The 87,261-nt window shown below is 65.5% G+C and carries 83 protein-coding genes, 1 rRNA gene and 1 pseudogene; 61 read left to right on the top strand and 24 right to left on the bottom strand.

The genetic code is table 11. The annotated features are described in order from the left end of the window. A 5S ribosomal RNA gene (gene rrf / locus KHO41_RS28015) occupies positions 1-104 on the top strand; the annotation flags it as partial. A gap of 152 nt (positions 105-256) precedes the next feature. Then, on the top strand, positions 257-529 hold the full coding sequence (locus KHO41_RS28010; protein WP_211956505.1) for a GIY-YIG nuclease family protein: 273 nt from the start codon (positions 257-259) through the stop codon (positions 527-529). Positions 530-582: 53 nt separating this feature from the next. On the opposite strand, the gene KHO41_RS28005 is transcribed toward KHO41_RS28010, so the two are convergent. Both KHO41_RS28005 and KHO41_RS28000 read right to left on the bottom strand, forming a co-directional pair. Beyond that, positions 583-1,005, bottom strand: coding sequence for an organic hydroperoxide resistance protein (locus KHO41_RS28005; protein WP_211956504.1), 423 nt, complete (start codon positions 1,003-1,005; stop codon positions 583-585). A gap of 29 nt (positions 1,006-1,034) precedes the next feature. Continuing rightward, entirely contained in the window at positions 1,035-1,541 is a 507-nt protein-coding gene (locus KHO41_RS28000) for a MarR family winged helix-turn-helix transcriptional regulator (protein WP_211956503.1), read from the bottom strand. 176 nt (positions 1,542-1,717) lie between these two features. Between KHO41_RS28000 and KHO41_RS27995 the strand changes: the two genes are divergently transcribed. Next, positions 1,718-3,184: a DegQ family serine endoprotease gene (locus KHO41_RS27995; RefSeq protein WP_211956502.1), complete on the top strand. Its 1,467-nt coding sequence runs from the start codon at positions 1,718-1,720 to the stop codon at positions 3,182-3,184. A gap of 264 nt (positions 3,185-3,448) precedes the next feature. Next, on the top strand, positions 3,449-3,772 hold the full coding sequence (locus KHO41_RS27990; RefSeq protein ID WP_211956501.1) for a hypothetical protein: 324 nt from the start codon (positions 3,449-3,451) through the stop codon (positions 3,770-3,772). Between the two features lie 68 nt (positions 3,773-3,840). Here KHO41_RS27990 and KHO41_RS27985 read toward each other — a convergent pair whose 3' ends face one another. The 5 genes from KHO41_RS27985 to KHO41_RS27965 form a co-directional block, all read right to left on the bottom strand. Then, positions 3,841-5,424, bottom strand: a complete 1,584-nt coding sequence (locus KHO41_RS27985) for an MFS transporter (RefSeq protein ID WP_211956500.1) — start codon at positions 5,422-5,424, stop codon at positions 3,841-3,843. Next, positions 5,421-5,909: a MarR family winged helix-turn-helix transcriptional regulator gene (locus KHO41_RS27980; protein ID WP_211956499.1), complete on the bottom strand. Its 489-nt coding sequence runs from the start codon at positions 5,907-5,909 to the stop codon at positions 5,421-5,423. Before KHO41_RS27980 ends, KHO41_RS27985 begins: the two co-directional genes overlap by 4 nt. Before the next feature lie 74 nt (positions 5,910-5,983). Further along, a complete protein-coding gene (locus tag KHO41_RS27975; protein ID WP_211956498.1) occupies positions 5,984-8,014 on the bottom strand; it encodes a transglutaminase family protein in 2,031 nt (676 codons plus the stop codon). After that, entirely contained in the window at positions 8,011-9,051 is a 1,041-nt protein-coding gene (locus KHO41_RS27970; RefSeq protein WP_211956497.1) for a DUF58 domain-containing protein, read from the bottom strand. Before KHO41_RS27970 ends, KHO41_RS27975 begins: the two co-directional genes overlap by 4 nt. 5 nt (positions 9,052-9,056) lie before the next feature. Further along, positions 9,057-9,974 carry an AAA family ATPase gene (locus KHO41_RS27965; RefSeq protein ID WP_211956496.1) on the bottom strand — a complete coding sequence of 306 codons (918 nt, stop codon included), beginning with the start codon at positions 9,972-9,974 and terminating at the stop codon, positions 9,057-9,059. Positions 9,975-10,175: 201 nt separating this feature from the next. Here KHO41_RS27965 and KHO41_RS27960 point away from each other — a divergent pair, with 201 nt between their 5' ends. After that, entirely contained in the window at positions 10,176-10,988 is an 813-nt protein-coding gene (locus KHO41_RS27960; RefSeq protein ID WP_211956495.1) for a phytanoyl-CoA dioxygenase family protein, read from the top strand. A gap of 27 nt (positions 10,989-11,015) precedes the next feature. Here KHO41_RS27960 and KHO41_RS27955 read toward each other — a convergent pair whose 3' ends face one another. Together KHO41_RS27955 and KHO41_RS27950 are read right to left on the bottom strand one after the other, a co-directional pair. Next, positions 11,016-11,846, bottom strand: coding sequence for an IclR family transcriptional regulator (locus KHO41_RS27955; RefSeq protein ID WP_211956494.1), 831 nt, complete (start codon positions 11,844-11,846; stop codon positions 11,016-11,018). A 161-nt stretch (positions 11,847-12,007) separates the two neighbouring features. Beyond that, the gene (locus tag KHO41_RS27950; protein WP_376989783.1) at positions 12,008-13,621 is read right to left on the bottom strand and encodes an MFS transporter; all 1,614 of its coding nucleotides are present in this window, start codon (positions 13,619-13,621) and stop codon (positions 12,008-12,010) included. Positions 13,622-13,681: 60 nt separating this feature from the next. Between KHO41_RS27950 and KHO41_RS27945 the strand changes: the two genes are divergently transcribed. After that, complete coding sequence (locus tag KHO41_RS27945; protein WP_211956493.1) at positions 13,682-14,614, top strand: LysR family transcriptional regulator; 933 nt, start codon at positions 13,682-13,684, stop codon at positions 14,612-14,614. Between the two features lie 41 nt (positions 14,615-14,655). Here the strand turns inward: KHO41_RS27945 and KHO41_RS27940 are convergent, their stop codons facing one another. Then, a complete protein-coding gene (locus KHO41_RS27940) occupies positions 14,656-14,985 on the bottom strand; it encodes a hypothetical protein (protein ID WP_244874063.1) in 330 nt (109 codons plus the stop codon). A gap of 142 nt (positions 14,986-15,127) precedes the next feature. Beyond that, positions 15,128-15,691 carry a YggT family protein gene (locus tag KHO41_RS27935; protein ID WP_211956491.1) on the bottom strand — a complete coding sequence of 188 codons (564 nt, stop codon included), beginning with the start codon at positions 15,689-15,691 and terminating at the stop codon, positions 15,128-15,130. A 189-nt stretch (positions 15,692-15,880) separates the two neighbouring features. On the opposite strand from KHO41_RS27935, the gene KHO41_RS27930 reads away from it, so the two are divergent. Both KHO41_RS27930 and KHO41_RS27925 read left to right on the top strand, forming a co-directional pair. After that, positions 15,881-16,336, top strand: a complete 456-nt coding sequence (locus KHO41_RS27930) for a MarR family winged helix-turn-helix transcriptional regulator (protein WP_211956490.1) — start codon at positions 15,881-15,883, stop codon at positions 16,334-16,336. Positions 16,337-16,469: 133 nt separating this feature from the next. Further along, the gene (locus tag KHO41_RS27925) at positions 16,470-17,123 is read left to right on the top strand and encodes a glycine zipper 2TM domain-containing protein (RefSeq protein ID WP_211956489.1); all 654 of its coding nucleotides are present in this window, start codon (positions 16,470-16,472) and stop codon (positions 17,121-17,123) included. An 86-nt stretch (positions 17,124-17,209) separates the two neighbouring features. Here the strand turns inward: KHO41_RS27925 and KHO41_RS27920 are convergent, their stop codons facing one another. The 3 genes and pseudogenes from KHO41_RS27920 to KHO41_RS41970 all read right to left on the bottom strand — a co-directional run. Then, complete coding sequence (locus tag KHO41_RS27920; RefSeq protein WP_211956488.1) at positions 17,210-18,769, bottom strand: acyl-CoA synthetase; 1,560 nt, start codon at positions 18,767-18,769, stop codon at positions 17,210-17,212. A 113-nt stretch (positions 18,770-18,882) separates the two neighbouring features. Next, positions 18,883-19,596, bottom strand: coding sequence for a dienelactone hydrolase family protein (locus KHO41_RS27915; protein ID WP_211956487.1), 714 nt, complete (start codon positions 19,594-19,596; stop codon positions 18,883-18,885). Positions 19,597-19,772: 176 nt separating this feature from the next. Beyond that, positions 19,773-20,198 (bottom strand): annotated as a pseudogene (locus tag KHO41_RS41970) (phospholipase D family nuclease); the annotation flags it as partial. Positions 20,199-20,549: 351 nt separating this feature from the next. On the opposite strand from KHO41_RS41970, the gene KHO41_RS27905 reads away from it, so the two are divergent. Continuing rightward, positions 20,550-20,756: a dodecin gene (locus KHO41_RS27905; protein WP_211956485.1), complete on the top strand. Its 207-nt coding sequence runs from the start codon at positions 20,550-20,552 to the stop codon at positions 20,754-20,756. Between the two features lie 32 nt (positions 20,757-20,788). Here the strand turns inward: KHO41_RS27905 and KHO41_RS27900 are convergent, their stop codons facing one another. Further along, on the bottom strand, positions 20,789-21,133 hold the full coding sequence (locus KHO41_RS27900) for a YgiW/YdeI family stress tolerance OB fold protein (protein ID WP_211956484.1): 345 nt from the start codon (positions 21,131-21,133) through the stop codon (positions 20,789-20,791). A gap of 137 nt (positions 21,134-21,270) precedes the next feature. Here KHO41_RS27900 and KHO41_RS27895 point away from each other — a divergent pair, with 137 nt between their 5' ends. The 4 genes from KHO41_RS27895 (at position 21,271) to KHO41_RS27880 (ending at position 27,224) form a co-directional block, all read left to right on the top strand. Beyond that, positions 21,271-21,630 (top strand): hypothetical protein, encoded by a 360-nt coding sequence (locus KHO41_RS27895; protein WP_211956483.1) that lies wholly within the window; start codon positions 21,271-21,273, stop codon positions 21,628-21,630. Positions 21,631-21,723: 93 nt separating this feature from the next. Next, positions 21,724-22,914 (top strand): FIST signal transduction protein, encoded by a 1,191-nt coding sequence (locus KHO41_RS27890; protein ID WP_211956482.1) that lies wholly within the window; start codon positions 21,724-21,726, stop codon positions 22,912-22,914. A gap of 105 nt (positions 22,915-23,019) precedes the next feature. Next, positions 23,020-24,165, top strand: coding sequence for an exonuclease SbcCD subunit D (locus tag KHO41_RS27885; RefSeq protein ID WP_211956481.1), 1,146 nt, complete (start codon positions 23,020-23,022; stop codon positions 24,163-24,165). After that, positions 24,162-27,224 (top strand): AAA family ATPase, encoded by a 3,063-nt coding sequence (locus KHO41_RS27880; RefSeq protein WP_211956480.1) that lies wholly within the window; start codon positions 24,162-24,164, stop codon positions 27,222-27,224. Before KHO41_RS27885 ends, KHO41_RS27880 begins: the two co-directional genes overlap by 4 nt. A 40-nt stretch (positions 27,225-27,264) precedes the next feature. On the opposite strand, the gene KHO41_RS27875 is transcribed toward KHO41_RS27880, so the two are convergent. Beyond that, entirely contained in the window at positions 27,265-27,504 is a 240-nt protein-coding gene (locus KHO41_RS27875; protein WP_211956509.1) for a hypothetical protein, read from the bottom strand. Between the two features lie 526 nt (positions 27,505-28,030). On the opposite strand from KHO41_RS27875, the gene KHO41_RS27870 reads away from it, so the two are divergent. The 5 genes from KHO41_RS27870 to KHO41_RS27850 all read left to right on the top strand — a co-directional run bounded on the left by KHO41_RS27870 (position 28,031) and on the right by KHO41_RS27850 (position 32,682). Continuing rightward, positions 28,031-28,690, top strand: a complete 660-nt coding sequence (locus KHO41_RS27870; protein WP_211956479.1) for a 3-oxoacid CoA-transferase subunit A — start codon at positions 28,031-28,033, stop codon at positions 28,688-28,690. 16 nt (positions 28,691-28,706) lie between these two features. Further along, a complete protein-coding gene (locus tag KHO41_RS27865; RefSeq protein ID WP_211956478.1) occupies positions 28,707-29,345 on the top strand; it encodes a 3-oxoacid CoA-transferase subunit B in 639 nt (212 codons plus the stop codon). Positions 29,346-29,373: 28 nt separating this feature from the next. Then, positions 29,374-30,576 carry a 3-oxoadipyl-CoA thiolase gene (gene pcaF, locus KHO41_RS27860; RefSeq protein WP_211956477.1) on the top strand — a complete coding sequence of 401 codons (1,203 nt, stop codon included), beginning with the start codon at positions 29,374-29,376 and terminating at the stop codon, positions 30,574-30,576. A gap of 165 nt (positions 30,577-30,741) precedes the next feature. Continuing rightward, entirely contained in the window at positions 30,742-31,473 is a 732-nt protein-coding gene (locus KHO41_RS27855; protein ID WP_211956476.1) for an SDR family NAD(P)-dependent oxidoreductase, read from the top strand. A 201-nt stretch (positions 31,474-31,674) separates the two neighbouring features. Further along, the gene (locus KHO41_RS27850; RefSeq protein ID WP_211956475.1) at positions 31,675-32,682 is read left to right on the top strand and encodes a Bug family tripartite tricarboxylate transporter substrate binding protein; all 1,008 of its coding nucleotides are present in this window, start codon (positions 31,675-31,677) and stop codon (positions 32,680-32,682) included. A 165-nt stretch (positions 32,683-32,847) separates the two neighbouring features. Here the strand turns inward: KHO41_RS27850 and KHO41_RS27845 are convergent, their stop codons facing one another. Then, positions 32,848-33,075 (bottom strand): hypothetical protein, encoded by a 228-nt coding sequence (locus tag KHO41_RS27845; protein WP_211956474.1) that lies wholly within the window; start codon positions 33,073-33,075, stop codon positions 32,848-32,850. A 348-nt stretch (positions 33,076-33,423) separates the two neighbouring features. Here KHO41_RS27845 and KHO41_RS27840 point away from each other — a divergent pair, with 348 nt between their 5' ends. Further along, on the top strand, positions 33,424-34,014 hold the full coding sequence (locus tag KHO41_RS27840) for a PadR family transcriptional regulator (RefSeq protein ID WP_211956473.1): 591 nt from the start codon (positions 33,424-33,426) through the stop codon (positions 34,012-34,014). Positions 34,015-34,029: 15 nt separating this feature from the next. Here the strand turns inward: KHO41_RS27840 and KHO41_RS27835 are convergent, their stop codons facing one another. Further along, positions 34,030-35,028 (bottom strand): NAD(P)H-dependent flavin oxidoreductase, encoded by a 999-nt coding sequence (locus tag KHO41_RS27835; RefSeq protein WP_211956472.1) that lies wholly within the window; start codon positions 35,026-35,028, stop codon positions 34,030-34,032. Positions 35,029-35,075: 47 nt separating this feature from the next. After that, entirely contained in the window at positions 35,076-35,507 is a 432-nt protein-coding gene (locus KHO41_RS27830) for a nuclear transport factor 2 family protein (RefSeq protein WP_140949612.1), read from the bottom strand. A 192-nt stretch (positions 35,508-35,699) separates the two neighbouring features. Here KHO41_RS27830 and KHO41_RS27825 point away from each other — a divergent pair, with 192 nt between their 5' ends. Beyond that, the gene (locus KHO41_RS27825; RefSeq protein WP_211956471.1) at positions 35,700-36,725 is read left to right on the top strand and encodes a tyrosine-type recombinase/integrase; all 1,026 of its coding nucleotides are present in this window, start codon (positions 35,700-35,702) and stop codon (positions 36,723-36,725) included. A 131-nt stretch (positions 36,726-36,856) separates the two neighbouring features. Beyond that, positions 36,857-37,876, top strand: a complete 1,020-nt coding sequence (galE, locus tag KHO41_RS27820; RefSeq protein WP_211956470.1) for a UDP-glucose 4-epimerase GalE — start codon at positions 36,857-36,859, stop codon at positions 37,874-37,876. Positions 37,877-37,986: 110 nt separating this feature from the next. Here the strand turns inward: galE and KHO41_RS27815 are convergent, their stop codons facing one another. Next, positions 37,987-38,298 (bottom strand): H-NS histone family protein, encoded by a 312-nt coding sequence (locus KHO41_RS27815; protein ID WP_211956469.1) that lies wholly within the window; start codon positions 38,296-38,298, stop codon positions 37,987-37,989. 522 nt (positions 38,299-38,820) lie between these two features. On the opposite strand from KHO41_RS27815, the gene KHO41_RS27810 reads away from it, so the two are divergent. From KHO41_RS27810 to KHO41_RS27690, 25 genes are all read left to right on the top strand, one after another. After that, the gene (locus tag KHO41_RS27810; protein WP_211956468.1) at positions 38,821-40,533 is read left to right on the top strand and encodes a methyl-accepting chemotaxis protein; all 1,713 of its coding nucleotides are present in this window, start codon (positions 38,821-38,823) and stop codon (positions 40,531-40,533) included. Positions 40,534-40,643: 110 nt separating this feature from the next. Continuing rightward, the gene (locus KHO41_RS27805) at positions 40,644-42,626 is read left to right on the top strand and encodes a putative bifunctional diguanylate cyclase/phosphodiesterase (protein ID WP_211956467.1); all 1,983 of its coding nucleotides are present in this window, start codon (positions 40,644-40,646) and stop codon (positions 42,624-42,626) included. Positions 42,627-42,840: 214 nt separating this feature from the next. Continuing rightward, positions 42,841-43,218: a response regulator gene (locus KHO41_RS27800; RefSeq protein WP_211956466.1), complete on the top strand. Its 378-nt coding sequence runs from the start codon at positions 42,841-42,843 to the stop codon at positions 43,216-43,218. A 182-nt stretch (positions 43,219-43,400) separates the two neighbouring features. Then, entirely contained in the window at positions 43,401-43,877 is a 477-nt protein-coding gene (locus tag KHO41_RS27795; RefSeq protein WP_211956465.1) for a chemotaxis protein CheW, read from the top strand. Positions 43,878-44,035: 158 nt separating this feature from the next. Next, positions 44,036-45,682, top strand: coding sequence for a methyl-accepting chemotaxis protein (locus KHO41_RS27790; RefSeq protein ID WP_211956464.1), 1,647 nt, complete (start codon positions 44,036-44,038; stop codon positions 45,680-45,682). Between the two features lie 80 nt (positions 45,683-45,762). Then, positions 45,763-47,568, top strand: a complete 1,806-nt coding sequence (locus tag KHO41_RS27785) for a methyl-accepting chemotaxis protein (protein WP_211956463.1) — start codon at positions 45,763-45,765, stop codon at positions 47,566-47,568. A gap of 58 nt (positions 47,569-47,626) precedes the next feature. After that, positions 47,627-48,394: a DUF4088 family protein gene (locus KHO41_RS27780; protein ID WP_211956462.1), complete on the top strand. Its 768-nt coding sequence runs from the start codon at positions 47,627-47,629 to the stop codon at positions 48,392-48,394. Positions 48,395-48,763: 369 nt separating this feature from the next. Continuing rightward, a complete protein-coding gene (gene flhD, locus KHO41_RS27775; RefSeq protein WP_011301712.1) occupies positions 48,764-49,081 on the top strand; it encodes a flagellar transcriptional regulator FlhD in 318 nt (105 codons plus the stop codon). Then, positions 49,078-49,683: a flagellar transcriptional regulator FlhC gene (flhC, locus tag KHO41_RS27770; RefSeq protein WP_211956461.1), complete on the top strand. Its 606-nt coding sequence runs from the start codon at positions 49,078-49,080 to the stop codon at positions 49,681-49,683. Before flhD ends, flhC begins: the two co-directional genes overlap by 4 nt. 121 nt (positions 49,684-49,804) lie before the next feature. Further along, entirely contained in the window at positions 49,805-50,668 is an 864-nt protein-coding gene (motA, locus tag KHO41_RS27765) for a flagellar motor stator protein MotA (protein ID WP_011301714.1), read from the top strand. 18 nt (positions 50,669-50,686) lie between these two features. Next, positions 50,687-51,655 carry a flagellar motor protein MotB gene (gene motB / locus KHO41_RS27760; RefSeq protein WP_211956460.1) on the top strand — a complete coding sequence of 323 codons (969 nt, stop codon included), beginning with the start codon at positions 50,687-50,689 and terminating at the stop codon, positions 51,653-51,655. Between the two features lie 61 nt (positions 51,656-51,716). After that, positions 51,717-53,738 (top strand): chemotaxis protein CheA, encoded by a 2,022-nt coding sequence (cheA, locus tag KHO41_RS27755; RefSeq protein WP_211956459.1) that lies wholly within the window; start codon positions 51,717-51,719, stop codon positions 53,736-53,738. A gap of 28 nt (positions 53,739-53,766) precedes the next feature. Continuing rightward, on the top strand, positions 53,767-54,261 hold the full coding sequence (locus KHO41_RS27750; protein ID WP_211956458.1) for a chemotaxis protein CheW: 495 nt from the start codon (positions 53,767-53,769) through the stop codon (positions 54,259-54,261). Positions 54,262-54,316: 55 nt separating this feature from the next. Beyond that, positions 54,317-55,228 carry a CheR family methyltransferase gene (locus KHO41_RS27745; protein WP_211956457.1) on the top strand — a complete coding sequence of 304 codons (912 nt, stop codon included), beginning with the start codon at positions 54,317-54,319 and terminating at the stop codon, positions 55,226-55,228. Continuing rightward, positions 55,228-55,881 carry a chemoreceptor glutamine deamidase CheD gene (gene cheD / locus KHO41_RS27740; protein WP_211956456.1) on the top strand — a complete coding sequence of 218 codons (654 nt, stop codon included), beginning with the start codon at positions 55,228-55,230 and terminating at the stop codon, positions 55,879-55,881. Before KHO41_RS27745 ends, cheD begins: the two co-directional genes overlap by 1 nt. 22 nt (positions 55,882-55,903) lie before the next feature. Beyond that, positions 55,904-56,974, top strand: a complete 1,071-nt coding sequence (locus KHO41_RS27735) for a protein-glutamate methylesterase/protein-glutamine glutaminase (RefSeq protein ID WP_011301720.1) — start codon at positions 55,904-55,906, stop codon at positions 56,972-56,974. An 85-nt stretch (positions 56,975-57,059) separates the two neighbouring features. Next, entirely contained in the window at positions 57,060-57,446 is a 387-nt protein-coding gene (cheY, locus tag KHO41_RS27730) for a chemotaxis response regulator CheY (protein WP_211956455.1), read from the top strand. Positions 57,447-57,462: 16 nt separating this feature from the next. Continuing rightward, on the top strand, positions 57,463-58,095 hold the full coding sequence (gene cheZ / locus KHO41_RS27725) for a protein phosphatase CheZ (RefSeq protein WP_211956454.1): 633 nt from the start codon (positions 57,463-57,465) through the stop codon (positions 58,093-58,095). A 267-nt stretch (positions 58,096-58,362) separates the two neighbouring features. Next, a complete protein-coding gene (gene flhB, locus KHO41_RS27720) occupies positions 58,363-59,505 on the top strand; it encodes a flagellar biosynthesis protein FlhB (RefSeq protein WP_211956453.1) in 1,143 nt (380 codons plus the stop codon). Beyond that, positions 59,502-61,583 carry a flagellar biosynthesis protein FlhA gene (gene flhA, locus KHO41_RS27715; protein WP_211956452.1) on the top strand — a complete coding sequence of 694 codons (2,082 nt, stop codon included), beginning with the start codon at positions 59,502-59,504 and terminating at the stop codon, positions 61,581-61,583. The genes flhB and flhA overlap by 4 nt, the downstream gene beginning before the upstream one ends. A 10-nt stretch (positions 61,584-61,593) precedes the next feature. Beyond that, on the top strand, positions 61,594-63,984 hold the full coding sequence (gene flhF, locus KHO41_RS27710) for a flagellar biosynthesis protein FlhF (protein ID WP_211956451.1): 2,391 nt from the start codon (positions 61,594-61,596) through the stop codon (positions 63,982-63,984). Positions 63,985-63,995: 11 nt separating this feature from the next. Next, positions 63,996-64,790 carry a MinD/ParA family ATP-binding protein gene (locus KHO41_RS27705; RefSeq protein ID WP_211956507.1) on the top strand — a complete coding sequence of 265 codons (795 nt, stop codon included), beginning with the start codon at positions 63,996-63,998 and terminating at the stop codon, positions 64,788-64,790. A gap of 92 nt (positions 64,791-64,882) precedes the next feature. Next, complete coding sequence (locus KHO41_RS27700; RefSeq protein ID WP_211956450.1) at positions 64,883-65,599, top strand: RNA polymerase sigma factor FliA; 717 nt, start codon at positions 64,883-64,885, stop codon at positions 65,597-65,599. A gap of 32 nt (positions 65,600-65,631) precedes the next feature. Then, a complete protein-coding gene (locus tag KHO41_RS27695) occupies positions 65,632-66,048 on the top strand; it encodes a flagellar protein FlhE (protein ID WP_211956449.1) in 417 nt (138 codons plus the stop codon). A 304-nt stretch (positions 66,049-66,352) separates the two neighbouring features. Beyond that, positions 66,353-67,582, top strand: coding sequence for an NAD(P)/FAD-dependent oxidoreductase (locus tag KHO41_RS27690; protein ID WP_211956448.1), 1,230 nt, complete (start codon positions 66,353-66,355; stop codon positions 67,580-67,582). A 16-nt stretch (positions 67,583-67,598) separates the two neighbouring features. On the opposite strand, the gene KHO41_RS27685 is transcribed toward KHO41_RS27690, so the two are convergent. The 3 genes from KHO41_RS27685 to flgA form a co-directional block, all read right to left on the bottom strand. Beyond that, entirely contained in the window at positions 67,599-68,060 is a 462-nt protein-coding gene (locus KHO41_RS27685) for a flagella synthesis protein FlgN (RefSeq protein ID WP_211956447.1), read from the bottom strand. A 7-nt stretch (positions 68,061-68,067) separates the two neighbouring features. Next, entirely contained in the window at positions 68,068-68,376 is a 309-nt protein-coding gene (gene flgM / locus KHO41_RS27680; protein WP_211956446.1) for a flagellar biosynthesis anti-sigma factor FlgM, read from the bottom strand. 144 nt (positions 68,377-68,520) lie between these two features. Then, the gene (gene flgA / locus KHO41_RS27675) at positions 68,521-69,270 is read right to left on the bottom strand and encodes a flagellar basal body P-ring formation chaperone FlgA (protein WP_211956445.1); all 750 of its coding nucleotides are present in this window, start codon (positions 69,268-69,270) and stop codon (positions 68,521-68,523) included. Between the two features lie 239 nt (positions 69,271-69,509). Between flgA and flgB the strand changes: the two genes are divergently transcribed. From flgB to flgL, 11 genes are all read left to right on the top strand, one after another. Next, positions 69,510-69,917: a flagellar basal body rod protein FlgB gene (gene flgB / locus KHO41_RS27670; protein ID WP_011301733.1), complete on the top strand. Its 408-nt coding sequence runs from the start codon at positions 69,510-69,512 to the stop codon at positions 69,915-69,917. A gap of 15 nt (positions 69,918-69,932) precedes the next feature. Then, entirely contained in the window at positions 69,933-70,340 is a 408-nt protein-coding gene (gene flgC / locus KHO41_RS27665) for a flagellar basal body rod protein FlgC (RefSeq protein ID WP_211956444.1), read from the top strand. Between the two features lie 24 nt (positions 70,341-70,364). Beyond that, the gene (flgD, locus tag KHO41_RS27660; RefSeq protein WP_211956443.1) at positions 70,365-71,036 is read left to right on the top strand and encodes a flagellar hook assembly protein FlgD; all 672 of its coding nucleotides are present in this window, start codon (positions 70,365-70,367) and stop codon (positions 71,034-71,036) included. Between the two features lie 82 nt (positions 71,037-71,118). Beyond that, positions 71,119-72,342, top strand: coding sequence for a flagellar hook protein FlgE (flgE, locus tag KHO41_RS27655; RefSeq protein WP_211956442.1), 1,224 nt, complete (start codon positions 71,119-71,121; stop codon positions 72,340-72,342). Between the two features lie 43 nt (positions 72,343-72,385). Then, positions 72,386-73,129, top strand: a complete 744-nt coding sequence (locus KHO41_RS27650) for a flagellar basal body rod protein FlgF (RefSeq protein WP_211956441.1) — start codon at positions 72,386-72,388, stop codon at positions 73,127-73,129. Between the two features lie 73 nt (positions 73,130-73,202). Then, positions 73,203-73,988 (top strand): flagellar basal-body rod protein FlgG, encoded by a 786-nt coding sequence (flgG, locus tag KHO41_RS27645; protein WP_211956440.1) that lies wholly within the window; start codon positions 73,203-73,205, stop codon positions 73,986-73,988. A gap of 10 nt (positions 73,989-73,998) precedes the next feature. Beyond that, positions 73,999-74,697, top strand: a complete 699-nt coding sequence (flgH, locus tag KHO41_RS27640) for a flagellar basal body L-ring protein FlgH (protein WP_211956439.1) — start codon at positions 73,999-74,001, stop codon at positions 74,695-74,697. After that, positions 74,681-75,859: a flagellar basal body P-ring protein FlgI gene (locus tag KHO41_RS27635; RefSeq protein ID WP_244874062.1), complete on the top strand. Its 1,179-nt coding sequence runs from the start codon at positions 74,681-74,683 to the stop codon at positions 75,857-75,859. The genes flgH and KHO41_RS27635 overlap by 17 nt, the downstream gene beginning before the upstream one ends. Then, positions 75,859-76,905 (top strand): flagellar assembly peptidoglycan hydrolase FlgJ, encoded by a 1,047-nt coding sequence (gene flgJ / locus KHO41_RS27630; protein ID WP_211956438.1) that lies wholly within the window; start codon positions 75,859-75,861, stop codon positions 76,903-76,905. The genes KHO41_RS27635 and flgJ overlap by 1 nt, the downstream gene beginning before the upstream one ends. Positions 76,906-77,103: 198 nt before the next feature. Beyond that, positions 77,104-78,999 (top strand): flagellar hook-associated protein FlgK, encoded by a 1,896-nt coding sequence (gene flgK / locus KHO41_RS27625; RefSeq protein WP_211956437.1) that lies wholly within the window; start codon positions 77,104-77,106, stop codon positions 78,997-78,999. Positions 79,000-79,034: 35 nt separating this feature from the next. Next, complete coding sequence (flgL, locus tag KHO41_RS27620) at positions 79,035-80,249, top strand: flagellar hook-associated protein FlgL (protein WP_211956436.1); 1,215 nt, start codon at positions 79,035-79,037, stop codon at positions 80,247-80,249. A gap of 78 nt (positions 80,250-80,327) precedes the next feature. Here flgL and KHO41_RS27615 read toward each other — a convergent pair whose 3' ends face one another. After that, the gene (locus KHO41_RS27615) at positions 80,328-81,347 is read right to left on the bottom strand and encodes a LysR family transcriptional regulator (RefSeq protein WP_211956435.1); all 1,020 of its coding nucleotides are present in this window, start codon (positions 81,345-81,347) and stop codon (positions 80,328-80,330) included. 109 nt (positions 81,348-81,456) lie between these two features. On the opposite strand from KHO41_RS27615, the gene KHO41_RS27610 reads away from it, so the two are divergent. The 4 genes from KHO41_RS27610 (at position 81,457) to KHO41_RS27595 (ending at position 87,177) form a co-directional block, all read left to right on the top strand. Beyond that, positions 81,457-82,812 carry an NAD(P)/FAD-dependent oxidoreductase gene (locus KHO41_RS27610; protein WP_211956434.1) on the top strand — a complete coding sequence of 452 codons (1,356 nt, stop codon included), beginning with the start codon at positions 81,457-81,459 and terminating at the stop codon, positions 82,810-82,812. A gap of 728 nt (positions 82,813-83,540) precedes the next feature. After that, entirely contained in the window at positions 83,541-83,954 is a 414-nt protein-coding gene (locus KHO41_RS27605) for a RidA family protein (protein WP_211956433.1), read from the top strand. 116 nt (positions 83,955-84,070) lie between these two features. Then, positions 84,071-85,438, top strand: coding sequence for a DUF1329 domain-containing protein (locus KHO41_RS27600; RefSeq protein WP_211956432.1), 1,368 nt, complete (start codon positions 84,071-84,073; stop codon positions 85,436-85,438). A gap of 74 nt (positions 85,439-85,512) precedes the next feature. Continuing rightward, positions 85,513-87,177, top strand: coding sequence for a DUF1302 domain-containing protein (locus KHO41_RS27595; RefSeq protein WP_244874061.1), 1,665 nt, complete (start codon positions 85,513-85,515; stop codon positions 87,175-87,177). Positions 87,178-87,261 lie beyond the last annotated feature (84 nt).

Raw genomic sequence — 87,261 nt, 5'->3', positions numbered from 1 at the left:
CATAGCGAGCTGGAACCACCCCTTCCCATCCCGAACAGGTCCGTGAAACAGCTCCGCGCCGATGATAGTGCGGATTCCCGTGTGAAAGTAGGTCATCGCCAGGCTCTTATACCCAAAACCCCTCGACAGCGTGTGCTGCGAGGGGTTTTGTCTTTTATGGCTCCGCGCGGACATTCCAATAATCCCGCGACACCCACTTTCGCGGCAGGCACTCAGGCTTTAACATCACCTGATTGTTTCCAGGTTTCAGGATTGCATGTCCGTTGAGCACCAGTGGTATCTCTATCTGCTCGAATGCACGGGCGGGTCGATCTACACCGGCATTACTACCGATGTAGCGCGACGGTTCGCGCAGCACCAGGCCGGAAAAGGTGCGAAGTACACCCGGTCGCGCAAGCCCTTGCGTGTGCTCGGCCAAGTCTCCTTTCCCTCGAAGTCCGAAGCACTGAAGGCAGAATTGGCGACGAAGCGCATGAGTTCGGCGCAGAAGATCGCATTTTGCGCGACCCTTGAGCAGCCCGAAACATGAAATGAAAAAGGCGCACGCCGCAGCGTGCGCCTTTCCGTTGCGAGGCCGGTCTATCAGACGACCGTCAACGTCACTTCGATATTGCCACGCGTCGCATTCGAGTACGGGCAAACCTGGTGTGCCTGCTCGACCAGCTTTTCGACTGCCTCGCGCTCAAAGCCCGGAACCGAGATCTTCAGTTCGGCCTGGATGCCAAAACCTTGCGGAATCGGACCAATGCCAACCGATCCTTCGATCGACGTATCGGGCGGCAGCACGATTTTCTGCTGGGCCGCGACATGCCGCATGGCGCCGATGAAGCAGGCCGAATAGCCCGCGGCGAACAGTTGCTCGGGATTCAGGCCGTCACCTTTGCCGCCCATTTCCTTTGGCAGCGCCAGCTTGGCGTCGAGTTGCCCGTCGGACGTCACAGCGCGGCCATCGCGGCCACCGGTGGCAGTGGCATGGGCGGTGTACAGGACTTTTTCGAGTTTCATGAAAGCTCCAGAGGTAATGTGGCCCGTCATCAGGGCATGTGAGCGACCGCTTCATCCTCATGCGGTAACTCAGAAATCGTTCGCGCTTGTTCCAGCGTCGACCGCAATGCATGCAGGCGCTCCGTCAGTGCCTGAATCTCGTCCAGCGGGCACTGCGTCGCGCACAGCAATCTTTCCGGAATACCGACCGCTGACTGCCGCAGCTTGCAGCCGGCGTCCGTCAGCGCGACCAGCACACGCCGCTCGTCTCCTGCATCGCGCCTGCGACTGACCAGTCCGGCGCCTTCGAGCCGCTTCAGCAATGGGGTCAGCGTCCCGGAGTCCAGCGCCAGGCGGTTGCCCAGTTCGGATACCGTCAGTCCCTCGTGCTCCCACAGCACCAGCATGACCAGATATTGCGGATAAGTGAGTCCAAGCTCATCCAGCATTGGCTTGTAGACCTTGGTCATTGCCAGCGAAGTCGAGTACAAGGCAAAACACAGCTGCCGGTCCAGCAACAGCAGGTTCTGCTTGGCTTGCGTGTTCGTGTCGTCCATGTAGATATATTAGACACAATTGAATTGTGTGCAAGATAGTTTTGAAGATTTTTTAAGTGGCGAATACGTAACTCTACTCTTTAAGGTTGTCTTAAGTCTCGCTGTTTAGCATCTACCCTGTCGCGCCACGCCGCCATCGGCAACGGCGCAGGAACAGATCGGGGAAAGGAGATTCCATGATTCGCCAGACCATTGCACGTACCGCCATTGGCATTGCTGCACTTGCCGCCATCGGTGGAGGCTATGCCTACCTGCAGAAGGAAGTCATTACGCCGGGGTACGCAGCATCCGCGCCTGCGGTCTCGGCCGCGCCAGCGCAAGCCGCTGCCGTGGCGACGCCGATGGATTTCTCCGGCATCGTCGACCAGTATGGTCCGGCCGTGGTCAACATCAGCGTGACCGCGCGCGCGCAGCGCACCGCCATGCAGGCGCCGTCGGGCATGGATCCCGATGATCCGCTGTTCCAGTTCTTCAAGCGTTTCGGGCCCCAGTTCCAGGGGCCGCAGAGCGGCCAGCAATTGGTCAAGGGCCTGGGTTCCGGCTTTATCGTGAGCCCGGATGGACTGATCCTGACCAACGCGCACGTCGTGGATGGCGCGCAGGAGGTCACCGTGAAGCTGACTGACCGACGCGAGTTCAAGGCCAAGGTGCTGGGCACGGACCCGCAGACCGATGTGGCCGTGATCCGCATCGATGCCAAGGACCTGCCCACGGTCCGGCTCGGCGACCCGGCACGCGTGAAGGTTGGTGAGCCCGTACTGGCCATCGGCTCTCCTTACGGATTCGAGAACACGGTGACCGCCGGCATCGTCAGCGCCAAGTCGCGCTCACTGCCTGACGATACCTATGTGCCGTTTATCCAGACCGACGTTGCCGTGAACCCCGGCAATTCCGGCGGCCCGCTGTTCAACCAGCGTGGCGAGGTGATCGGCATCAACTCGCAGATCTACAGCCAGACCGGCGGCTACCAGGGCCTGTCGTTCGCGATTCCGATCAACGTTGCGACCAAGGTCGAGCAGCAGCTCGTGGCGCATGGCAAGGTCACGCGCGGCCGTCTTGGCATCTCGGTGCAGGAAGTCAACCAGGCGCTCGCGCAGTCGTTCGGCCTGCCCAAGCCGTCGGGCGCGCTCGTGAATTCGGTCGAGGCTGACAGCCCCGCGGCCAAGGCGGGCGTGAAGCCCGGCGATGTCATCGTGCAGCTCGACGACGACGTGATCGACCACTCTGGGGACCTGCCCGAGCACGTTGCCGATATCAAGCCGGGCACGCAGACCACGCTGAAGATCATCCGCAAGGGCCAGCCGATGACGCTCGCGGTGAAGGTGGGCGCTGCCAAGGAAGAGTCGGTGGCGCAGAAGGGTGGCGACAGCCAGGCCGGCGGACGGCTGGGCCTGGCCGTCCGTTCGCTGACGCCTTCGGAACGACGCGAAAGCGGAATCGACGGCGGCCTCGTGGTCGAGGATGTCGCCGGCCCCGCCGCGCGCGTGGGCATCCAGCCGGGCGACGTGATCCTGTCGCTCAACGGCACGCCCATTACTTCGGCCGACCAGCTGCGTGCACTGGTTGCCAAATCCGGCAAGCAGGTGGCACTGCTGGTGCAGCGCGACGAGGCACGCATCTTCATTCCGCTCGACCTCGGTTGATCGCTGCAAGCGTTTACCGACAAGGCTTTGGGGGGCGTTCGCGGGTCGTATCCAGGGCGTATACGGCGGCGTATACGAAGCGTATACCGGCCGTATACGAAGCCGGTATACGCCCGCGAAGCCTTGCGGCAAGCGGGTTTCCGCGCAAGGAAGGGCTTACAGAAACCGCGCCAGCAGGTATGATCTCGACTGCGATGCACGAAGCATGCGGCGGCACGGCCCGCCGACCCTGGTTCTTGCTGAATCGATAGAACAAGGAAGTCTATGCAGTTGGATTTCACCCGAGCCATTACACCGGGTACTGAGAGAGCGCGGCGCGTTGCGCCTACCGCTCAGTCTGCGCCGAGCCCCCGGCGGCGCAAAAAGGAAGCGCCTCCCCACTGGGAGCGCGGCTACCGTTCGCACTTCTACCGCAACGAGCGCGGCGAGAAGCTGGGAGAAGTCCGCCTGTCCGACCGTGGCGACGTGCCGGTGGTCTACCACTGGGCCGCGGGCAACTACTCGGGCGCTGAAGGATCGCTGGTCCATGCGCGCTCGCGCGTGGAAGAGACGGTTGGCTTTGGCATGCGCCAGCTTTCGCTGTTTTGATGACGTTCTGACGCTGTTCTGATGTCCCGCCCGGTGCCCCGATCGATGGCACCCACCTACGTAGCGCCTTAGTCCAGGCGGCGCTGCAACAGCATGTACCCCGCAGCGGTCAGCGCCAGCACCGCAATCAGACGGTAGATATCCTCGCAAGCAATCAGACGGGCCTGTTGTTCGACCAGCCCGGAAAGCTGGGCCAACGCGCCACGGTGTGCCTGCGCTTCATCAAAGCCACGAGCGGCCAGCGCCGCCTGCACCGACTGCATCCAGAGCTGGGTTTCCGCGACCCGTTGTCCGAGCGCGTGCACGAGACTGTCATGCACGGCAAACTGCCGGTTCTGCAGCAACACTGCCCCGATGGCCGACGCAAACGAGCTGGCGATCTGGCGCATCAGGTTCTTGCTGCGGTAGCCATGCGCGAATTCCTCGCCGCTCAGTGAGCGGAACGTCAGCCCGGCGATCGGGATGATCACCATCACGCCGAACAGACCTTTGCCAACCAGGCCCCATGCAAGCGCGGGCGGCCCTGCATCCGGCGGCATGCGCGAGAACCACCAGGCGGTGGCGGCCATCATCATCAGGCCGGTCACCATCAGCGGCTTCTTTCGCGTCAGGCGCGACCCGTAGCGCAAATAGATGATGACCCCGACAAGGCTCACCATCGCGGCAAAGGTGTTGAGCCAGCCCGTGGTGGCCAGCGGAATCCGCAGCGCCTGTTCCGCGTAGATCGGAAACACATAGGCGCTGAGGTTGTTGATCATGTAGTACACGAAGTACATGCCGATCCCGGCCAGGTAGATCGGATTGCGCAGCGCGCGCAGATGCAGAACCGGCGTCTCATGGTGCCACTGGTGCCACAGGAACACGGCAAGCAGCCCCAGGCCCGCGCCCGCGATCAGTGCCAGCCGGATCGGATGCGAAAAGATGTCGAAGCGCGCTTCAGTCAGCGCCGCCTGCAGCGTGACCACGGCCGCGCCGAACAGCAGTAGCGGCCCGAGCCCGGGGCTCGGCGCCGGCCGGCGCGGCTCCGCATCGGGCAACAACACCCAGGCGCCCAGCGCGGCCAGCGCGGCGAAAGGCAGGGCGCCGTAGAACACGTCCTGCCAGACGCCGTGGTCCACCAGTTCGGCCGCGAACGCCGGACCCAGCGCGCTTGCCACGAAAATGCCGGTCATGAAGATGCGGCTCGCGCGCGGCCGGTCGGTGGGTCCGAACAGCACCGCGACCAGGATGCGGCAACTCGTGAACAGCGCGCCGCCGCCAAAACCTTGCACGAAGCGGGCCGCGACCAGTTGCGCGAGCGAGTGACTGGTTGCGGCGCCCAGTGTGCCCGCCATGAAGATCAGCAGCGCACCGGTCAGGTAATAGCGGTAGCCGAAGCGGCGCGACAGCCATTGCTGCTTGAGGATCATGAGCATGCTGCCCACGGCGTACGCCGCCTGCGCAAGCGCGAAGCTGCGCGGATCCGCGTCGAGACCGCCCATGATGTGGCTCGACGCGAACACGAACATGATGTTCTCGAGGAATTCCACGCCGGTGGCCAGGGCCAGCAGCATCATCAGCAGCGTCTGGCGCTGGCGGTGGCTGAGCCACCGCAGCCAGCGCACGCTCAGGCGCAGTTGCCAGAGCGGGTGCCAGCGGGATTCGGTGCTCATGGCTGCAGCGCCTGCAGACTCTGGTGCAGGCGGTTCAGCACGCGCGTGCTGGCCGTCAGCCCGTTCTCCCCGACAGGTGCCCACACTTCGGCGTAGGCGGCATGCACCAGCGGCAACGCCCGCTCGAGCAGCCTGCGGCCAGCCGGCGTGAGCGTCAATTCCAGGCTGCGGCGGTCCTGGACAGAAGCCTGCCGGCGTACCAGGCTGCGGGTTTCCAGTCCGTCAACCAGACGGGTCATCTGCGTACGTGTGGCGTCGATCGTGGCGCTCAGTTCGGAGGGCATGCTGGGCTGTCCCTCATCGACGGCAAGCATGCTGAGTACGAGGTACTGGTTCAGGTCGAGGTCGAACTGCGCCAGACTGCGGTTGATATGGTCGCGCAGCAGCCGCGCAGTGCGCAGCAGCAGGCGGGATGCCAGGATCAGGTCGCGCGGTGCATCCGGATGCGCGGCGCAGTAGCGATCCATACGTTGCTCGAAGGACATGGCGGGGGAGGCATCCGCGCCGCAGGATGGCGGCACAGATGATTTCATCTGATATAGTTACGGGTGAAATTATATCAGCTGGGACGAATTTCGCCAGTCCGGACATCGCCGGCATGCCGCATGCGAAGACTTGCCGACACGCGGCGCGCGCTCGCGCGCAGCCTCGCAAGTTCCTGCGGCCGCCGCGCCTCCGGCATGGCGCCATACCGCAGGCCGATGTAGGTGGCGATAAAGGCATGGATCGCCGCAGCGGCATGTGGCAGCCCGGCAGCCGCGCGCGCGGCGAATGCCTGGGGGCCTTCGGCGGCGCCGCGCTCGCAGCCGCGGCGCGCCAGCATGCGGCACACCTGCGCAAAGCAGACTTCGACCGGATCGGCACGCCGGCGACGCAGCCACAGCGGCAGCAGTGCCAGCAGACTCAGCGCGGCGAGCCCATACGCGAGCAGTTGCGCCAGGCTGATGCCCGGCAGGCGCTCGCCGAACAGCCGCTCCTGCTGGCCGCGGTCGTATTGCAGGATCCAGCGCTGCCACGTGTAGGTCAGCCCGTCATAGGCCCAGCGCACGTTGCGTAGCCAGCCGGCTTCCTGGTCCGGTGACCAGACGCCGGATTCCTGGCCGCCCAGCGCGGCGTCCAGCCCTTGCTCAACTCGGCTCGGCGCTACCGCGCTGGTCGGGTCGACACGCACCCAGCCGCGTCCTTCCAGCCAGACCTCGGCCCATGCGTGGGCGTCGGACTGGCGCACGATATAGTGGCGGCCGATCGGGTTGTACTCGCCGCCCTGGTAGCCGGTTACCACGCGCGCGGGCACGCCCGCCGCGCGCATCAGGAAGACGAAGCTGCTTGCATAGTGTTCGCAGAAGCCGCGATGTGTCTCGAACAGGAAGCTGTCGACCTGCTGCGTGCCCAGCGCGGGCGGCCGCAACGTGTAGCCGAACGGCGCCGAGGCGAACAGGCGCAGCGCGGCTTGCACACGCAGTGCAGGATCGACATAGCTGGCGGCCCAGCCCGCGGCCAGTTCGCGCGCGCGCGGATTGCCCGGCGGGAGGCTCAGCGCGAGTGCCTGCGTGCGCGCCGACAGTGGTTCGTGCGATGGACCCAGCGTGGAGCGGGCCCGGTAGCGGATACGCTGGTCGACTGGCACGGACGCGAAATACTCGCCATCCGCGGTGACACGGGCATTCGCATCCGATGACATCGCCACGCCACGGTCCAGCGTGAACAGCCACTGTTGCTGGCTTGGTTCCAGCGTGACGGTGTAATCGACGCCACCGGACTGCGGTGTACTGGCGGGCGGCGTGGGCGCGGCCGGCATCGTGAATTGCTGGCGTTGTTGCACGGGCAGCCAGGCGGACCCGTCGAATTGCCACAGCACCAGCGCACGCCAGTAGAGCGCCGAGGTCGGCAACGGATCGCCATCGACCTCCGCGCGCAGCGCGACCTCCGGCGAGCGTACGAGCTGCCCGACGCTGCCCGGCCGCATCACGTCGCTGAGGCCCGTCCGTGACGTCGGCGTCGATTGCGGCAGGCGCCACAGCGGATGTTCCAGGCGCGGGAACAGCACGAACAGCACCAGCGCCCACGGCAGGCCGATCAGCGCCATGCGGCCCAGCAGCGGCCAGATGGCCAGCCGGCCACGCGCTTCCGGGTGGTGCAGAAGCAGCCAGTTGCGCAGGATCCATGCGCCGATCGCCACGCTGTACAGCGCCAGCCAGAAGGGCTGGTCGGACAGGTACAGCGTCAGCAACAGGTAGAACGACAGCTGCGTGACCAGCGTGGCATCGGCGAGGCTATGGCACTCGAGCAGCTTGAGCACGACAAAGGCGCCCAACAGTGCGACGGCCAGGTCGCGCATGGCACCGCCGCCATCCTGCCAGATCAGCGCCGCGGCGATCCCCAGCACCAGCAGTGCAGCCACACCCATTACCGACCGCGATGGCAGTGGCGCACGCTTGCGCCAGAGCAGCCAGCGCCAGCACAGCAGCGCGAGCAGCAGCAGGCTGACCGCCATCGGCAGGGTGCGCGCCTGCGGTGCCAGTACCAGCGCGAGCTGTCCGAGCAGGACGCCGTGATCCTGGTGCGCAAGGGGCCGCGCCGTCGTGCTCATGGCGGGTCCCCTCGGCCGGGCGCACGCCACAGTGCCAGCGCTTCCAGGCATGCGCGGCGGTGGCCGGCACCGTGTCCGGGCCGGATTTCCACACCGGGCAGCCGCAGGCCGATTTCGGTGGTGTCACCCAGGGCCAGCAGCCATGCGCATAACCGGGACAGTCGGGCTTCGGCCGGCATGCTGGCCGGCAGCGTATGCCAGTCCAGCCAGCGCGTCGGCCGTGCCGGCGGCTCGCCCGCCCGGCTCATCCAGCGGCCGGTGCGCGCGCTGTGTTTCCACGCAATGCGGTGCAGCGGGTCACCGCTGCGGTACTTGCGGAGCTGGTCGATGCCTTCATCGGTGGCCGGTCCGCCGGCGGGGCCATCGTCGCCATTGTCCTGTGCAGCCATCGGTGGCAGTGGCGGCGCGGCGGCCTCCGGCGCCGGGAAAACCAGCACCGACAGGCCCAGGTCCGCATAGCCCCAGACCCGGAACAGGCCGAACGGAAACCGGCTCGACAGCGTGACGCGCGGCAGCCGCAGCCAGCCACGCCGCGCGGCCGGGACATACAGCGTCAGCGTGCCAGTGCTGGCGCCATCGAGCGTGACGCTCGCGGTCTCGACCCCGGGCATGGTCGCGATGCGCGCCTCGATGCCGATGCGCGCCTGCGCGTCGGCATTGGACAGCCGCAGCGCAAATCCGGCGTTCTGCCCGGCGAACGCTTCCTGCGTGGGAGAGCCCGGTTCCGCGGTCACCGACAGATCCAGCAGGTTCCGATACGCGAGCCACATGCACGCCATGCCGATGCCCGCCAGCAGAAACGTGAGCCCGAAGCCGAGGCTGATGTTGTAGTTCAGCGATGTCAGCAGCATGGCCAGCAGCAGCACGGCAAAGCCGACGCCGCTGCGGGTGGGAAGGATGTAGAGGCGGCGGCGATCCAGCCGCACCTCGTTCTGCGCCGGGACTTGCGGAAGCCGGAACCAGCGCCGCCGGTACGGCGAGGCACCGGCCAGCGGCAGCGCGGCGTGGCGGGTTGCCGCGGACGGATCGCGCGGCATGGCGGTCAGGGAATCGGTACGCCAGCCAGCAGCGCGGCCAGGCTATCGGCGCCGGCGCGCGTTCCGGCAGGCTCCAGGCGGTGCGCCGCCACGGCGGTAAAGACCGCCTGCACGTCTTCAGGCAGCACCAATTCGCGTTGATCGAGCAGAGCCCATGCCCGCGCGCACGCCAGCAGTGCCAGCCCCGCGCGCGGCGACAGTCCGGCGGCAAACGCGCTGCTGGTGCGTGTCGCCTGCACCAATGCCAGCACGTAGTCGACCAGTGCCGGGCTGACGTAGACCTGTGCCGCGGCTTCCTGCAGCGCCAGGACCTGCGCGCCGTCCATGACCGGTTCGGCTTGCGGTGGCGTGGCCCCGCCCAAATACAGCACACGTTCGAACGCGGGATCGGGATAGCCCAACGACAGCCGCATGGTGAAGCGGTCGAGCTGCGATTCGGGCAGCGCGTGCGTGCCGAGTTGCTCGAGCGGGTTCTGCGTCGCAATCACAAAGAACGGCGAGGGCAGCGCATGCGTGGCGCCATCATGCGTGACCTGGCCTTCGGCCATCGCTTCGAGCAGCGCGCTCTGGGTCTTGGGCGGGGCGCGGTTGATCTCGTCAGCCAGTACCACCTGCGCGAAGACCGGTCCGCGATGAAAGCGGAACTCGCTCGTGTCGCGGACGAAGACCGATACGCCGATCAGGTCGGCGGGCAGCAGGTCGCTGGTGAACTGCACGCGCTGGTATTGCAGCCCCAGCGTGCGGGCCAGCGCATGCGCCAGCGTGGTTTTGCCGACACCAGGCAGGTCTTCCAGCAACAGGTGGCCGCGGGCCAGCATGCAGGCCAGGGCCAGCCGGATCTGGCGCGGCTTGCCAAGCACGATGCGGCCGAGCCGGTTCTGGGCTTCAGCGAGCGTAGCGACGATCCTCGGGCGAGCAGTCACATTGGCCTCGGCTGGGAGACAGGGGAATCCGCGCATTGTAGCGGCGTGCGCCTTGCACGGCACAGTCTGTTTCCGCACGAAGACAACAATGCGCGGATCGCGCTTTTCTTGCTTCTTTTGGCCTTGACGGGCGAGCAGCGCCGGCTTCTGGCATCATCGACGTATCGGCCACATGTTGGCCTGGATCCCCCCTCTGCCGCAATGACTGCCCCGCTGGACGCATCTCCCTTCCCGTCTGCCACCTCCACCGAGCCTGATCCCGCCGCGCTGAAGCACCTGGCCGAGGCGTTCCACAAGGATGGCTTCATCGTGCTGCGCGGCTTCGCGCCCGAGCCGACCTGTGCCGCGCTGGAAGCGGTGACGCGCAGCCACCTGGCCACGGCTGTTCCGCCGGTCGAGTTCGAGGCCGACCTCGGCTATCCCGGCGCACCCGCCACGCGCGATGCCGCCGGCGGCGGCACCGTCAGGCGATTGCGGCAGGCTTACGGGCGCGACCAGGTCTTTCGCGACTGGGCCGCGAACCCGCGCCTGACGGCCATCGTGCAGGCGCTATTGGGCGAAGCCCCGCGCATCACGCTGGCCCACCACAACTGCGTGATGACCAAGCATCCGCACTATGGCAGCCAGACCGGCTGGCACCGCGATACCCGCTACTGGTCGTTCATCAGCCCGGAACTGGTGACGGTGTGGCTGGCGCTTGGCGACGAGGATGAAAGCAACGGCGTGCTGCGCGTCATTCCGGGCTCGCACAAGGCCGTGCTGGAACCGGGCCAGCTCGATCCGGCAGAGTTCCTGATCGAGGCCCACCCGGCAAGTCAGCCGTTGCTCGAGGGCGCGGCGTCGCTGGCGTTGCACCGTGGCGACGTGCTGTTCTTCGACAGCCGGCTGTTCCATGCCGCCGGCCGCAACAGCTCGAATGCCGTCAAGTTGTCCGTGGCGTTCGCCTACTTCGGCGCCAGCAATCGTCCGGTGGACGGCACGCGTTCGGCCGAGTTCGGCAGCGTCCAGCTGTAACGGCGCCCGGAGCGGGGCCTGCGCCGTTCAGGTGCGCAGGCCGACCAGCCCGGAGATCTTGTCGGCCGCTTCCAGCAGCGAGGGCAGAAAGCGCTCGCGCATTTCCGCGGCGCTGGTGCGGTTGGCCTGACCGCTGATATTGAGCGCGGCAATGGTATGGCCCGCGCGGTTGCGGATCGGCGCGGCCAGCGAAACCAGCCCTTCTTCCAGTTCCTGGTCGTTCAACGCCCAGCCCCGCGTACGGATATCGCCGACGACTGTCTTCAGCGCGTCGATATCGGTCACCGTGCGGCTGGTGTGCGCGCGCAGCTCGGTGTTGCGCAGCACGCGGTCCAGTTCATCAGCGTTCAGGCCGGCCAGCAGCACGCGTCCCATCGAGGAGCAATACGCGGGCAGGCGGCTGCCGATCGACAGGTTGATGGTCATGATCTTGCGGGCCGGCACGCGCAGCACGTAGACGATCTCGGTGCCGTCGAGCACGGAGATCGAGCAGCTTTCGTGGACCTGCTGCGAGAGCGCCTCCATGATCGGCTCGGCCAGGTTCCAGAACGGCATCGAGGTCAGGTAGGCAAAGCCGAGATCGAGGATCTTCGGCGTCAGGCGGAACAGCCTGCCTTCGGCCTGTACATAGCCAAGGCCCACCAGCGTCAGCAGGATGCGGCGCGCGCCGGCGCGCGTGAGGCCGCTGGCCTGGGCGATTTCCGTCAGGGTCTGGGCCGGATGCTCGGCGTTGAACGCGCGAATCACGGACAGGCCACGTGCAAAGGACTGCACATAGCTGTCGCTGGGCTTTTCGGACGTGGCGGCGGAGGTGGCGGCGGTTTCCGCAGCTTGTGAGGGATCGGCGGGACTGGCCATCTGTCGGGCACCGGCGCGGGTCACCGGATTGGCTCGCAAAGGCCGAAAGCGTAGAGGAAATACGCCGATTTCGCCAGTGCGCAGCGAAGCACGTGCTGGCGGCGCCGCCGTTCGGGGCGCCCCGCCATGCTGTCACATGCACCGTTATCGGGTCGCGCGGATCAGCGGAAGCTCTTCTGCACGAGCACGAAAATGGCCATGACCACGCACAGCGCGGCAAAGCCGTGCAGCATGTCCATGCCGGCCAGCAGGGTGGCCTGTCGGTCGATTTCCAGCGAGATCTTTGCCAGGTTCGATGCGGACAGTGCATCGGGCATCTGCAGCGACGGCGTGAAGCGCGTGACGTGCTCGACCAGGTGCGTGCGGTGCGCGGCCAGGCCGTCCTGCATGAAGACGCTCGCCAGGCCCGTACCGGAGGCCGAGGCAATCTGCTTGCAGACGTTCTTGAACTGGTAGGCGTGCGAGAAGTCCTCGACCGGCAGGTCCAGGTAGGTCATCGACGCGACCTGCACCATGAGGAGTACCGGCGTCAGTCCTTCCAGCAGCACCACCGGCACCAGCGCGTAGTCGGGTGCCCCAGGCATCAACTGGTACGACAGCAGCATGGCCGCGCCAGCATAGATCAGAAAGCCGACCGCGATCACGCGGCGCTTGCGGAAGACCAGCGCCATACCCAGCGTGATCAGCACCGCGCCGATGGCGGAAACCGTGCCGCTGGTCGTGAGCAGCATGCACGTGGTACGGAAGGTCAGGCCCAGGCCGCTTTGCGTGAGCGTGGGCAACAGGAACGCCCATGCCGACGACAGCAGGTAGTACAGCGTATAGAAGCCCAGCCCGTACAGGTACTGGCGACCGGCCAGCCGCGAGAAGTCGATCCACGGGTCCGGGTGGCGGTACAGGCGCCAGCCGCTGAACGCGAACAGGCCCACGCCGAGCAACGCGGCCAGCGGCATCTGCGGTGTGCTGAAGAAACGCGTGTAGCGCATTTCCTGCAGCGTATGCAGGAACACCAGCGCTCCGAGCGCCGCGGCGATGGCGGCGGGCCAGTCCAGCGTGGAGACTGGCGGATGCGGATCGCGCGGCGCGCGCGTCGGATACGTGGCGATCACGGACAGCAGTACCGGCAGCGAGATCCCGGCCTGGAACAGGAAAACCGCGCGCCAGCCGATGTCGTCAAGAAAGATGCTCGTGAGCCACGGCGTAATGGCCAGCATGGCGAAGGCGCCGCCGCCAAAGCGCAACATCAGCGGCGCGCGCTCGGCCGGCGTGGACACCAGCTGCACCAGGATCCGCGAGGCCGCGAACAATCCGCCGGCGCCCAACCCCTGTACAGCCTTGCCGCCGATCAGTCCGGCCGGGCTGGCGGCTTCGGCGCACAGCAGCGAGCCGACGATGAAGATCAGCAGCGACGCGATGGTGAAGCGCTTGTACGTCGTGCGGCGCGCGATCTGGTCGAGCACCATGTTCATCAGCACCGCGGTGGCCGCGTAGGCCGAGACCGCATACAGGTAATCTTCGGGCGCGGCGCCCACCCCGCCCTGGATGTGCTGGCTGGCTACGCCCATCATCAGCGTGGAGGAGAAGTCGATACCGGTCACGAGGCCCAGCGTCAGCCCGAACAGCGACAGCCGCCAGTGGCCCATCTCCGGATGGCTGGCGATCTGCATGCGAGGGCGGGCGGGGGCTGCGGCAGCCATGGTGGCCTGGCTTGAGGAAGTGGTGGCGCTGTGCGCGACCGGGGCGCTGGAAACAGCGGGGACAGACGTTTGTTGCATCGCTACAGCATAATGTCGCCTGCTGTCTGGAACTACAGCTTGTCAGGGAAACATTGTCCGGTGAACGAAACAATCCAGTGGAATGATTGGGAGGCGTTCTGCTGCGTGGTCGAGCAGGGCACATTTACGGCAGCGGCGGAGCAGCTCGACTGCCCGAAATCGCGCGTGTCGGCTGCCGTGGCGCGGCTGGAGACCGCAATCGGCGCCAAGCTGCTGGAGCGCACCACGCGCCGCATGCGGCTCACCGATGCCGGCAGCGCCGTCTACCGCGATGTCGCGCCATTGTTCGCGCGCCTGCGCGAAATCCGCCAGGAAACGCTCGCGCGCGAGGAAGGCGTACAGGGCGTGCTGCGCATTGCCACGCCCTACGAGTTCGGCGCGCAGCAGCTTGGCGGCATCATTTGCCGCACGCTGGCCGCGCATCCGGCCCTCGATGTGTCGGTGGAAATCACGCAAGGCCTGGTCGATCCGATTCGCGACGGGTTTGACGTCGCCTTCGTGATCGTCGACGCCGACCTGCCCGACTCGGGCACCGTGGCGCGCCGCATTTATCACGTGGAACGCGGTCTCTTCGCCGCGCCGGCGCTGGCCGCCAGCCTGCCGCCGCTGGTGCGCCCCGAAGACCTCGTCAATATGCCGACGCTCACCACGCCGGGCGACACGGTATGGGAATTCCAGCGCGACGGAGAAAGCATCACGGTGCCGATCCGGCCGCGCATGCAGACCTACAACGCGGAACTGCGATTGCAGGGCGCGCTGGCGGGACTGGGCATTGCCAAGTTATCGGTGAACTATTGCGAGGCGGAAATTGCGCAGGGCAGGCTGGTGCGCGTGTTGCCCGACTATCCCTTGCCGCCGCTGCGCGCGTTCGCGTTGCTGCCGGACCGACGGCTGCAGCCGCGCAAGGTGCGCGCGTTCATGGAGGCAATCGAGTCGATGCTGGAGCCCGAACTGGAACAGGACTCCGAGGAAGGAGCGAGCCCGGCTTTCTGACCGGGCTGCGATGCGGGGGCGTTCAGGGCTGCGGCAGGGGATCAGGCGCCGTCGGTGAAGGCGTCGCGGGATTCCTGCACGGTGCGGGCGCCATCGGTGTACGGGTCGCGCTTGCCGAGGTTGGCGCCGTCGGTGAACGGATCCACCTTGCCGAGCTTGGCGCCGTCGGTGTACGGGTCCACCTTGCCCAGCTTGGCACCGTCGAGGTACGGGTCGACATTGCCGACGCGGGCGATGCTGCCATCGAGGCGGGCCAGGTCCGAAACGGGCGAGGCAGCGTGTGCGCCGGAAGCGGCAGCCAGCGTCAGGCCGAGTGCGCAGAGCACGGAAGTGGCAAGGTTGCGGCGTTGTGCAAGGGTCTTCATGATCATGTCCTTCTTGTCAGGGTTTGTGGCGTCAACCACGATGCCTGTAATGTAGGACTTCGAAGACCCCGGAAAAAGCGTCAATCTCCGACACACTGTCCAACAAGCTGGACAATGTCGATGCGCTCTCCGTTTCGCTCCGCTTTGCTCAATAGTGCATGCCGAACACGCCCACGCTCAGGCGGGCGATGATCATCAGCAGGATCTGGGCAATCACGAACAGCACGAGCGGCGAGATATCGAAGCCGCCCAGGCGCGGCACCACGCGCTGGATCGGGCGCAGCAGCGGCGCCGTCAGGTAGTTGATGGCCGGCGTGACGGGCGAGTGCGGATTCACCCATGACAGGATCGCCATCAGCAGCGTCACCCACATCACGAGACTGATGCCCCACTTGAGCACATAGAGCACGCCGCCCAGCAGCACCATGGGCAGGAAGTCGAGGAGGGCGGCTCCGGTGAGCGCTGTCACCAGCAGCAGGAACGCCACCGCGGTCAGCCAGGCGCCGACCACCGTGGCCCAGTCGATGCCGCCGAAGCCCGGAATGACCCGGCGCAGCGGCCGTACGAGCCAGTCAGTGACCTGGAATACACCCTGGGACACCGGATTGCGCGTGGGCAGGCGCGTGACCTGCATCCACACGCGCAGCAGCAGGGCCATGCCGAAAAGGGTAAAGACGGTATCGAGCAGGAATAGGGCGATTTCCGTAAACATCGGTCAGGGTTCCGTGGCGGTGGGAAAGGTGTCTGCAACCGCACAGATTCTGCCATAGCCGGATGCCATGACGGCGCGGCTTCGCATACCGCGATGCGCGAGGTCTGCCCCTATAATTGCGACGGTCCGAATCCGGCCGCCCGCCAAGCCTTGCGCGATACGCGGTTTTACCGTCTGTCTTCCCTGCCTATGCCAAGCAAGTCCGCCTCCGCGAAACAGTCGCCGCTCAGCAAGCCGGACTTCGAGGCACTTTCGGATTTCCGCTACCAGTTGCGCCGCTTCCTGCGTTTTTCCGAAGACGCCGCGCGCAACGAGGGCGTGACCGTGCAGCAGTATTTGCTGATGCTCCATATCCGCGGCTGCCCGGGCAAGGAGTGGGCATCGATCGGCGAACTGGCCGAGCGGCTGCAGGCCCAGCAGCACGGCGTGGTGGCGCTGGTGAACCGCTGCGAGGCCGCTGGCCTGGTCAAGCGCAAGCTCAACCCTGATGACCGCCGCGTGGTCCAGGTGCACCTGCTTGCAAAGGGCGAGCGCTGCCTGAACCGGCTGGCCATGCTGCACCGGACCGAACTGGAGTCGCTGCGCGGCACCTTCCGCGTGGCGCGCATCACGGCGTTCAACGACGACGAAGCCGAACGCGGCTGAGGCCGCCACGCCACGGTTGGGGCCGGCCGTTACAGGCAGTTACCAATCACAATTTGTGGTGACACCCGCCGCGCTCCGCCGGCTCTAGACTCGCGCGCATTCCCAACTCGCGAAATCCGCAGGAGCCGTTTCCATGTCCATCCCCTTTCGTTCCGTTGTGCTTGCGGTGCTCGGTGCCGGCGCGCTCGCCGGTTGCGTGACTGCGCCTTATGGCGGATACGCGGGCGGTTATTCGGGTGGGTACTCGGGCGGCTATGGTTCCGGTGCGGTAACGCAGACGGGGTATCCGCAGTCGTCTTATCCGCAGGCTTCCTATCCCCAGCAGGGATATCCGCAAGCAAGCTACCCGCAACAAGGCTATCCGCAGCAAAGCTATCCCCAGCAGGGCGGCTACCAGCAGGGGTATCCCGCCGACAGCGGATACGGCAATACCGGTGCCGATCAGTATGGCGTCCGCTATGGCTGGGTCGAGGCCATCGAAGTCGTGTCGGGGCAAGCGGCTTCGACCAGTGGTGCCGGTGCCGTGGTCGGCGGCATCGTTGGCGGCCTGCTCGGCCACCAGGTCGGTGGCGGACGCGGCAACACCGTGGCGACCATCGGTGGCGCGGTGGCTGGCGCGCTGGCCGGCAACGAAGTGGAGAAGCGCGGCAGCGCGGTGCCGCCCGCCTATCGCGTGCGCGTTCGGACCAATGACAATGCTTATCTGACCGTGACGCAGGCCAATCCGTACCAGCTTCGGAATGGTGACCGGGTGCGGGTGGAGAACGGCGTAGCCGTGCCTTATTGAGGCCGAGCCCGGCGCCTCGTCAATGCGACGGGCGCCGCGTCTGGCGCGCTGCCCCGCCAGACACGCCTTGCCCGAGGACTGTCCCGCTATCGCCCGGTTCTGCCTGGCTCTTCGCTGAACAGTGCCGCATAGTCTTCGCGCAGCTTCCGCTTGAGCAGCTTGCCTGCCGTATTGCGCGGCAGGTCGGTCACGAACACCACGCGCTTGGGCACCTTGAACGGTGCCAGCGCATCGCGTGCATGTGCGACCAGCATTTCCTCGCTGGCCGCCGCATCGCGTTTGAGCACCACGCACGCGGTCACGGCTTCCACCCACTTCGGGTGCGACAGCGCGAACACTGCCACCTCGGCGACAGCGGGATGGGTGTACAAGCACTCCTCGACTTCACGGCTCGACACCAGCACGCCGCCCGAGTTGATCACGTCCTTGATGCGGTCCACCACATACAGGTAGCCCGCGTCGTCCATGTAGCCGAGGTCGCCGGAATGGAACCAGCCACCGGCGAATGCCTCGGCGGTCTGTTCTGGTTTGTCCCAGTATTCGGTCAGCAACTGGGGCGAGCGGTGCACGATCTCGCCGAGCGTACCGGGCGCGACGTCGTTCATCTTCTCGTCGACGATGCGAGTTTCCACATTGAGCACGGGCCGGCCCGCAGAGGCCGGGCGCTCGGCGTGCTCGTCAGGACCGAGTACCGTGGCGAGCGGGCCGATTTCGCTCTGGCCGTAGCAGTTGTAGAAGCGCAGCGCGGGCAGCTTCGCCTGCAATTCGAGCAGCACCGGCACCGGCATGATCGAGGCACCGTAGTACGCCTTGGTCAGTGTGCCGAGCCGAGCGGGATCGAAGTCGGCATGCCGCAGCAGCGCGATCCACACCGTGGGCGGCGCAAAGAAGCTGGTGATCCCTTCGTCGTGGATGGTGCGCAGGCAGAAGCCGGCCTCGGGACTGTCGGCGATCAGCGTGGTGCCGCCGCTCAGCAGCAGCGGCATCAGGAACACGTGCATCTGCGCCGAGTGGTAGAGCGGCAGCGCTGCGAGCGAATAGTCCGATGCGCGCACGTCGCACGCCGCGATGGTGCTCATATACTCGGCCAGCAGCGCGCGATGCGTGAGCACGGCACCCTTCGGCGCGGACGTGGTGCCGGACGTGTACAGGATCTGCGCCGGCGTGTCGTCGGCCAGGTCCGCGAGCACCGGTGCCGCTGCCCCTTGCGCGGCTGCCGTCAGGATGTCGTGGTCACCGCCGCCATGCAGCGTGCCACTCACGCGGCAGGGTAGCCCTTGCACGCGTTCGGCCAGCGCTGGATCGGCAAAGATCGCGCTGGCACAGGACTGCGTGACGATGTACTCGGCTTCGCTACGCGTCATCGAGAAGTTCACCGGCACGTGGATCAGGCCGGACCGCAGGCACGCGAGCCACAGCAGCACGTAGGCATCGGAGTTCTTGCCGAAGGCCGCGACGCGGTCGCCGGGCCGCAGGCCCCACTGCGCGAGCGCGCCCGCCACGCGTGCGGCGGCTTCGTCCAGTTGCCGGAAGGTCCAGCTACGGGTGCCGAAGCGGATGGCAGTCTTGTCGGGATCGCGCCGGACGGCGCGGCCGACAGCGTCGGGAATGGTATTGCGCAGGGCGCGCTGCTGCTCTGACTGCATGGTGGTCTCCGTTATCGTGGTTTGGATCCAGCAAGTCTTGAAGCTCGACAGCGCAGCATACGGTTGCAGCCTGCCCGTGGCAAGGCGGGCCCCTCCGGCGAGGGGCGCGATGCTTACAGCGTCTGCGCGAGGAAGGTCAGCGCGCGGCCATGGGCCAGCGTGGCGCTGTGCTGGTGGTAGCTCGCGCGGGCCCAGCAGTTGAAACCGTGGTCGGCGCCGTCATAGACAAACACCTCGGTGCCGCGCTTGCCGGCGACTGCGGCACGCACGTTGGCGACCGCATCGGGCGTGATATGCGCGTCGAGCGCGCCGTAGTGGAACTGCACCGGCACGTTCAGCGCGCTCGCTTCCTGCAGGTTGTTCTGGATGCCGCCGCCGTAGTACGGCACCGCGGCATTGACGAGCCCGCGCGCGGCGCTCAGGTAGGCGAGCAGGCCGCCAAAGCAATAGCCCACCGCGGCAACCTTGCTGCCTGCACCGGTGTGCGTGCGCAACGCGCGCACGGTCGCGGCGATGTCGCGCACGGCGGCTTCCACGTCGACCGACTTGCGCAGCGCCATGGCACGCTCCATGTCGGCGCCTGCATAGCCGAGTTCGACACGCGGGGCATCGCGCCAGAACACGTCGGGCGCGAGCACGGTGTAGCCATCGGCTGCGTACTGGTCGGCCACCGCGCGGATATGTTCGTTGACGCCGAAGATTTCCTGCAGCAGCACGATGGCGGGGCCGTCGGGCTGCACGCCTGCGGGCGGCAGGCTCAGGTAGGCGTCAAAGCTGCCGGCGTCGCTGTCGACACGGATCCATTTGCTGTTGGGAATGGCTGGCATGGCGGGTTCCTGGTTACGGATGAAGGATGGGCAAACCGCAAGTTTGCCACCGCTGGCCAGATCACGCCGGGCACGGCTCAGTACGCCGACGATTGCTGGAAGCGCGCGTTCCAGTTCTCGGTATAGGCCTTGACCACCGCCGAGTCGCCGCGGATCAGCATGCCGTTCTCGGCGTTGCGCTCTTCGGCGGACTTGGTGAAGTTGAACGATCCGGTGAACACCGCCTGGTCGTCGAACACCATGACCTTGTTGTGGGCGATCGCGGGCTTGGTGTCGATCACGACCGGGATGCCCGCGTGCTTGAGGAAGGTGGCGCTGGTGTAGCGTTCGCTCACCTGGCTCTTGTCGACAATCACGCGCACATCGACGCCGCGCTTGTGCGCCTGCACCACGGCTTCGGCGATGGGCTTGCTGGTGAACGAGTAGGCCTGGATCAGCAGCCGCCGGCGCGTGCCGCGGATGGCGTTGACGAGCAGGTCCTGGCAGCTCAGCCCGTCCGGGACGAAGCACAAGGTATAGCCGCTACCCGACGCAAACGGCTTCGCGTTGACCGGCCGTGCCGACGCATCCGGCCGCGCATTCTGGCCCGGGATGTCGGGCATATGCTTGGCGATAGCGTTGTTGAAGGTGCTGCTGATGGTATCGGTGATGCTGTCGAGCGCCGAAGCGGAGCGGGCCTGGGCCAGGCCGGTTGCGCATGCGGCGAGCAGCAGGGCGGACAGGGCCGCGCGCTTGGATCGGTGAGTCACGGTGCGATTCGGTTCAGGGACAGTGGCCCCGCATCGCCACGCCGCGCGGCAATGCGGGCCCGCAGCGTAGCAGCACGCTTCACACCGGACAAGCCGCGCGTGTGTAACAGTCCTTTTCACCGCATGCGTCTACTGGGTTTTCGCCGTGGTGCTGCCTATGATGGATGGAACCGCGCCGGGTGCCAGCCGGCCAAGGAGACGGACATGAGCGACCACACCTACAAGCTCGTCGAGATCGTCGGTTCATCGCCAGACGGCAGCGACCATGCCATTCGCAATGCGATCGCCAAGGCCGGCGAAACCATCAAGAACATTGACTGGTTTGAAGTGGTGGAAACGCGTGGCCATATCGAGAACGGCAAGGTCGGGCATTTCCAGGTGACGCTGAAGGTCGGCTTCCGCGTGACCTGATCCCCGACTGCCGGTCGGCACAACGCGCCTGCTCAGGGCAGGCGGATCTCCTTCACGTCGAAGTGCGATGCGCCGATCAGTTCCTTGTCGTACTCGCCGATCAGCTCGACCGTGGTGTTCGCGTCGACGGGTTTCTGCGCGGGCCAGCGCGACGCCTTGATCTTCACCTGCATCTGCCCGGTGCCGTCGGAGAACAGGTAGCGCTCGTGCCCGGTGTTGCTCATGATCTTGCCGCGCAGCACGGCCTGCTGGTCGTCCTTGCCGTCCTGCTGCAGCGACTTGACGGTGGCGGCCGGAATGGCCGATGGGCCGGTGTACTGGGCGTAGGTCGTGGCGGCTGCCATGGCAAGGGCCGTGGCCATCAGGATGCGTTTCATGGTGCTTGTCCTTGTATCGTTTGGGATCTTGGGGGCGACGCAAGCCATGATGCGCGCGCATGGCTGAACTGATGCTGAACAGGCGGCCTTGTCCACACGCGCCCGCCAACCGTAATGCCTTGCGATGCTGACCGCCTATGACATCCCGCACCAGGTCCCACGAGGCGTGGGCCCGCTTCTACATCCTCAATGAACGCAATGAGCCGGTCGAGGTGGCCGGCCATGGCGAATGGTCGCGCTGGGTGGAGGAGAACGACCCCGTGTTCCGCCGTACCGTGCTGGAGGCTGCCGGCAGCACGGTGACTACGCGCTTCCGCGGGGTGTCGGAAGCCGCGCCGGTGGACACGCCGTTATTCATCACGCGCGTGGCCGGCGTGGCGGATCCCGGCGAGAACTGCAGCTACGGGGCCAGCTCGCTGCAAGCGGCGCTCGCGCAGCACGAACGGATCGTGCAGAAGCTGCTGAGCGGTGAACTGGTGCGCAAGGACACGGGATGATCCGGCCCGTGCCGTCGGCAAGAACGCCGTCCGCGCGCCGGTGTCCAACCTGTGTTGCCGGCCGCCCGACGAAGGCGCAATGGAGGTTCCACCATGCATGACGCTGCCTTCGTACATGCCCACGCGGCCAATGCCCGCTGGCAGGACGCGCTGGCCGACTGCCGCCAGCAACTGGAGGCCCAGCTTGCGGTGCAACATGCCCGGCTGGGCAGCGCGGTCGCGCTGACGCTCGGCTGGTGCTACCTGAGCGACTACTACGCAACGGCGGCCGAGCGCATTCTCGATGCATTGCAGCAGGAATGGCCCGGCGTGGCCTGGGTCGGTACGGCGGCGATGGGCGTATCGGCCAGCGGGGTCGAGTACATCGACGAGCCCGCCATGGCGTTGATGATGGCGCCGTTGGCGCGGGACGCGTTCCGGCTGTTCTCCGGACGCCAGCCATTACCGCCCGCCACTTCAGGCTTCACGCCGCATACCGCGCTCGTGCATGCGGAGGGTTCGACGCCAGACCTGCAGGACCTGCTGCGCGAACTGAGCGAACGCACGGCGACTGGCTACCTGTTCGGCGGATTGTCATCGGCACGCAACCAGACGCTGCAAATTGCCGACGGCATCTTCACGGGCGGCCTGTCGGGCGTACTGTTCGGTCCCGACGTTGGCATGATCTCTCGCGTGACGCAGGGCTGCCAGCCGATCGGGCCCGCGCGAACAGTGACGCGTGCGGAACGCAACGTGGTGTTCACGCTGGACCATGAACCCGCACTCGACTGCGTGCTCAAGGATCTCGGGCTCGAGCGCGACGCGCCGACCAAGGCCATGGCCGAGGCGCTGTCGGGGACGCTGGCCGGCCTCAGCGCCGGTACCGACGATGCGCCGAGGCTGCCGGGCATGTTCGGCGCCGAGACCATGGTGCGGCATCTGATCGGTCTGGACGTGCAGCATCGCGTACTCGCGCTGGCGGATGTCCCTGAACCCGGCATGCGGCTGGCGTTCTGCACGCGCAATCCGGCCGCGGCGCGCACGGACCTGACGCGCATCGCTACGGAGATCCGGGCCGAGATCGAGGGCGGCACTGTGGGCAAGGCGCTCGGCGCGCTCTATATCAGCTGTTCGGGACGGGGCGGCCCGCATTTCGGTGCGCCCAGTGCCGAACTGCAGATCGTGCGCCGTGCGCTGGGCGACCTGCCGATGGCGGGCTTCTTTGCCAATGGCGAGATCGCACGCGACCATCTGTACGGCTACACCGGCGTGCTCACGGTGTTCACCGGGCCTGTGGTTTCCTGAGGGACAGGCGGCACCTGTGCGCCGCGCGCACAGTTATGATGCCGGCTGTACCGCGTGCCGCCGTGCCGGACACGCCACCCTCACACCGCAGACCAGGTATCCACATTGCGTTTCCTGCACACCGCCGACTGGCATCTCGGGCGGCTTTTCCATGCCCGCAGCCTGATTGAAGACCAGGCCTACATCCTCGATCAGTTTGTCGAACTGGTACGCACCGAGCGGCCCGACGCCGTGCTGATCGCCGGCGACGTCTATGACCGTGCCGTGCCGCCGCCGGAAGCGGTGGCGCTGCTCGATGACGTGCTGGCACGGATCATCCTGGACGTGGGCGTGCCCGTCGTGCTGATCGCCGGCAACCACGACAGCGCACAGCGGCTGGAATTCGGCGCCCGGCTGATGCAGTCGCAGGGCTTGCACGTCGCCGGGTGCACCTCCGCCACGCCAGCCTGCGTGTCGTTGCATGACGCGCATGGCGAAGTGCGACTCTATGCGCTGCCGTATGCGGAGCCGGCCGTCGTGCGCGACGCGCTCGGTGCCGAACTGCCCACCCATGAGGCGGCGTTGTGCGCGCAACTCGACGCGATCCGTGCGAGTCATCCGGCCGGTGTGCGCTCCGTGGTGGTGGGCCATGCGTTCGTGGTCGGCGGCGCGGTCAGCGAATCCGAGCGGCCGTTGTCGGTGGGCGGCAGCGGCGCTGTTGCCGCGCAGGCGTTCCAAGGTTTCGACCTTGTCGCGCTGGGCCACCTGCACCGGCCCCAGACGCTGGACGGGCGCGTGCATTACGCGGGCTCGCTGCTCAAGTATTCGCTGTCGGAATGCGGCCACGACAAATCCGTGTCGATGATCGAGCTTGGCGCCGACGGCAGCGTGCAAATCACGCCCATGCCACTGCGGCCGCTACGCGACCTGCGCATCGTGGAAGGCGCACTCGCTGAATTGATCGCCGCTGCCGCCGATGACGCGCGACGTGACGACTATGTCTATGCACGCCTGACGGACACTGGCGCGCTGCTGGACCCGATGGCGAAGCTGCGGCAGGCTTATCCCAACGCGCTCGCGGTCGAGCGCACCGTGCTGGCACGCGGCGGTGTAGCCGGCGATGCTGCGCGGCGCCTGCGCGAACAAAGCACGGGCGAGCTCTTCGCAAGCTTTTTCCGCGAAGTGGCCGATGCGGAACTCGATGACGGCCAGCGCGGCGCGCTGGAGCAGGTGCTGGCCGGCATGGCCGCAGCCCAGCGGGAGTCCGCATGAGACCCTTGCACCTGACGATGCAGGCCTTCGGGCCGTTTTCCGGCACCGAGGCGATCGATTTCACGCGGCTCGGCGAGCAGGCCTTCTTCCTGATTCACGGGCCCACCGGTGCCGGCAAGACCACGCTGCTCGATGCGGTTTGCTTCGCGCTGTATGGCGATACCTCGGGCGGCGAGCGCAGCGCGCAGGCCATGCGCAGCGCCAACGCCGCGCCGGGATTGCGCACGGAAGTCGCGCTCGAATTCAGCCTTGGCGAGAAGCGCTACCGCGTCGTGCGTTCGCCCGCGCAGGAGCGGCCGAAGCAGCGCGGCGAGGGCATGGTCAACGAGACCCCGAAGGCCCAGCTCGACGCATGGGAAGGTGACAGCTGGGTCAGCAGGGCCGGCCAGCCGGCCAAGGTCACCGAGGCCGTCCGCGATCTGCTGGGCTTTGACAGCGCGCAGTTCCGCCAGGTCATCGTGCTGCCGCAAGGTCGCTTCCGCGAACTGCTGACGGCCAGCTCGCAGGCGCGGCAATCGATCCTGGAGCGCCTGTTCCGCACCGAGCTGTACCGGCGCGTGGAAGAACTGCTCAAGGGCGAGGCGGCCGGCATCAAGCGCGAAGCCGAGCGCATCGGCGACCAGCGCCAGGCGCTGCTCGGGCAATTCGAGATGGAATCGACAGAAACGCTGGCTGCAGGCATCGCCCAACTCCAGCAGGAACTGGGCGACCTGCAACAGCAGGAACAGGCTGCGCGTGCCACGCTGTCTGCTGCGCAGACGGCGCTGCAAGGCGGCGAGCAGGTCGCGGCGCGGCTGCGCGAACGTGCCGACGCGCAAGCTGCTCACGATGCCTTGCTGGCCCGCAAGGCGACGGTCGACGAACAGCGCATGCGTTTGCAGGCGGCGCGGCGGGCCGCGCAGGCGTGGCCTGCCATTCAGCAGCTCGATACTGCCCAACGCGACCAGCAAGCCGCACAGGCCGCCGTGGAGCAGGCGGCGGGCGCGCTGCGACAGCGGCAGGTAGAGGCAGGCCAGGCGGGCGAGCGTCTGCACGCCGAGTTTGGTCGTGGCGACGTGCGCGAGGCGGCGCAGCGCCGAGTGATGGAGTTCGAGGCGCTGCTGCCGCGCGCACGTCAGCTTGGCAGCCTGCGCCAGTCGCTCGAGGCGGCGCAGACGCAGCAGGGCGATACCGTCGCCGCGCGGGATCGTGCCGCGCAGGCGCTGGCACAGCGGCAAGCGGAGCTGGCCACGTCCGAAGACGAGCAGCGGCGTGCCCAGATGCTCGCTGCACAGGCGCAGGCGCTGAGCCTGCAACTGCAGGCGGCGCAGGGGCGTGCCAGGCAGATTGCCCGATACCGGCAGACGGCACAGGCGGTGGCGAAGGCTGGCGAGGCGCTTGCGCGCAGCGACGCTGCGGCGACGCGCGCCGCAACCGGCCGTGAGACCGCCCGCGCGGCGCTGGCCACCACCGAATCAGCATGGCGCACCGGACAGGCCGCGCGCCTGGCTGCCGCGCTGGCAGCGGGGGACACATGTCCGGTATGCGGTGGCACCGATCATCCGTCGCTGGCGCAACACAGCGGCGAACTGGTATCGGATGATGCGCTCGAACACGCACGGATTGCGTCGCACGGGGCCGACGATCTCGCGTTGCGCGCGGCCAATGCCCGGCACGCCGCGCAGGCGGACGTCGAGCGCCTGTCCGCGCAACTCGCGGAACTCGACGCCGATCTCGGCGATGGTGTGCGGGGCACCGTGGAATCGACGTCGCAGGACCTGACGGCACAGACCGCGCAGCTTGAGCGCGACCTGGCGGCGGCACAGGCCTCGGCTGCCCGGCTGGAGCGCATGCCGGCGGTCATCGAGGAACGGCGTTCGGCGCTGGCTACGGCTGACGACTTCCACCGCAAGGCCTGCACAGCGGTGGAATCCGCGGCGCAGGCGCTTGCCCAGTTGCAGGGCGAATGGCGCGCGGCCTGTGCGCAGTTGCCGGAAGGTTCACGCGATCCCGAAGCGATCGAAGCCGGGCTTCAGCAGGCGCGCAAGCAGATGGCCGCGCTTGTCGCCACTTTCGAAGCGGCGCAGGCAGCCGACAAGCATGCCGCCGCAGCGCTGGCGCGCGCCGAAGCGGCCAGCCAGTCGGCATTGGCGACGCAAGTCCGGACAGGCGAACGTCTGCAAGAGGCCCGCAGCACGGCGGATGCCATGCTGGCGGCGGCGGGGTTTGCCGACATGGCGGCCTTCGGCGCGGCTCGGCTCGATGCTGCGGCAATGGACGCGCTGGATGATGCCGTGCGCAAGTACGACGAAGCACTCGCGGTGGCCGCGCACGGCCTTTCTCGTGCGATTGCCGCTGCCGAAGGCCTGTCCGCACCGGATATCGACGGCTTGCGTACTGCAGCGTCGAGCGCTGCGGCCGCTGTGGAAGACCTGGTCCGGCGGCAGGCCGATCGGGGACGCATGCGTGACAACCTGCTGCAATGCCAGCGGCAACTCGATGCACTGGCCGCTGCCAACAGCGAGATAGAAGCGCGCTACGCCGTGCTCGGACGCCTGGCGGAGGTCGCCAATGGCAACAACCCGCGCCGCATGACGTTCCAGCGTTTCGTGCTGGCCACCTTGCTCGACGAGGTACTGGAAGCCGCCTCCGTGCGCTTGCTGGCAATGAGCCGCGGCCGCTACACCCTGCAGCGCGTGCGCGAGCAGACCGATCAGCGTTCTGCCGGCGGCCTCGATCTGGAGGTTTTCGACTATGACACCGGCGCGGCACGGCCGGCCAACACGCTTTCGGGAGGCGAAGGCTTCCTTGCTTCCCTGTCGCTGGCGCTTGGACTGGCCGATGTGGTGCAGTCGCGCTCGGGCGGCATCCAGCTCGACACGCTGTTCGTCGACGAAGGCTTCGGGACGCTCGATCCGGAAAGCCTGGACTTCGCCATTCGCACGCTGCTGGACTTGCAGCAGGCCGGACGGCTGGTGGGGATCATCTCCCACGTGGCCGAACTGCGCGAACGCATTGATGTGCGGCTGGAAGTCAGGCCGGGCACTGCGGGCAGTCGCGCGGTGATGCAACTGCCCTGAGGGCGACGGTTGGCAGGCTGGCGACGGGGCTGGCGACGGTTCAGGCCGTGAAAGCCTGTTGGCAGCGGATCGCCATGATCTGCGCCTCGAATGCGCAGGCCGCCAGGCGAGGCAGGCGCATGCGCAGGCGCGGAGAGGGCATTTGCGGGGTCGGCTCCGCTGGCGGGACGTCAAGCTTCCAGTGTTGCCGCGTGGTGCGCAGGATCCGTTCGAGCGCCTCGTCATGACTACGATTGAAGGTGCTGGAAGGACTGGGGTGGCGGGGGCTGGCGAATGCCATGATGACCGACTCCTCTGGCTGTTCTGGTCCTGCGATTTAGGCCGGACTCGTTGTCGTGCAGACTTGCCGTGGCTGGCCGGGTGGTCCGATGGCGTTGGCGCTTGTCGTGCGGCATGTCTTGATGGAAGCATAGGCAGGGGCGGTCGGCGGCCATATCGTAGCCGGGCCGATTGTGGCGTCGGCCCTGTCCTACAGACCATGGGTGAGGCGTCGGCGCATCCTGCGGTGTGCCGCATGCGACATATGCCGGCGGGGCCCGTCGACTACGGCCGATTACCGGACAAGCTCTTTACCGTCGCCTTGACCCGCGTTTGCCGCGAGGTATATTCTGTTCAGAGTGCGAATTCAAGTTCGTAATTAGAACAAAACTGACGCACTTCTGTTGGAACACGTCCTGGCTAGTGCGCCATCAACGGTGCTTGCGCCAGACGCCCGTCCGGCAGGCATGCACGGAGACAGTTTTTGCGCGCCGCACCTTGCGGCCGGTCCCGGCACCTGCCAGACCCCTACCCGGACTGGAACGCAAGTGATCAACAAGCTATTCGACTCGGTGGAAGCGGCGGTGGCCGGCATCCACGATGGCGCCACGATCCTGATCGGCGGCTTTGGCATGGCAGGCATGCCGGCTGAACTGATCGATGCCCTGATCGCCCAGGGCGCGCGCGATCTCACCATCGTCAACAACAACGCCGGCAACGGCGACACCGGCCTGGCCGCGCTGCTCAAGACCAAGCGCGTGCGCAAGATCATCTGCTCGTTCCCGCGCCAGACGGATTCGTACGTGTTCGATGCGCTGTACCACGCCGGCGAAATCGAACTGGAACTGGTGCCGCAGGGCAACCTGGCCGAGCGCATCCGTGCCGCCGGTGCCGGCATCGGCGGTTTCTTCACGCGCACGGCCTACGGCACGCCGCTGGCCGAAGGCAAGGAAACGCGCATCATCGACGGCCAGGGCTATGTCTTCGAAAAGCCCATCCATGCCGACTTCGCGCTGATCAAGGCCGACACGGCCGATCGCTGGGGCAACCTGACTTACCGCAAGACCGCTCGTAACTTCGGCCCGATCATGGCCATGGCTGCCAAGTGCCCCATCGTGCAGGTGAGCCACGTGGTGGAACTGGGCGAGCTGGATCCGGAGCACATCGTGACCCCGGGCCTGTTCGTCAAGCGCGTGGTGAAAGTCTGAGCGAAGGAGAGCGAACATGCAAAAACTGACCCGCGACCAGATGGCCGCCCGCGTGGCCAAGGACATCCCCGAAGGTGCCGTAGTGAACCTCGGCATCGGACTGCCCACGCTGGTGGGCAACCACCTGCCGGCAGACAAGGAAATCCTGCTGCACAGCGAGAACGGCCTGCTCGGCATGGGCCCCGCGCCCGCGGCCGGCGAGGAAGACGGCGACCTGATCAACGCCGGCAAGCAGCCGGTGACGATCAAGGCTGGCGGTTCGTATTTCCACCACGCCGACTCGTTCGCCATGATGCGTGGCGGCCACCTCGACTTCTGCGTGCTGGGTGCATTCCAGGTTTCCGAGAAGGGCGACCTGGCCAACTGGCACACCGGCGCACCGGGCGCCATCCCCGCCGTGGGCGGTGCGATGGACCTGGCCATCGGTGCCAAGCAGGTGTTCGTGATGATGGAACACCTCACCAAGCAGGGCGAAAGCAAGATCGTGCCGCAGTGCACCTATCCGCTGACCGGCATCGGTTGCGTGACGCGCATCTACACTGATCTGGCCACCATCGACGTGACCACCGACGGGCTGGTTGCGCGCGACCTGGTGGAAGGGCTGAGCTTTGACGAGCTGCAGCGCCTGACCGGCGTTACCCTGATCCAGGGCTGACCACTGATATCAAGACCGAGAGAGAGACATGACCGAAGCCTTTATCTGCGACGCCATCCGTACCCCCATCGGCCGTTACGGCGGCAGCCTGTCCGCCGTGCGTGCGGACGACCTGGGCGCGGTGCCCCTGAAGGCGCTGATGGCGCGCAACCCGAACGTCGACTGGAAGGCCGTGGACGACGTGATCTACGGTAACGCCAACCAGGCCGGCGAAGACAACCGCAACGTGGCACGCATGTCGTCGCTGCTGGCCGGTCTGCCGCAGGACGTGCCGGGCGCCACCCTCAACCGCCTGTGCGGTTCGGGCATGGACGCGACCGGCACCGCAGCGCGTGCCATCAAGGCCGGCGAAGCCACGCTGATGATCGCCGGCGGCGTGGAAAGCATGAGCCGCGCCCCGTTCGTGATGGGCAAGGCCACCAGCGCGTTTTCGCGCGATGCGCAGATCTTCGACACCACCATCGGCTGGCGCTTCATCAACCCGGCGATGCGCGCCGCGTACGGTGTGGACTCGATGCCCGAGACCGCCGAAAACGTCGCGACCGACTACAAGATCAGCCGCGAAGACCAGGATCTGATGGCGCTGCGCAGCCAGGAAAAGGCATCGCGCGCGCAGGCCGACGGCACGCTGGCCCAGGAAATCACCGCCGTGACGATCGCCCAGAAGAAGGGCGACCCGATCATCGTCGAGCGTGACGAGCACCCGCGTGCGACCAGCATGGAAGCGCTGGGCAAGCTGCGCGGCGTGGTCCGTCCTGACGGCACCGTGACCGCCGGCAATGCCTCGGGCGTGAACGATGGCGCCTGCGCGATTCTGCTTGCCAGCGAAGCCGGCATCAAGCAACACGGCCTGACCCCGCGTGCGCGCATCGTCGGCATGGCGACGGCCGGCGTGGCACCGCGCGTGATGGGCATCGGCCCGGCACCGGCCACGCAGAAGCTGATGAAGCAGCTGGGCATGACGCTGGATCAGATCGACGTGATCGAACTGAACGAAGCGTTCGCCGCGCAAGGCCTGGCCGTGCTGCGTGAACTGGGCATCGCCGACGACGACAAGCGCGTCAACCCGAACGGCGGCGCGATCGCGCTGGGCCACCCGCTCGGCATGAGCGGCGCGCGCCTGGTGACCACCGCGATGTACCAGCTGCATCGCACCGGCGGCCGTTTCGCGCTGTGCACGATGTGCATCGGCGTGGGCCAGGGCATCGCCATGGTGATCGAACGCGTCTGACGGGTTTGCTCCCCTCTCCCGCGTGCGGGAGAGGGGCTGGGGGAGAGGGCAGGCGTGTGGCAAGCACGATAGCCTGCATTTTGTGGTGGCTCCTGTCCTCTCCTCAACCCTCTCCCGCAAGCGGGAGAGGGCGCAGGACTGCGGTAATTCTTTAGCGAGTCAAAGATGTCCCTCCCCAACGCCACGATCGTCACCGGCGCCAGTTCCGGTATCGGGCGCGCCATCAGCGAAATGCTGCTGGCAGACGGCACCACCCGGGTGGTCAATATCGACTACACCGAGCCGGGCTGGTCGCACCCCAACATGACCTTTTTCCAGGCTGACCTGACCAATGCCGAGGCGACGCGCGCCGTGGCGGAGCAGGTCACCTCGCAGTTCGCGGTCACGCGGCTGGTGAATAACGCGGGCGCCACGCGTCCCGGCACCGCCGACACAGCTACGGTGGCCGACCTCGACTATGTCGTCGGCCTGCACCTGCAGGCGGCCATGCTGCTCACGCAGGCCTGCCTGCCGGCCATGCGTGCCGCCGGGTTTGGCCGCGTGGTCAACATGGCGTCGCGCGCGGCACTGGGCAAGCCCGAGCGCGTGGTGTACTCGGCGACCAAGGCCGGGCTGATCGGCATGACGCGCACGCTGGCCATGGAGCTCGGCGGCGACGGCATCACCGTGAACGCGGTGGCGCCGGGCCCGATCGCCACGGAGCTGTTCCGCAAGAGCAATCCCGAAGGCAGCGAACAGACCCGCCGTATCCTTGCGAGCATCGCCGTGAAGCGCATGGGCACGCCGGAAGACGTGGCACGTGCCGCGCTGTTCTTCCTGTCGCCCGACAACGGGTTTGTCACGGGTCAGGTGCTCTACGTGTGCGGCGGCACCACGCTTGGCGTGGCACCGGTCTGACGCGCGCGCCTTCTCAAGCATTCAATAGAAGAGACGTTATTAAAACGTCATATCAGGATGTGATCCTTTTCCTTTGGGCCACATCCGGCGAGGACAGCGCCACCGCGCTGTCTTCTTTCAGGGCAGCAATCACGCTATCTGGCAATAGCCCGCGACCGGCACATGGTGCGCGCGGGCAGCAAGGACAACCGGAGTAAACCGATGAGACTCGATTCCCAGACTTCCACGACCCGCCGCCGCCTGCTGGCCGCAGGCGTTGCGCTGGCCACCACCATTGCCGGCTTTGCCGGCGCCGCGCATGCACAGGGCGGCTACCCGACCAAGCCGATCACGATGATCGTGCCATTCTCGGCAGGCGGCACCACCGACATCCTGGCGCGCATCGTCGGCCTGCAACTGGGCAAGGCGCTGGGCCAGCCCGTGGTGATCGACAACCGTCCGGGCGCAGGCGGCAATATCGGCGCCTCGCTGGCTGCCAAGGCACCGGCCGACGGCTACACGCTGTTCATGGGCACCATTGGCACGCACGCGATCAACCAGTCGCTGTACTCGAAGCTGCCGTACGACCCGGTCAAGGACTTTGCGCCGATCAGCCGCGTCGCGATGGTGCCGAACCTGGTGGTGGTGAACCCCAAGGTGCCGGTCAACAACATCAAGGAACTGGTCGCCTACGTGAAGGCCAATCCGGACAAGCTGTCCTACGGTTCGTCGGGCAGCGGTTCGTCGATGCACCTGTCGGGCGAGTTGTTCAACTCGATGACCGGCCTGCACATCCAGCACATCCCGTACAAGGGCAGCGCGCCTGCTGTGAACGACCTGCTGGGCAACCAGATCGGTCTGATGTTCGACAACATGCCGTCGTCGTACCCGCATGTGAAGGCCGGCAAGCTGCGCGCGATCGCCGTGACCTCGGCCAAGCGCTCGCCGGCGCTGCCGAACGTGCCGACCGTGGCCGAGTCGGGCGTGCCCGGCTATGAAGCCACGTCGTGGTTCGCGCTGTACGCGACCGGCGGCACGCCGCAAGCCATCGTCGACCGCCTGAACGCCGAAGTCGTGAAGATCCTGGCCATGCCGGAAGTCAAGAAGCAGATGGCCGACCAGGGCGCCGAGCCGTATCCGGAAAAGCCGGCCCAGCTCGCCGGGTTCATGAAGTCCGAAACCGCGAAGTGGGCCAAGGTGGTGAAGGCTTCGGGCGCGACCGTGGACTGATCCTGGCAGCAGCCTTGCCTTGAAGAGAGCCGGCCATGGGCCGGCTCTTTGCATTTGGGGCGACGGTCGGGGCCAAAGAAAACCCGCCATATCGGCGGGTTCAATCCGTGCCCACAGGCAGGCCCGGAGGAGACAACCGGCTAGGTTATCCCGGAGGAGGCTTGGCTATCCCAGGCAGTACTTCACCACCTGTTCTTCAACGCCCACGAAGCGCACGAGCTGGCGCAGGCCGCTCGCGTACTCCTTGATGTGATGTCCGTCCGGCGTATCGGGCAGACGGTAGTAGACCGGTGGTCGGGCCGGCAGCGGTGCCATGCCCTCGGCCGGAAGCTGCACGGTATCCGCTTCCCAGGCGACGTCACGGTCTTCTGCAAGATCGTGTCCTCTCGTCATTTCCATTGGCTCCGATAACAGGGCGCGAGCGGGGGAGGCGATGCCAGTCTCGCGCATACAGGGGGTAATGTTCGCAATGTATGCCATGCGTCGCAGAAATGCTATTCAGTCTTTTTTAATTCTAAGAGGCGTGCGTTGTCAAAATTGTTTGTTTTAACGATTCTGTAGCAATTGTCGTCGCCCCGGAGCGTCAGACATTGGTCAGACATTGCCTGTCGATATGCGTTCAGCGGTTGCCGCGCAAGGCCTTGCGCTACCATAGCGCGATCCACCGTGAGGCCGCAGTCGTACCCGCAGTCGTATCGCTTCCCGGCCGATCAACCGCCCACATGGCTACCTTCCCAGCGAATGTCGACACAGCACGCCTTGTTGATTTCCCTGATCGAGAAACCGTCGTCCGGTTATGACCTGGCACGCCGTTTCGATCGTTCGATCGGCTATTTCTGGCACGCGACCCACCAGCAGATTTATCGAGAACTGGGCCGCATGGCCGAACATGGATGGATTGCCGCCGAAGACAACGAACAGGGCAGCGAAGCCAACGGCAATACCACGGCCAATGGCGAAGAGAAGAAGAGCCGCAAGAAGGTCTACCACGTGTTGCCGGCAGGCCGCGAGGAACTGGTGCGGTGGGTGCTGGAGCCCGGCGCCGGGCTGGACCAGCGCGAAGAGATCCTGGTCAAGCTGCGTGCGGATGCGGCGATCGGCCCGCTGGGCCTGGCCGATGAAATGCGCCGGCTGATTGCATTGCACCAGGCGCGGCTGGAAACCTATCAGGCGATCGAGCGCCGGGATTTCGCTGGCGCGCGCCCGGACCGCGGCCAGCAGTTGCGCTTCGCGCTTTTGCGTCGCGGCATTCGCTTCGAACAGGACTGGGTGGCGTGGGGCAACGACCTGCTGCCCCTGCTGGCGGCGCCGTCCGGCAACCGCCAGGAATGAACCCTTCCGACGTCGTCAGGCGACGTCCACCGTGCGCGCCGGCTGCGCAAGCGCGGCATCGGGCAGCCCCAGGCGCCGCCGGGCCAGCGCATATTCCTCGGTAAAGCGGCGCACCAGTTCGGCAGCAGGCACCACGCGCTTGATCGCGCCCACGCCCTGGCCGGCACCCCAGATGTCCTTCCATGCCTTGGCGCTGGCGGAGCCGAAATTCATCTTCGACGGATCCGATTCCGGCAGGGCCTGCGGGTCCAGGCCCGCGCGCTCGATGCTGCCGCGCAGATAGTTGCCGTGCACGCCGGTGAACAGGTTCGAGTAGACGATGTCGTTCGCCGAGCTGTCCACGATCATCTGCTTGTAGGCGTCCTGGGCATTCGCTTCCTGTGTCGCAATGAAGGCCGAGCCGATATAGGCCAGGTCAGCGCCTGCCGCCTGCGCGGCCAGGATGGCGTCGCCGCTGGCAATGGCGCCTGACAGCAGCAGCGGGCCGTCGAACCACTCGCGGATTTCGTGCAGCAGCGCGAACGGCGACAGCGTGCCGGCGTGGCCGCCCGCGCCCGCTGCGACGGCGACCAGGCCGTCGGCACCTTTCTCGATCGCCTTGCGCGCAAACGTGTTGTTGATGACGTCGTGCAGCACGATGCCGCCGTACGAATGCACGGCGTCATTGACTTCGGTGCGCGCGCCCAGCGAGGTGATCACGATGGGCACCTTGTAACGCACGCACATTTCCAGGTCATGCTCGAGCCGGTCGTTGGACTTGTGCACGATCTGGTTGACTGCGAACGGCGCGGACGGACGGTCCGGGTGCTTGGCGTCGTGTTCTGCAAGTTCGGTCGTGATGCGGTCCAGCCATTCTTCGAGCTTCGGCGCCGGCCGCGCATTGAGCGCGGGGAACGAACCGACCACGCCGGCCTTGCACTGGGCGATGACCAGGTCCGGATTGGAAATGATGAACAGCGGCGAGCATACGGCCGGCAGCGAGAGCCGGTTCTTCAGCTGGGCGGGAAGCGACATGCGGAACTCCTTGATGGAAGCGGGCGAGGTAGCGTTGACGGGCGGCTTCAGGCCGCCCCGGTGAGTACTTGCTTCTGGCTGGCCAGGCGTGCGCCCATGGCGGCGCCCAATGCCTGCAGACCGCTCAGCGGACGGATCATGACCTCGAACTCGGCGATCTTGCCTTGTGCGTCGAAACGGATCATGTCGATGCCCTTGAGTTGCTTGCCATCGACCTGCGCGCTGAATTCGAGCACCACGCTATGGCCGTCTTCGCTGACGAAGCTGCGGTGGTAGCGGAACTCCTGGAATACCTGGTTGACCGTGGTCAGCACCAGCACGATGGCAGCACGGCCCGGGTATGGCGTATGGGCCACAGGCGAGCGGAACACCACGTCGTCGGCCATGATCTCGCCCAGTCCTTCGAATGAATGGGTGGCAAGCATTTCGTGCCAGGCGGCCAGGGTGGGCTGGGCATTCGGAATCAGTGCGGCGTTCATGGACGGTGGTCTCCTCGTTCTGCCGGTTGGCAAGTCATCCAAACTATGCAACCAGTTGCATTAATGGATGAAAGGTAGCACGAGCACGACGCCCCCGCAAGCATGCGCTGCGTAGTCACACAGGCCGACAGCCTGTCCAGTGACGGCTTGTCTACAATTAGCGCATTGCCGTTATCTTTTGCCGGAGAGTCAGTGACCACTCAGCACAGCGAGTCCAGCGCGGACGGACCCCAGGCAGCCCTGTTCGATGCCGACCTGGCAAGTTGGCACAGCCATCCCGAGCGTGCGTTCGACGGCTGGCTTGCGCGCAACGGCTTCCGCCATGGGACCAGCGTGGTCTATCGCGCGATGTGGGGAAAACTGCTGCGCTGGTCGGCCGAACGCGGCCTGGCGCCGCTGTCCTGGTCCGCCGGCCAGATCGGCGAGTTCCTGGACGAACAGGACCTGCACAAGTCGCATCGCTACCGCTATGCGCGTCTGATCGAGCGGATCTACAACCATCTCGCCCGGTTGCAGGATGGCCTGCACAACCCGGCGAGCCAGGCGGTGCGCGCGCACCTGGCCGAGGGCGAGAACGATCCGACGGCGTTCCTGCTGCCCGGCGAGCGCGACCTGCTGATCGCGCGCGTGCTCGGTCCGGCCGGCGAAGCTGCCGCGGAGGGTGCCGGCGTTTCGCCCACCGAATGGAAGCGCGCGCGCGACACCGCACTGGTGGCGGTGCTGCTGGGGGCGGGGTTGAAGGTCGGCGAAGTCCGCGCGCTGCGCACCTTGGCCATCGACAGCAGCCGCACCGGGCGCGTGATGCTGCGCATGGCAAAGCCGGAGAGCGGCCGCACCTATGAAACGCCGCTGTTTGCGTTTGCCCACCGGCCGCTGATGGCCTGGCTTGCCCTGCGCGAAGCATCGGGAACGCTCGGCGACCTGGTGTTTCCGGCCATGCCGAGTGGACGCCCGCTGCATGCGGCGTCTGTCTACCGGCGTGTGGAATTGCTGCTCGACGAGGCTGGCGTGCTGTCCGCCCGCAGTGAACGCGCATCGCCGCAGACCCTGCGCAACACCTGCGGCGCAATGCATTTCGAGGCCGGTGCCTCGCCGGCGATGGTGGCGCAGTGGCTCGGCATGCGCGACTTCGAGTCTGGCTGGCGGCTGCGGGCCGCGCACGAAGCCTGGGTAGCACGTGCAGGGCTGCTGCCGGCAAGCGCCGGGGCGGGCGGCTGACCCAGGCCGGCCGTCGCTGCGTCGGCGATAATAGAGGTTGTTCCGGCGTGTGCTGCACACACCGCACTGAGTCGGCTGCCTCCGATGGTCGATGTTCGCCCATCGTTTTTCTGATTGATTACTGAATTTCCATGTCCCAGACGTTGCTGCTTACCGGTGCTACCGGCTATATCGCTTCCCATACATGGGTGGCATTGCTCAACGCCGGCTACAAGGTGATCGGGCTCGATAATCTGTGCAATAGCAACCGTGTAGTGGTGGACCGGCTGGCAACCATTACCGGGCAGGCCCCGCATTTTGTCGAGGGCGATGTCCGCGACCGCGCGCTCCTGGATCGCCTGTTCGCCGAACATGACATCGCCGGCGCAATCCATTTCGCTGCGCTCAAGGCGGTAGGGGAATCCGTCAGCCAGCCGCTCGAGTATTACAGCAACAACCTCGACGGCATGCTTACGCTGTGCGCGGCCATGCGCGACGCCGGGGTAAAACAACTGGTGTTCAGTTCGTCGGCCACTGTCTATGGCAATCCGCATGCGGTGCCGATTCTTGAGGATTTCCCCCTTTCGGCCACCAACCCCTATGGCCAGACCAAGCTGATGGGCGAGCAAATCCTGCGCGATCTCGAAAAATCGGATCCCGAGTGGCGCATTGCCTACCTTCGGTATTTCAACCCGGTTGGCGCGCATGAAAGTGGCCTGATCGGCGAAGACCCGCGCGGCATTCCGAATAACCTCATGCCTTATGTCGCACAGGTCGCTGGCGGCCGGCGTGAAAAGCTCATGGTATTCGGCGGCGACTATCCGACGCCGGACGGCACCGGTGTACGCGATTACATCCACGTCTGCGACCTGGCTGACGGCCACCTGGCCGCGCTGGTCTGCTTGCGCGACCGGGGCCAGAGCATGACGGTCAACCTTGGCACCGGTCGTGGCTACAGCGTGCTGGAAGTCGTGGCGGCGTACCAGCGGGCAAGCGGCCGTCCGGTGCCTTACGAGATCGTGGCGCGCCGGCCCGGCGATATTGCATCGTGCTATGCCGATCCCGCTCTGGCTCACCAACTGTTGGGCTGGCGCGCGCGTCACGACCTCGATCGCATGTGCGTGGATTCGTGGCGCTGGCAGTCCACCAACCCCAACGGCTTTGACGCCTGAAATCCAGGGCGTACCCGTTTCTGCGTTGCCGCGACCTGCGGCAAACGCCCAAAACAAAAACGCCACGGAGGTTTCCGTGGCGTTTTGCTTTGGCAGAAGCAACCGAATGATCAGCGGATCAGGAAATCGTCCACCGATTTGCCGGCCGCCAGGGCCTGGGTCAACCAGCCCGGACGCTTGCCGCGGCCAGTCCAGGTGTTGCCGGCGCTGTCGCGATAACGCACGGGCACCTTGCGGTTGGCCGCCTTCTTGCCGGCCACGGCCTTCACGCCAAAACCGAGGTCTTCCGCCGTCAGGCCATATTGGTCGATTTTCTCACGAATATCGGCAATCACTGCGGCTTGCTCACGGGCCTTGATTTCCTCGGCCTGCTTTTGCAGTTCGTTGATTTTCTGAACGATTTCCTGATAAGTCGTCGCCATTTGATCCTCGGGTATCGGGTGGGTGCGGAATGTCGAAAAGCATTATATCGGGCTCGCGCGCCGCTGCAAATCCTTCATCAGTGTTTGGCATGCAAAATTAGGAAGATTCTCCAGCGGTTTTCTCATGAACTTTTCCGGGCATGCCATGTCGCAGCGTTGGCCTGCACCGTGCTGGCGAATTGCCCGTCTGCGGCGCCCGTGTGGAACTGGGACAAATGGGTCAATTGTTTTTTTCGCACCTTGCCGCGGGTGTCGGCGGGACTTCGCAATTGAAATACAGATAATCCCGCATGGTGCTGCGACCGACCTGCCCGAAATGACATTTTTCGCATCCACGACGATGTCGGAGATACGTCACGTGCGGTATATCCGACATTTCCTGATGACGCGCCGCAGGATTTGAGATTGCCTCAAGAACCAGTGGTACCCGCCGTTATCCGGGCAGGGCGGATCGTCGGGGTGTCGGTTCGCCGTACCGGGGCCAGGGGTGGGTCCTGCGGATTGCCTACCGTCGCATTCATCATGCCATTCGAGAACAATATCCAGATCAAGACCCTGTTAAGGGGCGCCATGGCCACGTTGTCGTTGCTGCTCATCCTGATGGGGGGCGCAGGGCTGCACGGAATTTCTCAGAGCAATGACGCATTGAAGGAAACGTATTCGAACCAGCTCGCCTCGACGATGGCGCTGAGTGACGCCATGCTGGCCACGGTGCGTATGCGCCTGGCGCTTGATCGCAACGTCATGCAGGGCGAGCTGGATGACCCCAAGGTCAACGTCGATCGCTCCAGGGTTTTCGTCGAGGCCTCGGATTCCGCCTGGAAGCGCTATATGAGCCTGCCGCAGAACGACCAGGAGAAGGCGCTCGCCGACGAACTCGGACGCAAGCGTACGGACTTCATGACGCAGGGCATCGAGCCGTTGCAGAAGGCTTCACTGGCCGGAAACAATGGAGAGGCGGTTCGGCTGGCCAGCAAGGTCGTGCCCGAACTGCAGCGCAGCTTGTCGACGGCGCATGAAGCGCTGCAGAAATTCCAGTTGACGACCGGCCAGGACAGCTTCGATGCGGCGCAGGCACGCTTCGGTCGGATCCGCATGCTGTCGATCGTGCTGATCGTCGCGGGGCTTGCCATTGCGGCACTGTGCACCGTGACTTTGAACCGCGCCATCGTCCGCCCGGTCCAGGAAGCGCTGACGGTGATGGAGCGGATCGCACGCGGCGACCTGAGCTCGCGCATCAGCACGGTGTCCCGCAACGAAGTCGGACGCATGATGCAGGCGCTGGCGGCCATGCAGGACAGCCTTCACAAGATCGTGTCCGACGTGCGCGTTGGCGCGGACTCCATGGCATCGGCCACCGAACAGATTTCGAGTGGCAACCTGGACCTGTCCCAACGCACTGAAGAGCAGGCTTCCTCGCTCGAGGAGACCGCCGCCAGCATGGAAGAGCTGACGACCGTTGTGCGCCAGAACGCAGACAATGCCCGCCAGGCCGGCATATTGGCCGGTGAGGCTTCGCAGATCGCTGTCAAGGGTGGGGACGTGGTCGGCCGCGTGGTCGACACCATGAACGAGATCAACGACGCCTCGCGCAAGGTGGTCGAGATCATCAGCGTGATCGAAGGCATCGCATTCCAGACGAATATCCTCGCGCTCAATGCCGCGGTCGAAGCGGCCCGTGCGGGCGAGCAGGGGCGGGGCTTCGCGGTGGTGGCGGGGGAAGTGCGCAGCCTGGCGCAGCGCTCCGCGACCGCGGCCAAGGAGATCGAGGCGCTGATCAGTGAATCCGGCCAGCGCGTGGAAAGCGGGACGCGCCTGGTAGCGGAGGCTGGCCAGACCATGGGCGAGATCGTGCAGGCTGTGCGCCGGGTCACCGACATCATGAACGAGATCGGCGCTGCCTCGCAGGAGCAGACCAGCGGTATTGAACAGGTGAACCAGGCCGTCACCCAGATGGACCAGGTCACGCAGCAGAATGCCGCGCTGGTGGAAGAGGCGGCTGCGGCCGCCGGTTCGCTGGAAGAGCAGGCCCGCAAGCTCAAGAGTGTGGTTTCGGTATTCAATCTGGGCGGCGGAGCCGGTACAGTTGCGCAAGTCGCCGTGCGCACGCCGCAGGCAAAGCCGGTCAAGCCGCGCGCGGCGGCAACGCTGGCCCGTCCATCCGCCACGGTACGTCCTGCGCGCGCGGTTGCGGCGGTGCAGGGTGGCGCGGACGACGACTGGAGCGCTTTCTAGCACGGATGAAGTATTGCCTTGTTCACAGCGCGACTGCAAAGTGCCATGATTCGGGGTTTGCCTCGCACCGCCCGAGTGTTCGCGCATTCTTTTAATTTCCGCGCAATCGCATGATCGCCTTGAGTACCGCCCTTTTGCTGCTGGCCGCCCTGCTCGGCGTGGCCGCCGTTCTCGGCGGTCGCCAGGCACGGCCGGAGGTAGGGGCTCGCCGCCCATTGCGCGCGCTGACGTGGTCCGCCGCGCTGCTGTCGCAACTGACAGTCGGATTGCCGTTCGTAGTGGTAATCAGCTCCGGCGCGGTGCCGGCGGCCAATGAAACTGCCCAGATGGCGGCGGCCTTTGCCGTTGCCGCCGCCGCTACCTCTGCGGGCAAGTTGCTGTTTGCGTGGCTCAGGCAGGGCGCGCGGCTCTGGCGCGGCGCGGCGATTGCCTCGGCACTGGCCGGCGCCGGGCTGGTGGCGGTGGCGGGTACCCGGCTTGGCCGGGTCTGCGGCGCCGGTTCCATGACTGCACGCGCATGCATCGACGCGGCGGGATTGCCGCATCCGGCCTGGCTGGCGGGTGGGCTGACCGCGCTGTGCCTGCTGATGTTCCTCGTCCACAAGGCGCAGTCGCGCGGCTGGGTGGCGGCGCCAAAGCGCAATGCGGCTGGCATCACCGACGAGCTGTCCGACGACGCGTCTGGCGCCTTGCGCGTGGTGGAGTCGCGGCAGATCCGGCGTGGCGGACGGATTCCCGGGCGCCTGGTCGTGCGGCCCGGCGCGCGCGGCCAGGGCACCGTGGCCGAGTACAGCGTCGCCACGGCCATGCCGGACCGGGTCGCGTTCGGGCGCTGGCTCGACCAGGCGATCGCCCAGGCGCGGCTGGCCGAAAGCAGCTGTGCCGTCCTGCTGATCCATGTCGCGGATTTCCGCGAAGTCGACGAAGTCTTTGAAGTGCGCGCGGATGACATCCTCGCGCAGGATGCCGGCGCGCTGGCCCAGGCCGCGCTGGAACCCCACGATTTCCTGGCCCGGCTCGCGCGTGACGAATTTGCGGTCGGGGTGCCCGAAATGGTCCACCACGGCCGGGCGCAGGAACTGGGCTCGCGCGTGCTCGGCTCGCTGGCCGAGTTCGTGGCGTCGCGCGGCCTGCAGATGCAGATCGGCGTGAACATCGGCATTGCCATCTATCCGCGCGATGCCCAGACGTCCGAGTCGCTGATGCAGGCCGCCCGCGTGAGCCTGACCGAGGCGCGCGAAAGCGGCTCCAACCAGGTGCGCCTGTTCAACAGTGCGGCCGGCGAGCGTGCGCGCCGCACGCGCGTGATCCGGCGCGACCTGTGGACGGCGATCCAGGACGACGCGCTGTCGCTGCAGTTCCAGCCCAAGTTCGACGCGCGGCGGCGCACCGTGGTCGGCGCCGAAGCGCTTTGCCGCTGGCGCCACCCGGCGCTCGGCCAGGTCAGCCCGGCCGAGTTCATTGCCGTGGCCGAGCAGTCCAGCCAGATCGACAAGCTCGATGACTGGGTCATTGCCAGCGTATGCCGGCACGTGCGCCAGTGGCAGGACGCCGGGTTGCCGCTGGTGCCGGTGGCCATCAACGTATCGGGCCTGCGCTTTGCCAGCCGCAATTTCCCGCAATACCTGCTCGAGCAGATCCACCAGCACGACATCCCGCCGTCGGCCATCACGCTCGAAATCACCGAGACGGCGGCCATGAAGGACATCGCCAAGTCGCTCGAAACGCTGGCCGAACTGCAATCGCTTGGCATCCAGGTGGCGCTGGACGACTTCGGCAGCGGCTATTCGAGCCTCGGCTACCTGAAGCGGCTGCGCGTCGGCACGCTGAAGATCGACCGGACGCTGATCGGTGGCCTCGATGCCGATGCGCAGGGCCGGGCCATCGTCGGCTCCATGGTGGCGCTCGCACACGAGCTGCGCATGAGGGTGGTGGCCGAAGGCGTGGAATCGACGTCGCAACTCGACATCCTGAACGAGATGGGCTGCGACGAGGTGCAGGGCTACCTGCTGTCGCTGCCGCTGGATGCCGCGGGATTTGCCGAGGCGCTCGAGCAGAAGGACGCCGCGCGCGAAGTCCAGGCCGTGCGCTGACGCGCTGCGCATCAGCGGCGCAAGACGACCACAACACGCTCCGCTTATCCCCTTACTCCCTTATTCCCTCAAGCTGCTGCATAAGCCTGCCGATATCCATTGCGGCAGGCCGCCATTGCCCTGACGGCAATCCCCGCAGCCCGCGCCGGCCTGTCCGCCGCCGGCTGCGTCATGCCCCTGACGGATCCAACCGCCGTGTGCCCACGGAGCCACCATGCCTCCCACGTCTGTTCCCAGCATCCTCGTCGTCGATGATTCGCCGTCCCTGCGTCGCATGATTGCCGCATGCCTGCGCGCCGGCGGCTATACAGTGACCGAGGCCGCCGATGGAGACCAGGCACAGGCGCTCGCTGCGCAAGCGAGCTTCGACGTGCTGCTGACCGACCAGGTCATGCCCGGTATGGACGGGCTGACGCTGATCCGCCACCTGCGCGCGACCGAACGCTATGCACGCATTCCCATCCTGATGCTGACCACCGAAGCCGACGATCGCATCCGCGAGCAGGCGCGCGAGGCCGGGGCATCTGGCTTTCTACCCAAGCCCTTCGATCCGGACCAGCTCATGGCCGCGGTGGCCGCGCTGGGCAACTGAACGGCCATTCACGCAATCCCCCACTAACGAAGGGGTCGAATTGCCATGCGTAGCCCTTCAGGCACTCGCCGCGCTGCCGTAAATAATGGGGGACAAAGTGAAAAGGTCCCCGTGCCGCCGGCGCCTGCATGGTGCCTCGGCGGACACGAGTCACCAGCAGCCAACCGGGGGGCAAAGCAACGATGAAACAGATCGACAAGGCGGAAGGCGCCGGCGAGGAATTCCTGACGTTCCGGCTCGGGCGCGAGGAGTACGGCGTTGACATCCTGAAGGTCCAGGAGATCCGCGGCTACGAGTCCGTGACGCAGATCGCCAATGCGCCAGACTACATCAAGGGCGTGATCAACCTGCGCGGTACGATCGTGCCGATCATCGACCTGCGCATCCGGTTCCGCCAGGAAAAGATCAGCTACGACCAATACACCGTCGTGATCATCGTCGACCTCAGCGACCGCACCACCGGCATCGTCGTCGATGGCGTGTCCGACGTGCTTACGCTGGCGCCGGCGCAGATCAAGCCTACCCCGCACTTCACCAGCGAACTCGCCACCGACTATATCCGCGGGCTGGGTTCGGTCGACGAGCGCATGCTGATCCTGGTGAATATCGAGAAGCTCCTCAATACCGAAGAGCTTGCCGCGCTCGAAGCGCTGGCCTGAGCCACGCCCGAACGCTGGTCGCTCCGGCCGCGGGCAAAACCCGCCCGGCCCGGCCAGCGGAGCCGGCACCCATCCCGTGCCGCCGCCCCCTGCCAAACCGCTTTGAGTGGTGCTGCTGTCGCAGCCGCCGTGCCCGAAGCTAGCTGTCAATGTCATACATGCGAAACAACCAACCCGTCACGCAAAACGAATACAAGCTTTCCCCTGACGACTACCTGATTTCGCGTACCGACCTCAAAGGCCGCATCACCTTCGCCAACCGTACGTTCATCGATGCGAGCGGCTTCAGCGCGCAGGAACTGCTGGGCGCGGCGCACAATCTGGTGCGTCACCCCGACATGCCGCCGGAAGCCTTTGCCGACCTGTGGCAGAGCATCCAGGCGGGCCGCTCGTGGGTGGGCATGGTCAAGAACCGCCGCAAGAACGGCGACTATTACTGGGTCAGCGCGACGGTCACGCCGACCCGTATCGATGGCCGCCTGGTGGGCTACACCTCCGTGCGCTCGATGGCCACGCGCGAGCAAATCGAGGCGGCCAGCGCCGCTTATGCACGCTTCCGCGAAGGACGCGCGAACGGCCTGGCTATCCGCGAGGGCGCCGTGGTGCGTACTGGCCTGGCGGGCTGGTTTGGCCGAGCCACGCGCCTGAATCTGCGCCGGCGCATCCTGTGGTCGCAGGCCGGCGGGCTGGTCTGTTTCCTGGGTGCGCTGCTGGCCGCCGAAGCATTCGGCGGCGACGCCGTTGCCGCGGTACGCCCTTGGCTGTGGGGCGGATTCGTGCTGGCGGCGGTGACCGCCTTCGCGACCGGCACGATGCTGCTGTCGCGCGTGCATCGTCCCGTTAGCGAAATGCTCGACTTTGCCCTGCGCATGGGCGCGGGGGACCTCACCACCAGTTTTGAACACCGCTCGGGCGATGAGGTCGGCGCACTCGCGCAGGCCATGCAGACCATGCAGCGCAGCCTGCTGTCGGTGGTGCACGAGATCCAGGAAGGCATGGCCAGCATTTCGTCGGCGACCCATCAGGTCGCCGCGGGCAACAACGACCTGTCGCAACGCACCGAGCAGCAGGCGGCGTCGCTGGAAGAGACCGCTTCGAGCATGGAAGAGCTGACCAGCACGGTGCGCCAGAACGCGGACAACGCGCGTCAGGCGAGCGGCCTGGCGGCGAATGCGTCGGACACCGCGGTGCGCGGCGGCGAGGTGGTTGGCCGCGTGGTGAACACGATGGAAGAGATCAACGAAGCGTCGCGCAAGATCGTGGACATCATCGGCGTGATCGAAGGCATTGCGTTCCAGACCAACATCCTGGCGCTGAACGCGGCGGTGGAAGCCGCGCGTGCGGGTGAGCAGGGCCGTGGTTTTGCGGTGGTGGCAGGCGAGGTGCGCAGCCTTGCACAGCGCAGCGCGAATGCGGCCAAGGAGATCAAGGGCCTGATCGGCGACACGGTGGCGCGCGTGGACAACGGCACGGCGCTGGTGGGCCAGGCCGGCACGACGATGGACGAGATCGTGCAGGCGGTCAAGCGCGTGACGGACATCATGAGCGAGATCAGCGCGGCATCGGCCGAACAGAGCTCGGGCATCGAACAGGTGAACCAGGCCGTGGCGCAGATGGATGAGGTGACGCAGCAGAACGCGGCACTGGTGGAGCAGGCTGCAGCGGCGGCCGGTTCGCTCGAAGAGCAGGCCGGACGCCTGCGCGACGCGGTGGCGACCTTCCGCGTCAGCATGCAGGCAGAGGTGCGGCCGCAGCGGACGCGCCGCGCCGATACAGAGGGGGTGCCGTCGCTGGCGCAGGCCTGAGACAGGCAGGACGCGCCGCTCGCGTGCTGGCCGCACGCCGACGGGGCGTACCCGGATCATTCGTTACAAGGGGGATTTCTATGCATTGGTTCAATCAACTGCGGGTTACGACCCGGCTGGTTGGCGGGTTCCTGGTGGTCGCTGTGATCGGTGCCTTCATGGGGCTGCTCGGCGTCGTCAATATGGGGCGCATGGCCGACTGGACCGGCAAGATCTACAACAACGACTTGCAGGCCCTGAAGGCGGTGCAGGACGCCAATATCAACCTCGTCTATGCCAGCCGTGCGCAGATCGCGCTGTTGTCGGCATCGACCATGGGCGAGCGCTCCACCGAGAAGGAGCAGATCACCAAGTCGCTCGCCGCCATGGACGAGCGCGTGAAGCAGGTGGCCGACATGTTCGAGCAGCCCGAGGGCAAAGCGCTGGTCAAGCAATACCAGACGCTGGTGCCGGCGTTCCGCGAACGCATGGGCAAGTACACGGAACTCGTGAGCAAGCAGCCGCTCGATACCTCGCAGTTCGAAAGCAGCGTGTTCAGCGAGAGCGCAGACCTGCTCAAGGACAGCCATGCGCTTGAAGCGATCATGGCCAAGATGGTGAAGCGCCGCGATGACCGCGCGCGCTCCAACATGGAAGAAGCGCGCAGCGTCTACACGAGCACGCGCCTGTGGATGCTCGGCCTCGTGCTCGGCGGCCTGGCGCTGTCGGTGCTGCTTGGCGCCTTCCTTGCGCGCGCGCTGTCGCGCCAGCTCGGCGGCGAGCCCGGCTACGCCGTGGCCATTGCTGCGCGCATTGCCGATGGCGATTTCTCCGCCGAAGTGAAGACGCGTACCGGCGACCGCGACAGCCTGGTCCACGCCATGAAGCAGATGCAGCAGCAGCTTTCGGGCATGGTGCGCGATTTCAAGGAGTCGGCGGAATCGATCGCCACGGCATCGCGCGAGATTGCGGCGGGCAACAATGACCTGTCGCAGCGCACCGAGCAGCAGGCGGCGTCGCTGGAAGAGACCGCTTCGAGCATGGAAGAGCTGACCAGCACGGTGCGCCAGAACGCGGACAACGCGCGTCAGGCGAGCGGCCTGGCGGCGAATGCGTCGGACACCGCGGTGCGCGGCGGCGAGGTGGTTGGCCGCGTGGTGAACACAATGGAAGAGATCAACGAAGCGTCGCGCAAGATCGTGGACATCATCGGCGTGATCGAAGGCATTGCGTTCCAGACCAACATCCTGGCGCTGAACGCGGCGGTGGAAGCCGCGCGTGCGGGTGAGCAGGGCCGTGGTTTTGCGGTGGTGGCAGGCGAGGTGCGCAGCCTTGCACAGCGCAGCGCGAATGCGGCTAAGGAGATCAAGGGCCTGATCGGCGACACGGTGGCGCGCGTGGACAACGGCACGGCGCTGGTGGGCCAGGCCGGCACGACGATGGACGAGATCGTGCAGGCGGTGCGGCGCGTGACGGACATCATGGGCGAGATCAGCGCAGCCTCGGCCGAGCAGAGCTCGGGCATCGAACAGGTGAACCAGGCCGTGGCGCAGATGGACGAGGCGACGCAGCAGAACGCGGCACTGGTCGAGCAGGCTGCAGCCGCCGCGGGCTCGCTCCAGGACCAGGCCGGTCGCCTGCAGACGGTGGTCGCCACGTTCCGTCTGGCAGCGGATGGCTCGGTAGCTTCGGCCCGCTTCGAGCGGCCTGCCGCGGCTCGTTCCACGGTCCGCCCGACCGGCAAGGCCGCACTCGCCTCGGCGCGCAAGCCCGCCCGGGCCGAAAGCGCCGCTGCACCGGCTGCAGATGCCGCAGAGCCGACGAGCCAGCCGGCAGCGACGGCCCGTGCGCTACCGCGCCCGGCAGCTCTCGCCGCCGCGGACAACGGGGACTGGAGCGCGTTCTGAGCCCCGGCGGGCGGCAATCGGTTGCAACGGCCTGCCGCCCGCCTTCGCCTTCGATGCCATGAATACCAACATCACCCTGGCCTTGTCGCCAGACGACGTGGCCAGGCTGCGCCGGGAGTTCGACGACTTCGTCAGCCTGTCGACGGGTTTCGACAAGGACTTCCTGCCGCCTGACTTCAACGACTTCCTGCGCGCGCGGCTGCTCCAGCATGATGGTCCGCTGACTGAGCGCGCCGTCATGCGGTTGCTGGCCAGCGGTGAATACGGCTGGGCGCGCAAGGTGTTCGACAAGCAGCTTCCCAACGCCTTGTCGTCGCTGATGCGCGATGCGCGGCGCTTTGGCTTCGGCCTCGCCGTGCAGTCCGACTGGAGCCCGCAACAGCGCTTCGAGCACGCACGCGAATGGGCCGCCCAGGTGTTGGCCGAATGCGGGGCGGATGCAGCGTTCACTGACGCCCTGGCGTCTCAGGTTGCCGCGTCGGCCGAAGATGTACGCGTGCTGGAGGAGCGCATGCGAACGCCGGCCTGGGTGCTCGCGGAAAGCCTGCGGCAGCGCGCGTATGACCTGATGTATGCGTTGCAGACCGAGGACAACGAAACGCTGGGCCGGTCGCGCGTCGGGGAACTTCGCGCTACGTTGACGCTGGCGCTGCAATACGGGTCTATCCAGCTTGAAGAAGCCAACCGCGTGCTCGAACAAGCTGCCCGGGCACGGCCACACTTGTTCCAGGACGCCCCGGACGATGTGTTCGCACGATTGGCTGCCTGGCTCAGGCGATTGTTCAATTCGTCACATTCCAATTCGTCAATAGTGGAATCCCGGTAGTGGGTGATAGTCAGCGCATGCAATGACTTACGCGTTCCTCTATTGCGTTACATCAATTGTTGCACGCTCGTTTTGTTACAAAATTCGTGCAGCCATGTATCTTCCGTGCGACATTGGGGTTTCCCCCGCGTAAGTAGGGATTGGCATTGCGGGCGGATTGCCGATATAAACGTAACAGTTTCACTTACACTCTGTAACACTTGTAACGAGTCGGTACGAAGAAGTAAGTGCGACCGGGCTGAAGTTCCTATTGTCGTACGTAGTACCTGCCTGACACGCATGTAAACGATCTGGTCGCCGGATGCCCCCTACTGGGCCGCCGGTAAGCGCCGGACAAGCGCAAGGCAGGTTTTTGGTAGCGGGGAAAAATTGGAAAGCAGTGAAGTTCTCCAGGAGATCAGGGAGGTTAACCTCGCCTATCTTCTGCTCGCCCAGCGCTTGGTGCGGGAAAATCAGGTAGAAGCCATGTTCAGGCTTGGTGTCAGCAAGGAAATTGCCGACATTCTCGCCAAGCTGACCTCGGCGCAACTCGTGAAGCTCGCGGCATCGAACATGGTGCTGTGCAGGTTCCGATTTGACGACCACGCGCTTCTGTCCACGCTCACTCACACGGCCAAGAACCACGATATGCAGCAGATGCACGCTGCGATCCTGCTTGCCCGTCAGCCTGTGGAGTCGCTCAATTGACCGCGCTCCTGCAGGCCCCTTCGGCGCGCAGCGTTACCACCGCGCCCGTTCCAAGCCGCAAGAGCGTACTCCAGGATGCCAACCAGACCCAGCTCGCCATCGAGCTGATCGGCCTGGGTGCGCGCCTGCAGGTGCTTGAGGCCGAGACCACGCTCTCGCGCGACCGGCTGATCCGTCTCTACAAGGAGCTGCGGGGCGTGTCGCCGCCCAAGGGCATGCTCCCGTTCTCGACAGACTGGTTCACGACCTGGCTGCCGAATATCCATTCGTCGCTGTTCTTCTCTGCGTACCAGTTCATGGTGCAAGAGGGCGAAACCGTGGGTATTCGCGCCATAGTGGCCGCTTACCGTCTGTATCTCGAGCATGTTTCGTTGCTCGGCGGCGAAATAGTCTTAAGTTTCACCCGTGCCTGGACGTTAGTACGGTTCTTCGAGAGCAATATGCTGCAGCTGTCCAGCTGCACGTGTTGCGGTGGACAGTTCGTGACGCACGCCTATGAGCCGCACGCGAATTTCGTGTGCAGCCTGTGCCGTCCGCCCTCGCGTGCCGGGAAGGTGAAGAAGCCCTCGAAGAACGCCGCCGCCTTGCAGACCGAAGCCTGATCCTGGTTGAGGTCCGCCAGGCTGGCAAGCTGCGCAGCACTGGTGGACCGGATCATCCCTGTCCGCCCGTGCAACGGGCAATCGTGCGTGACTGACGCGCTTTTTTGACGGGGATCCGATCGTGCTAGTAGTTCTTGGCTATATCGTCGTGGTAGCGGCGGTGCTTGGCGGTTATGCCATGACCGGCGGCCACATGGGCGCGCTGTATCAACCGGCGGAACTTGTGATCATCGGTGGCGCTGCCGCCGGTGCCTTCATCGCCACCAATACCACCAAGGCCCTCAAGGCAACGCTCAAGGCGCTGCCGGGCCTGTTCAAGAGCTCCAAGTACAAGAAGGAGCTGTACCTCGACGTCATGTCGCTGCTGTACGTGCTGCTGTCCAAGGCACGCCGCGAAGGCATCCTGTTCCTCGAAAAGGAAATCGCCGATCCCGCCGCGAGCAGCGTGTTCAGCCAGTATCCGCGCATCCTGTCCGACCCGGTCGTGATGGAGTTCCTCACGGACTACCTGCGCATGATGGTCAACGGCAACATGAACGCGTTCGAAATCGAGGCCCTGATGGACCACGAGATCGAAACCTTCCGCCACGAAGCCGAAATCCCTGCCCATGCGCTGTCGCGCGTCGGTGACGCACTGCCGGCTTTCGGCATCGTCGCCGCGGTGATGGGCGTGGTGCATGCACTGGCTTCGGCCGACCTGCCGCCGGCAGAACTGGGCGCGCTGATCGCGCACGCCATGGTCGGTACGTTCCTGGGCATTCTGCTGGCCTACGGCTTTGTCTCGCCGCTGGCTGCACGCATCGAGCTTCAGGTGTCGGAGAACGTCAAGGTCTACGAATGCATCAAGGTGGTCCTGCTTGCCTCGCTCAACGGTTATGCACCGCTGGTGGCCGTCGAGTTCGGCCGCAAGGTGCTGTACTCCACGGTGCGGCCGTCGTTCCTCGAGTTGGACGACCATGTCCGCGAAGTCAAGAGCCTGAGCTGATCCTGCCGAGCCAACGTCATGAGCAGCGCAAACGATATGCGTCCGATCATCGTCCGCAGGGCGAAGTCGCACGCCAAACCGCACGGCAACCATAGCTGGAAGATCGCGTACGCCGACTTCATGACGGCGATGATGGCGCTCTTCCTGGTGCTGTGGCTGTTGTCCAGCGCCAACAAGAAGACCCTCGAAGGCATTGCCGAGTATTTCCGCATGCCGCTGAAGGTCGCCGTGGTCGGCGGCGAGAAGAGCAGCCAGACGCCCAGCGTGATTCCCGGCGGCGGCATGGACGTGATGCGCAAGGACGGCGAAGTCATGCGCGCGCACGACAAAGATCCGTCCGCCGAGCAACGCCGCAGCGAGCTTCAGGAGGCCCAGCGTTTGCGCGCGCTGAAGAACCGGCTTGAGCAGATCATCGAGAACAACCCGATGCTCAAGCAGTTCCGCCCGCAACTGCTGCTCGATATCACCAGCGAAGGCCTGCGCATCCAGATCCTCGATACGCAGAACCGCCCGATGTTCCGTACCGGCCGTGCAGAGGTGGAAACGTATATGCGCGCGATCCTGCGCGAGATCGGCCCCGTGCTCAACGAGTTGCCCAACAAGGTCAGCCTGTCCGGCCATACCGACTCGGCGAACTACTCCAACGGCGAGCGCACGTACAGCAACTGGGAACTGTCGAGCGACCGTGCCAACGCATCGCGCCGCGAGCTGATCGCCGGCGGTATGCAGGAAGGCAAGGTGCTGCGCGTGCTGGGCCTGGCGGCCACCATGCCGCTGGACAAGGGAGACCTGCTGGCGCCGGTGAACCGGCGCATCAGCATCGTGGTGCTGAACCAGAGGGCGCAGGCCCAGTTCGAAGCGGAAAACGCGAGCGCCGCAGATGTCACGGTGAAGGCACAGGCCGGCAAGGTCGCGGGCGCGATGCAGGAAGGGCTCGCCGCATCGGCACCGGCAGCACCGCCGGCGCCGAAGGCAAAGACAGAATGATGCGTGGCCGCCGGGCATGGCGGCGATGCTTAGCGCAGTAACTTAGTGAGTCAGGACGCCAATGTCTGTCGATATCGATATCACACAGTTTTACCAGACCTTCTTTGAAGAGGCGGAAGAACTGCTCGTTGAAATGGAGCAGTTGCTGCTCGGCCTGGACATCGAGTCGCCCGACCCGGAAGACCTCAACGCGATCTTCCGTGCCGCGCACTCCATCAAGGGCGGGGCGGCGACCTTCGGGTTTGCGGCACTGACCGAAACCACGCACATCTTCGAGAATCTGCTGGACCGTACGCGCCGCCAGGAACTGGCGCTGTCCCGGACCATCATCGACACCTTTCTGGAAACCAAGGACGTGTTGCAAGATCAGCTCAACGCCTACCGCAACGGCACCGAACCCGATCAGGAAACACTGGTGCGCATCTGCGCCGTGCTGCAGCAGCTTGCTCAGGAGGCGAATGGCACGGCCGGCGGATCCGCTCCGGCACCGGCTGCCGCGCCGGCACCCGTAGCCGCGCCCGCTGCGGCGCCTGCTGCCGGCAGTGGCCTCAAGGTCCGCCTGATCAAGGTGTCCGCCTCCGACCAGGCATTGCTACGCGAAGAGCTTGCAAACCTTGGCGAGATCACCGGGCAGCAGGAAGAAAACGGCGAACTAACGATCTGGCTCAACAGCCAGTGCAGCGCCGACGACATCATTGCCGTCTGCTGCTTCGTGATCGATGCCGACCAGATCGTGGTCGAGGCAGCCGGCGCATCGGCACCGGCCGCTGCACCGGCCGAAGTGCCTGTCGCCGCGCCGGCGCCAGCGCCGGTTGCGGCCGCACCGGCAGCCGCCACGCCCGCACCCGCTGCCAAGGAGAAGGCCAAGCCAGCCGCTGCGGCCGCCCACAACCAGGAATCGGGCTCGATCCGCGTGCCGACCGAGAAGGTCGACCAGATCATCAACCTGGTCGGCGAACTCGTCATCACGCAATCGATGCTGGCGCAGACCGCATCGTCGCTCGACCCCGTGCTGTTCGACCGCCTGTTCTCCGGCATGGGCCAGCTCGAACGCAATGCGCGCGACTTGCAGGAAGCCGTGATGTCCATCCGCATGATGCCGATGGACTATGTGTTCTCGCGCTTCCCGCGCCTGGTGCGCGACCTGGCCAGCAAGCTCGGCAAGCAGATCGACCTGGTGACGTTCGGCAAGGCGACCGAACTCGACAAGAGCCTGATCGAACGCATCATCGACCCGCTGACCCACCTGGTGCGCAACAGCCTGGACCATGGCATCGAGACGCCGGAAAAGCGCGTTGCCGCAGGCAAGGAGCCGACTGGCCAGCTGATCCTGTCCGCGCAGCACCATGGCGGCAATATCGTGATCGAGGTCAGCGACGACGGCGGTGGCCTGAACCGCGAGCGCATTCTCGCCAAGGCCATCCAGAACGGCCTGCCGGTGTCCGAGAACATCAGCGATGAAGAAGTCTGGCAACTGATTTTCGCGCCGGGCTTCTCCACGGCGGAAGTAGTGACCGATGTCTCAGGCCGCGGCGTGGGTATGGACGTGGTCAAGCGGAACATCCAGGAGATGGGTGGCCATGTCGAGATCAGCTGCCGTCCGGGCCTGGGCACCACGATCCGCATCGTGCTGCCGCTGACGCTGGCGATTCTCGACGGCATGTCGGTGAAGGTCGGCGAGGAAACCTTCATCCTGCCGCTGAACTGCGTGATGGAGTCGCTGCAGCCGAAGTCCGAGGACATCCATACCGCAGCCAACGCCGACCGCGTCATGCACGTGCGCGGCGAGTACCTGCCGCTGCTCGAGATGCACCGCGTCTTCAACGTGGCCGATGCGCTGCAGGAGCCGACCCAGGGCATCGCCGTGATTCTGCAGGCCGAGGGCAAGCGTTTCGCGCTGCTGGTGGACCAGCTCATCGGCCAGCACCAGGTCGTGCTGAAGAACCTGGAAACCAACTACCGCAAGGTGCCATGCATTTCCGCCGCCACCATTCTCGGCGACGGCAGCGTGGCGCTGATTGTCGATGTCGGTGCGCTGCAGCGCACCGGCGTGCGCCGGCAAGAAACGACGCTGGCGCTGTAATCGTCCAACCAAAGGAGAACTAGACATCATGGCCGGCATCGGACAGATCGATACCCCCGGAAGCGAAGCTTCGGGCCAGGAGTTCCTGGTCTTCACGCTGGGGACGGAGGAATACGGCATCGATATCCTCAAGGTGCAGGAGATCCGCAGCTACGAGACCGTGACGCGCATTGCCAGCGCGCCGGACTTCATGAAGGGCGTGACCAACCTGCGCGGCGTGATCGTGCCCATCGTCGACCTGCGGCTGAAGTTCCGCCTGGGCAACGTGCGCTACGACCACCAGACCGTCGTGATCATCCTGAACGTGGCGGGTCGCGTGGTCGGCATCGTCGTGGACGGCGTGTCCGACGTGCTCACGCTGACCGGCGAAGCGATCAAGCCGGCACCGGAGTTTGGCGTGTCGGTGTCCACCGAGCACGTGACGGGCCTGGCCACGGTCGAAGGCCGCATGCTGGTGCTGATCGACATCGAGCGCCTGATCACCAGCCCCGAGATGGAGCTGATCGAGGCCGAGGCCGCCTGAGCGGCCGACGCACGATCCGCACCTTGCCGCATTACCCGTATTGCCACGCGAACCCATGACGCCCAACCGTAACGCCGCCAGCTTTGCCCAGGGCATGGCCGCCGCCAGCGCGGCGTCTGCTGCCCTGCGGCGCGACGAGTCGCGCGACTTCCTGCTGACGGAGCGCGACTTCGAGAAGATCCGTGCGCTGATCCATCGCCGCGCGGGCATTTCGCTGGGCAGCCACAAGCGCGAGATGGTGTATTCGCGCCTGGCCCGCAGACTGCGCGCGCTGCAGCTGACCGATTTCGCGAGCTACCTTGCCATCCTCGAAGCGGATGACACATCGTCCGAGTGGGAATACTTCACCAACTCGCTGACGACCAACCTGACGTCGTTCTTCCGCGAGGCGCATCACTTCCCCTTGCTGGCCGAGCACGCCAAGAAGACCGGCCGGCCCTACAACGTCTGGTGCTGCGCGGCATCGACCGGCGAAGAGCCGTACTCGATCGCCATCACGCTCGCCGAGGCGCTTGGAGACCGCGGCGCGACGGTGCTGGCCACCGATATCGACACGCAGGTACTGGCCAAGGCGCGGGCGGGGGTGTACACGGAGGAGCAGGTCGCACGCCTGTCGCAGGAAAGGCTCAAGCGCTTCTTCCTGAAAGGTACGGGACAGCGCGCCGGTGCGGTCAAGGTCAAGCCGGACCTTGCATCGACCATTGCGTTCGAGCCGCTCAACCTGCTCGCGCCCGACTGGGGCATCCGGGACCGCTTCGACGTGATCTTCTGCCGCAACGTGATGATCTACTTCGACAAGCCGACGCAGGGCCGCATCCTCGAGCGTTTCGCACCGCTGCTCAAGCCGGGCGGCCTGCTGTTCGCGGGCCATTCGGAGAACTTCTCGTACGTCACGCGCGCGTTCCAGCTGCGCGGGCAGACCGTTTACGAACTGGCGCCCGACGCCGCACGTGCGGGACGGGCCTGATGCGTACGCCTCATCTTCCCGAAGCCATTGCGACGCGCAAGTATTTCGACCGCGAGTTCGAGCGCCAGGCCATCAAGCTGCTGCCCAACGAGTACTACGTGACCGGCGAGGACGTGGTGCTGACGACCGTGCTCGGGTCTTGCGTGGCGGCGTGCATCCGCGACGAGAAGGCCGGCGTGGGCGGCATGAACCACTTCATGCTGCCGGATGATGAGGGCGGCACCGCGGACCGCATGCTGTCCGCGTCGATGCGCTACGGCTGCTATGCGCTCGAAGTGCTGATCAACGAGCTGCTCAAGATGGGTGCGCGGCGCGAACGGCTTGAGGCCAAGGTCTTCGGTGGCGGCGCGGTGCTTGCCAACATGACCACGCTGAACATTGGCGACCGCAACGCGGACTTCGTGCTGCGCTATCTGAAGACCGAGGAAATCCGCGTGGCGGCGCAGGACCTGCGCGGCCCGCATGCGCGCCGCGTGAGCTATTTCCCGATCACCGGCCTGGCACTGGTGCGCCGCCTGACGCGCCAGGACGACCAGGTGTCGGTGGAGCGCGACGAGCGCGCGCTGGCGCGCGCCATCGCCACGTCCGGCACGGCGCCGGCGCGTGGTGGCGAGCTGTTCACGCGCGCTTCGGCGTCCCGGACGTCATCCTGAACAAATCGAAAGCAGAACGACTATGACTGCCGCGAAGATCAAGGTGTTGTGCGTGGATGATTCCGCGCTGATCCGCAGCCTGATGACGGAGATCATCAACAGCCAGCCCGACATGGAGGTGGTTGGGACTGCGCCCGATCCGCTCGTCGCGCGCGAGATGATCAAGCAGCTGAACCCCGACGTGCTGACGCTCGACGTCGAAATGCCGCGCATGGACGGGCTCGATTTCCTCGAGCGGCTGATGCGGCTGCGCCCGATGCCCGTGTTGATGGTGTCGTCGCTGACCGAGCGCGGTTCCGAGATCACCATGCGTGCGCTGGAGTTGGGCGCGGTCGACTTCGTCACCAAGCCCAAGCTCGGCATCCGCGACGGCCTGATGGAGTACACCGACACCATCGCGGACAAGATCCGCGCCGCATCGCGCGCGCGCGTGCGCCAGGCACCGCAGGCCGCGTCCGGCACGCCGGCCACGCCGATGCTGCGCAGCCCGCTGCTGTCGACCGAGAAGCTGATCATCCTGGGCGCGTCGACGGGCGGCACGGAAGCGATCAAGGACTTCCTGATGCCGCTGCCGCCGGACAGCCCCGCCGTGCTGATCGTGCAGCATATGCCGGCCGGCTTTACGCGCTCGTTCGCACAGCGGCTCGACGGGCTGTGCCGCATCACGGTGAAGGAAGCGGAGCACGGCGAACGCGTGCTGCCCGGCTATGCCTACATCGCCCCCGGCGACTCGCACCTGCGCCTGGCGCGCAGCGGCGCCAACTACGTGGCGCACCTGTCGCAGGAAGCGCCGGTCAACCGCCATCGTCCGTCGGTGGACGTGCTGTTCGATTCTGCCGCCGAGCATGGCGGCAAGAACGTGATCGGGGTGATCCTGACCGGTATGGGCAAGGACGGTGCCAAGGGCATGCTGCGCATGCGCGAGGCCGGTGCCTATAACCTGGCGCAGGACGAAAGTACCTGCATCGTGTTTGGCATGCCGAAGGAGGCGATTGCCGCCGGCGGCGTGCATGAAGTAGTGCCCCTGCACTCGATGACCCAGCGCGTGATGGCGCGCCTGGCCACTTACGGGACCCGCGCGCAACGGGTCTGAGACAACAGGTCCGAGGCTTGTCCCCGGCGGGGCGGGCCTGAAAACCAAACGACATTCCACAACTGCATCTACCGGAGCCTTCAAAGTGGACAAGAACATCAAGATCCTCGTGGTCGACGACTTCCCGACCATGCGTCGGATCATCCGCAACCTGCTCAAGGAACTGGGCTTCAACAATGTCGACGAAGCCGAGGATGGCGCCGCCGGCCTGGAGAAGGCCAAGGACGGCAGCTTCCAGTTCGTGATCTCGGACTGGAACATGCCCAATATGGACGGCCTGAGCATGCTGCAGGCGATCCGCGCCGACGCCGCGATCGGCAAGACCCCGGTGCTGATGGTGACGGCCGAGGCCAAGAAGGAAAACATCATTGCCGCCGCACAGGCCGGCGCCAACGGCTATGTGGTCAAGCCGTTCACCGCTGCCACGCTGGACGAGAAGATCACCAAGATCTTCGAGAAGCTGGGCGGCTGAAGCCAAGGAGCGTCCCATGACTGCGACTCTTCCCCACGATTCCGCAGAGCAACTGATCACCCGCATCGGCAACCTGACGCGGATGCTGCGCGACAACATGCGCGAGCTCGGCCTGGACAAGGAAATCGAGCGCGCCGCCCAGGCTATTCCGGATGCGCGCGACCGCCTGAACTACATTGCGGCCATGACGGAACAAGCGGCGGAGCGTACGCTCAATGCCGTGGAACTGGCGCAGCCGATCCAGTCCGGTCTTGAACAGCAGGCCGAAGCGCTGGACAAGCGCTGGGACGCGTGGTTCGAGACGCCGGTGGAGCTCGGCGATGCCCGTGCCCTGGTGCTCGACACGCGCGAATTCCTGACCGAGGTGCCGAAGCAGGCCCGCGCCACTGGCAGCCACCTGCTGGACATCATGATGGCCCAGGACTTCCAGGATCTGACCGGGCAGGTCATCAAGAAGATGATGGACATGATCCGCACGCTCGAGCATGAGCTGCTGCAGGTCCTGATCGAGAACGTGCCTAGCGAGCGACGCTCCGAAGCGCAAGCCGCAACGCTGCTCAACGGCCCGCAGATCAACCCGGAAGGCAAGGCGGACGTGGTTTCCGACCAGTCGCAGGTCGACGACCTGCTCGCCAGCCTGGGCTTCTGAGCGGCTTCTTCCGGTTTCTCCCCTCTTCCATCACGTGGAAGAGGGGAGCCCGGTAGTTGCCAGGCGGCCCTTCCGGTGCCGCTCTCTCCATTCCTGCCCTAAAGTCGGTGCCGCCAGGTGCCGTTAACTCCCTGCCGGTGCTCATTTTCCAAACAGCACCGAAATCCCCCGCCTTTTCCGCTTAATGCCCGTCCGGGCGCGCTTCGATAATCCTCGCTGACCCATGGCGGCCTTTGCCTGCCTGACTGTCCTGTCACCGGAGCGTGGATGTCCGACGAAAGCGATCTCGAGAAGACCGAACCCGCCTCACCCCGGCGCCTGGAAAAGGCGCGCGAGGAGGGGCAGGTCGTTCGCTCGCGCGAACTCGCCACGTTCATCATGCTGATGACCGGCGTGATCGGCCTGTGGACGCTCGGTGGCACGATCGGCCGCACGCTGGACACGGTCATGCGGCAGTCGCTGCGCTTCGAGCCGGCCACCGCCTTCGACACGTCGCGCATGCTGTCGCGTTTCGCCAACGTGATCTGGGAAAGCCTGCTCGCGTTCATGCCGCTGCTGCTGCTGTTCGGCGTGGCCGCGGTGGCCGCGCCGCTGCTGATGGGCGGCTGGACGTTCTCGACCAAGGCGCTGATGCCGAATTTCGGCCGCATGTCGCCGATGTCCGGCCTGGGCCGGATGTTCTCCGTACATTCCCTCGCGGAACTGGTCAAGGCCATCGCCAAGTCGCTGCTGGTCGGCAGCGTCGGCGCCTGGGTCGTGTGGCACCGGCTGCCCGACGCAATCGCGCTGATGAACGCGCCGGTCCAGGAAGCCTTGCTGCATCTGCTCGACATGGTGCTGCGCTGCTGCGTGCCCGTGGTGCTCTCTCTGCTGCTGGTTGCGGCCATCGATGTGCCCTGGCAGTTCTGGGAGCACTTCAAGAAGCTGCGCATGAGCAAGGAAGAGGTCAAGCAGGAATTCAAGGAAAGCGAAGGCGATCCGCACATCAAGGGCCGCATCCGCCAGCAGCAGCGCGCCATGGCGCGGCGCCGGATGATGCAGGAGGTGCCCAAGGCCGATGTCGTGGTGACCAACCCGACCCACTTCGCCGTGGCGCTGCGCTACGAGGAAGGCCGCATGAGCGCACCGCGCGTGATTGCAAAGGGTACCGATGAAGTGGCAGCGCGCATCCGCGAACTCGCTGCCGAACACCGCATTCCGCTGATGTCCGCGCCGCCGCTGGCGCGCGCGCTGCACCGCCATGTGGACCTGGGCCAGGAAATCCCGGCCGGCCTCTATACCGCCGTGGCTGAAGTCCTGGCCTGGGTCTATCAACTGAAACACTGGCACTACTCGCAAGGCCCGCAGCCGTCGGCGCCTAGCGATCTCCTGGTGCCGGATGAACTCGCCGTTCCGGAAAGCCGCGCATGAACGCTCTGAACTCCCTGATGAAACTGCCGGGCCTGCGCGATGCGGGCCAGCTCAAGGCAATGACCGGGCCGCTGCTGATCGTCATGATCCTCGGCATGATGGTCCTGCCCCTGCCGGCGTTCGTGCTGGACCTGCTGTTCACGTTCAATATCGCGCTGGCCATCATGGTGCTGCTGGTCAGCATGTACACGCAGAAGCCGCTCGATTTCGCGGCGTTCCCGGCAGTGCTGCTGTTCACCACACTGTTGCGCCTGTCGCTCAACGTGGCGTCCACGCGCGTGGTGCTGCTCGAAGGCCATACCGGCCCGGACGCGGCCGGCAAGGTGATCGAGGCGTTCGGCCACTTCCTGGTCGGCGGCAACTTCGCCGTCGGTATCGTGGTGTTCGCGATCCTGGTGGTGATCAACTTCATGGTGATTACCAAGGGTGCGGGCCGTATCGCCGAAGTGGGCGCGCGTTTCATGCTGGACTCCATGCCCGGCAAGCAGATGTCGATCGACGCCGACCTGAACGCCGGCCTGATCAATGAAGAGCAGGCCAAGAAGCGCCGCGCCGAAGTGGCGCAGGAATCCGACTTCTACGGCGCCATGGACGGTGCCAGCAAGTTCGTGCGCGGCGATGCCGTCGCCGGCCTGCTGATCATGTTCATCAACGTCGCCGCCGGCATGGTGGTCGGCATGGTCCAGCACGACCTGGACTTTGGCACCGCCGTGCACAACTACACGCTGCTGACCATTGGCGATGGCCTGGTCGCGCAGATTCCGGCGCTGGTGATCTCGACCGCGGCCGGTGTGATCGTGTCGCGCGTGTCGAACGAGCAGGACGTCGGCGAGCAACTCACGGGCCAGCTTTTCGCCAACCCGCGCGTGCTGTACCTGACCGCCGGCATCATCGGCATGATGGGCATCATCCCGGGCATGCCGCATTTCGCATTCCTGGTGCTGGCGGGCAGCCTGATCTGGCTGGGACGCTACCTGACGCGCCGCGAGGCCACCGCGCAGCAGACCAAGCAGCGCGAGGAGCGCGCGCCCGCCGCAGCGCAGGAATCGACCGAAGCGAGCTGGGACGACGTCACGCTGGTGGACCCGCTCGGCATGGAAGTGGGCTATCGACTGATCACGCTGGTGGACCGCGCGCAGGACGGCGAACTACTGGGCCGCATCAAGAGCATCCGCAAGAAGGTGGCGCAGGAAATCGGCTTCCTGGTGCCCGTCGTGCATATCCGCGACAACCTGGAACTGAAGCCCAATGCGTACCGCATCACGCTCAAGGGCGTCGAGATCGGGCGTGGCGAGGCCATGCCCGGACAGTGGATGGCGATCAACCCCGGCCAGGTCAGCGGCACGCTGCCGGGCACCGCCACGCGTGACCCGGCCTTCGGCCTGGAAGCCGTGTGGATCGATGCCGGCATGAAGGAGCAGGCGCAGGCGTTCGGCTACACCGTGGTGGATGCGAGCACGGTGGTCGCCACGCACCTGAACCATCTGATCCACATGCACGCCGCCGAACTGCTGGGCCGCCAGGAAGTGCAGATGCTGATCGATCGCATCGCCAAGGAAGCGCCCAAGCTGACCGAGGACCTGGTGCCCAAGACCATCTCGCTGACGGCGCTGCAGAAGATCCTGCAGAACCTGCTGGACGAAGGCGTGCCGATCCGCGACATGCGCACCATCCTGGATGTGCTCGCCGAGCATGCGCCGAAGATCAGCGATCCGAACGAGCTGACCGCGCTGGTGCGCCAGGCGCTGGGCCGCGCGATCACGCAGCAGCTGTTCCCCAATGGTGCCGACCTGCAGGTGATCGGCCTCGATGCAGGCCTGGAGCGCGTGCTGTCGCAGGCGCTGACCAATGGCGGCGGTATCGAGCCGGGCCTGGCCGATGCGCTGCTGCAGCAGACGCAGGGCGCCGTGAGCCGCCAGGAGCAGATGGGCCTGGATCCGGTGTTGCTGGTGCCGTCGCAACTGCGCCCGCTGATGGCGCGCTTCCTGCGTCGCACCATGCCGCAGCTGAGGGTGTTGTCCCATGCCGAAGTGCCGGACAACCGCAATATCCGCATTACCGCAATGATCGGTGCGTGAGGAACGCAAGATGAGCGTAGCGAAATTCGTGGCGGCCAATGGCCGTGAAGCCATGCGCAAGGTGCGCGAGGCCATGGGCCCCGACGCCGTGGTGCTGTCCAACCGGACCATCGATGGCGGCGTGGAGATCGTCGCCATGCGCGACACCGACCTGAGCGCCGCATCGGCCGGCGCGCAGGTCTACGTGGCGCCCGAGCCGGTCGTGGCCGCGCCCGAGCCGGCTGCCATCGACGACCTGCGCGGCGAACTGCAGTCCATGCGTGCCATGTTCGAACGGCAATTGGCCGGGCTGGCCCCCGCCGCGGCCGCTGGCGCGGTTTCCAATGGTGATCCGCTGCGGGAATCGCTGTTCGCGTGGATGGTCGGGGCCGGCTTCTCGGCACAGCTTTCGCGCACGCTGCTGGCGCGGCTGCCGGTGGGCTACGACCGTCCCGCTGCCATGACGTGGATTCGTGGCGAGCTGGCCAGCAAGGTGCCCGTACTCGACAACGAAGACACACTGTTCGACCAGGGCGGCGTGCTGGCGCTGATCGGTCCGACGGGCGTGGGCAAGACCACCACGACAGCCAAGCTGGCGGCGCGCTACGTGCTGCGGCACGGCCCGGAGCGTCTTGCACTGCTGACTACCGACAGCTTCCGTATCGGCGCGCATGAACAGCTGCGCATCTATGGCGATATTCTCGGCGTGCCCGTGCACGCGGTGAAGGATGCGGCCGACCTGCGCTTCGCGCTCGCGGCGATGAAAGACAAGCACCTGGTGATCATCGACACCGTCGGCATGAGTCAGCGTGACCGCAATCTGTCGGAGCAGATCGCCATGCTCGCTGGTGTGCAGGCGCCGGTGCAGCGCGTGCTGCTGCTCAACGGTGCCAGCCACGGCGATACGCTCAATGAAGTGGTGCATGCTTACCGCCATGACGCGGTACCGGAAGGCGGTGGCGTCGATGGCTGCATCATCAGCAAGCTCGACGAAGCCACGCATCTGGGCTCCGTGCTCGACGTCGTGATTCGCCATCGCCTGCCTGTGTTCTACGTGTCCACCGGACAGCGCGTGCCGGAACACCTGGAGCTTGCGCAAGGCGCCTCGCTGGTCGAGCGTGCCTTCCTGACGCCGCGCCGTGGCTCGGTGTTTGCCGATGCAGATGCTGCACGGCGCCAGGCCGGCACCCTCGACGAGGCGCCGGGCCGCCAGGGCGGCGCCGACGATGTGCTGCGGTCGCTGACCGACAGCGCGGACGCGCTGGGCCAGTGCGTAAATGAACTCAATGCCGCGCAGCATGGCTTCGACCTGGCGCGCCAGCTCTGGCAGCAGCGCACGGCCGATACGTCCGCACTGCGGCCGATGGCGCAGCAGGTGCGCGAAGCGGTTTGCCGCGACGTGAACCGCGAATGCGAGCACTTCGTGCTGTCGCTGACGGCCACGCTGCAGGTGCCAGTGCCGGGACGCCGTGCGCCGCAGTCGATGCTGCATACGCTGTGGCTCGGCGACCGCAATGGCATGCCGCTGGCGGCCACGGTCACGCCTGCCGGGCGTGCCGGCCAGGCCATGGGCGACGCCGATGCCGAGGCCGCCACGCTGCGCGCCACCCTTGGCGCGGCGCGGCCCGTCGTGCATATGCTGGATGCGCTGCCGGCCGGCGCCACGCTGGCGCGCTGGCAGCAGTCCGGCGAGCGCTGGGTCGCTGCCACACGCAAGACGGCGCGCGTGATCAGCGGCGGCACTGCGTGGAAGCTGGATGCCCTTGCCGAAACGCTCACGTTCCACGCCATGGGCGAGTTCACCGTACGTGGCCGCGAAGCCGTGCAGTGGCTCGCCACCGCAGATGTCCGCGTGCCGGAAGGCCCTGTGCGTGGCCGCGGTGCACCGGAAGGCGGCATCGACGCCCATCTTGTGATTGCAAGAATGGTCGATCACGCGTCGGGCGAACTGCTCGATACGCGCTACCTGCTGTGCGACCCGCAGTTGTCAGGCCAGGCCGCGCACGCGGCGCGCTGGGCGCTGTGGGCGGACAACGCTGAAGCGCAGTTCCGCACGCTGCGCCACGCGCTCGATCATTTCGCGCAGGATGGCGAAAGCGCCAGCGCCGCTGGCGGCAGTCTGGCCGCGCTTCAGCTCGGTCTGACGGTGCTGCGCCTCGAACATGCGCCCACGGCCACTGCGCCGGCCTTCCTGGCTCGCCTTGCCGGCCGCACGGCTGCGCGACAGCCCGGCGGCGCAGCGGTGCCGGGTTCGGTGCTGAATGAAGGCATGGGGCGCCTGCTGGCTTTGCTCGATGTACTCGAAAACTATCCGGGCCGCCCGGCCGTCGAGGCCGCCGAGTCCGTGAAGCCGGCCGTGCAAGCGCAAGCGGATGTGGCGGCAGGACTTCCCCAACTCATCGCGCCGGGAGTCGTGTCGTGAGCGCGCTGGCGATGGACCAGGCTGAAAGCCTGCGACGCATGCTGGCGCCGCGCGTCACGCGCCGCATTGCGGTGGTGGCCAGCGAGCGCGGTGCCGGTGCGACCACGATCGCATTGGGCCTGTCCCATGCGCTGGCGATGCAAGGCGAACGCGTGCTGCTCGCCGATGAGGACAACGCGGGCCATGCGGTGCGCCTGTCGGGCGCAGAACCAGCCGGCACGCTTGCCGACGTGCTGGCCGGCCGCATGACGCTGGAGACCGCGCTCGGCGCGCGCCCGGCCAGTGCCGTCGTGGTGCTGCCGGCAGGCAAGGCACAGCAGCACGGCGCGCCATCCGCGGATCCGCTGTCGGGATTTCGCACGGTGCTGGTCGATGCCGCCACGGACGGCGACGGCGCGCTCTCACCGCTGGCGGGGGCCGCACACAATGTGCTCGTGGTGATGCGGCCGGAACTGGCGTCTATTACCGCGGCATATGCCTGCATCAAGCGGCTGCACCATCTGTACGCTTGCCGGGATTTCCATCTGGTGGTCAACATGGCGGCCAATGAAACCACCGTTCAGGCGATCACCGGGAACCTGGCGCGCACGGGGCGGCAGTATCTGGGCGTCGAGATCGGCTGTGCCGGCTGGTTGCCGGCGGACCCGCTGGTCACGCGCAGCGTGGAGCTTGGACGGTGCGCGGTGGAAGCCTACCCCGCAGCGCCCGCGACGACCGGATTGCGCCGCATTGCCAGCGGCATCGGCGCATGGCCATTGCGTGCCGAGCCGGCTGCATCGGCTGCGCACGCTGCCGTGGCGGCCTGATGCCGTGACTTTTCGAAACTGACGAAGACCCTGAGCCGCCGGCCCGCAAAGACGGGCAGGTTCTGCAAGCAAGCATTCACGAGAATTCCACCATGTACACGATCCAGGGAAAGCTCGAACAGGCCGATGTGGTCAAGACCCACGCGCAGCTCGTGCGCCGCATCGCACTGCAACTGGCGGCCAAGCTGCCGGCCAGCGTGCAGATCGACGACCTGATCCAGGCCGGCATGATCGGCCTGCTCGACGCGGCCAAGCGCTATGAGGACACCCATGGCGCGCGGTTCGAAACCTACGCCAGCCAGCGTATCCGCGGCGCCATGCTCGACGAGGTGCGCGCCAACGACTGGCAGTCGCGCAGCCTGCGGCAGTTCACGCGCCGTATCGAACGCACGCAGCGCGGTCTCGAGCAGAAGCTGGGCCGTGCGCCGCTTGATTCCGAAGTCGCGCAGGAACTGGAGATGGCGCTGGACGAATACCAGACCTTGCTCAACGAGGTCTATGGCTGCCAGCTGCTGCACTATGAAGATTTCGAGCGCTCCGGCGAAGAGGACTTCCTCGATCGCCACCTTGGCGGCAGCGAAGACGGCAACCCGCTCACGCAGCTCATGGAAAACGGCATGCGCGCGGCATTGATCCGCGCCATCGAGCGCCTGCCCGAGCGCGAAAAGCTGGTGCTGTCGCTGTGCTATGACCAGGAACTCAATCTGCGCGAAATCGGCGCGGTGCTCGACGTGACCGAATCGCGCGTGTGCCAGATCCGCGGGCAGGCCATTACGCGCCTGCGCAACCAATTGCGCGGACTGCTCTGATGCGCGGGCGGCACGGCTCCGGGCAGGTTGCGATGCATGCCATCGCGGCGCTGCTTGCTGCAATGGCGACGAGTACGTGGGCCGCGCCGGACGACGGCACGAGCCATAGCTGGAGCGCATCGGTCAACGGCCCGGCGCTGTATGGCCGCGGGCTGCGTACCGTGTCTCGCCCGATCCTGCCGAGCGGCAACCTGCCGCAGTCGGAGGGCGTCATTACCTCGGTGCGCTGGCGCTACAGCTTTGCCGCGACGCCGCCGACGGATCTGCAGGCCTATCTCTGCAACGACACGCGCTGCGTGCTGCTGCCACAGGCCGAAGGCAAGACCGACGCCTTCGACGGTGATGATGCAACCCAGGGCTTTGTGTTTGCGTTTCGGCTGCCAGGGCAGGGCCCGGTAGCGCCGATGCTGCAGGGCAAGAGCAATCAGGTGGTTGTGGGGTTCCGATAAGACGCTCAATCCCTCTGACCACTGCCGGGCGTACCGGCCCGGCGATGTGATGCAACCGCCGAGCAACAACCGGCATCGCAATCTCCGCCGGCGCGCACACCGAATGTCCGGTTTCCACGCTGCCAATCCTTCGGTAGCATGTGCCCATGCTGTCCCCTGACAGTTTTCGCGGTTTTCTGTAGCCAATCCCTTCCGTAGCGGTTCCGCCGGATCCTGCAGGACGCGATATCCTGCCGGGAGGGCCGGCTTTATCACTGGTTTGGGCGAAAGCGTTGGCGATACGCCAGGCGTGTTGGAGGTTGGAATGGAAGATCAATTCGCAGACGTGCTGATCATCGGCGCGGGGCCAGCAGGTTCTGTTGCGGCGGGTTTGCTGCGTCGTCGTGGTATTGGTGTGCTGGTGCTCGAGAAGGAGACGTTTCCGCGCTTTTCCATCGGCGAAAGCCTGCTGCCGCAGAGCATGGAGTACATTGAAGCGGCCGGCATGCTGCGTGCAGTGGTAGAGGCTGGCTTCCAATACAAGAACGGTGCCGCGTTCGCGCGTGGAGATCGCTATGTCGATTTCGACTTCCGCGACAAGTTCTCGGCTGGCTGGGGTACGACGTACCAGGTCCAGCGCGCGGATTTCGATCATGTGCTGATACGCGAAGCGGAGAAGCAAGGTGCCGAAGTCCGCTTCCGGCATCTGGTGACGGGCGTCGACGTGTCAGGTGCGCAGCCGGTTGTGACCGTGCTCGACCCTGATGGCAACAGCTATCGCGTCACCAGCCGTTTCCTTCTCGATGCATCCGGGTTCGGACGCATCCTGCCGCGCCTGCTGCAGCTCGAGTCGCCATCCGGGTTTCCCGTGCGCAGCGCCATCTTCACGCATGTCGAAGACCGGGTGATGCCGGGTACCTTCGATCGCAACAAGATTCGTATTGGCATTCATCCGCAGCACGTGGATGTCTGGTACTGGACGATTCCGTTTTCGAACGGACGTTGTTCGCTGGGCGTCGTTGCCGAGAAGGCATTCCTGGATGGCTATGCCGGCAGCGACACCGAACGCCTGCAGGCGCTGGTGAACGAGGATCCCGCTCTTGCGGGCCTGCTTGCCAATGCCGTGTGGGATACCCCCGCGCGCCATATTGCGGGCTATGCGGCCAACGTGAAGTCGCTTTGGGGTAACGGCTATGCGCTGCTCGGCAACGCAGGCGAATTCCTGGATCCGGTCTTTTCCTCAGGCGTGACGATCGCATTCAAGTCAGCCAGTCTGGCCGCCGATTGCATTGCGCGTGAATTCGCGGGCGAGACCGTCGATTGGGAAGCTGACTATGCGCGGATACTGAAGTCGGGCGTCGATTGCTTCCGCGCATTTGTCGATGCGTGGTACGCCGGCGGCTTCCAGAAGCTGGTCTTTCATCCCAACGCCACGCCGGAGATCCGCCGCATGATCTCGGCCATCCTGGCCGGCTACGCGTGGGACCGTTCCAATCCGTTTGTCCGGGACCCGCAGCGCGGTCTCAACGTGCTCGAACAGTATTGCGACGATTGAACGCAGGCGGGCGGCTTCAGCCGCTGGCCAGGCTGACGCCGCCCGCGCCGGCCGATGCCTTGCCGTTCTTGCCGTAAAGCCCGGAGTCGCCGCCGCTGTGCTGGCGCAGCACATTGATCGCTTCGCGCGTGTGGTCCAGGTGCGCAGCGACGATGGCGCCGTTGAGCTGGTTGTTGTCGCGCGCGGCGCGTGCGGCAAAGATAAGCTTGCGCCAGGCATCGCCCACGGCGGGATCGATATTGCGGCCGAGCAACTGGCCCTGCGGGCCCGGGCGCATGCCCAGGGCGCCCATCTGGGCTTCGCGCGCGGCCACCTGGCGCGAGAGCGCCTGACCCAGTTCCACCTTGCGCGTGAGCAGTCCGCTCAGGGACTGGAAGTCTCCGCCCTTGAGGGCGTCGCGCTCTTCGGTGAGCAGTTGGCCGAACGCCGTGACGGCTTCGGCTTCTTTCTGCAGGCTCTGGATCAGGGGCTGGCTCATGGCTGTTTCAGTGGGTGTCGCCCTGGCTCAGTTCGCGCAAGGTGGCGAGCAGGCCGTCGGCAATCTTGCCCGGGTCGATCTTGATCCGGCCTTCGGCGATGGCCTGGCGGATCTCTTCGACCTTGGCGGTGTCGATGTCGTCGTCGGTTTCGTTGGCCAGGCGGCTGCCGATTTCACGGACCTGCGAGGCCAGGGGGCTTACGCTCACGCCGCTCGAAGTGGCGACGGGTGCACTCTGTCCGGCTTGCGGCCGCACAGTACTGTCCGCAGCCGGGGCGTCGGCCGGCCTGGACGAGGTGGAGTGGTTGATCTTCACGGGCGTTCCTTGCTGGGTTCCATTGTCATTACGGACGCCTTGGCGAAATCTTTAGGGAAATCTCGCCGCGACGGCAGGACTGGCACGCATTGTCGCATGCTCACCCATCCTGCATTCCAGTCTCCCATGAGGCACTTTTCCGCGTTATTGCAGCACCACGGTGTCGCCGCTGCGCACCAGGCCGCTCACTACCTGCCCGTTGCGCAGGCGGATCTGCACCGAGTTGCCGATGGCGGCATCGGCCAGCACCTTGCCCTCGCTGGTGATCTGGAAGGCGTCGCCTTCCACCGCGACGGTCACGGTCTGGCCGGAGCGTACGGCGATCGATTTCTTCAGCAGGTCGGTACGCATGGGCGAGCCCGCTGCGACGCGGTTGGCCGTGACTGCGCCCACGACCTGAGACGGGTCGGTAATCACGGCCTTGGGCAGCGTGGACAGGTCGCCCTGCCGCACTTCAAGGTCGGCCGGCGTCACCGGCTCGCCCGGGCCAAGCGCGCGCACGGCCACGTAGTAGTCCGACAGCACGGACACGCGTGCCTGCATATAGCGGATCCACGGCCGCTCGCCGCCGCAGCGTACGCCGACCGAAATGCGGCCCCACGGCGAAGCGCCCTGTGGCAGGAAGGGTTCGGGCGACACGCATTCCGGCGCGCGGCCGCCTGACGGCGGCTGCACCTGAACGGTGGCCTTGCCCGGCAAGCCGGCGGTCTGGCGCAGCAGGAACTGCTCCACGGCCGCGCGCACGGGGTCTTCCGGGAACGGATTGGTTGCCTGCATGGCCACCGGGGTGACCTGTGCAGGCGCCGCCAGGGCTTCGCCGGCTACGGCTGACAGGACGCCTCCTGCCAGCAGGGCCAGCGCCGGCCTGATGACGGCGCAATGGATCTTCTTCATGTCTTCATCCCAGCAAGGACGACGCGGCGGCCACGGGGCAACTGAGCCGCTTGTGCGGCCGCACGCAAGGAAACGGGTCCCATTGTAGGGAGCCGTTGCCGGGCAAGCCCTCCGAATTGCATGGATTTCCCGTTCTTATTCATCCGATTGGCGTGACAGGCCTGAACCTAAGATGCGATCCCTGAAGAAGGTCGCCCTTCGTCGTTTGCTCCAAGGTTGCTCCAAGCGGAGATGCATACATGATTGACAGACTCGACTCGGCATTGCGCTTCCAGCAGGAAGCGCTGAGCCTGCGGACTCAGCGGCAGTCGGTGATTGCCTCGAACATTGCGCACGCCGATACGCCCGGCTACAAGGCCCGCGATTTCGATTTCTCGAGCACGCTGGCGCAGACCATGGAGCGCGGCCGCCGTCCCGATGGCGTGTCGCTGTCGACGACCTCCGTGCGCCACCTGCCGGCACAGGCACCGACCCGCGACGACGCTGACCTGGCCTACCGCATCCCGCTGCAGTCGAGCGTCGATGGCAATACGGTCGAGATGGACACCGAGCGCGTGGCTTTCGCCGACAACTCGGTCCACTTCGAATCGAACCTGACGGTGGTGAGCTCGAAGATCAAGACCATGCTGGCCGCGATCCAGCAGTAACGGCCGGAGAGACGCATGCCAGCAATGAATATCTTCGACGTCGCAGGCTCGGCCATGGCTGCGCAATCGCAGCGCATGAACGTGACTGCGTCCAACCTGGCCAACGCCGACAGCGTGGTCAGCCCCGACGGCCAGGCCTACCGGGCCAAGCAGGTCATCTTCGGCATGGCGCCGACGCCCGGCCAGAGCGACGTCGGTGGCGTGCAGGTGCAAGGCGTGACGGAAGACCCGTCGCCGCCGCGCATGGTTCACAACCCCACGCACCCGATGGCCAACGCTGAAGGCTATGTGGTCATGCCCAACGTCAACCCGGTGGAGGAAATGGTCAACATGATCTCGGCTTCGCGCTCGTACCAGGCCAACGTGGAGGTGCTGAACAGCGCCAAGAACATGATGCTCAAGACGCTGACTATCGGCCAGTAACGACAACGGAACCATCAACGCGACATGACTACTACCTCCTCGGTCAACAACAACAGCAGCACCACGAACGTCAATGCTGCGCTGCAGAGCGGCAGCGCCAGCGCGGCCGACCTGCAGAGCAACTTCCTGAAGATGCTGGTGACGCAGATGAACAACCAGGATCCGCTCAACCCGATGGACAACGCGCAGCTGACTTCGCAGCTCGCGCAGATCTCCACGGTGAGCAGCATGCAGACCATGAACAGCACGCTGAACCAACTGCTGAGCCAGGTGAGCGCAAGCCGCGCCATGGATTCGGCCGCGCTGATCGGCCATACGGTGATGGTGCCGGGCTCGCAGTTCTCGGTGAAGGACGGCGTGGCCGGCCAGTTCGGCGTGGACCTGCCGTCGACGGCCGATGCGGTGACCGTCAACGTGCTCGACGCCAACGGCAACGTGGTGCGCACCATCGACATGAAGGGCCAGACCGCCGGCGTGCACGACATTGCCTGGGACGGCAAGAACGACGCCGGCGTGGCGGTTGCGGATGGCGATTACACCTTCAAGGTCAGCGCCACGGCCAACGGCACGTCGGTGCAGCCGGTGGCACTGGTCTACGGCAAGGTCAACAGCATCAGCGGCGATTCGACGGGCGTGCTGGTGGATGTCGGCAACGGGCAGCAGGCGAACGTGGACGACGTGCGCCGTATTCTCTGAATCTGAACGCGGGGCCGCGGCCCTGATTCCTGCTGGCAGCGTGCTGGCGACAAACGAAATACAGGTATCAAGGAGAAACTAAATGGGTTTCGGTCAAGGCGTAAGCGGCATTAATGCCGCAGCAGCGAATCTGGATGTGATCGGCAACAACATTGCCAACTCCAACACGGTCGGCTACAAGGCGTCGACCGCGCAGTTTGCCGACGTGTACGCCGGCACCAAGATCGGCCTGGGTACCACAGTGAATTCGGTGGTGCAGTCGTTCACGCAGGGCAATATCCAGGCGACCAACCGCTCGCTCGATGTGGCGATCACCAATGGCAGTGGCTTCTACCGGCTGGTCGGGACGGATGGTTCGGTGCACTTCTCGCGCAACGGCCAGTTCGCCCGCACCGATGATGGCCGTATCGTCAATGCACAGGGCCTGCAGCTGACCGGCTTCCCGCCGGCTGGCGCAGGTGGTGGCGCGCTGCCGCAGCCGCTGGTCGTTTCGAGCGCGCAGATGCCGCCGAAGCCGACGGGCAACATCAAGGTCGGCTACAACCTCGACTCGCGCAGCAGCGTGCCGGCCACGGCGTTCTCCAGTGCGCCGGGCGCGTTGCCGACCTCCGACATGTATAGCTACAGCAACAGCATGACGGTGTATGACTCGCTGGGCAATTCGCAGCAGCTGGTTGCTTACTTCGGCAAGTCCGCGGCCACCCCGACCGTCGCTGGCGGTACGGACTGGACGATGAACGTGACCGACGCGGCTGGCAATGTCATGGGCGGCTCGCCGATCACGCTCGCATTCGACAGCAACGGCAAGATGGTCTCGAGCAATCCTGCCACGATCACGCTGACCAAGACCATGACGAACGGCTCTTCCGACCTGTCGATGAAGCTGGATCTGGCAGGCACGACGCAGTTCGGTTCGGACAACGATGTCATGAGCCCCTCGCAGGACGGCTACGCCTCGGGTGCGCTGCTGGGCTTCGCGATCGAAGGCGATGGCACCGTGCGCGCCAGCTACTCGAACGAGCAGACCCAGGTCCTGGGCCAGGTTGTACTGGCAAGCTTCGGCAATCCCGAAGGCCTGAAGGCGGAAGGCGGCAACACGTGGGCCGCCACCGGTGCGTCGGGCGAAGCGGTCGTTGGCGTGCCGGGCGGCGCCCGCGGCCAGCTGCTGTCGAACGCCGTGGAAGCCTCCAACGTCGACCTGTCGGGCGAGCTGGTCAACCTGATCGTGGCGCAGCGCAACTACCAGGCCAACGCCAAGACCATCGAGACCCAGAACCAGGTCATGAATTCGCTCATGAACATGTAAACATGGTGAGCGGCGTGAAGAGCAAGCAAGCTGAGGCAAGTCGATGGACCGCATGATCTACACCGCCCTGTCGGGCGCCAAGCAGATTCTCGACCAGCAAGCCGCTGTGTCGAACAATCTGGCGAACGTTTCGACGCCGGCTTTCCGCGCGCAGGTCAATATGTACCGCGCGGTGCCGGTGGTGGGGCAGGAGTCGCCCACGCGTGCCTTCACGCTGGCGTCCACGCCGGGCGCCGACATGCGCGCGGGTCCGCTGACCTATACCGGCCGCCCGCTGGATGTTGCCCTGCAAGGCAATGGCTGGCTGGTGGTGCAGGCGCGCGACGGCAGCGAAGCGTACACCCGCGCCGGATCGTTGCAGATCGCGCAGGACGGGCAGGTGCAGACCAGCTCGGGCTTGCCGGTCATGGGCGACGGTGGGCTGCTGTCTGTGCCGCCGGGTTCGCAAGTCACGATCGGCAGCGACGGCACCATCACCGCGCGTGGTCCTGGCGAAGCCTCCGCAGGCCTGGCCCAGGTGGGCAAGCTGCGCGTGGTGAACCCGCCTGCCGATTCGATCGCGCGTGGCGATGACGGGCTGTTCCGCCTGCGCCCCGGTGCACAGCCGCTGGAAGCCGACCCGACCGTACGCGTGGTTTCGGGCGCGATCGAAGGCAGCAACGTGAACCCGACCGAAGCGATGGTCGACATGATCGCGAATGCCCGACGCTTCGAGATGCAGATGAAGATGATCACCGGCGCCGACACCAACGACCAGCGCGCCAACCAGCTGCTCTCGACTAACTGAAGCGGCCACGCCGCACCCATGAACGCATGACGCGCGGGGCCGTACAGCTCTGCGCAGGATTCCAAGGAACACCATGATCCGCTCTCTCTGGATTGCCAAGACCGGCCTTGACGCGCAGCAGACGCAGATGGACGTGATCTCGAACAACCTCGCCAACGTGTCCACCAACGGCTTCAAGCGTGGTCGCGCGGTGTTCGAGGACCTGATGTACCAGAACATCCGCCAGCCAGGCGCGCTGTCGTCGGACCAGACCACGCTGCCTTCGGGCCTGCAGCTCGGCACCGGCGTGCGTCCGGTCGCCACCGAGCGCATCCACACGCAGGGCAATCCGCAGCAGACCGGCAATTCGAAGGACGTTGCCATCATCGGCCAGGGCTTCTTCCAGGTCGCGATGCCGGATGGCACCACGGCCTATACGCGTGACGGTTCATTCCAGGTCGACCAGAACGGCCAACTCGTGACATCGAGCGGCTTCGTGATCCAGCCGGCCATCACCATCCCGGCCAACTCTACCGCGCTGACCATTGGCCGCGATGGCACGGTATCGGTGACACAACCGGGCTCGAGCAACAACGTGCAGGTCGGTCAGCTCCAGCTCGCCACCTTCATGAACCCGGCCGGCCTGGAGAGCATGGGCGAGAACCTGTACGTGCAGACTGATGCCTCCGGTGCGCCCAACACTACTGTGCCGGGCCTGAACGGCTCGGGCGTGCTGCAGCAGAACTACGTGGAAGCCTCGAATGTCAACGTCGTGGAAGAGTTGGTCAGCATGATCCAGACCCAGCGCGCCTACGAAATCAACAGCAAGGCCGTGCAGACATCCGACCAGATGCTGCAGCGCCTGACGCAGATGGGCTGACGGAGTGGAAATGGCCAACATGCTTTCCCGCCTGGGCGCGCGCGTTCTGTATTGCCTGGCCGGCCTGGCATTGCTGGCCAGCGGCGGCTGCGCGCTGATGCCGCGCGAGCCGCTCGTTCAACTGCCGACCACCGCGCGCGCCGAGCCGCGCCCGATGGGCCCGGCAACGGGTTCGATCTTCGCGTCCTCGTACGCCGGCAACCCGCTGTTCGAGGATCGCCGTCCGCGCAACGTCGGCGACATCCTGACGATCGTCATCACCGAAAACGTCAACGCTACCAAGAATTCGGGCACCAATGCCAGCCGCACCGGCAGCACTGCACTCGCATTCGATGCCGTGCCCAAGGCACTGGCCGGTCTGTTCAGCAGCAGCTCGAACGCCAGCATCAATGGCGGCAACTCCCTGAAGGCCAGCGGCGGCGCCAGCGCGGCAAATACCTTCAGCGGCACCATCACTGTGACGGTGCTGGAAGTGCTGGCTAATGGCAACCTCGTGGTCTCGGGCGAGAAGCAGCTCGCGATCAACCAGGGCGCCGAATTCATCCGTTTCTCGGGCGTGGTCAACCCACGCACCATCACCGGCGACAACGGGGTGCTGTCCACCCAGGTGGCCGATGCCCGCATCGAATACACGGCCAAGGGCTATATCGACGAAGCGCAGAACATGGGTTGGCTGCAGCGCTTCTTCCTCAATGTCTCTCCGTTCTGATTGCTCTGAATCGCCCATGTCCGCTCCGATGCTTGCCCGTTTCCTGTCGAGCCTGCTCAAGGCCAGCGTTACCGCGCTGGCGGTGGTGGTGGCGTTCGGCTTCGCCGCCAATTTCGCTCGCGCGGAGCGCCTGAAGAACCTGGCGACGTTCCAGGGCGTGCGCGACAACCCGCTGGTGGGCTACGGCCTCGTGGTCGGCCTGGACAATACCGGCGACCAGACCATGCAGACGCCGTTCACCACGCAGAGCCTGACCAACATGCTCTCGCAGCTCGGCATCACGCTGCCGGCCGGCAAGAACATGCAGCTCAAGAACGTCGCGGCAGTGATGGTCACCGCCACGCTGCCGGCGTTTGCGCAACCGGGCAGCCAGCTGGATATCGTGGTGTCGTCGATGGGCAATGCCAAGAGCCTGCGCGGCGGTACCCTGCTGATGACGCCGCTGAAGGGCGCCGACGGGCAGGTGTACGCCATTGCACAGGGCAATATGCTGGTGGGCGGCGCCGGTGCATCGGCCAATGGCAGCAAGGTGCAGGTCAACCAGCTGGCGGTGGGCCGTATTGCCAATGGCGCTATCGTCGAGCGTGCGGTGGCGGCCTTTCAGCCTGACGGCGGCGTCCTCAACCTGGAACTCAAGGACACGGATTTCGGCACGGCCGAGCGTGTGGTGGAAGCCATCAACCGGTCGATGGGCGGCGGCGTGGCCGCAGCGCTCGATGGCCGCGTGGTGCAGGTGCGCGCGCCGCAATCGTCGTCGGCACGCGTTGGCTTCCTGGCGCGCATCGAGAACCTCGACGTGACGCCAGCCAAGGCTGCAGCAAAGGTGATCCTGAACGCGCGCACCGGTTCCATCGTGATGAACCAGGCCGTGACCGTGGAAGACTGCGCGGTGGCACATGGCAATCTTTCTGTGGTGATCAACACCCAGCCTGTGATCAGCCAGCCCGCGCCGTTCAGCGGCGGACAGACCGTGGTTGCCCCCGTGTCGCAGATCGACATGAAGCAGCAGGGCGGATCGCTGCAGATGGTGAAGGCTGGTGCTTCGCTGGCGGCCGTGGTCAAGGGCCTGAACGCACTCGGTGCCACGCCGGCGGATCTTCAGACCATCCTGGAAGCCATGCGTGCAGCGGGGGCGCTGCGCGCCGAGCTGGAGATCATCTGATGGACAGCGCTCTTTCCGCGCAGGCGGATGTTTCGCAGCGCTTTGCACTCGATACGCAGGGCTTCGAAGCGCTCAAGCAAAGCGCGCGCAGCGGCGCGGACACGGGCACGCTGCGTGCCGCCGCCAAGCAGTTCGAGGCCGTCTTCACGCAGATGGTGCTCAAGAGCATGCGCGACGCCACGCCGCAGGACGGTGTTTTCGACAGCGAGCAAGGCAAGCTCTACATGTCGATGCTGGACCAGCAGCTTGCACAGCAGATGTCTTCGCGCGGCATCGGCCTGGCCGAAGTGATGGTGCGCCAGCTCGCGCGCGCCACGGGTGCGCAGGTTCCGCCGGGCATGATCAGTGCCAATGCTGCGCCGGGTGCTACAGGGACCGCAGCGGCCGATGCAGACATGGCACGGCTGCTGGACAGCCGAGGGGCCGGCGCTACACCTGCCGTGGATGGCGATGCACCGGCCATCGGCACTGTCGTGCCGGGAGCGAGCTGGAACCCGACGGCAGGCCTGCGGCAATACCGCGAGCAGGACTATGCCTGGCAGGGACAAGGGCAGGGCGGTAGCAATCTCGGGCCGTTGCCCGACGATGCACCGGCGCATGTCAGCGCCTTCGTATCGCGCATGTCCGCACCGGCCGAAGCAGCTTCGCGCGCCAGCGGCGTGCCGGCGCGGCTGATTGTGGGCCAGGCGGCATTGGAATCGGGCTGGGGCCGGCGCGAAATTGCGCATCCTGACGGCAGCACCACGTTCAATGTATTCGGCATTAAGGCCGGCGCGAACTGGAAGGGCCGCGTGGCCGAAGTCACCACGACCGAATATGTCGATGGCCAGCCGCAGAAGGTACGCGCGCGCTTCCGCGCCTATGGCTCGTATGACGAGGCGTGCGCCGACTATGCCCGGCTTCTGACCACCAACCCGCGTTACGCGGCCGTGGTCTCGGCAGGCTCTGCCGACGAAGCGGCCCATGGCCTGCAACGCGCGGGTTATGCCACTGATCCGGCCTACGGGCAGAAGCTGGTGCAGATCATGAAGAAGGTGTCGGCGTAAGCGCTCGTCGACGATCTCTTCCCTCTCTCGGTCTCGGCAGAGGGGCCGGCGTGGAAACGTTGGCGTACGCAGTTGCTACACCGCTCATCCAGCGCGAATGACCCTAAAGTCTCCCGCGCAAATTGCCGATAACTCCCACATTCCCTGCCTCCGTCCGAGCAAGGCGGAGGCATCAACAGCATCCGGGGTCAGAGCAACATGTCTCTCTTCAGCATTGGTCTTTCCGGCCTGAACACCGCGCAGAACGCGCTGACGACGACCAGCCACAACTTCGCCAACGCGGCCACCGAAGGCTATTCGCGGCAGAACACCATCGTGGCGTCGGCTGGCGGCCAGTACACCAGCCAGGGCTTCTTCGGCATGGGGTCGAACACGACTACCGTGGCGCGCGTGTACGACCAGTTCCTGACCGGCCAGCTGCGCGGTGCGCAGTCGGCCAGTTCGGCGCTGTCGACCTACTCCGACCAGATCAGCCAGATCGACAACCTGCTGGCTGACCAGAAGGGTGGCCTGGCGCCCCTGATGCAGAAGTTCTTCTCGGCGGTGCAGGCCGTGGCCGACACGCCGGCTGATCCCGCCGCTCGCCAGGGCATGCTGTCGGCCGGCCAGGCACTGGTGGGACAAGTACGCTCGGCCAGCAACTACTTCAAGCAACTGCAGTCTGGCGTGAACGAGCAGCTCGGCACGGCGGTCGACCAGATCAACAGCTATTCCAAGCAGATCTCCAACCTCAACGGCGAGATCGTCAAGCTGAAGGCACTGTCGGGCGGCCAGCCGCCCAACGACCTGCTGGACCAGCGTGACCAGGCCGTGTCCGAACTGACCAAGCTGGTTGGCGCCAAGGTCGTGGTGCAGGATGGCGGTACCTATAACGTGTTCATCGGCAACGGGCAGCCGCTGGTCATGGGCAACGACTCCTACGACCTGAAGGCCGTCGCCTCGGCGGCCGATCCTGGCCGTACCGTCGTTGCCTACACGGTGCCCGGCGGTGGCTTGCGCGAAAGCGAGAGCGGTGCCATCACCGGCGGCTCGCTGGGCGGCCTGCTCCAGTTCCGCAGTGAAACGCTGGACAGCGCGCAGAACTCCATCGGCCGCCTGTCGCTTGCGATCGGCCAGTCCTTCAATGACCAGCACAAGCTGGGCATGGACATGAACGGCGACATCGGCACCGACATGTTCAAACTGGGCAGCGCGACAGCGCTGTCCAACGCTAACAACACGAGCAGTGCCGTCGCGCAGGCCACGGTCACCGACTCATCGGCGCTGACTACGAGCGATTACACGCTGGAATTCGACGGTACCAACTACAAGCTGACCCGCATGTCGGACAAGCACGTCGAAACCTTTGCTCCGACTGACCCGATCCAGTTCGATGGTTTCTCCGTGCAGTTGAACGGCACCCCGAACGCCCATGACTCGTTCCTGATCCAGCCGACGCGCAACGCCGCGGCCAGCTTCGACATGGCGATCTCCGATCCGGCCAAGATTGCGGCAGCAGCGCCGGCAGGTGTCGACGCCGCCAGCACGAACCAGGGCAGCGGCACTGCCGCACTCGGCAGCGTGGCACCGGGCTTTACGCCGTTGACCGGCAAGATCATCGCGACCTACGACGGTACCGGCTACACCTTTACGGACGCATCCGGTGCGGCGATCACCCCGGACAGCACCGCGACCAACGGCGCGAATACCGACTACACCTTTGGTGGCCTGACCTTTACGTTTGGCGGCACGCCCAAAGCCGGTGATTCGTTCACCCTCGGTTCGAACGCGGGTGCGGTGAAAAACAACGGCAACGCGCTCGCGCTGGCCAAGCTGCAGAGCGCCAAGACCATCGGCGGCGTGTCCAGCTTCAACGATGCCTATGCCCAGCTTGTCAACGATGTCGGCACGCGCGCCAAGTCCGTGCAGATCGCCTCGACGTCGCAGGACAGCATCACCGCGCAGATCACCGCTGCGCAGCAGTCGGTATCGGGCGTGAACATGGACGAGGAAACGGTGTCGATGCTGCGCTACCAGCAGATGTACCAGGCCAACGCACGGGTGATTCAGGCAGCCTCGACGCTGTTCGACACCATCATCGGCATCGGCCGGTAAGCCGAACCGACCAGGAATACGAGAAGGAACAGACAATGCGCGTCGCAACCTCCACGCTCTACCAGCAAGGCCTGGCCTCGATGAACCTGCAGCAGTCGTCGCTGCTGCATATCCAGCAACAGCTCGGCACCGGGCGCAAGGTGCTCACGCCGTCCGACGACCCGGTGGCCGCCACGCGCGCGCTCGGCGTCACGCAGGCCAACGCGATCAACGACCAGTACACCACCTCGCGCAACCAGGCGAATATTTCGCTGGGCATGGAAGAAAACACGCTGTCGACCGTGACCACGGTGACGCAGAACATCCAGACGCTGCTGGTGCAGGCTGGCAACGGCACGATGAGCGATGTGGACCGTGCCTCGCTGGCCACCGCGCTCAAGGGCCAGTACGAGCAGCTGCTGGGCCTGGCCAATGCCGACGATGGCAATGGCCAGTACCTGTTCGGCGGCACGCTGTCGGGCTCGGCGCCGTTCGTGCAGGGTGGCGGCAGCGTCCAGTACATTGGCAATACCGAGCAGCAGCAGTACCAGGTCGACGTGGCGCGCCAGATGCCGGCAGGCAGCAACGGCCGCGAAGTCTTCCAGAGCGTGCAGGGCTCGGCTGGCTATGTGCTCAAGGGCAACAGCACGAATACGGGCAGCGCTACCTACGGTCAGGTATCGACCACCGATCCGACCAATCCGCTCTACGGCACGCCGCTCACGCTGACATTCGACGACAGCAGCGGCTCGATGCAGTACACCATCACCGATCCGAGCGGAAATCCCGTCGGCGGTACGCCGGTTGCTTACAGCGATCCGGCGCAGATCAGCGCGGCCGGCATTACCTTCACGGTCAAGGGCACGCCAAAGAGCGGCGACACCATCAGCATGCAGCCAGCCAGCCAGGCCGGCACCGACATGTTTGCGAACCTGAAGTCAGTGATCGACGCGCTGGACGCGCCGGTGCATTCCGGCGCCGACAGTGCTAACCTGGACAACGTCATAGCCACTGGCATCCGCCAGTTCTCGAACTCGCTGGACAACGTGCTGACGGTCCGCTCGTCGGTAGGTTCACGCATGCAGGAACTGGACGCGCTGGACACCATCGGCACGAACCGCGGCCTGAACTATTCGGAGACGCTGTCCGGGCTGCAGGATCTGGACTATGCCTCGGCGATTACCCAGTACTACCAGAGACAGACTGCGTTGCAGGGTGCGCAGCAATCGTTCATGCAGATTCAAGGCATGAATCTGTTCAAGTATCTGTAAGGGCACTTGGTGGGGCAGGGAAAATAAGCCTCCTGTCCCACCAGAATAGCGTTTGGCAAAGCGCCAATCAGGCATTTGTCAATCACCGACATTTGTCGATTTCCGGACCGGATGAATACCGCTGGTGCTCTTGCTCAGCGCTGGCACAGCCTTCCTGCGCCTGTCCGGCGAAGCCTTTGCGCCGTCGATCACGTGCGCCCCGCGTTCGACCATGAAATCGCGAAACAGGCCGGCCGCCTGGGAGAGGCGCCGGTCGGCGAGCGTGACCACGTACCACTCGCGCACGATCGGATTGCCGGCGAACGGCAGTTGCGCGAGCAGCCCCGTCCTCAGTTCGAGCGCGCATGCGTGCAGCGACAGGAACGCGACGCCTAGCCCCGCCTCCGCCATCTGCTTGATCGCCTCGTTGCTCGACAGCTCCGAGCCGATGTGAAACTTCAGGCCTGACACCTTGAACAGGCTCTCGACCGTCGCGCGCGTGCCAGCGCCGCGCTCACGGACCAGCAGATTTGCCGACTCCAGGTCTTTCAGCGACAACCGCTTGCGCCGCATCAGCGGATGGCCGGGTGCGGCCACGAATGCCATCGGATGCTTTGCGAACTCGGCTGCGTTCGTGCGCAATTCCTTCGGCGGACTGCCCATTACCGCGAGGTCGATTTCGTGCGTGGCGAGCATCCGGATAATGTCCTCGCGATTGCCGACCTTGAAGTAGATCTTCACGTGCGGACGTGTCTCCGTGAATTTGACGAGGATCGGCGGAATCAGATACTCGGCTGTCGTGATGGCGCCGATACGCAGCGTGCCGCCGAGATCGCCCTTCAGCGCGGCAACCTCGTCGCCAGCCTCGATCCATAGCTGCAGGATCTCGCGCGCGTATCGCGCGAGAATCTCGCCTGCCGCGGTCAACTGAACGCCACGCCCGACACGCTGCAGTACGCCCGCACCGACAGCTTCCTCAAGCAACCGGATCTGTAGCGACACCGCGGGCTGCGTCAGGTTCAGTTCCTCCGCTGCGCGAGACACGCTGCCGAGCCGCGCAACCATGTCGAGCGCCTTCAACTGCCGGAACGTTGTCGTTCTAGATATAAGTGAAAACATATGAGTCGGCTAAAAACATTAAATTGTCTGGCGTGAGGACAAACTATATCGTGGGCGCTCATGGCCTGACAGCGGGCTAACGGACATTGCATTCACTGCGGAGCGCCTCATGACCCACGCCCCCTTCGTGCTCGACGCCGACAACGGCGCCGACCTTCATCGCATCGTGATTGTCGGCGGCGGCGCCGGCGGCCTGCACTTGGCGACGCGCCTTGCCGGCACTGTCGGCCGGCGCCGCGTCGCCGAGATCGTGCTCGTCGACCGCTATCCCACGCATTTCTGGAAGCCGTTGTTGCACGAAGCGGCTTCCGGGCATCGCGATCCGGCCAACTACCACATCGAGTACGCAGCGCAGGCGAAGCGCCACGGCTTTCGCTTCGTTCAGGGTGCGCTCGAGAGCGTCGATCGCAGCGCGTGCATGGCGACGATCGGCGCTGTGCACGACGAGGACGGCGCAGAAATGCTGCCGCAGCGGCGCGTTCGCTACGACAGCCTGGTGTTGTCCGTGGGCAGCGTGACAAACTTCTTCAACGTGCCCGGTGCGGCACTTCATGCGCTGCCGCTGGAGAGCGTCGAACATGCCGAGGTCTTCCGCCGGAGATTCCTGGCCGCGTGCACGAGGGCGAATCACGGGCTCGAAACGGCAGGCATGCGAAGCATGCCTGCGATCAACATCAGTGTGATCGGTGCGGGCGCAACGGGTGTCGAGCTTGCTGCCGCGCTCACGCATGCGGTCGATCAGTTGTCGGTCTACCGCTTCCAGGCGCTGGACCCGAAGCGAGACGTCCGCATCCGCCTGATCGAGGGTGGCACACGTGTGCTGCCGGCGCTCGACGAGCGCGTGTCGGCGCGCACCGACGCGGCGCTGCGCCGACTCAAGGTCGATGTGGTGACTGGCGCGAGCGTGGCCGAGGTCCGCGCCGATTCGCTAGTGACCGGTTCGGGCGACGCACTGGCCAGCGACATCACGGTCTGGGCCGCCGGTGTCGCGGGGCCCGCGATCCTGAACTCGCTCGACGGCATCGCGCTCAATGCAGCGAACCGGGTGATCGTCACCGACAAGCTGCAGACGCCGGGTGATCCGCGCATCTTCGCGTTCGGCGACTGTGCAGCGTGCCCGTCAGCCACGAGCAGCGGCTTCCTGCCGCCGCGGGCGCAGGTCGCGCATCAGCAGGCGATGTATCTCGGCAAAGCGTTTGCGCAGCGTCTCGCCGGCAAGGCGGTCGCCGGCTTCGCGTTCCGCGATGCGGGCACAGTCGTATCGCTCGGGAAGTCCGGCGCAACGTATCAGACCGGCGGCGTGTCGTCGCGCGTGCTGATTGTCGACGGTGCCGCGGCGAGCGGGTTGTACCGGCTGCTGTATCGCAAGCATCTGTTCGGCGTGTCCGGAATGAGGCATGCAGTGCTCGAAGGACTGGGGCAGTGGCTCGGTCGCTGGAGCCGGCCAGCGATCAAGCTGCATTGACGACGGAGTCGAAGGCTAAAGACGCCCTCTGCTCACATTTTTGCGCGAACTGCACCGGGTCTGGTCCGAGCCCGGTGCACCAATCCTCAATCGACTGACCAGCATGGCGCCTTGCGAAGAGCCGGTGCCCGTGCCTGTGCGTCCGACCTGCCAGCGAACTCCAGGCCATCGCGCACCGTGATGGATGCCGGAAAGCTGGCGCGTCCTCCCTTCCCTTCAAGTACCTGATGCACCCGCATGCCCGGAAATGAGGCGTCTGCCTCCTGGCCGGGCATTCGCGCGTGGCATCGACTGCACTTCGGCGGTCACCTCACCGCATGTTCCGCAATACGCGTACCGACCGTTCTGCATCGTCCACGCCTGCTTTGCTTGGTGTTTTCCCTAGCCACTATCACCTTGTATCTAGGCCGGCTCAACGCTAATATTTGGCCGTTGACACGTTATTTGTAGGCCAGTCATACGTGTTTATGAGATGGATTTAGGGAGCTGTTGGTTCGGGGAAGCAGGAAGTGGATGACGCCCTATGGCGGGCGTCGCGCCTTCCTTCACAAGCGTTTGCCGCACTTATTGGCAACGACGCGAGGCTTCAGACCGTGACCTGGATTGCAGCCACCTGGGCCATAGCACCGGGGACGTTCTATTCGTCGGCGAGATTTCGCATTGGAAGACGGGAATGCGTTTCCACACAACCGTTTCCATCAACGCATCCAAGCAAAGAGGTTCAAGCCATGGCACCGAACAACAAACGTCAATCAATCGTCCCGGCCCCGTTCCAGGCGTATTACGACGCGTACCACTTCTCGCCGGCGACGCGCGTCGGCGACACGATCTGGGTGTCCGGCCAGGTCGGGATCGGCGCGGATATGGAGCCCGCCGAAGGGTTGCGAGCGCAGGCGCAGATCGCGTTCGAGAGCCTGAAGCTGATTCTCGAAGAGGCGGGTGCAAGCCTGGCCGACGTCGTGGAACTCACAACGTTCCACACCGACCTTCACGGCGAAATCGAAGCGTTCATGTCGGTCAAGGATCAGTACTTTCCGAGCCGCTATCCGTCGTGGACGAGCGTGGGCGTGACACAGCTGGCGCTGCCTGGACTGGTCATCGAAATTCGCGCGGTGGCCGTGGCCGGATCCGGCAAGGACTGAGTCTGCCGCGAATCGGGCAATCGACAACGACGCACGTTGAAGCACCACTGACTGATATCGCGACACGGACCGCCCGACATGCAGGGCAGCGAAGCGAGGAGCACGGAAGGAGAACCATGATGAAGAAGTATGGAATTGAAGCCATGTCAGCCATCGCGGCTGCGGTATGCCTTGTGGCCGGAAGCGCCGCCATGGCGGAAGACCTCACGCCGGAAGGTGGTGATCGCGCAGCGAGTAAAGACGGTGCTGTACCGGCCTATGCAGGCAAGCAATCACCCGAGGCAGGTTGGGAGTGGGGCAAGTCTCGCGGCGATTTCTGGAAGCACAAGAACGAGAAACCGCTGTACTCGATCGATGCAGCGAACGTCGATAAATACGCAGACAAGCTGACCCCGGGTCAGATCGCCCTGATCAAGGAAAAGAAGGGCTATCGCATGGACGTGTATCCGTCGCATCGCGAATGCCAGGTGCCGGACTTCGTTGCGCAGAACTCCAAGGCAAACCTCACAGGAGCGAAGCTCGATTCCACCGGCGAGCAACTGCAATCGGCAACCCTTCCAGGCGTTGCATTCCCGCAGCCCAAGAGCGGCGCCGAGGCGATCCTGAACTACATCTATCGCTACCACGGCGAAGGCCTGGAATGGCCAAAGATGGTCACCGCTATTTCCCCGCGGCCGGGCAGCAACGAATGGATCGACGTGATCTCTCCCCAGCATACGTTCTTCCCGTGGGGCAAGCCGGGCAAGACCACGCCGCAGGATGTCGATCAGCTTAGCAACGCCGCCTTTTTCAAGATGGAATCGCCGCCGGCGCTGGCCGGTCAGGCGTTTGTGCAACGCCAGTATTTCAACAAGGCGTCGGAGACGTTCTACTACTTCCCTGGCCAGCGCCGCGTGCGCCGCATGCCGGCCTATACGCACGATGCGCCGGTCATCGGCATGGAGAACCAGTACCTGATCGATGAGGCCAACATGTTCTACGGCACCATCGACCGGTTCAACTGGAAGCTCGCCGGCAAGAAGGAAATGCTCGTGCCGTACAACGCGTTCGGCATGTACAAGTTCAAGGACAAGCTGCGCGACGTTGCCACGCCCGACGGTGTCGCTTCGGCCAACCGTCGCTACGAGATGCACCGCGTGTGGGTGGTCGAGGCCACGCTCAAGCCCAGCGCGCGCCACGTTGCATCGAAGAAGGTCTTCTACCTGGACGAAGACAGCTGGCTCGCACTCGTGGGCGAAGACTACGACGCGCAGGGCAAGCTGTGGAAGGTACGCGAGAGCTACCCGATCCCGGCGTGGGAGTTGGGCGGCACATGCGACAACCTGCCCTTCGCCATGTACGACCTCAGCAACGGCCGCTACGTGATGGACCAGACGACGATCGGTCAGGGCAAGGACATTCGCTGGTACGAGCAGATCAATGATCCGCGCTTCAAGCCGGACTTCTTCACCTCGGAAACCCTGAGGTCAGTCAGCGAACGCTGAAAGTAGCTGCATGGCGGGCCGGCGCGCGTTTGAGGAGGCACGCGCCGGCATCGGAACGGGATGGAGGAAGGGCGATGAAAACTACAAAGATCATTCGGCGGAGCACGATCTCGCTCGCCGTGCTGGGGGCGACAGCATCAAGCGCGTACGCGTATGACTTCACGGCAGGCGCGGAAGATGCCATCAAAGGCTCGCTGGTGACCAACATTACTGCCGGCGCAGGGATTCGGGTCAAGAACCCGAGTTGTTCCCTGACGGGAGATCCGAACGCAAACGGCTGCGGGGCGGCGGCCAACGTCGATCAGTGGGGGTTCGGCGACAACGGCAACCTGAACTATCGCAAGGGGCAGGCATTCAGCACTTACCTCAGCGCGACCAGTGAATTGCTGCTGACGATCCCGGGCCAGGGGCTCAAGTTCATGGCGCGCGGCACGGGGATGTATGACTTCATGGCCAAGAACACGGAGCGTACGGAACTGGCGAGCGACGCGCGGGCGCAGATTGTCTACGATGCGCAGTTGCTCGATCTCTGGGGCCAGAAGGATTTCACCATTGGCGATCGGAATGCGCATGTGCGCCTCGGCAACCAGGTGATCAACTGGGGGGAGAGCATCTTCGCGCAGGGCGGCATCAATGCAACCAACGCGCTCGATATCCAGAAGCTGCTGATCCCCGGGTCGCAGCTCAAGCAGGCCCTGCGCCCGGCGCCGATGCTCAGCTTCGCCACCGGCCTTCCCGGCGGCTTCAGCACCGAGGCCTACTACCAGTTCCAGTGGAATGGAAACCGCTATCCACCGGTCGGATCCTACTGGTCAATCACGAATGGCTTCGGCCGCGGCGCGGAGCCATTCACGATCAGCACAAGAAACTTCAACGCGGCAGGCCCCAGCGCGGGCACGATAGCCGGGCCGGACAGCCACAACTCGAACGTGATCAGCGCCGTCAACAACGGCCTCGTCAACGGGGATTTCGCCGGATCTCCATTCTTTGATATCGGTGTTCCCGTCTCGTCGGCATTGCCCGCGAAGTACAGGCCTGAATTCGGTCTGAAGCTCAACTACACGCCGGCATCCTTGCCCGCGAACTTTGCGCTCTACTACGTCAACTATATCGACAAGTCGCCCGTGATGGCGTCATTGCCTAACGGGACGGCACAGTTCTCGTATCTCGGCAATCGTCAGCTCTTCGGTGCCAGCGCGAACTTCCCCGTAGGCGATTGGGCGATCGGCACCGAGCTGTCGTATCGGCCTCACGATGCCGTGGCGTTATCCGGCTGCTATGGCGCGGGCGGTCCGCTCGACATGAACACGAACGGCGTTCCCGGCATCAACTGCCAGCAGTGGGTCGACAGGAAGAAGCTTCAGTTCGATATCAACGGCATCCTGGCCCTGACGCGCAGCGAGTATCCGTTCCTCAAGCTGATCGGCGCGGACCAGGCGACGCTGACCTGGGAGGCCACGTGGATCTACTACCCGGGCCTGAGCTCGCATGGTGTCACGCGCACGATCGACGGACAAACCGTGACACAGGGGACCTCCGCCGGCTATTTGCCCTGGTTGAACCAGAGCTCGGGTCTGGGCTATCCGGTCGCGATGTCGCAGGGTACGTCCAGTTCGGTGGGCGCAACCATCGATTTCAACTGGACCTATGACGGCACGCTGATCCCCGGCTGGCAGGTGACGCCCGGCGTGACGTTCATGACATCGCTCTACTCTTACTGTGTCACAAATATAGCCTGACATCCCAGCAACACGGACAGCGCGGAAGCTTGCTGGTGATCGCGCGGGCGATGAGTAATCGCAACGTGGAAATCGAGTCAGGCA

Origin of the sequence: Cupriavidus numazuensis (assembly GCF_905397435.1) — a bacterium.
In the GTDB taxonomy this organism is placed as follows: Bacteria; Pseudomonadota; Gammaproteobacteria; order Burkholderiales; family Burkholderiaceae; genus Cupriavidus; species Cupriavidus numazuensis.
The sequence above is the reverse complement of the archived record's forward strand: the minus strand, read 5'-3'. Positions and strand labels throughout refer to the sequence as shown.

Excerpts from the sequence above, each read along its gene's own strand:
- flgJ (WP_211956438.1), top strand. The coding sequence starts at position 75,859 with ATGGACAGCGCTCTTTCCGCGCAGGCGGATGTTTCGCAGCGCTTTGCA.
- KHO41_RS28000 (WP_211956503.1), bottom strand. The coding sequence starts at position 1,541 with ATGGACGACACGAACACGCAAGCCAAGCAGAACCTGCTGTTGCTGGAC.
- KHO41_RS27895 (WP_211956483.1), top strand. The coding sequence starts at position 21,271 with ATGACATCCCGCACCAGGTCCCACGAGGCGTGGGCCCGCTTCTACATC.
- KHO41_RS27600 (WP_211956432.1), top strand. The coding sequence starts at position 84,071 with ATGATGAAGAAGTATGGAATTGAAGCCATGTCAGCCATCGCGGCTGCG.
- KHO41_RS27685 (WP_211956447.1), bottom strand. The coding sequence starts at position 68,060 with ATGAGCCAGCCCCTGATCCAGAGCCTGCAGAAAGAAGCCGAAGCCGTC.
- KHO41_RS27840 (WP_211956473.1), top strand. The coding sequence starts at position 33,424 with ATGTCGACACAGCACGCCTTGTTGATTTCCCTGATCGAGAAACCGTCG.
- KHO41_RS27690 (WP_211956448.1), top strand. The coding sequence starts at position 66,353 with ATGGAAGATCAATTCGCAGACGTGCTGATCATCGGCGCGGGGCCAGCA.
- KHO41_RS27790 (WP_211956464.1), top strand. The coding sequence starts at position 44,036 with ATGCGAAACAACCAACCCGTCACGCAAAACGAATACAAGCTTTCCCCT.
- flgE (WP_211956442.1), top strand. The coding sequence starts at position 71,119 with ATGGGTTTCGGTCAAGGCGTAAGCGGCATTAATGCCGCAGCAGCGAAT.
- KHO41_RS27940 (WP_244874063.1), bottom strand. The coding sequence starts at position 14,985 with ATGATCATGAAGACCCTTGCACAACGCCGCAACCTTGCCACTTCCGTG.
- motB (WP_211956460.1), top strand. The coding sequence starts at position 50,687 with ATGAGCAGCGCAAACGATATGCGTCCGATCATCGTCCGCAGGGCGAAG.
- KHO41_RS27745 (WP_211956457.1), top strand. The coding sequence starts at position 54,317 with ATGACGCCCAACCGTAACGCCGCCAGCTTTGCCCAGGGCATGGCCGCC.
- KHO41_RS27845 (WP_211956474.1), bottom strand. The coding sequence starts at position 33,075 with ATGACGAGAGGACACGATCTTGCAGAAGACCGTGACGTCGCCTGGGAA.
- KHO41_RS27695 (WP_211956449.1), top strand. The coding sequence starts at position 65,632 with ATGCATGCCATCGCGGCGCTGCTTGCTGCAATGGCGACGAGTACGTGG.
- KHO41_RS27865 (WP_211956478.1), top strand. The coding sequence starts at position 28,707 with ATGCAAAAACTGACCCGCGACCAGATGGCCGCCCGCGTGGCCAAGGAC.
- KHO41_RS27960 (WP_211956495.1), top strand. The coding sequence starts at position 10,176 with ATGACTGCCCCGCTGGACGCATCTCCCTTCCCGTCTGCCACCTCCACC.
- KHO41_RS27635 (WP_244874062.1), top strand. The coding sequence starts at position 74,681 with ATGTCTCTCCGTTCTGATTGCTCTGAATCGCCCATGTCCGCTCCGATG.
- KHO41_RS27985 (WP_211956500.1), bottom strand. The coding sequence starts at position 5,424 with ATGAGCACCGAATCCCGCTGGCACCCGCTCTGGCAACTGCGCCTGAGC.
- flgB (WP_011301733.1), top strand. The coding sequence starts at position 69,510 with ATGATTGACAGACTCGACTCGGCATTGCGCTTCCAGCAGGAAGCGCTG.
- KHO41_RS28010 (WP_211956505.1), top strand. The coding sequence starts at position 257 with ATGTCCGTTGAGCACCAGTGGTATCTCTATCTGCTCGAATGCACGGGC.
- KHO41_RS27650 (WP_211956441.1), top strand. The coding sequence starts at position 72,386 with ATGGACCGCATGATCTACACCGCCCTGTCGGGCGCCAAGCAGATTCTC.
- KHO41_RS27830 (WP_140949612.1), bottom strand. The coding sequence starts at position 35,507 with ATGAACGCCGCACTGATTCCGAATGCCCAGCCCACCCTGGCCGCCTGG.
- KHO41_RS27980 (WP_211956499.1), bottom strand. The coding sequence starts at position 5,909 with ATGTCCTTCGAGCAACGTATGGATCGCTACTGCGCCGCGCATCCGGAT.
- KHO41_RS27890 (WP_211956482.1), top strand. The coding sequence starts at position 21,724 with ATGCATGACGCTGCCTTCGTACATGCCCACGCGGCCAATGCCCGCTGG.
- flgK (WP_211956437.1), top strand. The coding sequence starts at position 77,104 with ATGTCTCTCTTCAGCATTGGTCTTTCCGGCCTGAACACCGCGCAGAAC.
- KHO41_RS27935 (WP_211956491.1), bottom strand. The coding sequence starts at position 15,691 with ATGTTTACGGAAATCGCCCTATTCCTGCTCGATACCGTCTTTACCCTT.
- cheZ (WP_211956454.1), top strand. The coding sequence starts at position 57,463 with ATGACTGCGACTCTTCCCCACGATTCCGCAGAGCAACTGATCACCCGC.
- KHO41_RS27850 (WP_211956475.1), top strand. The coding sequence starts at position 31,675 with ATGAGACTCGATTCCCAGACTTCCACGACCCGCCGCCGCCTGCTGGCC.
- KHO41_RS27925 (WP_211956489.1), top strand. The coding sequence starts at position 16,470 with ATGTCCATCCCCTTTCGTTCCGTTGTGCTTGCGGTGCTCGGTGCCGGC.
- flgA (WP_211956445.1), bottom strand. The coding sequence starts at position 69,270 with ATGAAGAAGATCCATTGCGCCGTCATCAGGCCGGCGCTGGCCCTGCTG.
- KHO41_RS27595 (WP_244874061.1), top strand. The coding sequence starts at position 85,513 with ATGAAAACTACAAAGATCATTCGGCGGAGCACGATCTCGCTCGCCGTG.
- flhA (WP_211956452.1), top strand. The coding sequence starts at position 59,502 with ATGAACGCTCTGAACTCCCTGATGAAACTGCCGGGCCTGCGCGATGCG.
- KHO41_RS27995 (WP_211956502.1), top strand. The coding sequence starts at position 1,718 with ATGATTCGCCAGACCATTGCACGTACCGCCATTGGCATTGCTGCACTT.
- KHO41_RS27700 (WP_211956450.1), top strand. The coding sequence starts at position 64,883 with ATGTACACGATCCAGGGAAAGCTCGAACAGGCCGATGTGGTCAAGACC.
- flgD (WP_211956443.1), top strand. The coding sequence starts at position 70,365 with ATGACTACTACCTCCTCGGTCAACAACAACAGCAGCACCACGAACGTC.
- KHO41_RS27915 (WP_211956487.1), bottom strand. The coding sequence starts at position 19,596 with ATGCCAGCCATTCCCAACAGCAAATGGATCCGTGTCGACAGCGACGCC.
- cheA (WP_211956459.1), top strand. The coding sequence starts at position 51,717 with ATGTCTGTCGATATCGATATCACACAGTTTTACCAGACCTTCTTTGAA.
- KHO41_RS27610 (WP_211956434.1), top strand. The coding sequence starts at position 81,457 with ATGACCCACGCCCCCTTCGTGCTCGACGCCGACAACGGCGCCGACCTT.
- KHO41_RS27880 (WP_211956480.1), top strand. The coding sequence starts at position 24,162 with ATGAGACCCTTGCACCTGACGATGCAGGCCTTCGGGCCGTTTTCCGGC.
- KHO41_RS27990 (WP_211956501.1), top strand. The coding sequence starts at position 3,449 with ATGCAGTTGGATTTCACCCGAGCCATTACACCGGGTACTGAGAGAGCG.
- flgH (WP_211956439.1), top strand. The coding sequence starts at position 73,999 with ATGGCCAACATGCTTTCCCGCCTGGGCGCGCGCGTTCTGTATTGCCTG.
- KHO41_RS27855 (WP_211956476.1), top strand. The coding sequence starts at position 30,742 with ATGTCCCTCCCCAACGCCACGATCGTCACCGGCGCCAGTTCCGGTATC.
- KHO41_RS27800 (WP_211956466.1), top strand. The coding sequence starts at position 42,841 with ATGCCTCCCACGTCTGTTCCCAGCATCCTCGTCGTCGATGATTCGCCG.
- flgG (WP_211956440.1), top strand. The coding sequence starts at position 73,203 with ATGATCCGCTCTCTCTGGATTGCCAAGACCGGCCTTGACGCGCAGCAG.
- KHO41_RS27920 (WP_211956488.1), bottom strand. The coding sequence starts at position 18,769 with ATGCAGTCAGAGCAGCAGCGCGCCCTGCGCAATACCATTCCCGACGCT.
- KHO41_RS27795 (WP_211956465.1), top strand. The coding sequence starts at position 43,401 with ATGAAACAGATCGACAAGGCGGAAGGCGCCGGCGAGGAATTCCTGACG.
- cheD (WP_211956456.1), top strand. The coding sequence starts at position 55,228 with ATGCGTACGCCTCATCTTCCCGAAGCCATTGCGACGCGCAAGTATTTC.
- KHO41_RS27950 (WP_376989783.1), bottom strand. The coding sequence starts at position 13,621 with ATGCAACAAACGTCTGTCCCCGCTGTTTCCAGCGCCCCGGTCGCGCAC.
- KHO41_RS27750 (WP_211956458.1), top strand. The coding sequence starts at position 53,767 with ATGGCCGGCATCGGACAGATCGATACCCCCGGAAGCGAAGCTTCGGGC.
- KHO41_RS27810 (WP_211956468.1), top strand. The coding sequence starts at position 38,821 with ATGCCATTCGAGAACAATATCCAGATCAAGACCCTGTTAAGGGGCGCC.
- KHO41_RS27780 (WP_211956462.1), top strand. The coding sequence starts at position 47,627 with ATGAATACCAACATCACCCTGGCCTTGTCGCCAGACGACGTGGCCAGG.
- KHO41_RS27735 (WP_011301720.1), top strand. The coding sequence starts at position 55,904 with ATGACTGCCGCGAAGATCAAGGTGTTGTGCGTGGATGATTCCGCGCTG.
- flgL (WP_211956436.1), top strand. The coding sequence starts at position 79,035 with ATGCGCGTCGCAACCTCCACGCTCTACCAGCAAGGCCTGGCCTCGATG.
- KHO41_RS27815 (WP_211956469.1), bottom strand. The coding sequence starts at position 38,298 with ATGGCGACGACTTATCAGGAAATCGTTCAGAAAATCAACGAACTGCAA.
- KHO41_RS27705 (WP_211956507.1), top strand. The coding sequence starts at position 63,996 with ATGGACCAGGCTGAAAGCCTGCGACGCATGCTGGCGCCGCGCGTCACG.
- KHO41_RS27615 (WP_211956435.1), bottom strand. The coding sequence starts at position 81,347 with ATGTTTTCACTTATATCTAGAACGACAACGTTCCGGCAGTTGAAGGCG.
- KHO41_RS27805 (WP_211956467.1), top strand. The coding sequence starts at position 40,644 with ATGATCGCCTTGAGTACCGCCCTTTTGCTGCTGGCCGCCCTGCTCGGC.
- KHO41_RS27900 (WP_211956484.1), bottom strand. The coding sequence starts at position 21,133 with ATGAAACGCATCCTGATGGCCACGGCCCTTGCCATGGCAGCCGCCACG.
- galE (WP_211956470.1), top strand. The coding sequence starts at position 36,857 with ATGTCCCAGACGTTGCTGCTTACCGGTGCTACCGGCTATATCGCTTCC.
- KHO41_RS27930 (WP_211956490.1), top strand. The coding sequence starts at position 15,881 with ATGCCAAGCAAGTCCGCCTCCGCGAAACAGTCGCCGCTCAGCAAGCCG.
- KHO41_RS27955 (WP_211956494.1), bottom strand. The coding sequence starts at position 11,846 with ATGGCCAGTCCCGCCGATCCCTCACAAGCTGCGGAAACCGCCGCCACC.
- KHO41_RS27875 (WP_211956509.1), bottom strand. The coding sequence starts at position 27,504 with ATGGCATTCGCCAGCCCCCGCCACCCCAGTCCTTCCAGCACCTTCAAT.
- pcaF (WP_211956477.1), top strand. The coding sequence starts at position 29,374 with ATGACCGAAGCCTTTATCTGCGACGCCATCCGTACCCCCATCGGCCGT.
- KHO41_RS27905 (WP_211956485.1), top strand. The coding sequence starts at position 20,550 with ATGAGCGACCACACCTACAAGCTCGTCGAGATCGTCGGTTCATCGCCA.
- flgC (WP_211956444.1), top strand. The coding sequence starts at position 69,933 with ATGCCAGCAATGAATATCTTCGACGTCGCAGGCTCGGCCATGGCTGCG.
- flhF (WP_211956451.1), top strand. The coding sequence starts at position 61,594 with ATGAGCGTAGCGAAATTCGTGGCGGCCAATGGCCGTGAAGCCATGCGC.
- KHO41_RS27785 (WP_211956463.1), top strand. The coding sequence starts at position 45,763 with ATGCATTGGTTCAATCAACTGCGGGTTACGACCCGGCTGGTTGGCGGG.
- KHO41_RS27970 (WP_211956497.1), bottom strand. The coding sequence starts at position 9,051 with ATGCCGCGCGATCCGTCCGCGGCAACCCGCCACGCCGCGCTGCCGCTG.
- KHO41_RS28005 (WP_211956504.1), bottom strand. The coding sequence starts at position 1,005 with ATGAAACTCGAAAAAGTCCTGTACACCGCCCATGCCACTGCCACCGGT.
- KHO41_RS27835 (WP_211956472.1), bottom strand. The coding sequence starts at position 35,028 with ATGTCGCTTCCCGCCCAGCTGAAGAACCGGCTCTCGCTGCCGGCCGTA.
- KHO41_RS27975 (WP_211956498.1), bottom strand. The coding sequence starts at position 8,014 with ATGAGCACGACGGCGCGGCCCCTTGCGCACCAGGATCACGGCGTCCTG.
- flhB (WP_211956453.1), top strand. The coding sequence starts at position 58,363 with ATGTCCGACGAAAGCGATCTCGAGAAGACCGAACCCGCCTCACCCCGG.
- KHO41_RS27605 (WP_211956433.1), top strand. The coding sequence starts at position 83,541 with ATGGCACCGAACAACAAACGTCAATCAATCGTCCCGGCCCCGTTCCAG.